At 70.3% G+C, this 112,888-nt stretch carries 109 protein-coding genes and 1 tRNA gene; 46 read left to right on the top strand and 64 right to left on the bottom strand.

From position 1 onward, the window contains the following. Positions 1-13: 13 nt before the first annotated feature. Positions 14-160, top strand: coding sequence for a hypothetical protein (locus ACIBQX_RS46710; protein WP_397016553.1), 147 nt, complete (start codon positions 14-16; stop codon positions 158-160). On the opposite strand, the gene ACIBQX_RS46705 is transcribed toward ACIBQX_RS46710, so the two are convergent. Beyond that, complete coding sequence (locus ACIBQX_RS46705; RefSeq protein WP_397016551.1) at positions 157-624, bottom strand: ribose-5-phosphate isomerase; 468 nt, start codon at positions 622-624, stop codon at positions 157-159. The two genes, ACIBQX_RS46710 and ACIBQX_RS46705, sit on opposite strands and share 4 nt — an antisense overlap. A 106-nt stretch (positions 625-730) precedes the next feature. On the opposite strand from ACIBQX_RS46705, the gene def reads away from it, so the two are divergent. Next, the gene (def, locus tag ACIBQX_RS46700) at positions 731-1,228 is read left to right on the top strand and encodes a peptide deformylase (protein WP_397016549.1); all 498 of its coding nucleotides are present in this window, start codon (positions 731-733) and stop codon (positions 1,226-1,228) included. A gap of 59 nt (positions 1,229-1,287) precedes the next feature. Here def and ACIBQX_RS46695 read toward each other — a convergent pair whose 3' ends face one another. Next, positions 1,288-2,691 (bottom strand): aldehyde dehydrogenase family protein, encoded by a 1,404-nt coding sequence (locus ACIBQX_RS46695; protein WP_397016547.1) that lies wholly within the window; start codon positions 2,689-2,691, stop codon positions 1,288-1,290. A gap of 108 nt (positions 2,692-2,799) precedes the next feature. Then, complete coding sequence (locus ACIBQX_RS46690) at positions 2,800-3,420, bottom strand: disulfide bond formation protein DsbA (RefSeq protein WP_397016545.1); 621 nt, start codon at positions 3,418-3,420, stop codon at positions 2,800-2,802. 90 nt (positions 3,421-3,510) lie between these two features. Here ACIBQX_RS46690 and pepN point away from each other — a divergent pair, with 90 nt between their 5' ends. From pepN to ACIBQX_RS46675, 3 genes are all read left to right on the top strand, one after another. Beyond that, positions 3,511-6,069, top strand: coding sequence for an aminopeptidase N (gene pepN, locus ACIBQX_RS46685; protein ID WP_397016543.1), 2,559 nt, complete (start codon positions 3,511-3,513; stop codon positions 6,067-6,069). A gap of 114 nt (positions 6,070-6,183) precedes the next feature. After that, on the top strand, positions 6,184-7,581 hold the full coding sequence (locus ACIBQX_RS46680; RefSeq protein ID WP_397016541.1) for a serine/threonine-protein kinase: 1,398 nt from the start codon (positions 6,184-6,186) through the stop codon (positions 7,579-7,581). A 72-nt stretch (positions 7,582-7,653) separates the two neighbouring features. After that, a complete protein-coding gene (locus tag ACIBQX_RS46675) occupies positions 7,654-8,517 on the top strand; it encodes a hypothetical protein (protein ID WP_397016539.1) in 864 nt (287 codons plus the stop codon). On the opposite strand, the gene rarD is transcribed toward ACIBQX_RS46675, so the two are convergent. Next, positions 8,411-9,373 (bottom strand): EamA family transporter RarD, encoded by a 963-nt coding sequence (gene rarD, locus ACIBQX_RS46670; RefSeq protein WP_397016537.1) that lies wholly within the window; start codon positions 9,371-9,373, stop codon positions 8,411-8,413. The genes ACIBQX_RS46675 and rarD overlap by 107 nt on opposite strands. 35 nt (positions 9,374-9,408) lie before the next feature. On the opposite strand from rarD, the gene ACIBQX_RS46665 reads away from it, so the two are divergent. Beyond that, entirely contained in the window at positions 9,409-10,356 is a 948-nt protein-coding gene (locus ACIBQX_RS46665; RefSeq protein ID WP_397016535.1) for a hypothetical protein, read from the top strand. Positions 10,357-10,360: 4 nt separating this feature from the next. On the opposite strand, the gene ACIBQX_RS46660 is transcribed toward ACIBQX_RS46665, so the two are convergent. From ACIBQX_RS46660 to ACIBQX_RS46650, 3 genes are all read right to left on the bottom strand, one after another. After that, positions 10,361-10,723, bottom strand: a complete 363-nt coding sequence (locus ACIBQX_RS46660; protein WP_397016533.1) for a DUF5130 family protein — start codon at positions 10,721-10,723, stop codon at positions 10,361-10,363. A 5-nt stretch (positions 10,724-10,728) separates the two neighbouring features. Further along, a complete protein-coding gene (locus tag ACIBQX_RS46655) occupies positions 10,729-11,019 on the bottom strand; it encodes a hypothetical protein (protein ID WP_397016531.1) in 291 nt (96 codons plus the stop codon). Between the two features lie 83 nt (positions 11,020-11,102). Then, complete coding sequence (locus tag ACIBQX_RS46650) at positions 11,103-12,509, bottom strand: amidase (RefSeq protein ID WP_397016529.1); 1,407 nt, start codon at positions 12,507-12,509, stop codon at positions 11,103-11,105. A gap of 140 nt (positions 12,510-12,649) precedes the next feature. On the opposite strand from ACIBQX_RS46650, the gene ACIBQX_RS46645 reads away from it, so the two are divergent. The 4 genes from ACIBQX_RS46645 to ACIBQX_RS46630 all read left to right on the top strand — a co-directional run bounded on the left by ACIBQX_RS46645 (position 12,650) and on the right by ACIBQX_RS46630 (position 17,550). After that, a complete protein-coding gene (locus tag ACIBQX_RS46645; protein WP_397016527.1) occupies positions 12,650-13,489 on the top strand; it encodes a nuclease-related domain-containing protein in 840 nt (279 codons plus the stop codon). A gap of 143 nt (positions 13,490-13,632) precedes the next feature. Further along, the gene (gene ilvD / locus ACIBQX_RS46640) at positions 13,633-15,471 is read left to right on the top strand and encodes a dihydroxy-acid dehydratase (RefSeq protein ID WP_397016525.1); all 1,839 of its coding nucleotides are present in this window, start codon (positions 13,633-13,635) and stop codon (positions 15,469-15,471) included. Positions 15,472-15,563: 92 nt separating this feature from the next. Next, positions 15,564-16,061, top strand: a complete 498-nt coding sequence (locus ACIBQX_RS46635; protein WP_397016523.1) for a helix-turn-helix transcriptional regulator — start codon at positions 15,564-15,566, stop codon at positions 16,059-16,061. Positions 16,062-16,467: 406 nt separating this feature from the next. After that, the gene (locus ACIBQX_RS46630) at positions 16,468-17,550 is read left to right on the top strand and encodes a serine hydrolase (protein ID WP_397016521.1); all 1,083 of its coding nucleotides are present in this window, start codon (positions 16,468-16,470) and stop codon (positions 17,548-17,550) included. Between the two features lie 107 nt (positions 17,551-17,657). On the opposite strand, the gene ACIBQX_RS46625 is transcribed toward ACIBQX_RS46630, so the two are convergent. From ACIBQX_RS46625 to ACIBQX_RS46615, 3 genes are all read right to left on the bottom strand, one after another. Further along, positions 17,658-17,867, bottom strand: coding sequence for a zinc ribbon domain-containing protein (locus tag ACIBQX_RS46625; RefSeq protein WP_397016519.1), 210 nt, complete (start codon positions 17,865-17,867; stop codon positions 17,658-17,660). Positions 17,868-17,885: 18 nt separating this feature from the next. Beyond that, entirely contained in the window at positions 17,886-18,689 is an 804-nt protein-coding gene (locus tag ACIBQX_RS46620) for a GNAT family N-acetyltransferase (RefSeq protein WP_397016517.1), read from the bottom strand. 86 nt (positions 18,690-18,775) lie between these two features. Further along, on the bottom strand, positions 18,776-19,282 hold the full coding sequence (locus ACIBQX_RS46615) for an HNH endonuclease (protein ID WP_189137328.1): 507 nt from the start codon (positions 19,280-19,282) through the stop codon (positions 18,776-18,778). 292 nt (positions 19,283-19,574) lie between these two features. Here ACIBQX_RS46615 and ACIBQX_RS46610 point away from each other — a divergent pair, with 292 nt between their 5' ends. Beyond that, a complete protein-coding gene (locus ACIBQX_RS46610) occupies positions 19,575-21,629 on the top strand; it encodes a prolyl oligopeptidase family protein (protein ID WP_397016515.1) in 2,055 nt (684 codons plus the stop codon). Between the two features lie 448 nt (positions 21,630-22,077). Here ACIBQX_RS46610 and ACIBQX_RS46605 read toward each other — a convergent pair whose 3' ends face one another. The 9 genes from ACIBQX_RS46605 to purU all read right to left on the bottom strand — a co-directional run bounded on the left by ACIBQX_RS46605 (position 22,078) and on the right by purU (position 29,119). Then, positions 22,078-22,938 (bottom strand): polyphosphate polymerase domain-containing protein, encoded by an 861-nt coding sequence (locus ACIBQX_RS46605; protein ID WP_397016513.1) that lies wholly within the window; start codon positions 22,936-22,938, stop codon positions 22,078-22,080. Then, on the bottom strand, positions 22,935-23,480 hold the full coding sequence (locus ACIBQX_RS46600; protein WP_397016636.1) for a DUF4956 domain-containing protein: 546 nt from the start codon (positions 23,478-23,480) through the stop codon (positions 22,935-22,937). The genes ACIBQX_RS46605 and ACIBQX_RS46600 overlap by 4 nt, the downstream gene beginning before the upstream one ends. Before the next feature lie 189 nt (positions 23,481-23,669). After that, a complete protein-coding gene (locus tag ACIBQX_RS46595) occupies positions 23,670-24,233 on the bottom strand; it encodes a class F sortase (RefSeq protein ID WP_397016634.1) in 564 nt (187 codons plus the stop codon). 2 nt (positions 24,234-24,235) lie between these two features. Beyond that, the gene (locus tag ACIBQX_RS46590) at positions 24,236-24,664 is read right to left on the bottom strand and encodes a hypothetical protein (protein WP_397016511.1); all 429 of its coding nucleotides are present in this window, start codon (positions 24,662-24,664) and stop codon (positions 24,236-24,238) included. Positions 24,665-24,759: 95 nt separating this feature from the next. Beyond that, positions 24,760-25,422 carry a response regulator transcription factor gene (locus ACIBQX_RS46585; RefSeq protein WP_397016509.1) on the bottom strand — a complete coding sequence of 221 codons (663 nt, stop codon included), beginning with the start codon at positions 25,420-25,422 and terminating at the stop codon, positions 24,760-24,762. Further along, the gene (locus ACIBQX_RS46580) at positions 25,419-26,819 is read right to left on the bottom strand and encodes an ATP-binding protein (RefSeq protein ID WP_397016507.1); all 1,401 of its coding nucleotides are present in this window, start codon (positions 26,817-26,819) and stop codon (positions 25,419-25,421) included. The genes ACIBQX_RS46585 and ACIBQX_RS46580 overlap by 4 nt, the downstream gene beginning before the upstream one ends. A 96-nt stretch (positions 26,820-26,915) precedes the next feature. After that, the gene (locus ACIBQX_RS46575; RefSeq protein ID WP_397016505.1) at positions 26,916-27,296 is read right to left on the bottom strand and encodes a hypothetical protein; all 381 of its coding nucleotides are present in this window, start codon (positions 27,294-27,296) and stop codon (positions 26,916-26,918) included. 70 nt (positions 27,297-27,366) lie between these two features. After that, positions 27,367-28,230 carry an SDR family oxidoreductase gene (locus ACIBQX_RS46570; RefSeq protein WP_397016503.1) on the bottom strand — a complete coding sequence of 288 codons (864 nt, stop codon included), beginning with the start codon at positions 28,228-28,230 and terminating at the stop codon, positions 27,367-27,369. Between the two features lie 40 nt (positions 28,231-28,270). Next, complete coding sequence (gene purU, locus ACIBQX_RS46565) at positions 28,271-29,119, bottom strand: formyltetrahydrofolate deformylase (RefSeq protein WP_397016501.1); 849 nt, start codon at positions 29,117-29,119, stop codon at positions 28,271-28,273. A gap of 139 nt (positions 29,120-29,258) precedes the next feature. Here purU and ACIBQX_RS46560 point away from each other — a divergent pair, with 139 nt between their 5' ends. Both ACIBQX_RS46560 and ACIBQX_RS46555 read left to right on the top strand, forming a co-directional pair. Beyond that, complete coding sequence (locus ACIBQX_RS46560; RefSeq protein ID WP_397016632.1) at positions 29,259-30,182, top strand: anion permease; 924 nt, start codon at positions 29,259-29,261, stop codon at positions 30,180-30,182. 16 nt (positions 30,183-30,198) lie between these two features. Further along, a complete protein-coding gene (locus ACIBQX_RS46555) occupies positions 30,199-30,858 on the top strand; it encodes a DUF47 domain-containing protein (protein WP_397016499.1) in 660 nt (219 codons plus the stop codon). A gap of 11 nt (positions 30,859-30,869) precedes the next feature. On the opposite strand, the gene ACIBQX_RS46550 is transcribed toward ACIBQX_RS46555, so the two are convergent. Continuing rightward, the gene (locus ACIBQX_RS46550; protein ID WP_397016497.1) at positions 30,870-31,754 is read right to left on the bottom strand and encodes an LLM class F420-dependent oxidoreductase; all 885 of its coding nucleotides are present in this window, start codon (positions 31,752-31,754) and stop codon (positions 30,870-30,872) included. A 33-nt stretch (positions 31,755-31,787) separates the two neighbouring features. Here ACIBQX_RS46550 and ACIBQX_RS46545 point away from each other — a divergent pair, with 33 nt between their 5' ends. Both ACIBQX_RS46545 and ACIBQX_RS46540 read left to right on the top strand, forming a co-directional pair. Then, the gene (locus ACIBQX_RS46545; RefSeq protein WP_397016495.1) at positions 31,788-32,141 is read left to right on the top strand and encodes an ArsR/SmtB family transcription factor; all 354 of its coding nucleotides are present in this window, start codon (positions 31,788-31,790) and stop codon (positions 32,139-32,141) included. Beyond that, positions 32,138-32,575, top strand: coding sequence for an NUDIX hydrolase (locus ACIBQX_RS46540; RefSeq protein WP_397016493.1), 438 nt, complete (start codon positions 32,138-32,140; stop codon positions 32,573-32,575). The genes ACIBQX_RS46545 and ACIBQX_RS46540 overlap by 4 nt, the downstream gene beginning before the upstream one ends. Before the next feature lie 26 nt (positions 32,576-32,601). Here the strand turns inward: ACIBQX_RS46540 and ACIBQX_RS46535 are convergent, their stop codons facing one another. The 7 genes from ACIBQX_RS46535 to ACIBQX_RS46505 all read right to left on the bottom strand — a co-directional run bounded on the left by ACIBQX_RS46535 (position 32,602) and on the right by ACIBQX_RS46505 (position 40,817). Then, the gene (locus ACIBQX_RS46535) at positions 32,602-33,366 is read right to left on the bottom strand and encodes an MBL fold metallo-hydrolase (RefSeq protein WP_397016491.1); all 765 of its coding nucleotides are present in this window, start codon (positions 33,364-33,366) and stop codon (positions 32,602-32,604) included. Then, the gene (locus ACIBQX_RS46530) at positions 33,363-34,145 is read right to left on the bottom strand and encodes a hypothetical protein (protein ID WP_397016489.1); all 783 of its coding nucleotides are present in this window, start codon (positions 34,143-34,145) and stop codon (positions 33,363-33,365) included. Before ACIBQX_RS46530 ends, ACIBQX_RS46535 begins: the two co-directional genes overlap by 4 nt. Positions 34,146-34,193: 48 nt before the next feature. Further along, the gene (locus ACIBQX_RS46525) at positions 34,194-35,345 is read right to left on the bottom strand and encodes a pyridoxal phosphate-dependent aminotransferase (protein WP_397016487.1); all 1,152 of its coding nucleotides are present in this window, start codon (positions 35,343-35,345) and stop codon (positions 34,194-34,196) included. 56 nt (positions 35,346-35,401) lie between these two features. After that, entirely contained in the window at positions 35,402-37,036 is a 1,635-nt protein-coding gene (locus tag ACIBQX_RS46520) for a tetratricopeptide repeat protein (RefSeq protein WP_397016485.1), read from the bottom strand. Between the two features lie 274 nt (positions 37,037-37,310). After that, positions 37,311-38,579: a DMT family transporter gene (locus ACIBQX_RS46515; protein WP_397016483.1), complete on the bottom strand. Its 1,269-nt coding sequence runs from the start codon at positions 38,577-38,579 to the stop codon at positions 37,311-37,313. 193 nt (positions 38,580-38,772) lie between these two features. Continuing rightward, on the bottom strand, positions 38,773-39,252 hold the full coding sequence (locus tag ACIBQX_RS46510) for a GNAT family N-acetyltransferase (RefSeq protein WP_397016481.1): 480 nt from the start codon (positions 39,250-39,252) through the stop codon (positions 38,773-38,775). Then, positions 39,249-40,817, bottom strand: coding sequence for an XRE family transcriptional regulator (locus ACIBQX_RS46505; RefSeq protein WP_397016479.1), 1,569 nt, complete (start codon positions 40,815-40,817; stop codon positions 39,249-39,251). The genes ACIBQX_RS46510 and ACIBQX_RS46505 overlap by 4 nt, the downstream gene beginning before the upstream one ends. A 282-nt stretch (positions 40,818-41,099) precedes the next feature. Here ACIBQX_RS46505 and ACIBQX_RS46500 point away from each other — a divergent pair, with 282 nt between their 5' ends. The 4 genes from ACIBQX_RS46500 (at position 41,100) to ACIBQX_RS46485 (ending at position 44,722) form a co-directional block, all read left to right on the top strand. After that, positions 41,100-41,384: a hypothetical protein gene (locus ACIBQX_RS46500; protein ID WP_397016477.1), complete on the top strand. Its 285-nt coding sequence runs from the start codon at positions 41,100-41,102 to the stop codon at positions 41,382-41,384. A gap of 492 nt (positions 41,385-41,876) precedes the next feature. Continuing rightward, the gene (locus ACIBQX_RS46495) at positions 41,877-42,803 is read left to right on the top strand and encodes a mechanosensitive ion channel family protein (protein ID WP_397016475.1); all 927 of its coding nucleotides are present in this window, start codon (positions 41,877-41,879) and stop codon (positions 42,801-42,803) included. A gap of 9 nt (positions 42,804-42,812) precedes the next feature. Beyond that, positions 42,813-43,193, top strand: coding sequence for a globin (locus ACIBQX_RS46490; RefSeq protein ID WP_397016473.1), 381 nt, complete (start codon positions 42,813-42,815; stop codon positions 43,191-43,193). A gap of 17 nt (positions 43,194-43,210) precedes the next feature. After that, positions 43,211-44,722: a glycoside hydrolase family 13 protein gene (locus tag ACIBQX_RS46485; RefSeq protein WP_397016471.1), complete on the top strand. Its 1,512-nt coding sequence runs from the start codon at positions 43,211-43,213 to the stop codon at positions 44,720-44,722. Here the strand turns inward: ACIBQX_RS46485 and ACIBQX_RS46480 are convergent. The 14 genes from ACIBQX_RS46480 to ACIBQX_RS46415 all read right to left on the bottom strand — a co-directional run bounded on the left by ACIBQX_RS46480 (position 44,715) and on the right by ACIBQX_RS46415 (position 62,286). Then, a complete protein-coding gene (locus ACIBQX_RS46480; RefSeq protein WP_397016469.1) occupies positions 44,715-45,890 on the bottom strand; it encodes an MFS transporter in 1,176 nt (391 codons plus the stop codon). The genes ACIBQX_RS46485 and ACIBQX_RS46480 overlap by 8 nt on opposite strands. A 37-nt stretch (positions 45,891-45,927) precedes the next feature. Further along, complete coding sequence (locus ACIBQX_RS46475) at positions 45,928-46,575, bottom strand: acyl-CoA thioesterase (RefSeq protein ID WP_397016467.1); 648 nt, start codon at positions 46,573-46,575, stop codon at positions 45,928-45,930. 100 nt (positions 46,576-46,675) lie between these two features. After that, a complete protein-coding gene (locus ACIBQX_RS46470; protein WP_397016465.1) occupies positions 46,676-47,185 on the bottom strand; it encodes a VOC family protein in 510 nt (169 codons plus the stop codon). A 141-nt stretch (positions 47,186-47,326) separates the two neighbouring features. Next, positions 47,327-48,991: an energy-dependent translational throttle protein EttA gene (gene ettA, locus ACIBQX_RS46465; RefSeq protein ID WP_397016463.1), complete on the bottom strand. Its 1,665-nt coding sequence runs from the start codon at positions 48,989-48,991 to the stop codon at positions 47,327-47,329. 417 nt (positions 48,992-49,408) lie between these two features. Then, the gene (locus tag ACIBQX_RS46460) at positions 49,409-50,701 is read right to left on the bottom strand and encodes a GGDEF domain-containing protein (RefSeq protein WP_397016461.1); all 1,293 of its coding nucleotides are present in this window, start codon (positions 50,699-50,701) and stop codon (positions 49,409-49,411) included. A gap of 92 nt (positions 50,702-50,793) precedes the next feature. Next, a complete protein-coding gene (locus tag ACIBQX_RS46455; RefSeq protein WP_397016459.1) occupies positions 50,794-51,009 on the bottom strand; it encodes a hypothetical protein in 216 nt (71 codons plus the stop codon). A gap of 581 nt (positions 51,010-51,590) precedes the next feature. Beyond that, positions 51,591-52,220: a single-stranded DNA-binding protein gene (locus ACIBQX_RS46450; protein WP_397016457.1), complete on the bottom strand. Its 630-nt coding sequence runs from the start codon at positions 52,218-52,220 to the stop codon at positions 51,591-51,593. A gap of 147 nt (positions 52,221-52,367) precedes the next feature. Next, entirely contained in the window at positions 52,368-53,990 is a 1,623-nt protein-coding gene (locus tag ACIBQX_RS46445) for an ABC transporter (RefSeq protein ID WP_397016455.1), read from the bottom strand. Beyond that, positions 53,987-56,335: a GTPase gene (locus tag ACIBQX_RS46440; protein WP_397016453.1), complete on the bottom strand. Its 2,349-nt coding sequence runs from the start codon at positions 56,333-56,335 to the stop codon at positions 53,987-53,989. Before ACIBQX_RS46440 ends, ACIBQX_RS46445 begins: the two co-directional genes overlap by 4 nt. A gap of 8 nt (positions 56,336-56,343) precedes the next feature. Next, a complete protein-coding gene (cobA, locus tag ACIBQX_RS46435) occupies positions 56,344-57,576 on the bottom strand; it encodes a uroporphyrinogen-III C-methyltransferase (protein WP_397016451.1) in 1,233 nt (410 codons plus the stop codon). A gap of 185 nt (positions 57,577-57,761) precedes the next feature. Then, a complete protein-coding gene (locus tag ACIBQX_RS46430; RefSeq protein WP_397016449.1) occupies positions 57,762-58,925 on the bottom strand; it encodes a nicotinate-nucleotide--dimethylbenzimidazole phosphoribosyltransferase in 1,164 nt (387 codons plus the stop codon). A gap of 125 nt (positions 58,926-59,050) precedes the next feature. Further along, complete coding sequence (locus ACIBQX_RS46425; RefSeq protein WP_397016447.1) at positions 59,051-59,899, bottom strand: sirohydrochlorin chelatase; 849 nt, start codon at positions 59,897-59,899, stop codon at positions 59,051-59,053. Between the two features lie 67 nt (positions 59,900-59,966). Beyond that, the gene (locus ACIBQX_RS46420; RefSeq protein WP_397016445.1) at positions 59,967-61,154 is read right to left on the bottom strand and encodes a precorrin-6Y C5,15-methyltransferase (decarboxylating) subunit CbiT; all 1,188 of its coding nucleotides are present in this window, start codon (positions 61,152-61,154) and stop codon (positions 59,967-59,969) included. Between the two features lie 55 nt (positions 61,155-61,209). Continuing rightward, complete coding sequence (locus ACIBQX_RS46415; protein ID WP_397016443.1) at positions 61,210-62,286, bottom strand: GNAT family N-acetyltransferase; 1,077 nt, start codon at positions 62,284-62,286, stop codon at positions 61,210-61,212. Between the two features lie 111 nt (positions 62,287-62,397). Between ACIBQX_RS46415 and ACIBQX_RS46410 the strand changes: the two genes are divergently transcribed. Further along, on the top strand, positions 62,398-62,775 hold the full coding sequence (locus ACIBQX_RS46410) for a DUF2795 domain-containing protein (protein WP_397016441.1): 378 nt from the start codon (positions 62,398-62,400) through the stop codon (positions 62,773-62,775). A gap of 3 nt (positions 62,776-62,778) precedes the next feature. Next, positions 62,779-63,789, top strand: coding sequence for a Vms1/Ankzf1 family peptidyl-tRNA hydrolase (locus ACIBQX_RS46405; RefSeq protein ID WP_397016440.1), 1,011 nt, complete (start codon positions 62,779-62,781; stop codon positions 63,787-63,789). On the opposite strand, the gene ACIBQX_RS46400 is transcribed toward ACIBQX_RS46405, so the two are convergent. The 3 genes from ACIBQX_RS46400 to ACIBQX_RS46390 are packed head-to-tail and all read right to left on the bottom strand — an operon-like array spanning position 63,779 to position 66,469. Then, positions 63,779-64,363, bottom strand: coding sequence for a lactate utilization protein C (locus ACIBQX_RS46400; protein WP_397016438.1), 585 nt, complete (start codon positions 64,361-64,363; stop codon positions 63,779-63,781). The genes ACIBQX_RS46405 and ACIBQX_RS46400 overlap by 11 nt on opposite strands. Continuing rightward, on the bottom strand, positions 64,350-65,741 hold the full coding sequence (locus ACIBQX_RS46395; protein WP_397016436.1) for a lactate utilization protein B: 1,392 nt from the start codon (positions 65,739-65,741) through the stop codon (positions 64,350-64,352). The genes ACIBQX_RS46400 and ACIBQX_RS46395 overlap by 14 nt, the downstream gene beginning before the upstream one ends. Then, on the bottom strand, positions 65,738-66,469 hold the full coding sequence (locus tag ACIBQX_RS46390) for a (Fe-S)-binding protein (RefSeq protein WP_397016434.1): 732 nt from the start codon (positions 66,467-66,469) through the stop codon (positions 65,738-65,740). Before ACIBQX_RS46390 ends, ACIBQX_RS46395 begins: the two co-directional genes overlap by 4 nt. An 82-nt stretch (positions 66,470-66,551) precedes the next feature. Between ACIBQX_RS46390 and ACIBQX_RS46385 the strand changes: the two genes are divergently transcribed. Beyond that, on the top strand, positions 66,552-67,241 hold the full coding sequence (locus ACIBQX_RS46385) for a FadR/GntR family transcriptional regulator (RefSeq protein ID WP_397016432.1): 690 nt from the start codon (positions 66,552-66,554) through the stop codon (positions 67,239-67,241). 5 nt (positions 67,242-67,246) lie between these two features. On the opposite strand, the gene ACIBQX_RS46380 is transcribed toward ACIBQX_RS46385, so the two are convergent. After that, positions 67,247-68,629 (bottom strand): sulfatase, encoded by a 1,383-nt coding sequence (locus ACIBQX_RS46380; protein ID WP_397016430.1) that lies wholly within the window; start codon positions 68,627-68,629, stop codon positions 67,247-67,249. Positions 68,630-68,754: 125 nt separating this feature from the next. Between ACIBQX_RS46380 and ACIBQX_RS46375 the strand changes: the two genes are divergently transcribed. Further along, positions 68,755-69,756: an LLM class F420-dependent oxidoreductase gene (locus ACIBQX_RS46375; protein ID WP_397016428.1), complete on the top strand. Its 1,002-nt coding sequence runs from the start codon at positions 68,755-68,757 to the stop codon at positions 69,754-69,756. Here ACIBQX_RS46375 and ACIBQX_RS46370 read toward each other — a convergent pair. Next, positions 69,724-70,581, bottom strand: coding sequence for an MBL fold metallo-hydrolase (locus ACIBQX_RS46370; RefSeq protein ID WP_397016426.1), 858 nt, complete (start codon positions 70,579-70,581; stop codon positions 69,724-69,726). The genes ACIBQX_RS46375 and ACIBQX_RS46370 overlap by 33 nt on opposite strands. 27 nt (positions 70,582-70,608) lie before the next feature. On the opposite strand from ACIBQX_RS46370, the gene ACIBQX_RS46365 reads away from it, so the two are divergent. Next, positions 70,609-71,001, top strand: a complete 393-nt coding sequence (locus ACIBQX_RS46365) for a MerR family transcriptional regulator (protein ID WP_397016424.1) — start codon at positions 70,609-70,611, stop codon at positions 70,999-71,001. Between the two features lie 7 nt (positions 71,002-71,008). Here ACIBQX_RS46365 and ACIBQX_RS46360 read toward each other — a convergent pair whose 3' ends face one another. Next, positions 71,009-72,946, bottom strand: a complete 1,938-nt coding sequence (locus ACIBQX_RS46360) for an FtsX-like permease family protein (RefSeq protein WP_397016422.1) — start codon at positions 72,944-72,946, stop codon at positions 71,009-71,011. Beyond that, positions 72,943-73,620: an ABC transporter ATP-binding protein gene (locus ACIBQX_RS46355; protein WP_397016420.1), complete on the bottom strand. Its 678-nt coding sequence runs from the start codon at positions 73,618-73,620 to the stop codon at positions 72,943-72,945. Before ACIBQX_RS46355 ends, ACIBQX_RS46360 begins: the two co-directional genes overlap by 4 nt. A gap of 91 nt (positions 73,621-73,711) precedes the next feature. On the opposite strand from ACIBQX_RS46355, the gene ACIBQX_RS46350 reads away from it, so the two are divergent. From ACIBQX_RS46350 to ACIBQX_RS46335, 4 genes are all read left to right on the top strand, one after another. After that, a complete protein-coding gene (locus ACIBQX_RS46350) occupies positions 73,712-74,359 on the top strand; it encodes a response regulator (protein WP_397016418.1) in 648 nt (215 codons plus the stop codon). Between the two features lie 67 nt (positions 74,360-74,426). Next, on the top strand, positions 74,427-75,116 hold the full coding sequence (locus ACIBQX_RS46345; RefSeq protein WP_397016416.1) for a DUF4328 domain-containing protein: 690 nt from the start codon (positions 74,427-74,429) through the stop codon (positions 75,114-75,116). A 118-nt stretch (positions 75,117-75,234) separates the two neighbouring features. Further along, the gene (locus tag ACIBQX_RS46340; protein ID WP_397016414.1) at positions 75,235-75,408 is read left to right on the top strand and encodes a hypothetical protein; all 174 of its coding nucleotides are present in this window, start codon (positions 75,235-75,237) and stop codon (positions 75,406-75,408) included. Continuing rightward, a complete protein-coding gene (locus ACIBQX_RS46335; RefSeq protein ID WP_397016412.1) occupies positions 75,405-75,845 on the top strand; it encodes a type II toxin-antitoxin system VapC family toxin in 441 nt (146 codons plus the stop codon). The genes ACIBQX_RS46340 and ACIBQX_RS46335 overlap by 4 nt, the downstream gene beginning before the upstream one ends. Before the next feature lie 6 nt (positions 75,846-75,851). Here ACIBQX_RS46335 and ACIBQX_RS46330 read toward each other — a convergent pair whose 3' ends face one another. From ACIBQX_RS46330 to ACIBQX_RS46320, 3 genes are all read right to left on the bottom strand, one after another. Continuing rightward, a complete protein-coding gene (locus ACIBQX_RS46330) occupies positions 75,852-79,466 on the bottom strand; it encodes a DNA polymerase III subunit alpha (RefSeq protein ID WP_397016630.1) in 3,615 nt (1,204 codons plus the stop codon). Next, positions 79,466-79,732, bottom strand: a complete 267-nt coding sequence (locus tag ACIBQX_RS46325) for a DUF6504 family protein (protein ID WP_397016410.1) — start codon at positions 79,730-79,732, stop codon at positions 79,466-79,468. Before ACIBQX_RS46325 ends, ACIBQX_RS46330 begins: the two co-directional genes overlap by 1 nt. Before the next feature lie 81 nt (positions 79,733-79,813). Next, the gene (locus ACIBQX_RS46320) at positions 79,814-80,560 is read right to left on the bottom strand and encodes a GntR family transcriptional regulator (protein ID WP_397016408.1); all 747 of its coding nucleotides are present in this window, start codon (positions 80,558-80,560) and stop codon (positions 79,814-79,816) included. Positions 80,561-80,669: 109 nt separating this feature from the next. Between ACIBQX_RS46320 and ACIBQX_RS46315 the strand changes: the two genes are divergently transcribed. From ACIBQX_RS46315 to ACIBQX_RS46290, 6 genes are all read left to right on the top strand, one after another. Then, positions 80,670-81,821 (top strand): ABC transporter substrate-binding protein, encoded by a 1,152-nt coding sequence (locus ACIBQX_RS46315; RefSeq protein WP_397016406.1) that lies wholly within the window; start codon positions 80,670-80,672, stop codon positions 81,819-81,821. After that, positions 81,818-82,639, top strand: a complete 822-nt coding sequence (locus ACIBQX_RS46310; RefSeq protein ID WP_397016404.1) for an ABC transporter permease — start codon at positions 81,818-81,820, stop codon at positions 82,637-82,639. The genes ACIBQX_RS46315 and ACIBQX_RS46310 overlap by 4 nt, the downstream gene beginning before the upstream one ends. Continuing rightward, positions 82,627-83,478, top strand: coding sequence for an ABC transporter permease (locus tag ACIBQX_RS46305; protein WP_397016402.1), 852 nt, complete (start codon positions 82,627-82,629; stop codon positions 83,476-83,478). The genes ACIBQX_RS46310 and ACIBQX_RS46305 overlap by 13 nt, the downstream gene beginning before the upstream one ends. Then, positions 83,475-84,554 (top strand): ABC transporter ATP-binding protein, encoded by a 1,080-nt coding sequence (locus ACIBQX_RS46300; protein ID WP_397016400.1) that lies wholly within the window; start codon positions 83,475-83,477, stop codon positions 84,552-84,554. The genes ACIBQX_RS46305 and ACIBQX_RS46300 overlap by 4 nt, the downstream gene beginning before the upstream one ends. Before the next feature lie 37 nt (positions 84,555-84,591). Beyond that, a complete protein-coding gene (locus ACIBQX_RS46295; protein WP_397016398.1) occupies positions 84,592-85,242 on the top strand; it encodes an HAD family hydrolase in 651 nt (216 codons plus the stop codon). Positions 85,243-85,354: 112 nt separating this feature from the next. After that, positions 85,355-86,971: a serine/threonine-protein kinase gene (locus ACIBQX_RS46290; protein ID WP_397016396.1), complete on the top strand. Its 1,617-nt coding sequence runs from the start codon at positions 85,355-85,357 to the stop codon at positions 86,969-86,971. Positions 86,972-87,046: 75 nt separating this feature from the next. Here the strand turns inward: ACIBQX_RS46290 and ACIBQX_RS46285 are convergent, their stop codons facing one another. After that, the gene (locus ACIBQX_RS46285) at positions 87,047-87,253 is read right to left on the bottom strand and encodes a DUF397 domain-containing protein (protein ID WP_397016394.1); all 207 of its coding nucleotides are present in this window, start codon (positions 87,251-87,253) and stop codon (positions 87,047-87,049) included. Continuing rightward, the gene (locus ACIBQX_RS46280; protein WP_397016392.1) at positions 87,244-88,071 is read right to left on the bottom strand and encodes a helix-turn-helix domain-containing protein; all 828 of its coding nucleotides are present in this window, start codon (positions 88,069-88,071) and stop codon (positions 87,244-87,246) included. The genes ACIBQX_RS46285 and ACIBQX_RS46280 overlap by 10 nt, the downstream gene beginning before the upstream one ends. A gap of 276 nt (positions 88,072-88,347) precedes the next feature. On the opposite strand from ACIBQX_RS46280, the gene ACIBQX_RS46275 reads away from it, so the two are divergent. Both ACIBQX_RS46275 and ACIBQX_RS46270 read left to right on the top strand, forming a co-directional pair. Next, positions 88,348-88,635: a hypothetical protein gene (locus ACIBQX_RS46275; protein ID WP_397016390.1), complete on the top strand. Its 288-nt coding sequence runs from the start codon at positions 88,348-88,350 to the stop codon at positions 88,633-88,635. Beyond that, the gene (locus tag ACIBQX_RS46270; RefSeq protein WP_397016388.1) at positions 88,575-89,084 is read left to right on the top strand and encodes an ATP-binding protein; all 510 of its coding nucleotides are present in this window, start codon (positions 88,575-88,577) and stop codon (positions 89,082-89,084) included. The genes ACIBQX_RS46275 and ACIBQX_RS46270 overlap by 61 nt, the downstream gene beginning before the upstream one ends. Before the next feature lie 305 nt (positions 89,085-89,389). On the opposite strand, the gene ACIBQX_RS46265 is transcribed toward ACIBQX_RS46270, so the two are convergent. Further along, positions 89,390-89,590, bottom strand: coding sequence for a hypothetical protein (locus ACIBQX_RS46265; RefSeq protein ID WP_397016386.1), 201 nt, complete (start codon positions 89,588-89,590; stop codon positions 89,390-89,392). Here ACIBQX_RS46265 and ACIBQX_RS46260 point away from each other — a divergent pair. Next, entirely contained in the window at positions 89,589-90,389 is an 801-nt protein-coding gene (locus tag ACIBQX_RS46260) for a transposase (RefSeq protein ID WP_397016384.1), read from the top strand. The two genes, ACIBQX_RS46265 and ACIBQX_RS46260, sit on opposite strands and share 2 nt — an antisense overlap. A gap of 78 nt (positions 90,390-90,467) precedes the next feature. Here the strand turns inward: ACIBQX_RS46260 and ACIBQX_RS46255 are convergent, their stop codons facing one another. From ACIBQX_RS46255 to ACIBQX_RS46240, 4 genes are all read right to left on the bottom strand, one after another. Then, positions 90,468-91,211, bottom strand: a complete 744-nt coding sequence (locus ACIBQX_RS46255) for a barstar family protein (RefSeq protein ID WP_397016382.1) — start codon at positions 91,209-91,211, stop codon at positions 90,468-90,470. 96 nt (positions 91,212-91,307) lie between these two features. Further along, positions 91,308-96,797, bottom strand: coding sequence for a polymorphic toxin-type HINT domain-containing protein (locus tag ACIBQX_RS46250; protein WP_397016380.1), 5,490 nt, complete (start codon positions 96,795-96,797; stop codon positions 91,308-91,310). Beyond that, complete coding sequence (locus ACIBQX_RS46245; RefSeq protein WP_397016378.1) at positions 96,715-99,069, bottom strand: LamG-like jellyroll fold domain-containing protein; 2,355 nt, start codon at positions 99,067-99,069, stop codon at positions 96,715-96,717. Before ACIBQX_RS46245 ends, ACIBQX_RS46250 begins: the two co-directional genes overlap by 83 nt. A 463-nt stretch (positions 99,070-99,532) precedes the next feature. Beyond that, on the bottom strand, positions 99,533-100,120 hold the full coding sequence (locus tag ACIBQX_RS46240; protein WP_397016376.1) for a TetR/AcrR family transcriptional regulator: 588 nt from the start codon (positions 100,118-100,120) through the stop codon (positions 99,533-99,535). 73 nt (positions 100,121-100,193) lie between these two features. On the opposite strand from ACIBQX_RS46240, the gene ACIBQX_RS46235 reads away from it, so the two are divergent. The 5 genes from ACIBQX_RS46235 to ACIBQX_RS46215 all read left to right on the top strand — a co-directional run bounded on the left by ACIBQX_RS46235 (position 100,194) and on the right by ACIBQX_RS46215 (position 104,961). Further along, the gene (locus ACIBQX_RS46235; protein ID WP_397016629.1) at positions 100,194-101,861 is read left to right on the top strand and encodes an ABC-F family ATP-binding cassette domain-containing protein; all 1,668 of its coding nucleotides are present in this window, start codon (positions 100,194-100,196) and stop codon (positions 101,859-101,861) included. Further along, complete coding sequence (locus ACIBQX_RS46230; RefSeq protein WP_397016374.1) at positions 101,855-102,715, top strand: virginiamycin B lyase; 861 nt, start codon at positions 101,855-101,857, stop codon at positions 102,713-102,715. The genes ACIBQX_RS46235 and ACIBQX_RS46230 overlap by 7 nt, the downstream gene beginning before the upstream one ends. Before the next feature lie 122 nt (positions 102,716-102,837). Beyond that, on the top strand, positions 102,838-103,293 hold the full coding sequence (locus ACIBQX_RS46225; protein ID WP_397016372.1) for a pyridoxamine 5'-phosphate oxidase family protein: 456 nt from the start codon (positions 102,838-102,840) through the stop codon (positions 103,291-103,293). Between the two features lie 112 nt (positions 103,294-103,405). Beyond that, complete coding sequence (locus tag ACIBQX_RS46220) at positions 103,406-104,353, top strand: quinone oxidoreductase family protein (RefSeq protein ID WP_397016370.1); 948 nt, start codon at positions 103,406-103,408, stop codon at positions 104,351-104,353. Beyond that, the gene (locus ACIBQX_RS46215) at positions 104,350-104,961 is read left to right on the top strand and encodes a LysE family translocator (protein WP_397016368.1); all 612 of its coding nucleotides are present in this window, start codon (positions 104,350-104,352) and stop codon (positions 104,959-104,961) included. Before ACIBQX_RS46220 ends, ACIBQX_RS46215 begins: the two co-directional genes overlap by 4 nt. A gap of 1 nt (position 104,962) precedes the next feature. Here the strand turns inward: ACIBQX_RS46215 and ACIBQX_RS46210 are convergent, their stop codons facing one another. Genes ACIBQX_RS46210 through ACIBQX_RS46200 form a run of 3 tightly spaced genes read right to left on the bottom strand, consistent with a single transcriptional unit; the run spans position 104,963 to position 107,686 of the window. After that, complete coding sequence (locus ACIBQX_RS46210) at positions 104,963-106,003, bottom strand: PucR family transcriptional regulator (protein WP_397016366.1); 1,041 nt, start codon at positions 106,001-106,003, stop codon at positions 104,963-104,965. A gap of 2 nt (positions 106,004-106,005) precedes the next feature. After that, positions 106,006-106,797 carry an ABC transporter permease subunit gene (locus tag ACIBQX_RS46205; RefSeq protein ID WP_397016364.1) on the bottom strand — a complete coding sequence of 264 codons (792 nt, stop codon included), beginning with the start codon at positions 106,795-106,797 and terminating at the stop codon, positions 106,006-106,008. Further along, positions 106,775-107,686, bottom strand: coding sequence for an ABC transporter ATP-binding protein (locus ACIBQX_RS46200; RefSeq protein WP_397016362.1), 912 nt, complete (start codon positions 107,684-107,686; stop codon positions 106,775-106,777). The genes ACIBQX_RS46205 and ACIBQX_RS46200 overlap by 23 nt, the downstream gene beginning before the upstream one ends. A 111-nt stretch (positions 107,687-107,797) precedes the next feature. Between ACIBQX_RS46200 and ACIBQX_RS46195 the strand changes: the two genes are divergently transcribed. After that, positions 107,798-108,256: an ArsR/SmtB family transcription factor gene (locus ACIBQX_RS46195; RefSeq protein WP_397016360.1), complete on the top strand. Its 459-nt coding sequence runs from the start codon at positions 107,798-107,800 to the stop codon at positions 108,254-108,256. On the opposite strand, the gene ACIBQX_RS46190 is transcribed toward ACIBQX_RS46195, so the two are convergent. Continuing rightward, the gene (locus tag ACIBQX_RS46190) at positions 108,247-109,731 is read right to left on the bottom strand and encodes a cobyric acid synthase (RefSeq protein ID WP_397016358.1); all 1,485 of its coding nucleotides are present in this window, start codon (positions 109,729-109,731) and stop codon (positions 108,247-108,249) included. The genes ACIBQX_RS46195 and ACIBQX_RS46190 overlap by 10 nt on opposite strands. Positions 109,732-109,816: 85 nt before the next feature. Here ACIBQX_RS46190 and ACIBQX_RS46185 point away from each other — a divergent pair, with 85 nt between their 5' ends. Together ACIBQX_RS46185 and ACIBQX_RS46180 are read left to right on the top strand one after the other, a co-directional pair. Further along, positions 109,817-110,395: an ArsR/SmtB family transcription factor gene (locus ACIBQX_RS46185; RefSeq protein WP_397016356.1), complete on the top strand. Its 579-nt coding sequence runs from the start codon at positions 109,817-109,819 to the stop codon at positions 110,393-110,395. Positions 110,396-110,409: 14 nt separating this feature from the next. Beyond that, positions 110,410-110,607 (top strand): hypothetical protein, encoded by a 198-nt coding sequence (locus tag ACIBQX_RS46180; RefSeq protein ID WP_397016354.1) that lies wholly within the window; start codon positions 110,410-110,412, stop codon positions 110,605-110,607. On the opposite strand, the gene ACIBQX_RS46175 is transcribed toward ACIBQX_RS46180, so the two are convergent. Together ACIBQX_RS46175 and ACIBQX_RS46170 are read right to left on the bottom strand one after the other, a co-directional pair. Beyond that, the gene (locus ACIBQX_RS46175) at positions 110,595-111,518 is read right to left on the bottom strand and encodes a cobalamin biosynthesis protein (RefSeq protein WP_397016352.1); all 924 of its coding nucleotides are present in this window, start codon (positions 111,516-111,518) and stop codon (positions 110,595-110,597) included. The two genes, ACIBQX_RS46180 and ACIBQX_RS46175, sit on opposite strands and share 13 nt — an antisense overlap. Further along, positions 111,502-112,284 (bottom strand): phosphotransferase, encoded by a 783-nt coding sequence (locus ACIBQX_RS46170; protein ID WP_397016350.1) that lies wholly within the window; start codon positions 112,282-112,284, stop codon positions 111,502-111,504. The genes ACIBQX_RS46175 and ACIBQX_RS46170 overlap by 17 nt, the downstream gene beginning before the upstream one ends. Positions 112,285-112,478: 194 nt before the next feature. On the opposite strand from ACIBQX_RS46170, the gene ACIBQX_RS46165 reads away from it, so the two are divergent. Continuing rightward, positions 112,479-112,552, top strand: a tRNA-Arg gene (locus tag ACIBQX_RS46165). Positions 112,553-112,888 lie beyond the last annotated feature (336 nt).

Raw genomic sequence — 112,888 nt, 5'->3', positions numbered from 1 at the left:
TAGAGTCCGAGGCATGGCACTGCAGAGCTTGCAGATCACCGCGATCACCGCGATGCGCGCGCGAGACGTCTCGCGGCCGTCGAAGGAGCAGCAGGAGGCCGCCGACAGGCGGCCCCTGCGTGACGAGATGCCCAAACGCGACGTCAAGCGCAAGAGCTAGGGCAGCGAGGGCAGCTGGCCGATGGTCTCGTAGGCCTGCACCTGGGCGATGCGCCGGCTGTGCCGCTCGCTGCCGGAGAACGCGGTGGCGAGGAAGACCTCGACGAAGCCGGTGGCCTCTTCGGTGGTGTGCATGCGTGCGCCGACGGCGACCACGTTGGCGTTGTTGTGCTCGCGCGCGAGCTGGGCCGTCTCCTCGCTCCAGGCGAGGGCGGCGCGGATGCCGCGCACCTTGTTGGCGGAGATCTGCTCACCGTTGCCGGACCCGCCGATGACGACGCCCAGGCTGCCCGGGTCGCTCGCCACGCCCTCGGCGGCGCGCAGGCAGAAGGCGGGATAGTCGTCCTCGGCGTCATAGACGGAGGGACCGCAGTCGGTCACCTCGTGACCGTGCTCCTTCAGCCAGGACACCAGGTGGTTCTTCAGCTCATAGCCGGCATGGTCGGCACCGATGTAGACACGCACCCGCCCAGTCTTCCACAGCCCCGCGCGCCAGGTTCCAGTGCCGCCGGCCCTGGCTAGAGTAAGGGATGCCAACGCCATGCAGCCCTTACGAGAGATGAGAGCGTCCGTGCGTGATTCCAAGCGTGAGATCCGCGTGATCGGCGACCCGGTCCTGCGCACCCCCGCCGAGCCGGTCAAGGACTTCGACCGTGAGCTGCGCCGCCTGATCGACGAGATGTTCGAGGCGATGTACGCGGTGGACGGGGTGGGCCTGGCGGGTCCGCAGATCGGCGTGTCGCGCCGCCTGTTCGTCTACGACATCAGCGGCCGCAAGGGCCATCTGATCAACCCCACGCTGACCGTCGACGACGCCGAGGAGATCGTCGACGAGGAGGGCTGCCTGTCGGTGCCCGAGCGCGCCACGGGCCGGCCGGCCTTCGCCCCGCTGGGGCGCGCGGCGGGCGTGACGGTCGAGGGCTTCGACCGGCTGGAGCGTCCGGTCCGCGTCCAGGCTCGCGGCTCGCTCGCCCGCTGCTTCCAGCACGAGAACGATCATCTCGACGGCAGGCTGTACGTGGACCGCCTGCCGAAGAACCAGGCCAGGAAGATCATCTCGCAGGCGTAGACGGTGCTGCCGGCCAGGGCGCTGGGTGTGCGCGCCCCATCCGGCCTCCTGCGTCCAGGTCAGAGCTGCAGGGCCTTGACCTCCAGGAACTCTTCCAGTCCGTGCTCGCCGAGCTCGCGGCCGATGCCCGACTGCTTGTAGCCGCCGAAGGGGGCCAGCGGGTTGAATCCGCCGCCGTTGATGGCCACCTGACCGGTGCGCAGCCTGCGCGCCAGCGCGACGGCCCGCTCCTCGGTGCCGGCCCAAACCGCGCCCGCCAGACCGTACGGGGTGCCGTTGGCGATCTGTACCGCCTGGTCCTCGGAGGTGTAGGGGATGATCGACAGGACCGGGCCGAAGATCTCCTCCTGCTCGATCGTCATGCCGGACTCGACCCCCGCGAAGACCGTCGGCTCCACGTAGAAGCCGCGCGGCAGCGGCCGGTCGGTGCCGCCGGCCACCAGCCTGGCGCCTTCCTCCTGGCCCCGGTTGATGTAGCGGACGACGCGGTCGCGCTGCGCCGCGGAGACCAGCGGCCCCAGCCTGGTGCCCTCGTCGAACGGGTCGCCCACGGTGTACTTGCGCGCGGCCTCGACGGCCAGGCGGACGGCGTCGTCGTAGTGGTCGCGGTGGACCAGCATGCGGGTCCAGGCGGAGCAGGTCTGGCCGGCGTTGACGAAGCAGTTGGCGACACCCACCTTGACGGCCACGCCGAGGTCGGCGTCGGGCAGGATGATGTTCGCGGACTTGCCGCCGAGCTCCAGGGCGACCCGCTTGACGTCCTCCACGGCCAGCGCGGCGACCCTGCGGCCGGCCCTGATGGAGCCCGTGAAGGAGATCATGTCCACCTCGGGGTGCGCGGCCATGGCCTCGCCGACGACCGGCCCGCGCCCGCTGACCAGGTTGAAGACGCCTGGAGGCAGGCCCACCTCGTGGAAGATCTCGGCCAGCGCGTAGGCGGCCAGCGGCGCCACCTCGCTCGGTTTGAGCACGACCGTGCAGCCGGCGGCCAGCGCCGGGGCGACCTTGGCGATGATCTGGTGCAGCGGGTAGTTCCAGGGCGTGATGGCGGCGACGACGCCGACCGGCTCCTTGACGACGAGCGAGTTGCCGACGCGTGACTCACGCGGGTGGCTCTCGGCGAGCCCGGCGTAGGAGATGAGCACGCGGGCGGGCATCAGCGTCTGCACCTTGAGCGCGAATCCCAGCGGCGAGCCCATGTCGGCGGCGATGATCCTGGCGACCTCGTCGGCACGCCCCATCAGCAGCTCGGCCGCGGCGGCGAGCATCTTGGCGCGTTCCGCGGCAGCGGTGACCGACCAGGTGGCAAAGGCTTTCCTGGCCGCGCTCACCGCCTCCTGGACGTCCACCTGAGTGCCCGCGGGCACCCGGTCGATGATCTCCTCCGTGGCCGGATTGACGACCTCGATCGCCTCTCCCGAGGCTGAGGCGGTCCAGGCACCGCCGATGTAAAGCTGACGCATACCCCTCATCCTGGCGTGCCTGTGGTCACTTCGCGAGGGACTCGCTCTTCACGGGATGAGCGGTGTCCCCCGCGAACACGACTTCTTCTACCGCCACGAGGGAAAAAGTCAGTCGAAACGCGGCGAGCGCGTGCGCGTCCGCTTCAGCTCGAAGAAGTCATCGAACTCGGTGACCAGCAGGACGCCGTCCCACAGCCTGCCCGCGTCCTCGCCCCTGAGGATGGAGGTGATCACGGGCCCGAAGAACGCGTTGTCGCCGACACGGATGACGGGCGTGCCGACCTCCTGGCCGACCAGGGCCATGCCCTCGTCGTGGGAGCGCTTGACGGCCTCGTCGAACGCGTCGGACTCCATCGCGTCCGCCGTCGCCTTGTCCAGGCCGGCGGCCACCAGGGCCTCCTCGACGGTGGCGCGCAGGCTGCCTTCGCGCTTCGTGTGCCCCTGGTTGTGCATGAGGGTGCCGAGCTCGGTGTAGAGCCGCCCGACGGCCTCGTCGCCGTGCTCGGCGGCGACCGCGGCCACCACCCTGCCCGGGCCGACCGCCCTGGCGATGCGCGCGCGGTAGTCGTCCGAGACGTCCTTGTCCTTGTTGAGGACTTCCAGGCTCATGATCCGCCAGGTGATCTCGATGGGCCGGACCTTCTCGACTTCGAGAAGCCATCGTGACGTCACCCAGGCGTACGGGCAGAAAGGATCGAACCAGAGGCTGACAGGAGTCTTCTGCGTCATGTGGGGCCATAACCTTGTGAGGTCCGTCGCCTATTCCTGGCATGGCAGGATACGGACAATCTTCAGCGAAGTGGTGAAAAGGAGCGCAACTTGGCAGGCAACCTGACCCGGGACGAAGCTCGTGAGCGTGCCCGGCTGTTGAAGGTCGAGTCGTACGAGGTGGCACTCGACCTCACGGAGGGCGAGGAGCGCTTCGAGAGCGTGACCACCGTCCGCTTCTCCAGCGCCCAGCCCGGCGCCGCCACCTTCATCGACCTGCACGGCGCCCGTGTGCGCAAGGTCGTGCTCAACGGCCAGGAGCTCGACCCGGCCAGCTACGACGAGGACAAGGGGCGTTTCCCGCTCCCCTCGCTCGCCGGCTCCAACGAGCTGCTCGTCGACGCCGACTGCGCCTACATGCGCTCCGGCGAGGGCCTGCACCGCTTCGTCGACCCGGTGGACCAGAAGGTCTACCTGCACAGCCAGTTCGAGACGGCCGACGCGCACCGCATGTACGCCTGCTTCGACCAGCCCGACCTCAAGGCCACCTTCCAGCTCACCGCGCTCGCGCCGGAGGACTGGGAGGTCATCTCCAACGCCACGGCCGACTCCGTGGTGGAGCTGCCCGAGCAGCCGGGCAAGCACGGCACCGTGCCCGCCGCCAAGCGCTGGACCTTCGCCACCACCCCGATCATGTCCACCTACATCACCGCGCTCGTGGCCGGGCCGTACCACAAGGTGACCGCCGAGCACGACGGCATCCCGCTGGGCATCTACTGCCGCGACTCGCTCGCCGAGCACCTCGACGCCGACAACATCCTCGAGGTCACCCGGCAGGGCTTCGACTTCTTCCACAAGGTCTTCGGCGTCCGCTACCCCTTCGGCAAGTACGACCAGCTCTTCGTGCCGGAGTTCAACGCCGGCGCGATGGAGAACGCGGGCTGCGTGACCTTCCTGGAGGACTACGTCTTCCGCTCCCGCGTCACCGACGCCGTGGTCGAGCGGCGCGCGGAGACGATCCTGCACGAGATGGCGCACATGTGGTTCGGCGACCTCGTCACCATGCGCTGGTGGGACGACCTGTGGCTGAACGAGTCGTTCGCCACCTACATGTCGGTGCTCGCCCAGGCCGAGGCCACCCGCTGGGGCGGGGGCGCCTGGACGACCTTCGCCAACGTGGAGAAGGCCTGGGCCTACCGGCAGGACCAGCTGCCCTCCACCCACCCGATCGCCGCCGACATCCCGGACATGCAGGCGGTCGAGGTCAACTTCGACGGCATCACCTACGCCAAGGGCGCCTCGGTGCTCAAGCAGCTCGTCGCCTACGTCGGGCTGGACAACTTCCTGGCCGGCGTGCGCGACTACTTCAACGAGCACGCGTGGGGCAACACCGAGCTGAAGGACCTGCTGGGCGCGCTGGAGCGCACCTCCGGCCGCGACCTGTCGTCGTGGTCGAAGGAATGGCTGGAGACCTCCTGGGTCAACACGCTGCGCCCGTCGTTCGAGGTGAGCGACGGCAGGTTCACCTCGTTCGAGGTGCTGCAGGAGGCTCCCGCCGACTACCCGACGCTGCGCTCGCACCGCGTCGCGATCGGCCTGTACTCCCTCGCCGACGGCGCGCTGACCAGCACCAGGCGGGTCGAGCTCGACGTGGTGGGCGCCCGCACGGCCGTCGCCGAGCTGATCGGCGAAGAGCAGCCCGACCTGGTGCTGGTCAACGACGACGACCTGACCTACGCCAAGATCCGGCTGGACGAGCGGTCGCTGCGCACGCTGGTCGAGGGCGGCATCGCCGCCTTCACCGAGTCGCTGCCCCGCGCGCTGTGCTGGTCCGCCGCCTGGGACATGACCCGTGACGGCGAGATGTCCACCCGCGACTACATCAAGCTGGTCGTCTCGGGCATCGCCACGGTCAAGGACCTCACCGTCCTGCAGACGGTGCTGCGGCAGGCGCGGCAGGCCGTACAGCAGTACGCCGACCCGGCGTGGCGGGCCGAGGGCATGGCGCTGCTGGGCGGCGAGCTGCGCTCGCTGCTCGCCGCCGCCTCGCCCGGCTCGGACCACCAGCTCGCCTACCTTCAGGCGTTCGCGCCGGTGGCCACCTCCGACGACGACCTGGCGCTGCTGGCGGCGATCCTGGACGGCCGCGAGGTCCCCGCGGGGCTGTCGGTGGACACCGACCTGCGCTGGACGCTGGTGCACGCGCTGGTCGTCGGCGGCAGGCTGGGCCCGGCCGACATCGAGGCCGAGCTGGAGCGCGACCGTACGGCCACCGGCGAGAGGTCCGCGGCGCTGTGCCGGGCCGCGGTCCCGACGGCCGAGGCCAAGGTCGCGGCATGGGAGCGGATCGTGGGCGGCGAGCTCGCCAACCACATCGCCCGCACCACGATCAACGGCTTCCAGGACCCGCACCACCCCGAGCTGCTGGAGCCGTACCGCGCGAAGTACTTCGAGCAGGTGGGGCGGATCTACCAGGAGTGGACGTTCGACCAGGCCTCGACGTTCGCGGTCGGGTGCTTCCCCTCGCTGCTCATCGAGGAGGAGACCGTGCGGGCGGCGCAGGACTACCTGGCGGCCGAGGACCGGCCCCAGGCGCTGCGCCGGCTGATCCTGGAGGGCGCCGACGGCGTCAGCCGGGCCCTGCGCAACCGCGCCAAGGACGCTTCCTGAGCGGGCGGGGCGAGGATCACGGCGATCCTCGCCCCGCCTCCTCCGGAGCCGCCTGGATCACCAGCGGCACGTTCTGACCCCGCCCACACCTGCCACGGTGTTAGCCTCGATGACGTGCTCGAATCCGGGATCACGCTCAACGGCCGCTACCTTCTGACCCGCCGGGTCGGCGGCGGCGGCATGGGCGAGGTCTGGCGGGCCGACGACACCGTCCTCGGCCGCACCGTGGCCGTCAAGGTGCTCCAGCCGGCGCTGTCGGAGGACCCCACCTTCCTGCGGCGCTTCCAGAACGAGGCCAGGGCCATGGCCACGCTCCGCCACCCCGGCGTGGTCGACGTCTACGACTACGGCACCAGCGAGGTCGCCGAGCGCCAGGTGAGCTTCCTGGTGATGGAGTTCGTCGAGGGCGAGTCGCTCGACCGCGTGCTGCGCCGCGGCGCGCTCGGCCCGGCCGACACCATGCGACTGGTCGTCGAGGTGGCCGGCGCGCTCGCCGCCGCCCACGAGCAGGGCATCGTGCACCGCGACGTCAAGCCGGCCAACCTCATGGTGCGGCCCGGCGGCTCGGTGGTCCTCACCGACTTCGGCATCGCGCACTCCGCCTCCGCCGGCCAGCTCACCGCCACCGGGGCGATGCTCTGCTCGGCCGGCTACTGCGCGCCCGAGATGGCCACGGCCAGCGAGGTGACGCCCGCCGTCGACGTCTACGCGCTCGGCGTGGTCGCCTACGAGTGCATGACCGGCCGGCTGCCGTTCGAGGGCGACACCCCCGTCCAGATCATCTTCAAGCACCTGCACGCGCCCGTCCCCGAGCTGCCCGCCGAGGTGCCGGCGGGGCCGCGCCAGGTGGTGGCCCGCGCGATGGAGAAGGCGCCGGAGCGGCGCTGGCCGTCGGCCGCCCTGATGGCGCAGGCGGCCGGTCAGGCCCTGGACTCCCCGGACACCGCCGCCGCTCCCGTTCCGGTGGCCTCCCCGGTCCCCGCCTCCGCCACCGCCTCCGTCACTGCCGGTGCAGGCGCCCACACCGCCCACACCGCCGCCGGCACCACCGTCCCCACCACCGCCCCGCGCCGCCGCGCGCTGTCGGCGATGCTGGCCATGGCCGCCGCCGTCGCAGCCACCGCGGCGGTCGCCGGGATCATCTGGATGCGCCCGGCCGAGACCTCCGACCAGGGCACCGTCGTCCCACCGGTGACGCAGCAGGAGTCGCGCACCGCCACCAGCTCCCCCGTGACCAGCACCGGCGACAGGCCCGCCCCGCCGACGAAGACCACGCCGACCACCCGGCCGAGCACGGGCACCGGCACGCCCACGGTGCCGACGCCCAGCGTGACGGTCACCGTCACCCCGACCGTGACGCCCACCGTCACGCCCACCTCCGAGCCCACGACGGAGCCCGAGCCGGAGCCGTCGGAAGAGCCCAGCACGCCCGAGCCGCCGGAGCCGACCGTGGAGCCCACGGTCGTCGAGCCGCCCGGCGAGATCCAGTGCATTCGGGCGCCTTGTCCCTGACCGGCAGGTAACTCCGGGCAAGATCGACTATTCTTGCGTACCGTCACCCCCCGACTGCGCCTGGGAGTTCGATTGAACAGGCCCGCCAAGAAGCCTTCCATCATCGTCGATCCCGTGCTGATCGTCGGCACCGGCCTGTCGGTCCTGCTGGCAGTGATCTTCTACGTGCGCGAGGACACCGCCCAGGCTCTCGGCACCGTGGCCGGGCTCATCGGCGGCGTCATCACGCTTCAGGTCCAGACCCTGTTGAAGGAGCGCCGCAGGATCGACCACGAGACCCGGGTCGGCCAGATGGTCTCCACCATCGAGAAGATCCCGTGGCTGCCCGACCTGATGGAGCCCATGCTGCGCGCCGCCAAGCACGTGGAGCGCGAGTACGACCGGACTCCGGCCCAGGACGCCTGCCGGCGCGCCTTCGAGGAGTGCCTGCGCACCCTGGCCGATCTCGAACGCGGCCACTTCCGCTCGCCGTACGGCGACAACGAGGTGTTCCTGGGGCTGATCGAGCAGGCCCGGGAGCAGATCTGCGTCACCAGCGTGCCCACCGTCGACCTGACGTGGTGGCGTGAGCCCGTCGGCCGGCAGTACTGGCAGGCCCAGGTGGACGCGCTGGCCCGGGGTGTGGTGATCCGCCGCGTGTTCATCTACCACGAGTGGACCGACGATCTCGACGCGCTGGCCCGCGAGCAGCTGGCGGCGGGCGTACGCGTCCGCCGCGTGCAGGCCGAGCGGCTGCCCGTCGGCATGCGGGTGATCACCGGGCTGTGGGACGGCAGCTGCGGGCACGAACTCAACTACACGGCGGCGGGCGAGGCCGTGCACGACACCTTCACCGTGTCTCCTCCGGATCTCGAACGTCTGATGAGGCAGTTCGAGATGATCGAGCGGAGCGCGGTGGATCTCGACGAGCCGCGCGCCCCCGATCCCGTGCTCTGAGGCCGTCGGCCGTCAGCATCACGAGCGCCACCCACAGCAGTCCGAACGCCAGCCACCGGGTCACCGGCATGGACTCGCGGAAGACGAGCAGGCCGAGAAGGAACTGCACGATCGGCTCGATGTACTGCAGCATGCCGGTCACGCTGAGCGGGATCTTCGTCGCGGCGGCGCTGAACAGCAGCATCGGCACCATCATCACGAAGCCGGAGCCCACGCCGAGCAAGGTGTTGACCGCCGACACGTGCCCGAACGTCGCCTGGCCGCCCGCCTGCAGCACCACGGTGTAGACCAGGGCGAACGGGAACAGCACCGCCGTCTCCACCATCAGCCCCTCGACGGCCCCGACGTCCACCCGCTTCTTGATCAGCCCGTAACCGCCGAACGTGACGGCCAGGGCCAGGGCGATCCACGGCGGCCCGCCGTACGCCACCGTGAGGATGAGCACCGCGACGGAGGCCAGCCCGATCGCGGCCCACTGGGCGCCGCGCAGCCGCTCCCTGAAGATGCCGACGCCGAAGGCGATGCTGACCAGCGGCGTGATGAAGTAGCCGAGCGAGGCGTCGACCACGTGCCCGCTCATCGTCGCCCAGATGAACAGCGCCCAGTTGATCGAGGTCAGCACGCTGGCCAGGGTGAGCAGGGCCAGGTCACGCGGCCGGCGGAGGATCGCGGCCACCTGCCGCCGGCGGCCGAGCGCGAGCACCAGCAGCCCGATCGCCACCGGCGACCAGAGCACGCGCAGGGCCAGGATCTCCACCGGCCCGGTGGGCTCCACCAGCGGCCAGTAGAGGGCGGACAGGCCCCACAGCACGTAGGCCGCCACGCCGAGCAGGACACCACGGCGTGTAACGGACACCCGGCCACCCTATGCGGTCATGAGAGGCTGATCGGGTGGAAACGACCCGAGATCTGTTCGTCGCTCTGGCCCGGCGCTACGCGTTCGCCGATCTCGGTGCGCTGACCCCGAGTCCGCAGATCGCCGAGGCGTGCGAGTTCGGGCAGCGGCTGCTCTCGCTCGACGCCGAGGACTTCGCGGTGGACACCAAGGCGGTGCCCGCCGACCTGAAGCGGCAGGCGCGGGCCTGTCACATGCCGCAGACGCCGCGTGAGCAGCCGCGTGGCGCCCTTGAGTCGCTGCGCCCGGCCTACGAGCTGCTGCTGGAGGTCATCGCGATCCGCTGGCACCGCCGCGAGCTGAGCCCGATGATCGCCGCGGTGCACATCGCCGGCGAGTATCTGCCGCTGCTCGGCTTCGAGCCGCAGCTCGGCCACGCGGGCGACCCCGCGCGCTGGCCGGAGGGGCTGAACGCGCCCGAGAGCCGGTTCGGGGTGATCGGCGACCGCGAGTGCGACCACACCAAGTCGGAGCAGTCGGCGGCCAACAGGACGCTGCGGGTGGCGGGCGAGCCGCCGCAGGGCTGGCGCGCCTACTTCGACCGCCAGCACAGCCAGGTCGCGGGCGCTCTGGCGGTCTGCGTGGCCACCTGCCGCAACCCCTGCACCGCCATGGACTGGATCGAGCCGGGGCCGCGCGCCGACCTTCAGGTGCGCGCCCGCACCGCGCTGGCCTTCGCCGACACCCCGCTGGTACGACTGCGCCACGCGGCTCCTGTCGGCCACGGCTTCGGCGTGCCTTCGCCCGAGGAGGTGCTCGAAGCCTGGGAGCGCAGCAGGACGGCCCTGGACAAGAACCCGGTGGGCGCGGCCGCGACGCGGGACGACGGCTTCCCGCTGCCCGGCCTGCCGTCGCTGTTCGGGGCCGTGGCCGGCGCTCCTCTCGCCCCCTCGACGCTGCTGGAGGGCGTCAGCCGGCACGTCGTGTCGCTGATCGAGCAGTAGGCCGCTAGCGGCGGGCGGTGGCCTGCTCCGCCAGCGCGCCGATGCCGTGCACCAGCCCGCCGGCCAGGTCGCCGACGCTGAAGGAGGTGGCCATCGACATCGCCGTCAGCCCGCACGCGGCGTCAGGCAGCCTGCGCCCGGCGTTCTCGCCCGTGACGATCTCCAGGGCGTGTCCCTTGACGTCCACGAGGAGCACGACGGCGTCGGCGGCCTCGGCCCCGAGCGCGGCGTGCAGCTTCTCCGCGAAGTGCCTCCTGCCGCCGACCGGCTCGCCGAGGAAGAGGCCGAAGCGCAGTCCGCTGCGCCGCTCGGCGCTCATCAGCGCCTGCCTGACGTCGTCGGCCTGTTCGCCGGTGAGCGCGCGCATCCCGCTCACCACCGCGCCGACGCGCCGCCGACCCGCCTGCCGGGCTCGGCCGTCTCCGCGGCGGTCACCCAGTCCACCTGCGGTGAGCCGGCCCAGCGTGGCGGCGGTGCGGTCAGCACCGGGCCGGACGCGCTCGTGCCGTGTTCGCTGCCGGCGGGGCCGCCGAACCACATCGGGCCGGCCGCCGCCCTGCGCGCCGCGCCGCGGCCCGGCAGCATGACCAGCAGGGTGATCAGCACGAACAGTCCCAGCGACACCCCGACGAGAACGACCAGGATCTCCAGCGCGCTGTCCACACCTCGACCGTAATCCCGGCCGATCTGTCCAGCCAGCACCTGCCGGAGATCTTGCCCCAAGATCCCCAAAGCCGAGGTCAAGGTCACCAGACCGACGGCCTGCGCTCTCCCCAGAAACCGCCCCTGGCGGCCTCCACCTGCGCCGACAGCGAGATCAGCGTGCCCTCGCCGCCGATCCGGCCCGCGAGCATGACGCCGATCGGCTGCCCGGCGGGGCTCCAGTGCAGCGGCAGGTTGACCGCGGGCTGACCGGTCACGTTGTAGACGGCCGGAAAGGCGGCGAAGCGCTTCATCCGCTCGAACGTCTCCTCCGGATCGGGCACGTCCTCGAACCAGCCCACCGGGCGCGGCGGCTGCGTCACGGTGGGCGTGAGCACGGCGTCGTAGGCGTCGGTCACCGCCAGGGCCTGCCTGGTGGCCAGCTGGAGCTCCGCCTGGGCCTGGACGAAGTCCGGGGCGGGAGTGGCCAGGCCGCGTTCGCGCAGCCAGGCGGTGATCGGCCGCAGGAGCTCCCGCCGGTCGTCGGCGACGGGATGCACGCACGCCAGGACGTGCCACATGGTGATGAAGTGCGGCACGACATCGGGGCCGAACGGCCGCTCGATCTCGACGACCTCGTGGCCGAGCGCCTCCAGGGTGGCGGCGGCGTCGTCGTAGGCGGCCAGCACCTCGGGGTGGACCTCGGCACCCGGCACCGTGGGGTCGGCGTAACGGGCGACGCGCAGCCGTCCGGGCTCGCGGTGAGCGTGCTGGAGGAACGTGCCGTCGTGTGCCGGCGCCAGGTACAGGTCCCCCGGGCGGTTGTGCGTCATCACGTCGAGCAGCGCCGCCGCGTCCGCCACCGTCCGGGCGATGGGGCCGTTCGTGGACATGCCCATCAGGTCCGGGATGATCGGGGCGAAACTGATGCGCCCTCGGGTGGGCTTGATGCCGTACAGACCGCAGACCGAGGCGGGGATGCGGATGGAGCCCGCGCCGTCGCTGCCCTGCGCGGCGGGCGCGAGGCCGGCGGCGACCGCCGCCGCGGCGCCCCCGCTGGACCCGCCGGCGGACGTGCCGAGATCCCAGGGTGAGCGGGAGGGCGGCGACAGGATGGTCTCGGTGTAGCAGGAGAGCCCGAACTCCGGCGTAGCCGTCTTGCCGTGCATGACGGTGCCGGCCGCGCGCAGCCGCTCGACCACCGTGTCGTCCACCGGCGAGACGAAGCCGCGGTACGTCGCCGACCCGAACATGATCGGCACGTCCCTGACCAGGTTAAGATCCTTGACGGGGATCGGCACTCCGGCGAGCGGTCCGTCCGGCAGCTCGCGCTCCAGACGGCGGGCCTGCCGGAGCGCGCTCTCCGCGGTCACGGTCACGAAGGCGCCCACGTCCGGGTCGATGCGCTCGATCCGGTCGAGATAGTGCTGAGTGAGCTCGACCGGCGAGATCTCCTGGTCGCGGATGGCACGCGCTTGTTCGAGAGCCGAAAGGTCGTGAAGTTCTGGCACGCTTCCGCACCCTAGACATCTCTAGAGAAGATAGTAATAAGTACCCGGAAAACGGGCGTGGAACACAGTGAGCTGGGCCATAAAACTATGGACAAGGCAGCACTAGGAATCGATCGAACCAGCGAGCTACGGTGAGTTGCGTGGACTCCGACCCTCAGCGCGAAGACGGTCACAACACCTCTCCCATCTGGGTGAGCGACCGACCCGAAGGCGAGCAGGCCGCCGCCGCCTCCGCCTCCGCCAAACCATCGGCGCCCACCACGACGTACGCGCCGATCGAGCGCGCGTCCGTGCGTGGCCTGCTGCAACAGCCGCGCTTCCGCCGCCTGCGCAACCGGGCGCTGCTGGCGCTGGCCGTCGGCGTGGTCGTGGGCTTCCTGGTCTCCGACTGGCGTCTGGGCGTGACCGCGGCGATCGTGGCCGCGATCCTGGACACCGTCTACCGTGCCCGCTCCAGCTCCACGGTGCCCGCCTGGCGGCGTGCCTCCGTCGCCGAGCGCCGGACCGAGGCGCAGCTGCGCAGACTGGAGCGCAACGGCTACCGCACGCTGCACGCCAGGGCGATCCCCGGCAGCGAGGCCCAGATCGACCACCTCGTGGTGGGGCCGACGGGCGTCTACGCCGTCGACTCCGAGAAGTGGGACAAGCGGCTGGCGGTCCGGGTGCAGATGGGCAAGAAGCTCTTCCACGGGCCGTTCGACATGAAGCCCCGCATCACCGAGGCCAAGTGGGAGGCCTCCCAGGCCAGCGAGCTGATCACCAAGTCCTTCGGGCGTGAGATCTCGGTCGTGCCCTCGCTGGCCATCTACGGCCCGCCGGTGCCCTGGAAGATCATGACGATCCGCGGTGTGGACGTCTACGAGGGCGCCCGCGCGCGCAGGTGGATCACCAAGCGGGAGCGTGCGCTGACCGACGCCGAGATCGACCGGATCTACGAGATCGCCGCCCAGGTGCTCCCCGCCCGCTACGGCGACGGCTGAGGGACCGGCTGAGGAAGCCGGCGCTCGCGTCGGGTCCGTCCCCTGTGGACGGACCCCGGCCCCGGTGTCCGGGCTGTGGACAAGCGTCTCAGCTACCGGGCGAAGGGTCGTACCATGTGTAGACGCTAGCGATGGGAGAAATCATGCCCGCCCTCAGGTCACGTACGGTCACCCACGGCAGGAATATGGTCGGTGCCCGGGCCCTGCTCCGGGCGACCGGCGTAGCCGGCGGCGACTTCGGCAAGCCCATCATCGCGGTGGCCAACAGCTTCACCCAGTTCGTCCCGGGTCACGTGCATCTGCGCGAGGTGGGCGACGTGGTGGCGGGGGCGATCCGCGAGGCGGGGGCCATCCCCCGGGAGTTCAACACGATCGCCGTCGACGACGGCATCGCGATGGGCCACGGTGGCATGCTCTACTCCCTGCCGTCGCGCGAGCTGATCGCCGACGCGGTCGAGTACATGGTCAATGCCCACTGCGCCGACGCGATGATCTGCGTCTCCAACTGCGACAAGATCACGCCGGGCATGCTGCTGGCCGCCTTCAGGCTCAACATCCCCACGGTCTTCGTCTCCGGCGGCCCCATGGAGGCCGGCAAGACCCCGACCCGCAAGCTCGACCTGGTCGACCCGATGATCGCCGCGGCCGACGAGTCCGTGTCCGACGCCGACCTGCTGGAGATGGAGGAGAACGCCTGCCCCACCTGCGGCTCGTGCTCGGGCATGTTCACCGCCAACTCCATGAACTGCCTGGCCGAGGCCATGGGCCTGGCACTGCCGGGCAACGGCACGATCCTGGCCACGCACAAGTCGCGCAAGAAGCTCTTCGAGGACGCCGGACGTCAGCTCGTGGAGATCACCCGCCGCTATTACGAAGAGGACGACGAGTCGGTGCTGCCGCGCTCGATCGCCACCAGCGAGGCGTTCGAGAACGCCATGACGCTCGACGTGGCGATGGGCGGCTCCACCAACACGATCCTGCACATCCTGGCCGCCGCCCGCGAGGCGGAGGTCGACTTCGGGCTGAAGGAGATCAACGAGATCTCGCTGCGGGTGCCGTGCCTGTGCAAGGTGGCCCCGGCCACCAGCAAGTACCACGTCGAGGACGTCCACCGGGCCGGCGGCATCCCCGCCATCCTGGGCGAGCTCGACCGAGCCGGGCTGCTGCACAGAGACGTGCCGACCGTCAACGGCGGCAGTCTCGGTGACATGATCGCCGCCTGGGACCCGCAGTCGCCCACCGTGACGCCGGAGGCGGTCGAGCTGTGGCACGCGGCGCCGGGCAACGTCCGCACAGTCAAGCCCTACTCCCAGGACAACCGCTGGGACGACCTCGACCTCGACCGGGCCGAGGGATGCGTGCGCGACCTGAAGCACGCCTACACCGCCGACGGCGGCCTTGCCGTCCTCTACGGCAACATCGCGCGCGACGGCGCCGTGGTGAAGACCGCCGGCGTCGACGAGTCGATCTGGAAGTTCACCGGGCCCGCGGTGGTGTTCGAGTCGCAGGAGCAGGCGGTCGAGGGCATCCTCGGCGGCAAGGTCAAGGAGGGCGACGTGGTGGTCATCCGCTACGAAGGCCCCAAGGGCGGCCCAGGCATGCAGGAGATGCTCTACCCGACCTCGTTCCTCAAGGGCCGGGGTCTCGGCAAGGCGTGCGCCCTGGTCACCGACGGCCGCTTCTCGGGCGGCACGTCCGGCCTGTCGATCGGCCACGCCTCTCCCGAGGCCGCCGAGGGCGGGGCCATCGCACTGGTCGAGGACGGCGACCTCATCGAGATCGACATCCCCGGCCGCAAGCTGGAGCTGCGCGTCCCGGAGGCCGAGCTGGCCGCGCGGCGCGAGCGCCTGCTGGCCGACCTGGGCCGCTACCGGCCGCGCGACCGCGACCGGCCGGTGAGCGCCGCGCTGCAGGCCTACGCGGCCATGACGACGTCGGCCTCCACGGGCGCGTCGCGCGACCTGTCGCAGCTGTCTCACTGACCAGCTGTACGACCCTGTCCGGCAGGCGATGACCCTGTCGCCTGCCGTACAGGTATTCGAAAAATGTCGGTGGTCTTACCTATTCTTGGGGTATGGCTACAGTCGTGAAGCCCCAGACCCGCCCGCTGACGACCGCCGAGATCGCCGCCCTCGCCCTGTCCCTCGCACACCTGGGGTCGGGCCCCCAGGCCGTCACCGCAAGGCGCGGCCTGCAGCACGCCTTCGACCATCTGGACCTCGACGACGACGTCATCGCCGCCACGCTGCACACGCTCACCGAGCCGCTGCCGGTCGACGTGGCCTCCCGGGCGCGGCTCATCGCCGACGCCATCACCAGCCGCATGATGATCCGCCTCCACTACCGCGACGCCGCCGGAAACGTCAGCAGCCGCGAGGTGGAGCCGGTCACCTGCCTGGTTCACCGCGAATACTGGTACCTGGTCGGCATGTGCCGGACACGCCGCGCCATCAGGGCCTTCCGGTTCGACCGGATCCTGGCGGTCGAGCCCACCCTGACCCCGTCCCGCCCCCACCTGGCCGACCGCTTCCTGCCCTTCCAACGCCGCAAGCGCACCCGCGCCGTCGCCTGACCTCGCGGCCACCCGTACCCCCTCTTCCCTGCGCGCCACCCGTGCCCCCTCTTCCCTGGGAGGGGTCACGGGGTTCCGGGCCCGCGCGGGGCGGCCCGCGCAGGCTCGGGACAGAACCGGCGGGAGACGCGCGGTGACGTCCCGCCGAGCGGTTTGGTCTCTCGCCCGCGCAGCGATCTTCGCCGAGGCAGGCATCACGCGACGCGATCGCCGATCCACCACTCGGCGGGACACCACCGTTCGGGTTGAGTGGGTGGACTCGCGGGGGCAGGTCGACCCGGGAGTCCAGGTCGACTCGCGGGGCGGGTCGACTCGCGGGGGTGGGGTGTACCGGCGCGAGAAAGTGGCCGGTGCTTGACCATTCGTGCCCCCGGTCTTTGGGATGGGGGCTGCCAGGCTCGCGGGCATGCGTGTTCGGGGGATCTGGCTCATGGGCCTCGTGCTGGTCGCCGCGCCGGGCTGTGTGCCTGTGGCGGGGCCGCCGGACAGGCCGCCGTCCGGGCAAGACCTGGTCGCTCCGGAACTGCCCGGCCCCCGGCCGGTGGCCGCCTCAAGGCCGGAGGAGCGGGTGCCCGGATCCAGCCCCGGGAACCCCGCGTGGTGGGAGAGGCACAAGCTGCCCGGATCTTGGCCAGGCAGCGCCGCCACACGGTGGGAGGAGCAAGGGCTGCCCGGATCTTGGGCAGGGAGCGCCGCACGGTGGGGCGAGCAAGGGCTGCGCGGGCTGGGGGTTACCGCGAGGGCTGAGAGGCGGGGGCTGCCCGTTGCTCGGCGGCGGCTCGATCGGGCGTTGGAGGGCTATCTGGCCACGCGGCCGGGGCGGGTGGCGGTGGCCGTGTACGACAGGACCACCGGCACCGGGTACGCCTTCGGCGACGAGCGGAAACCGTTCATGCTGGCCAGCGTGGCGAAGGTGGACATTCTGCTGGCCCTGCTGCTCCGCACCCAGCAGGAGGGACGCCGCCTGGACCGCTACGAACGCACGCTGGCCGCACGGATGATGCGCTACAGCGACAACGACTGCGCCCACGAGCTCTACCTGACGGTCGGCGGCCGTCGCGGGCTCACCGAGCTGCTGCGGAGGCTGGGCGTGCGGCACACGTGGCCGAGGCCCGGCCTGTACTGGGGGGCGACGCGCAGCCGCCCGTCGGACCAGGTCATGGTGCTGGAGCGGCTCACCGCCCGTGACGGGCCGGTGTCGGCGGCCAACCGCCGCTACGCGCTCGGCCTGATGACCACGGTCGCCCCCTCGCAGGCGTGGGGCGTCGGCGCGGCGGGCGAGCGGGTGGCGGTGAAGAACGGCTGGCTGCCCGCCGAGGAGCACGACGGCCTGTGGACCGTCAACAGCGTGGGACGGCTCACCGCCGACGGGCACGAGCTGCTCATGGCCGTGCTGTCAGAGCGCAGCCCGACCATGAGCACCGGCGTCGCCACGGTCGAGGGCGTCGCCCGGCTGACCGTTCAGGCCTTCGCCCGGCAGGACGCATGACGACGAACGGCGCCCGGGCGGGCTTTGGGCATGCCCCTGACGCGATGGACGCCTCCGTACAGGAAGCCCATGCCGGGCAGCGCGGCCGCCCGGCCGTACGAGGACGGCTAGCCGCAGCAGCCACCGCCGCAGCAGCCGCCACCGCCGCCGGTCGCGCGGGGCGCGGCGGCGGAGCCGGTCATGGAGACGGTGGACAGGAGCTTGACGGTGTCGTCGTGGCCCTCCGGGCAGGGGGCCGGGTCGCTCGACGCCGACATGGGGCGGGACAGCTCGAACGTGGAGCCGCAGGCGCGGCAGCGGTAGTCGTAACGCGGCATACGCCAAGAGTACGGCCGTCAGCGCTGGAAGGTCACCTGGGCGTAGTCGGACACCGGCTCGTAGCCGATCGACCGGTAGATGGCGTTGCTCGTCGGGTTGGCCAGGTCGGTGAAGAGCACGAGGTGGTCGCAGCGCTCGTCGAGCCCCACCTGGCTGGTGTAGGCGGTCACGGCGGCGCCGTAGCCTCTCCTGCGCCGCGCCGGCGGCGTGTAGACCGGGCCGATGCGGCACACCCCGCCGGCCGCGGGCGACAGCGCGGCGAACGACACCGGCTCGCCCTCGGACTCCCAGACGAACAGCTCTCCGTGGGACAGCCGCTGCCCGGTCCGCCCCGGCACGTCCTCGCCCGCGCCCAGCCTGACCTCGTCGTAGAAGGCGTACATCCAGCTGACCAGCAGGGGCAGGTCGCCCTCGGCGGCGGGCCGGCCGCGGCCGGGCACGTCGGGGACGGTCAGCGTGCCGAGGCGGTAGAGGCGCTCGGGCAGCACGTGGCCGGAGCGGCCGAGCGCCCGCGCCACCTCTTCGGTGAGCTCGCGCGGGCCCACGACCTCGGGAATGTCGCCGTGTAACGCCCGAACGAGCTCGGCGGCGGCGCGGACCGGCATGCGGGCGAGCCCTACAGGGCGGGGAGGGGTGCGGAAGGCGGCGCCGCGCACCTGCCCGCCGTCCGTCCACCAGCCGAAGTAGGCGTCCCGGGCGGTCATGCCCGCGCGCAGGCCGGCCAGGACGGTCAGCGGCACCGTGTTGCTCACCGGATCGGTCAGCAGGAAGGGCTCGGCGGCCCTGGCGAACTCCTCGACATCCGTGGTGAAGGTCCACATGCCGCAGATCCTGCCAGGCGGTCACACCCGAGGGAAAGCGAAAAAAGACCCGGCCCCCGTAGCGGGGACCGGGCCTCAGGTCAGGATCAGGCCGCCGGTTCGAGGTAGGGCGCCCATTGCGGGTCACCGACGAGGGACGCGCCGATGAGCCGCCAGTGAGCGCCCCGTGGCACCGCCGGGGCGACGCGGAGCGACCACCCCAGCTCCTCGAGGTATTTGTCGGCCTTGCGGTGGTTGCACGGCGTGCACGAGGCGACGCAGTTCTCCCACGTGTGGGTGCCACCCCTGGAGCGGGGGATGACATGGTCGATGGTCTCGGCCCGCTGGCCGCAGTAGGCGCAGCGGTAGTCGTCGCGCCGCATGAGGGCGGCCCTGGTCAGGGGGATGCGCGAACGGTAGGGGATGCGGACGTATCGGCGGAGCCGGATCACCGACGGGACGTCGAGCGTGCAGGAGGCGGAGCGCAGCACGGCGCCCCGGCCGTCGCGGTGCACGACGTCGGCCTTCTCCCGCAGCACCAGCACGATGGCCCGGTGCAGCGAGAGCGTGGTGAGTGGCTCGTAGGTGGCATTCAGCAGCAGGACTTGGCGCATCATCGGGCCTCTTCCCGCTGCGCGCGTATCAGAGGGGACATGCCGTGGCATGTCCCGGCTATTCGCCCCTCCTGGGGCATCGACGCTTGCGTCACGTGGACCTCCGCCGGACGGCCCAGCGGATGGTCACCACGGCACCGTCCTGTCTGCAAGTCTGGCGTTTACCGCGTGGTCCCCGCCACCCCTTAACCTCCAGCCGGAATGACCAGAGGGACGCACGGTACGTTTTATTCCCGCATCACCAGGCCTTTACGCCATCCGCGCGGCATCGCCCTTGCCGTAGGGTCGAAGCATGACGCGAGAGCCCTACCCTGCCGCACCGCGCGAGGAGACCGTCGACATCCTGCACGGCACGCCCGTTCCCGATCCGTACCGCTGGCTGGAGGATCCGGCCGGCGCGGAGACGGAGAAGTGGCTGCTCGCGCAGGCCGAGTTGTTCAAGCGGGAGAGCGGGCCGCAGCGCTTCAAGTCGCGGATCGCGGAGCTCCTGATGTCGGGCTCGATCGGCACCCCCGCCTGGCGCGGCGGCAGGCACTTCTTCAGCCGGCGCACGCCGGAGCAGGAGCACGCCGTCTTCTACGCGGTCGACGCCGACGGCACCGAGCGGGTGCTGGTCGACCCGATGGCGCTCGACCCCACCGGGCTGACCACGCTCGACGCGGTCCAGCCCGACAAGGAGGGGCGCCTGCTGGCGTACCAGATCTCGGTGGGCGGCGACGAGGAGTCGGTCCTCTACGTCATCGACGTGGCGACGGGCGCCCGTGTGGAGGGCCCGATCGACCGCTGCCGCTACTCCCCCATCGCCTGGCTGCCGGGCGGCGAGGCTTTCTACTATGTGCGCCGGCTGCCGGGCACCGAGGTGCCGGAGAACGAGCGGCAGTTCCACCGCCGCGTCTACCTGCACCGCGTCGGCACCTCCACCGAGGACGACGTGATGATCTTCGGTGACGGCATGAAGATGACCAACTACTACGGCGTCTCGGTCTCGCGTGACGGGCGCTGGCTGCAGATCTCCGCCAGCGAGGGCACCGCCCCGCGTAACGACCTGTGGGTCGCCGACCTGGACGCCTCCCCGCCCGAGCGGCCGGAGCTGAGCGTCGTGCAGGAGGGCGTGGACGCCCAGACCGGCCTGGTGTTCGGCCGCGACGGCAGGCTCTACGTGCACACCGACCGGGACGCGCCGCGCGCCCGGCTCTGCGTCACCGACCCGGCGGAGCCGGGCCACGACTCCTGGCGTGACCTGATCCCGCAGGACGAGGAGGCGGTCCTGTCGGACTTCGCCATCCTCGACGACCTGGAGCGCCCGGTCATGCTGGTGGGCTGGACCCGCCACGCGATCAGCGAGATCACCGTGCACGACCTGGAGACCGGCGAGCGCCTGGGCGAGGTGCCGACGCCCGGCCTGGGCACGATCGGCGGCATCTCCGAGCGGCCCGAGGGCGGCCACGAGGCCTGGTTCGGCTACACCGACAACACCAACCCGCCGTCGATCCAGCGCTACGACGCCAGGACCGGCGAGACCACCCTCTGGGCGGCCTCGCCCGGCGCGGTGGAGGTGCCGCCGGTGCGCACCGAACAGGTCGTCTACCGGTCGAAGGACGGCACCGACGTCCGCATGCTGATCATCTCGCCGGTCGACGGCGAGGGCCCGCGGCCGACCATCCTGTACGGCTACGGCGGCTTCGGCCTGTCCATGACGCCCGGCTACTCCGCGTCGATCCTGGCCTGGGTGGAGGCGGGCGGCGTCTACGCGATCGCCAACCTGCGGGGCGGCGGCGAGGAGGGCGAGGACTGGCATCGCGCCGGCATGCTCGCCAACAAGCAGAACGTCTTCGACGACTTCCACGCCGCCGCGACCCACCTCGTCGAGACGGGGGTGACCACGACCGCGCAGCTCGGGATCTCCGGCGGCTCCAACGGCGGCCTGCTGGTGGGGGCGGCGCTGACCCAGCGCCCGGAGCTCTACTCCGCGGTGGTCTGCTCGGCGCCGCTGCTCGACATGGTGCGTTTCGAGAAGTTCGGGCTCGGCGCCACCTGGAACGTCGAGTACGGCACCGCCGAGGACCCCGAGCAGTTCGGCTGGCTGCACTCCTACTCGCCCTACCACCACGTCAAGGAGTCGGTCAGCTATCCCGCGACGCTGTTCACCGTCTTCGGGTCCGACACGCGGGTGCACCCGCTGCACGCGTGGAAGATGTGCGCGGCGTTGCAGCACGCCTCCACGGGCGACCGGCCGATCCTGCTGCGCAACGAGACCGAGGTCGGCCACGGCGCCCGTTCGATCAGCCGCACGGTCGACCTGTCGGCGGACACGCTGACCTTCCTGGCCAAGCATCTGGGTCTCTAGCCGGGCCCATGGTGGAAGCATGAGTGAGCCGGGGTTCGCCTTCGTCGAGGCGGACCCCGCCCTGCGCTGCGGCCCTACGTGACGTGGCTGATGGCTTACCGCGAGTCACACCGCATCGGTGACCCGCGTGCAGGCGGCGATGCCCGGCGCGGTGCTCATCCTGGGCTTCGGCTCGGCTACGACCAGGCGCACATGAACGAAGGGCGCGATCAAGCACGCCGAGCTGTTCGTCGACGACGACCTGATCATGATCGGGCCCGGCCGCCCCGGCGGGCCCGGCGTCTACATCGCCGTCGACGACGCCGACGCCCACCACGACCGGGCCCGTGCGGCCGGCGCCCAGATCACCATGGCCCTGGTCGACCAGACCAGACCTACGGCTCGTGGGAGGACCCCGAGGGCAACACCTGGTACTTCGGCACCTATCGCCCATGAGCAGCGCGCTCCGTCACCTCGGTGTGCGCGTCGATCTCGTGGGGAAGTAGCTGCGCAGGACCGGATGCCAGCGGTTGGCGGCCACGCCGTGCAGCGTCGCCACCCCGAGGCAGTACTTGCTGACGCTGACGGGCCGCACGCCCATCTCGCGCAGGATCCGGTCCGCCGCCGCCCGCCCGTCGGCGGACTTGGACTCCAGCAGGACGCGGTCGCGGCGGGCCGCCAGCGTGCGCCGCCCGTCGCCGCAGACCAGGCCGGTGTCGCAGGTGAGCCGGGCCGAGCCGGATGTGTCCACCAGGGTGACACGGCTGTAGTCGGTGGACAGCACCGGGCCGAGCGACTGGGGACGGGCCAGCCGCAGGTTGCCCGCCAGGGTGTCGGCGACGTAGTCCAGCGCCTCCCGGGTGAGCGCGTCGGACGGGGACGCGTCGTACGGAATGCGGTGTTTGTCGGTGCAGCCGCCCGCGCCGCTGAGCTTGACCTCCAGCCAGCGGCCGCCGCCGTCCAGGTACGTGCGCGTACGGATCTTGAACCTGCGCCGCCTGTCCTGGCGGTGCTGGCGGAAGGTGAGCAGGTCGGGGGTGTCGAAGTAGGTGGAGGTGTAGCGGAACTGCCGCCGCCCGCCGATCCGCAGCACCGCGAACCTGTCGCCGAGCTCGGCCGCGAGGCCGGCCATCGTGGAGGCGCTCACCAGGTACTTGCGGTCCACGCGGGTCATCAGCCCGGAGGCGGCCGTGACCTCCTCCAGGGTGATCGGCGGCAGCGTCGACGCCACCCCCGCGAGCAGGACCCCGGCGTCGGGCCACTCTGTGCGGCGCGCCGCCGGGCTCTCGTGTCCGCGCGTCGCCGTCGCATCGTGCTCACGGACGGTCATCGCCAGGCCCTCGTGTCCATGTGCTCGGGCAGCTCGAAGCGGACGTCGACCACGGAGATGTCCCTGACGTAGTCGGCCTGGGTGACGGAGCACTGCAGCACCCGGCCGCCCAACCGGCTCTCCAGGTCGGCGCGGAGCAGGGCCTGGTCGGCGTGGACCACGTCGAGGGTCACCACCTGGTGGCGGGTACGGCCGAGCAGGCGGGGATGGTCGGCCGCGTACATCACCGCCAGCAGCACCACGTCGAGGAAGAGCGCGGTCAGCGGCCAGGTGGCCGCGATGGCGTTCACCAGGCCGAGCGCGATCGCGACGAAGTAGTAGGCGATCTCCTCCTGGGTGATCTCGTCGGACCGGAGCCGGATGATCGCCAGCACGCCGAACAGGCCGAACCCGACCGCCAGGTCCACCCGCTGGACGAGGAGCAGGGACACGACCGCGAAGATGCCCACGTTCAGGGCCACGTACGCGAACAACAGGTCCCGGCGGTGATGGCGGCGGAAGTACAGGCCGTAGGCGAGCGTGATGATCGCCGCCAGGTCCATCGCGAACCCGAGAATCGTGGTCGCTCGCAAGGTGCGCCTCCATGGATCGGTGCCGTTGGTGAACAGCCTGCCGACCAGCGGTGAAGCCCTGGTGAGGCGATGATGAGGGCGTTCTCATCCACATCCGACGGGTGCCGGAACGCCTGTGCCGCCGAGGGGGATCCTCGGCGGCACAGGCGTCCTGTGGGGTCAGCCGGCGTAGACGACCACGTTGTCGCGGTAGCTGCGGCGCTTGCGGTCGAAGTCGCCGCCGCAGGTGATCAGGCGGAGCTGCGCGCCCCCGCCGGAGCCGTAGACCTCTCGGTCGGGCACCCGGTTCTTGGGGTAGCGGGCCAGACGCTGGACCGTGAACGTCACCGTGCTGCCGTCAGCCCTGTCGACGTGGACGCGGGCGCCCGGGCGCAGCTGGCGCAGCCGGTAGAACACCGCCGGGCCGGTGGTCGAGTCGACGTGGCCGGCGATGACGGCCACGCCCCTCTCCCCTGGCTCGGGTCCGCCCCGATGCCAGCCGACCTGATCGAACCTCTTGGGCGCGATCAGCCGGCCGCCGGCGTCGAGCCGGAGCCCGGTCACCCTGGTGGAGACGCCGATCGACGGGATGCGTAAGCGGACGGGGTCCGCCACGTCAGCGGACACGGTCGCCGCCATGACCTGTGCACCCTGTTCGCTGACGCCACCGGTCCCGGCCGCCGCCGGAGCGCATGCCGTGACCAGGGCCAGCGCGGTGATGAGAACGGGAGCCGAGGCCGCCATGGTCACCGCCCGCCGAGCTTGCGCGAGACCGCGTAGGCCCCGGCGAGCAGCACGCCGCCGCCGGCCACCGCGAGCGGCACCACCGGAAGAGCGCCCTCGGCGGCCGAGCCGAGCCGCATCCCGGCCCCACCGGCCGCGCCGCCCATCCCGGTGTCGACCCCGCCCCTCGGACGGTCATCGTCGTCGTCCCGGGACGCCCCACCGGCCCCGGTGTCCACCCCGCCCCTCGGACGGTCATCGTCGTCGTCATCGTCCCGGGAGGTCCCACCCGACCCGGTGTCCACACCACCCTTGGGGCGGTCGTCGTCATCGTCGGCGAGGTGGACGAACGCTGCCGCGTACGCGCCCGGGGCCGTGAGGGCCATGGCCGCGATGCAGAGCCCGGACGCGATCGCGATGGCGACCGCCAGCCGCCGTAGTGCCTGGAGCATCCTGTGCCTCCTGAAGTCATCCGCACTCCCTGTGCGGATGACTCCAGGCTCGGGGGACGCCGTTGGGGCACCGTGAGCGCGAGATGAGAGGCCTTTCACCCGGCGCGGAGCCGGTATCCGGTCCCGCGCACCGTCTCGATCCGGTCGGCGCCGATCTTGCGACGCAGGTAGCGCACGTACACGTCCACCACGTTGGAGCCGGGGTCGAAGTCGAACCCCCACACGTGGCTGAGCAGCTGCTCACGGGTGAGCACCTGGTCGGGGTGCCGGCAGAAGACCTCCGCCAGCGCGAACTCGCGGGTGGACAGGTCCACCGACCGCTCCCCCACGTACGCCCGCCGGGTGCGCAGGTCGAGGGCCAGGTCGGAGACCCGCAGGACGGTCACCTCGGGCTGCCGGTCAGCCCGCAGGCGGAGCCGAACCCTCGCCAGGAGCTCCTCGAAGGCGAAGGGCTTGGCGATGTAGTCGTCGGCGCCGCCTTCCAGCCCGGCGACGGTGTCGGTGACGCTGTCGCGGGCGGTCAGGATGATGACGGGGATGCCCACCTTGGCCTCGCGCAGCCGCCGCAGCACGGTGAACCCGTCGCTCAGCGGCAGCCCGATGTCGAGGATGAGCAGGTCGAACGCGCCGCTGGCGGCCACGTCGTAGGCCGCGACGCCGTCTTCGACGACGGCGGTGACGAAGCCGTTGCCGCGCAGTCCCTTCTCCAGGAAGGACGCGATCCTCGCTTCGTCCTCGGCGATCAGAATGCGGTTCACCGTACCTCCCTGAGTGGAACGGTCATGACGAAACAGGCGCCGCCGCCGGGGGCGTCCACGACGGTGACGGTCCCGCCGTGCGCTTCGGCGATGGTCGTGACGATGGCCAGGCCCAGCCCGGCGCCGTCGTGCGCGCCGGTGCGGCCGGCGCCGCGCATGAAGCGCCGGAAGATCCGCTCGCGGTCCGCGGGCGCCACCCCGGGGCCGCTGTCCCGCACCCACAGCTCGACCGACCGATCTCGTACGGCGGAGCCGACGGCGATCAGGCCGCCCTCCTCGGTGTGCCGCACGGCGTTGGCCGCGAGCTGCATCAGCGCCTGGGTGAGCCGCTGCCGGTCGGCGGGCATGCGGGCCTCGGCCACCTCGTCCACCCGCCAGCGCCGCTCGCCGAGCGCTCGTGCCTTGGCCACGACGCTGACGGTGAGGTCGGCCAGCTCGACCTCCTCGATGGCGAGGAAGCCGGGCTGCTCGGCCTTGGCCAGCGTGAGCAGGTCGTCGACCATCCGGTTCATCCGGTCGAGCTCGTCGGTGACCAGGGCGAGGGTCTCGGCGCGGTCGGCGGGGTCGTCGCCCATCAGCTCCAGGTGGCCGCGGATGACGGTGATGGGGGTGCGCAGCTCGTGGCCGGCGTCGTCGACGAAGTGGCGCTGCACCGCGAAGGCCTGCTCCAGCCGGTCGAGCATGTGGTTGAAGGTCGCGGCGAGCGCGGCCACGTCGTCCTCGCCCGGCACGTCGAGCCGGCGGGTGAGGTCGGAGGAGTCGCTGATCTGGGCGGCGGTCTGACGCACCAGCCTGATCGGGGCGAGCACCCGCCCGGCGATGAACCAGCCGGCCCCTCCCGCGAGGGCGAGCGCCGCCAGCGCGGTGAGGCCCACCACCCGGACCGCGTCCACGATGTCGTCCCGGTGCCGGTCGTAGAAGATGGCCACCACGAAGTGGCCGGACCGGGAGTCGCCGGCCACACTGACCGGGACGGCGGTGTACCAGACCGTCCCGGCGGTGCTCTCGTACACGTCCATGCGCGGTCTGGACGCCTTCGCCATGCCGGCGACCAGCGCGTCGTCGGTGTCGAGCCGGGCGGGCGCGGGGACGGCGGTGCGGCGGTCCGCCTTGCCGTCGACGATGCTGAAGAAGGTCTCCCACCGGTCGGGCGGGTTGTAGGCGAGGTAGCCGGTGAGCAGTTCTTCGACGTCGTCGACCCGCCGGCCCGTTGCCGGATCGAACGCGGTCGCGGCGTAGCGGCGCAGTTTCTCCACCTCGTTGACGAACTCGCCGTGCATCCGATCATCGAGCCGGGTGAGCAGGATGGTCCAGGTGGCGAAGACCGAGGCGGCCAGCGCCAGGGCGGCGACCGCGAGCATCCAGCCCACGATCCGGGCACGGGCGGTCACGCGCATCGGCGCGCCGGGTCAGTCACCGGGTCAGTCACCGGGGCAGTCCCAGGGTCGGTCCCCTGGTCGGTCGCCGGGGCAGTCCCGGGGTCGGTCGCCGGGTCAGTCATCGTCGCCGCCGTCGTCATCGTCGTCATCGTCGCCACCCGGCCGCGGCGACGGCGGGCGGACCGGCTCGACCTTGGCCGTGCGCTCGCTCGGCGTGATGGCGGGGCGCTTGGTGGAGGTCGGCTCGGGGGTCGCGCTGGCAGCGGGAGCGGAAGCGGAGGTGGGGATGGATGTGGAGGTGGGGATGGAGGAGGGCGGCTCGCCGGTGGGGGCACGGTCCTGCCGCGTCCGCGTGCTGTCCACCGGTGCCGGCGACACGACGACGGGCTCGCCCAGATCTGGGCCGCTGCCGGCGGCCTGGACGAGCCCGATCGCCAGGAACCCGGCGACGGCCACTCCGGTCAGGAGCGCGGCCAGGGGTGCTCGGCGTCTCATGACGTCGAGCATGACGGTGGTGGAGGAGAAGATGCTGAGGCTCAGATGAGAATGCTCTCATCTGCCGTGCTCAGCCGGGCAGCGTCTCCCCGCCGATCGGGGCCAGCACCTCTCCGGTGTAGTACGACGACAACCGGTCGGCGGCGAAGAAGACGTACGACGGCGCGATCTCGTCGGGGTCGGCGGCCCGCTTCATCGGCACCTGCTTGCCGAACTGCTCGACCTTCTCCGGCGGGAAGGTGGCCGGGATCAGCGGCGTCCAGACCGGGCCGGGCGCGACCGCGTTGATCCGGATGCCCCGCTCGACGAGGTTCTGTGCCATCGAGTAGGTGAAGGCGTTGATCGCCCCCTTGGTCGCGGCGTAGTCGATGAGGGTCTTGTTGCCGCGCAGCCCGTTGATCGACGAGGTGTTGATGATCGCGGCGCCCTCGCGCAGGTGCGGCAGCGCCGCCTTGGTCACCCGGTAGTAGCTGTGGATGTTGACCGCGAACGTGTGCTCCCACTGCTCGTCGGTCAGCTCCTCCAGCGAGTCCACCGGCGCCTGGTAGGCGACGTTGTTGACGACGATCTCCAGGCCGCCGAGCTCGGTCACCGTCCGCTCCACCACCTGCGCGCAGTGGTCGCGGTCGCCCAGGTCGCCGGGGAGCAGCACGCAGCGCCGTCCTTCGGCCTCGACCAGCTTCCTGGTGTGGTTGGCGTCCTCGTGCTCTTCGAGGTACGCGATCGCGACGTCGGCCCCCTCCTTGGCGAAGGCGACCGAGACGGCCCTGCCGATGCCCGAGTCGCCCCCGGTGACGAGCGCGCGCTTGCCGCTCAGCAGCCCTCTGCCTTCGTAGCCGCGCATCTCGTCGCGCGGCTCGGGCGCCATTCGCCCGGTGTCTCCCGGGTACGGCTGGCTCTGCGGTGGTGGTGTGGAGTTCGCGTCTTCTGACATGTCCAGCGCGTGCCCCGGCCGGGGCACGGTTAACGCCTGGTCAGCGGGGGAAGACGACGGTCTTGTGGCCGTCGAGGAGAACGCGCTGCTCAGCATGCCATTTGACCGCCCTGGCCAGGGCCACGCACTCGACGTCGCGGCCGATGGCCACCAGGTCCTCAGGTGAGTGGCTGTGGTTGACGCGGGCCACCTCCTGCTCGATGATCGGGCCCTCGTCCAGGTCGGACGTGACGTAGTGGGCCGTCGCGCCGATCAGCTTGACCCCCCGGTCGTGCGCCTGGTGGTAGGGCCTGGCGCCCTTGAACGACGGCAGGAACGAGTGGTGGATGTTGATCGCCCGGCCCGCCAGCTTCTGGCACAGCTCCTCCGACAGGACCTGCATGTAGCGGGCCAGCACCACCAGGTCCACCTGGTAGTGCTCGACCAGGGCCAGCACCTCGGCCTCCTGCCTGGCCTTGGTGTCGGGCGTGATCGGCAGATGGTGGTAGTCGATGCCGTGGGTCTGGGTCAGCGGGCGCAGGTCCGGATGGTTGGACACGACCGCGACGACCTCGATGTCGAGCGCGCCCGAGCGGACCCGGTAGAGCAGGTCGTTGAGGCAGTGGCCGAACCTGCTGACCATGATCAGCACGCGCGGCCTGCGCGCCACGTCACGGACCTGGAACACCATGCCGAACTCCGGCGCCAGGGCGGCGAAGGCCGCGCGGATCTCGTCCTCCGCCTGCGGCGCGGCGAACTGCACCCGCATGAAGAAGCGCTGCGCCTCCCGGTCGCCGAACTGCTGGCTCTCGGTGATGTTGCAACCACGCTCGGCCAGCAGGCCGGCGACGGCGGCCACCACTCCGGGCCGGTCTGGACAGGACAGGGTGAGGACGTATTCGGTGCTCATTCTTCACTCTCGCGGCGGGGCGCAGGACGGCTGCACCGTCGACAATACCGGGCGCGGACCGCCTCATAGGGCCGGTCTTGGGTATGTACCAGGCATTACGCGACAGCAACCCGGGAAGGAGCGCATGCCCTTGGACGCCGTGCTACTGGTCGGGGTCGCCTGCCTGTTCGCGATCGTGTCCGGGATGAACGACGGAGGGGCGCTCCTCGCGACCGGGCTCAAGCTGCCCACCGTACGCCCGGCGACCGGCATCGCGACCATGGTGGTGTTCGTGGCCCTGGTCCCGCTGGCCACCCACCAGGTCGCGCTCACCTTCGTCACCCGCCTGGCCACCTTCGAAGGCCACGGCGGCAGATCGGCCACCACGATCGCCGTCATCTGCTCGCTGGTCGTGGTCCTGGTGCTCAGCGCGAAGGGCAGGCCGACCAGCCTCACCCTGGCCATCGTCGGCGGCCTCACCGGCGCGGGCCTGGGCTGGGGGCTGCCGGTCTCCGGCCCGTCCGTGGCCCTCGTGCTGGCCTTCGGCATCGCGGCTCCCGTCGTCGGCGCGTTGCTGGCCTGGGTGCTGAGCGGGCTGCTGGTCAAGCTCACCACCACGCACGGGCTGTGGCACTGGCACTGGGCCGGCTTCCTGCTGCAGACCCTCGCCTACGCGGCCAACGACGGGCAGAAGATGCTCGCCGTCTTAATGATCGCGCTGGGCTTCTCGGACGCGCCGCTGCCGTACACGTCGCTGGTGGCCGCGCTGTTCGGGCTCGGCGCTCTGTACGGCCTACCGAAGGCGGGACGTACGCTCAGCCGGGAGATCATCGCCTTCCGGCCCTTGCACGGCGTGGCGGCGGAACTGTCGGCGGGCACCGCCGTGCTCGGCTGTTCGGCGCTGGGCATGCCGGTGAGCATGACCCAGGCCATCGCGGGCGGGCTCATCGGCGCGGGGGTCAACCAGGGCGGCGGCCGGGTCCGCTGGTACGCCGCAGTGAAGATCGTCACTGCCTGGCTGCTGACGCTGCCGGCCAGTCTGCTGCTGGCCGCGGTGGCGGCCTATCTGGTGAAGGGAGCGTGATGGACCGTTTCGACACATGGCCGCCCGCACCGGAGGTGCGCCGGTGAAGCGGCTGCGCCGGATCCGCGACCTGCTCATCGGCCGCATGGACAGCGCGCTGTCGGACGCGCTGCTCGGGCAGCTCTCGGCGACCAAGGAGGGCGCCTGGCTGGCCATGGCGATGATCGGCGGCGAGGTGGGCAGAACGGGCGCGCACGAGCAGATGCGCACCATCGAGCACCTCGGCGACGAGGAGCGCCGCCGCCTGGTCGAGGAGCTCCGCTCCGCCCTGGTCACGCCGATCGACCGGGAGGACCTCTTCAGGCTCTCGCGCTCGATCGACGACGTGCTCGACTCGCTGCGGGACTTCGTCCGCGAGTCGCACCTGTATCAGGTGCCCGACCAGATCCGCTTCACGCCGCTGCTCGACCAGGTGATCGTCGGCATCGACGCGCTGGAGAACGCCGTCCGCGACCTGGTCTCCAGCCCGTCGGCCGTGGTGCACGACGCGCTGGAGGCCAAGAAGACGGGCGGTGCCATCCGCCGGATGTATCAGTACGAGATCTCCCGCATCTTCTCCGGCGAGCTGACCGCCAACGCGATGAAGGAGCGTGAGCTGGTGCGGCGCCTGGAGATCGTGGGCATCGCCATCAGCGAGGCCGCCGACGCCATCGCGGACGGCGCCATGAAGCGCTGAGCCGGAGCGGGCTAGAGCCCCAGGGCGGGAGCGAGGAGGCGGAGCTGGGCCAGGGCGTCGGCCAGCTCCGGCTCGGGCGACAGCGGCTGGATCGCCACGTGGTCGGCCCCCGCGTCGAGGTGGGTGCCGATCCGCTTGGCGACCGTCTCGGCGCTGCCCCAGGCCACGATGGCGTCGGTCAGCCGATCGCTGCCGCCGTCGGCGAAGTCCTCGTCGGAGAAGCCCAGGGTGCGCAGGTTGCCGAGATAGTTGGGCAGCGTCAGATAGGGGGACATGTGGGCGCGGGCGATCTCGCGGGCCCGCGCCGGATCGGTCTCGACGACCACGGCCTGCTCCGGCACGAGCAGCCGGTCGGGGCCCAGGATGTCGCGGGCCAGCAGGGTGTGCTCGGGCGGCACGAAGTAGGTGTGGGCGCCGCCGGCCCGGTCCCTGGACAGCTCCAGCATCCGGGGGCGCAGCGCGGCCAGCAGCCGGGGCGCCTGCGCCTGCGGAGTGGGCAGGATCTTCCTGGCGTCGTCCATGCCGTCGAGGTAGCGGCTCATCGCGGTCAGCGGCTTGGCGTAGTCGTGGCCGCGCATGCTCACCAGCGGGCCGTGGCTCACCCCGATGCCCATCAGGAACCGGCCGGGAAAGGCGTCGCCGAGCGTCACCTCGCCCGCGGCCATGGCCGTCGCGTCGCGCGACCAGATGCTGACGATCCCGGCGCCGATCGCGAGCCTCCGGGTGGCGGCCAGCAGCACCGCCGCGCAGGTGAACGGGTCCTTGCTCCCCCAGCCGTCGTTGACCCAGGCGGAGCCGTAGCCGAGCTCCTCGATCTCCGCCGCCGCCCGGCGGGCCTCGCCGGCCGGCGCCTTGCCGATCATGGGGTGCCACACTCCGACGTGCCCGGCGTCCACGGCCACTCCTTCTGGTTAAACTGTTCGATCGAGATGGAACACTACACCAGAGCCCCGTCGAGCCGATCTCGCTCCCTGGCCCACGCCTCCCCCGTCGAGGTGTCGCTGCAGGCCGCGCTCGACGCGCTGAGCGACCCGATCCGCCGCCGCATCGTCCGCGAGCTGGCCGGGGTCCCCGACTGGACCCGCCCCTGCGGCACCTTCCGTCACCTGCCCGTGGCCAAGTCCACGCTCAGCCACCACTTCGCGGTCCTGCGCGGCGTCGGTCTGCTGGAGCAGCGCGACGAGGGTCCGCGCCGCCTCAACCGGCTGCGCAGGCCCGAGTTCGACGACCGCTTCCCGGGCCTGCTCCCGCTGGTTCTCGCCGAGCCGGAGAGCCTGCCGTGACCACCAGCGACCGGCCCGCCGCGCGGGTGGTCTGCCTCGACCGCGACGGCAGGGTGCTGCTGATGCACTGGCACGACCGGGTCAGCGGCCTGGACGTCTGGGAGCCTCCCGGCGGCGGCCTCGACCCCGGCGAGACGCCCCTGGAGGCGGCCAGACGGGAGCTGACCGAGGAGACCGGCCTGCCGGGCGCCGCCGTCCAGGACCTCGCGGTCGAGGTCGGGCGTGACTTCACCTGGCTCGGCGTCCGCTACGTCAAGACGGAGTCGTTCTTCCTGGCCCGCTTCCCCACCAGCCGCCCCCAGGTCACCCCGGGCGCCCTCACCCAGGAGGAACGAGACGCCTATCTCGGCTGCCGATGGACCCGCCGCCTGCCCGCCGGCGTGGAGCCGCCGACCCTGGCCACGGTCATCCGGCAGCTGACCACCCTCGCCTGACGGCCCCGCTCAGACGGCCGCTTCGCTCACAGGTGCACCGTGTGGCCTGCGGTGGCGACGGCGAGGTGGCCGGTGTAGGACCTGCTGGCCGCGTCGAGCGCGGGCTCGTGCGGGGTGTCCGGCCACAGGTGGGTGAGCAGCAGCCGCGCCGCACCGGCCGAGGACGCCGTACGGCCGGCGTCGGCGGCCGTCGAGAGATGGCGGGCGTCCTCCTCGGGCACCCACTCGGGGTACGTCGCCTCGGCCAGCAGCAGGTCGGCGTCCCTGGCGAGGTCCACCAGCTCGTCGGCCGGCCCGGTGTCCCCGGTGTAGGCGATCACCCGGCCGCCGCCGGTCAGCCGCAGCCCCGCGTTGGGCACGTGGTGCGGCAGCGACCAGGCGTCCAGCCGGAACGGCCCGACCTCGCACGGCCGGCCGGGCGTCAGCTCCAGCAGCTCGACGCCGCCTGCCAGCATGGCCGGCCGATCCAGCGCGAGCACCGCGTCCAGCGCACCCGGCGGCGCGTACACGGGCAGCGCGGGCGGCGGCGCGGCGCCAAGAACGCGGGCGCGGAGCAGCGGGTTGAGGTCGGCGCAGTGATCGGGGTGGCCGTGGCTGACCAGGACCGCGTCCACCTCCTCGGCCGCCGTGGACGCCAGCAGCCTGGGCAGGGTGGCGTAGCCGGGGTCGATCAGCACCCGGAAGCCGTCGTACGCGACCAGATAGCCGCTGCACGCCTGGCCCGCCGCCGGCCACGCCCCGCACCCGCCGAGCACCGTGAGCCGCACGCCCGCGCTTTCCCCGGCTGTCACCGCTCGTCGCCGTGGCCGAGCTCGGACAGGGTCATCGCCATCAGGTCGCGCAGCAGCGGCCCCGACGCCTTCTCGTGCTCGGCCTCGACCGAATGCCCCTGGGCCACCCTCGTGTGGTAGACCTCCCGCTTGCGGGCGTCGGTGTAGGGCTGGGCGGTCAGGGCCACCACGACGGTGGCCCGGGTGCCGGCGTCCGGGAGGACGGCCACGGCGTGGGTGCGCAGGCAGGTCTCGTCCGGCTCGCCGAACCAGCCGCACTTGATCCCCGCCTCGGGCGCGCCGAGGGCCTGGCGTGTGCCGTAGGTCTGGTCGCCCTCCACCCGGCGCATCCACTCCAGGACGCTGCCCGCCACGGGATCGCCGGCGAAGGCCGCCTGGGCGAGCGCCGCATAGGCCGTGGCGACCTCGTCGGCCGCCACCTCGATCGAGCCGAACCGTGAGGGGTCGGCGTTGTGCATCGGCCAGGAGACGCCGGTGCGCTGGTAGATGTCGTCGAGGATGACGAGCGGGCCGACGGCGAGCCAGAGGCTGCGGGTGTCGGAGTTGGACGAGATGACCACCGCGGGCTCGGCGTGGCGCTGCCAGCGCTCGGTGTCGGGGATGCGCGCGGCCGTCACCCACGCGTACAGCGGTTTGAGCAGGGAGGCGCAGCGCATTCTGTGCAGGCCTGAGCGGGCGCTGACCGTGCGCGGCGGCGGCCCGCCGTGACCACGGCTGATGCCGGCGGCCTGGGCGCTCGCCCCCCGCTGGAGATCACGTAGCAGCTCGTTGTACCCCACCGCTCAACCGTAACCGCTGTGCGGAGCGTTTCCAGCGACCGCCGGGATTCAGCCGAGGGCGGCGGTGAAGCGGTCGCGCAGTTCGCTCAGGCGTTCGACGGGCTCGGCGCTGTAGACCAGCCGGACGTAACGGGAGGCCACCGCCTCGCCCCAGGCGGTCATCGGGGTGGCGGCGACGCGTCCCTTGTCCAGGAGGCGGGCGGACAGGTCCTGGGCGGTGTGGCCCAGCCGTTCGGCGTCCACCAGGCAGGACCAGCCGCCGGCCGCGCGGACCACCGGCAGACCGGCCAGCTGCCGGATCACCGTGTCGTGGCGCGCCTGGTACTCGGCCACCGCCTGGTCGACCCCGGCTCCGGAGGGATCCGTCAGGGCGGCGGCGGCGCCGAGCTGGTGGAAGCCGCTGGCCACGGTGGTGTTGTAGATGGCCGCCACCCTGATGCGCGTCATGATGTCCGCCGGTCCCGCGACCCAGCCGATGCGCCAGCCGATCATCCGGTACTCCTTGGACATCGAGCCGATCACGATCGTGCGCTCGGCCAGCCCGTCGACCCGGCAGGGGTTGATGCGGGGGTGCCCGGCGTAGACGATGCGCTCCATGGCGGCGTCGTGGACGAGGTAGGCCCCGGTGCGCTCGCAGGTCGCGGCGACGGCGGCCCAGTCCTGCTCGTCGAAGACCACGCCCGACGGCATGGAGGGGCTCATCAGGAGCAGCGCCGCGGCGGACGTCACCTCGGTCAGGGCCTGCCGGTCCAGCCGCCAGTAGCCGTCGATCACCCGCAGCGGCACCAGGGCCGGCCGGGCGCCCGCGAGGCGCACGCGCTGCAGCAGGCCGGCGTAGGTGGGGTCGGTCAGGACGACGGAGTCGCCGGGCTCGGTCGTGGACAGGAGCACGGGCATGACGGCGGACGTGCCGCCCGAGGTGATGACGATCTGCCGCAGCGGGTCGTAGTGGACTCCGGTGCGGACGCGCAGGTCGGCCGATATCGCCTCACAGAGCTGGGGCAGGCCGGTGAAGGGCAGCCAGCTGTTGCCGGTGCCCTCCGCGAGCGACGCGCGGGTGGCCTGGACTGCGGCGGGCGGGGGCGGCACGTCGGTGTCGAGGTTCTCCATCCGCAGCACGTCGGGGTCAGCGCCGGCCGCGGCGGCGACCTGGTCGATGTCGAACGGCTGCACGTCGGCGAAGCGGGAGTTCGGCCGCATGACGCTTCCCTCCTGTTGTTCCGTAAAGGGAACACTTGCTCAGGGCGGGCCGGGTGTCAACCGGGCTGCTGGGCGGCGCGCGCGTCGTCGGCCTCCGCCTCCGCCGTACGGCCCAGGGCACGCAGGGCCACGGCGCGGTTCACGTACAGGTCGGGCTGGGGATCCAGGCCGATCGCCTGCGTGAGGTCGGCCACCGCGCCCTCCGGGTCGCCCGCCGCGTAGCGGAGCACTCCGCGGTTGCCCCAGGCGGCGGCCAGCCCAGGAGCCCGCTCGACGGCCGAGTCCAGCGCCCGTCTGGCCTCGGCGAGCCGGCCCGCCCCTGTTTCGAGCTGGCCGAGGACCGTCAGCAGGTGGGGGTTGCCGGGGCTGAGCGCGAGGCCCGTCGTGGTGTCGGCCCTGGCCTCCTCGTCGCGTTCGAGGAAGGCGAGCAGGCCGGCCCTGTTGACGTAGGCGTCCACGTAGCCGGGATCCAGGTCGATCACCCGGTCCAGGTCGGCCAGCGCGCCCGGCACGTCCCCCTGGACGATCCGCAGCTCGGCCCGGTTGTAGTGGGCCTCCGGCAGCGGCGGGCCGACCCGTAGCGCGGCCTCGTAGTCGGCCAGCGCCTCATGGTGCCGGCCCAGCTCGAACAGGAGGTTCCCCCGGTCCACGTAGGAGTCGGGGAACATGGGATCGATCGCGATCGCCGCCGCCCAGTCCTCCAGAGCCTCCTTGCTCCGCCCGAGCGCGGCCAGCAGCTGCGCCCGGTTGGCCAGCAGCACCATGCGGTGCAGCGGATGCCGGTCGCCCAGCTCGCGGGCGAGCTCGATGGCCGACTCCACGAGCGCCAGCGCCTGCGGGGCGCGGCCCTGCCGCAGCTCGATCAGCGCCAGCCCGTTGCGGTCGAAGCCCAGCTTGAACGCTCGCTGCAGGGGGTCGGGCAGCAGCGTGGAGATGGCGATGGCCTCGTTGATCCAGCCCCGGGCCCGGCCGAGGTCACGCTGTGCCGGGTCGGGGTGGCGGGCGTCGAGCATGGCCAGCCCGTAGGCGCCGGCGGCGTGCACGGCCGGGTCCTGACTGGACCTGCGCGCCTCCTCCCACAGCTCACGCGCCCCCTCCCGGCGGCCCAGCCCGCCGAGCGCCGTCGCGGCGCGCTGCGCGAAACGCCACCACTGCTCGCCGCCCGGCTCGCTCAGCGCCAGCCCGCGCCCTGCGAGCTCGACCACCGCGTGCAGAAACCCCTCTCGTACGCCGCGGTCCACGATCGCCCAGAGCCCGTCGGCGTCGCGGGTGTCGGGGGGCGGCTCCGGTCCGCCCAGGTAGACGGTGATCTCCAGTACGGACGGCGGGATCCTGCGCATCAGCACGTCGAGCAGCTCGACGTCCGTGGGATCGGCCTGCGCGCCGTTGCAGACGACGAGAGTGCTGCCGGGCGGCACCACGTCGCGGACGAACTCCGCGATCCCGTTGGCCAGCCTGAGCGTGCGGCGGGGTGCGGGCACCAGGATGCGCTCGTCGTCGGTCAGGTCCGCGCCGAGGGTGGCCCGCCTGGCCGGTACGAGGTCACGGAGGCCGGGCGCGACGGCCCGGATCTCGATGTCGTACGCGGCGACCAGGCTCCCGGACCGTTCCAAGGCGGCCGGGACCAGGTGTCCCAGCAGGGCCGCCCCGACCGTGTAGGGACCGCGCGGCCGCCGATGTCCGTCGATCATGGGCATCAGCGACCGCTCGTCCTCGGAGAGCGCGGGCGCAGCGCCCTGTGCCCTGCGGTGAGACCTTCCCTCCCTCACCCCTTGTGAATGACGCTGGAGGTCCCGCTGAGCCTCGCGGTTCCGGGCTTGCGGACGGCGATGCGCTTCATGATGCACCTCTTCATTGGGGGTATTTATCTATTATTCGGACACTTCAAGATTTATCAAGATTGATGTACGAATAAGAGTAGTTTAATGAATAAGAAGCGCTTGATAATTCATGGTGATATATGCCCTATTGGGACCGAAACCAGCATGATCTCGCCCCCGATCTTGTTTTATCGGACTGCCCGATCAGTTCGCACAGACAGCGGCCGAGCACCGTCATCGACTGGCAGCAGCCGGGCGGCGACTGGCTCTGGGACCGCACGATGTGGGTCGCGCGCTCGATCAGCCGCTCCAGGCTGGGCTCCCCGGAGCCCTTGACCGCTCGGGTGCTCCAGGGACAGGCCTCGGTGTGCGAGCAGGCGGGCTTCGCGGCCGGAGTCGGGGCCGCGGGCGGGTCCGCGCCGTCCGGCTTCAGTGGGTCGTCGCGCTTGATCTTCAGCTCGCCGAGCACGCGGGAGGCGCGACGGGTCACGATCAGCAGGTGCCGGCGCTCCGGATCCGGTACGTCCAGCTGCGCCCCGGACGGCACGGCGAGCAGCATCGCCCCCGCCATCAGCCCGCCGCCGACGAGCATGCTCCACCCGATCTGCTCGCCGTACCCGATCACCGCGATCGCGGCCACCCAGAAGGGCTGCGAGGACATCAGCACCGCCGCGGGGACGGCCGGCACGTGCGTCTGGCCGTACGAGCGAGCCAGGAACCCCAGCGCGCACGAGACGACGGACAGGTGCGCGAGTCCCGCCCAGTCCATCACGTCGGCCGGCAGCGTGATCCCGTCACGCACGGCCAGCCCGCCGGTGAGCAGCCCGATGGTGCCGAGCTGCACGACGGTGAGGGCGTAGGCGTTGAAGGTCTCGCCCTTCCTCGACATCCGCGCGAGCAGCAGCGTGTGCCCCGAGTAGAGAGCGGCCGCGGAGAGCGTCGCCCAGAGCGCCGGCAGCGAGAAGGCGTTGCCCTCCACCCCGCGCAGCAGCGTGAACACGGTCATGCCGGCCAGCGCCAGCAGCACCCCGACCCACACCCGTCCGGGCACCCGCACCCTGAACAGGACCAGGGCCATGATGGGCGTGATCACCACGCTGGTCCCGACCGCGAACCCGGAGACCGCGGCGGGCAGGCCGTTCAGCGCGACGGCCTGCGCGCCCTGCCCGACCCCGAACATCACGCCCAGGATGATGCCGTTGACCCACACCGTCCGTGACAGCCCCCGCAGGCAGCCGGGCCGGATGAGAAGCAGCGTCACGGCCGCGATGGTGTAGCGCTCGGCGAGGAGATCGTCCACTGGTAACCGGTGAATGAGATCCTTCATCAGCGGAAAGGCCGACCCCCAGGCCGCGCTGACGAACAACAGGAGCACGACTCCCGTCAGGGGCCGGGGAACGGGCACGACTGCCATGCCGGAAGCATCTCACTACAGTTCGCAGCCGCCACTGGACAGTGAACCGGTGGTGATGTTCCTCTACCACCTGGAGTGAAGAGCCTCACTAGTAGGCCCTGACTTCCATATCCTCACCGCTCGCCAAAGCCGCTATACCCGACATATCTCTTTCAACGCATCAGGTGTACCGGCGCACACGCGGGAGGGGGCCTCAGCGGCTCGCCGGCTCCAGGCGCTTCTCGCCGTAGATGACCGTGAGCCCGCCCACCTGGCGGCGCGAGGTCTCCTGCCAGCCCTGGCGCTGGTACAGCGCCAGGGCCGCGCCCTGGTTGAGGGTGGTGTCGCCGCACAGGCTGTGGAAGCCCAGCTCCACCGCCCGGTCCTCGAGCGCGGCCAGCATGGCGGCGCCGAAGCCGCGCCGCTGGTGGTGCGGGTGCACGCGCAACCGGCACACCTCGGCCGTCCGCCTGTCGACGGGTTTCAGCCCGCCCATGGCGACCACCCGCGAGTTCACCTCGCCGACCAGGAAGTCGCCGCCACAGGCGAGGTAGAGCTCCTGGATGAGCGGGAAGTCGTCGTCGTAGTAGACGCCGTCGCCGGGCACCAGACCCACCTCCGCGAGGCAGATCTGGTGCAGGGCGAGAATGGTGTCGAGGTCAGACCAGCGATAGCGGCGAATCTTCAGCTTCATGCACCGCCGATCCCTTCGCCCAGGAGCGGCTGCGGCGGCCGCAGTTGCTCGCGGTAGACGGCGAGCTTGGGATGGTTGGCGTCCCGCGCCATCACCGCCTGCTCCAGCGCGAGCGCCGGGCGCATGATGAAGTCGGTGCGGTATTCCGGGCCGAGCAGCCGCAGCGCCTCGGTGGCGGTGTCGAGCGCGTCGGCGAGGTCGCCCTCGATCAGGCGGCACTGCGCCCGGTCGAGCCTGATGAGCGTCTGGTCGAGGATGTGGTCCTGGTACTTGTCCAGGGCCTGGTCGAGCACGACCTCGGCCTCCAGGGTCTGGCCCAGCTTGGTGAGCACGTCGCCCTGGTAGAAGTAGAGCTGTTTCTCGGTGTAGCCGAACGCGGCGTCCTCCTGGTCCCCGGCCTTCATGTGGGAGAAGGCGTTACGGGCCCGCGCCAGCGCCCGCTTGGCCTGGTCGACGACCTCCTTCTTGCTGTCGGTGCCGGACAGCATGGCCAGGGCCCTGGCCTCGACGACCGGCGCCATGGCCTGCGCGGCGCACGGCGTCTGGCCGGCCAGGTCACGGCTCTTCTTCGCCAGGTTGAGCGCCTCGCGGGCGTCACCGTAGTACAGGGGGACGAGCGCCTCGCGAGCCGTGACCCAGGCGCGCAGGGCACGGTCGCCGGTCTCGTCGGCGGCGGTGCGCCCGGTGCGGAAGAAGGAGCGGGCGAGCCGGTGGTCACCCAGATTGATCATGATCATGCCGCTGAGCCCGGACAGCTGGGCGGCCATCCGGCACAGGCGCTCCTGGAGGTCGATCGGCTGACGCCGGCACATGGCGGTGCGCACGGAGCTCAGCTCCAGCAGCACGTCGCACAGCAGCCGGAGCGGGGCGGTGGTGGTGTACTGCCGGCCGAAGCTGAGCGTCGCCTCCTCCCACTGGTCGAGCATGGCGGGAGACACGGTGGCCGACACGAGGGTGCGGTCCATCCGCCTCCTGATGCCTTCGCAAGCGCCGAGCACCGGGCCGTCGAGCTTGGCCGCGCTCGGGTTGCTGGACAGAAGCTGTAAAAGGGTGCGCCGGAGGACGTTCTCATCCTCCTCGCCCTCGAAGCTCTGATCCGCGGGAGGCGGCGGTGTCCCGATGTCGGGCGGATCCGCCAGGGCCGCGCCATGCCGCCCCTGCAGGTCGTTGCCGCCGACCACACCCGGCATCCGGTGACCGTGCCCGCAGATGCACGGCCCGTCATAGCCGAGGGAGGCAGGCTCCACGCGGTAGACGGTGCACAGGTAGTGGAGGTATTCGGGGCCCGGCCGTTTGAGCCCACTCTCATAGGCGGACAAAAGGGTCTCGCCAATGCCGGGGGGCGGCTTCTCGTCACGCTCGAACAGGGCTCTGACCTGTTCGATCACGTCGGCGAGCGCGATCCCGTACGAAAGGCGATGCCCCTTGATCTTGGTAGTGCCGAACTGAGGTCCACACACTTCGTGGATCTCCTCGGCGATCTGGGCGGCGGAGCGGCCGGTGGCGAGCCCTTTGGCTCTGATCCGCCGGGCCATCTCCGTTTCCCTGTGCTGTCTGCCGGACATTCCGGCCCCTTCCACAACCTGTGTCCTGACCGGCTTTACACTCTAGTCACTCTGCGTAGCGTCTAGGTTGCAGTCCGCCTTGCCATGACTATGAACCATTCATGGCAGCTTGAAAACGTCCTATTGAAGAGTACGGATAAGGATCGTCCTCCGGCGGACTGTTTCTTACAACCTATGAGTGAGAATGCGACTCCCCGGGGGTTCGGGGGCCTCGTTGCGCGCACCGCTGACATGAGTCATGTTTGGCCCACCAGCATCGATTCTCTGAGGAGGGGACGAAAGGTGGGGGACGACAACTTCGGACATCTGGAGCGCCTGGTGTCGGAGCTCGACGCCCGTGGGTTCATCGCACGAGTGGTCCGGACCCAGAGCGGCCGGCTGTTCGTCCGGGTGATCAACCCGAAGGCGACCAGCCTGTCCGAGAACGTCACCTGTCGGCCGGCCAAGGTCGCCGAGCTCCCGGACTGGTGGTACTGCTGGTCCTGGGGCGAGCGGATGCACACGGTCGAGGACCCGGCTGGTGCGGCGACCAAGGTCGCTCGCGTGCTCGCCGCAGTGGGAGAGTGACGACGCGGTGATCCGGGTGGAGCGCAGCCACCACGGCTCACCGCGACCACCGCGGCTTCACGAGGTCGGCGGGGTGGCCGGTGCGGAGGGTTCCCTGCTCGCAGGGGGCCCTGGCCATCCCGCCGCCTCCGACTTCGTCACCGAGAGTGACCGTATGGAGAGAGACTCGCTCCCGGGTTCGCCCGCGGAGCGCTTCGGGGGCCCCCTCCCGGAAACGGCACGGGACACGCTTCCGGGTGCGTGTCCCCGCCGAGCCGTCCGTCATCGGAGCGTCAGGCTCCGCCCTCCGCGGCCCAGGAGCCTGACGACCCCGTCTTCCCCGGCGTGATGTGACGGCGGCCGGTTCGGTCGGCGGTATCTTTTGGGTGCGGCATACGGCCCCCCATACCGCCGACCGAACCGCTTTCGAGGAGGACCCGTCCAGTGTCACTGCTGGCTACACCGGCACCGTCGCAGACACCACCGGCATCCGAGCTCCCCAGCTTGGACGATTTGAGCGGTGAGATAGCGGACCTCTGCTCGGACGACACAGTTCTCTGCTCCACCCTGGCCGGGTTGTTCAACAACGCCACCTGGGCCCCGCTGGTGGCCAGCCTGATCACCGTCGTGCTGATCCTGGTGCTCGGGTTCCTGATCCGCAACATCGTGCACCGGCTGATCGGCCGGGTCGTCTCCCGCACCGCCGCCAGCGGCCCCCTCTCCGGCCGCTTCCGCAGGGGCGCGCCGACCGAGGGCATCGACGCCCTGCTGCGTGAGCGCCGCAAGCAGCGCGCCGAGACCATGGGGTCGGTGCTCAAGCACGTCGCCACCATCGTCATCATCGGCACGACCCTGCTGACCGTGCTGGACCGCCTGACGATCCCCATCGCGCCCCTGCTCACCAGCGTCGGCATCCTCGGCGTCGCCATCGGCTTCGGCGCGCAGGAGCTGGTCAAGGACTTCATCGCGGGCATGTTCATGCTGCTCGAAGACCAGTACGGCGTGGGCGACGTGATCGACACCGGGACGGCGGTCGGCACCGTCGAGGCGGTCACCCTGCGCGTCACCCGGCTGCGTGACGCCGACGGCCGCGTCTGGTACATCCGCAACGGCACCATCACCCGCGTCGGCAACGAGTCGCAGGGCTGGTCGCGCGCCTACATGGACGTCCCGGTCGCCTACACCAGCGACGTCGCCACCGTGCGGGTGCTGCTGGAGCATGTGGCCGAGGAGATCTGGGCCGACACCGAGTTCCGGGAGGCGATGATCGTGGAGCCGCCGGAGGTCTACGGCGTGGAGCAGTTGTCGGACAGCATGCTGGTCTTCCGGCTGTCGGCCAAGACACTGCCCGCCAAGCAGGCCGAGGTCGCGCGGGAGCTCCGGCTGCGGGTGAAGTCGGCGCTGGACACCGCGGACATCGCCATGGTGCCCACCGCATAGGCTGGGGCCGTGACTGAGACCTCCTTCTACGACGCCGTGGGTGGCGAGGAGACGTTCCGCCGTCTCGTGCACCGTTTCTACGAAGGGGTGGCCGACGACCCGCTGCTGCGTCCTCTCTACCCCGAAGAGGACCTGACGGGGGCCGAGGAGCGGCTGCGCGGATTCCTGATCCAGTACTGGGGCGGGCCCAACACCTACAGTCAGCAGCGCGGGCACCCGAGGCTGCGCATGCGGCACGTGCCGTTCGTCATCGGCCAGGCCGAGCACGACGCCTGGCTCAAGCACATGCGCGACGCCGTCGACACGCTGGAGCTGACCGAGGAGCAGGACAAAAGGCTCTGGGACTATCTGGTCTACGCCGCCCAGAGCCTGGTGAACTCACCGACATAGCGGGCAGAACACGCCACATGGATATCCCCTGGTGGCGTGATGCCGTCGTCTACGAGATCTACGTACGCAGCTTCGCCGACGCCTCGGGAGACGGCGTCGGCGATCTGGCCGGAGCCAGGGAGCGCCTGCCCTACCTCAAGCGACTGGGCGTCGACGCCATCTGGCTGACCCCGTTCTACACCTCCCCCATGGCCGACGGCGGCTACGACGTGGCGGACTACCGCGACGTCGATCCGCTGTTCGGGACGCTGGCCGACTTCGACGCGCTGGTCGCCGACGCGCACGCGCTCGGTTTGAAGGTGCTCGTGGACGTCGTGCCCAACCACAGCTCCAGCGAGCATCCGTGGTTCCAGGCCGCGCTGCGAGGTGAGGGCCGCGATCGTTACATCTTCCGCGACCGGCCGAACAACTGGCAGTCCACCTTCAGCGGCCCGGCGTGGACGAAGCTGCCGGACGGTTCGTGGTATCTGCACCTGTTCGCTCCCAGCCAGCCGGACTTCAACTGGCGCAATCCCGAGGTGCGCGCGGAGTTCCTGGACATCCTGCGGTTCTGGCTGGACAGGGGCGTCGACGGGTTCCGCATCGACGTGGCGATGGGGCTGTTCAAGGCGGAGGGGCTGCCGGACGTCCAGGACCAGTCGTTCAAGGCCGCCTCGCCCGTCTGGGGCCGGCCGGAGGTGCACGGCGTCTACCGCGACTGGCGCAGGCTGCTGGACGGCTACCCGGGTGACCGGATGGCCGTCGGCGAGGTGTGGACCGACAGCCCCGAGGACCTGGCCCGCTACGTACGCCCGGACGAGCTGCACCAGAGCTTCAACTTCGCCTGGCTCCTCGCACCCTGGTCGGCGACCGCGTTCAGGGAGGTCATCGACGACACCCTGGCGACGGTCCCGTTCGCCACCTGGGTGCTGTCCAACCACGATGTCGTACGGCACCGCACGCGTTACGACACCGCCGACCCCGGCACCGGACTTTCACGAGCAAAAGCCGCATTGCTCACAATGCTCGCACTCCCTGGATCGGCATATCTCTACCAGGGGGAGGAACTAGGCCTCCCCCAGGTAGAGAATCTTCCACCGGAAGCACGCCAAGACCCCGTCTACATCCAGTCGAAGGGCGAACTGCCCGGCCGCGACGGCTGCCGGGTGCCGATTCCGTGGTCGTCCAGCGGCGCCTCCCACGGCTTCTCCCCCCAGGGCGTGGCGCCCTGGCTGCCGCAGCCGGACTCCTTCGCGGTGCTCAGCGCGGACCGGCAGGCCGGTGACCCGGACTCGACGCTGGAGTTCTACCGGCGCGCCCTGGCCTGTCGCGACACACTCGTGCGGACCGTCCCGTACGAGCTGGAATGGCTGGACTCCCCCAAGGACGTGCTGGTCTTCGCGCGCGGCTCGCTGGTCTGCGCACTCAACTGCGGCACCGAGCCCGTACGACTTCCGCCGCACGAGCGCGTGCTGCTGGCCAGCGGCCCGCTCGACGGCCGGAGCCTGCCACCCGACCAGGCGGTCTGGCTGCACCGCGACGTCACGTAGGGGCCGCGTTCGACCCGTCGCGCTCGCCGCGGACCGGGATGACGGGCACCGAGATCAGCATGCACACCAGGCCCGCCGCGAACGCCGCCCAGTAGCCCGCTCCGGTGATCAGCAGCCCGGCCAGCGGCGCCACGGCCAGGACCACCGAGTTCTGGACCGTGTTGTGGGTGCCGAGCACCCGGCCCGCCGCGGCCGGGCCGGCGAGCTCGCCCGCCGCGAGGTAGGCCAGGCCGTTGCCCGCCACCGTGATCAGCAAAGCCAGCGCCAGCATCGTGACGCCGAGCCAGGATCGGGTGAAGGAACCCAGCACCAGCAGGGCCAGCACCCCGAGCGCGACCAGGGTGAGCAACCGCAGCGGCGCCATCCGCAGGCCCGTCACGTCGGACCAGCGGCCCACCGCGACCCGGATGACCGCCCCGCCGACGGCCGCGAAGCCGAACAACTGCCCGGCCTCGACGCCGTCCCAGCCGTACACGCCGACCAGGCAGGCCACACCGTACGTGCCGACCACGACCTGCGGCACCACCTGCAGCGCACTGGTGGCGTGCACCCGCCACAGCGCCGGCTGCCGGTAGGGAGAGGCGGCCGGCCCGGCGCCGGCCCGGCCGGCGGCGTGCGGCGGGTCGGCCAGGAAGACGGCGGCCAGCACCGCCGCGAGCAGGCAGGTGCCCGCGCAGACGATCAGCACGCCGGAGATGCCGTGGGCGCGCGCGACCGGCGGCAGGATGAAGGCGGCCGCGGCCATGCCGAGCGTGTAGGAGACCTGGCGCACGCCCATGGCGACCCCGCGCTCCGGCGGCAGGAACCAGCGCAGCACGATCCGGCCGCCGCCGACCAGCGCGGCACAACCCGAGGCGCCGGCCAGGGCGAGCAGCGCGACCACCGCCCAGATCTGCTCGACGAAGGCCACCGCGGCGAACAGCACGGCCGCCAGGCCCACGCCCAGGCCCAGCACCAGGCGCTCGCCGTATCGGTCGGCCAGCGCACCCCAGGCCACCAGGGCGAACAGGATGCCGATGCCGGGGGCGTTGCCGATGATCCCGGCCACCGGCAGGGACACGCCGAAGTGCCGTTGGAGGTCGGGGATGACGAGCGGCAGACCGGACAGCCCGAGGGTGACGCCGACGTGCGCGTTGACCCCGAGGCCGAGCATCACCCAGCGCCTCATGTCACGATTTTTCATGAGCGAGGCAGCTTTTTGGGGATCAGTCGCTGATGAAGCGACGGAGGTACGACCTCTCGTCGGCCGTGAGCCTGCGCGGCGCCTCGCGCTCCACGTCGTAGGCCGCGAGCACCGACCGGGCGGTCACGTACAGCCCCTCGTCGTCGCGGATCTCGTACTCCAGCGTGAACCGCACCGCCCGGAGGTCCGTCACCCACGTCTCCACCCTGACCGGCTCGGCGCGGAAGCCGAGCGGCCGCTTGTAGTCGATCTCGTGCCGGGACACCACCAGGCCCTTGAACGGGGTGTCCCCGGCCTTCTGCCGATCGACGTACAGCATTCCCAGGCGGGCGTCTTCGAGGTAGTCGAGGAAGCGGACGTTGTTCACATGACCCTGTGAGTCGATGTCCGCGAATCTCACCATGCGAGGGAAGACGTGACGCTGTGCGAGGGAGTGTTGAACCACGGGGGCAACCGTACCGGTTCGTCGTGCGCGCCCCTGCTCCGGGCCCTTCAGGGGCCACTCCCGTACGGTGAGCGGGTCGAGGCGGTGGATCAGGGTCATCGCCGCGTCGACGACCTCCCGCGCCTCCGGGGCCTCGACCCCTGACTGCTTGGCCCGCGCCACACTGGTGGCGGACGCCTGCTCGTGGGCGGCCGGCGACGCTCGCCTCGGCGAACCCGTGCTCACCGAAGACCTCCCGCGCCGCCTGCGGCATGCCCTTACGGGTCTGCGCTGTCCGGCTCCATTTCAGGAGGGCTCGCGTGCCATGAGGGACATCGTCATATTCTCAGGGGCTGGACACACCGTTGCCGTTGCGCCCACGCCCTTCGAGCACCTCCTCCAGCGTCGGGCGAGGCTCGTCGCCCCACGGTCCGGGCTGGGCCAGCTGGATCAGCACACCGTGCGCCTCCTTGGGATGCAGGAACACCTCCCGCCAGCGCGGATCGGCCACGTTCAGCCCGTGCAGCCGATATCCCCGCGCCGACATCAGCGCCACGGCCGCGTCGAGGTCGCTCACATGGAAGTTGAGATGGTGAACCCCACCCCGGCCACGGGTCAGCTCGAAGAAGCTGTCGAAGAAGGTGGACCCGGCCAGCGGCTCCATCAGCTCGACCTTGCTCCCGTTGGCGTAGGTGAGTTGCAGGCTCCGGAACCCGCTCGCCCGGTTGTCGCCACCGCCGCCGAGATGCACACCGCCGAGCAGGTCGCGGTAGACGGGCAGCAGATCCCTGATGCGGGGCGCGGCCACGGCCGTGTGATCGAAGGCCACCTCGATGCCGTCCAGTTCCAGATCCACGCGGGCTCCTCCGGGTAGCTGATCCTAGAACTTTAATCTAGCCAGCAACCGTCGGCCCTCAAGGGGGTCGCCCAGAACGCGGAATCCCGCACGGCGAGTTTCTCCGTACGGGATTCGGGTTACGACGTCTCAGGCAGTGGATCAGTCGCGGTGCAGCTTCCGGTACGTCACCCGGTGGGGACGGGCGGCGTCGGCGCCCAGGCGCTCGATCTTGTTCTTCTCGTAGTCCGCGAAGTTGCCCTCGAACCAGAACCAGTTGGAGCCCTCTTCCCACGCCAGGATGTGGGTGGCGATGCGGTCGAGGAACCAGCGGTCGTGGGAGGTGATGACCGCGCAGCCCGGGAATTCGAGCAGCGCGTTCTCCAGGGACGACAGGGTCTCGGTGTCGAGGTCGTTGGTGGGCTCGTCGAGCAGCAGCACGTTGCCGCCCTGCTTGAGGGTGAGCGCCAGGTTGAGCCGGTTGCGCTCGCCGCCCGAGAGGACTCCGGCCTTCTTCTGCTGGTCGGGCCCCTTGAAGCCGAACGCGGCGATGTAGGCGCGGGACGGCATCTCGACGTGGCCGACCTTGATGTAGTCGAGTCCGTCGGAGACGACCTCCCACACGTTCTTGCCCGGGTCGATGCCGCCACGGCTCTGGTCGGCGTAGGAGATCTTGACCGTGTCTCCCACGACGATCGATCCGCTGTCGGGCGTCTCGTTGCCGATGACCATGCGGAACAGCGTGGTCTTGCCGACGCCGTTGGGGCCGATGATGCCGACGATGCCGTTACGCGGCAGGTCGAACGTGAGGCCCTCCATGAGCAGCCGGTCCCCGAAGCCCTTGGTGAGGCCGTCGGCGGTGATCACCGTGGTGCCCAGGCGCGGGCCCGGCGGGATCTGGATCTCTTCGAAGTCCAGCTTGCGGTGCTTGTCGGCTTCGGCCGCCATCTCCTCGTAGCGCTCGAGGCGGGCCTTGCTCTTGGTCTGGCGGGCCTTCGGGTTGGACCGCACCCACTCCAGCTCGTCCTCCAGGCGCTTCTTGCGCTTGATGTCCTTCTGCCCTTCGACCTTGAGCCGCGCGGCCTTGGCCTCCAGGTAGGTGGAGTAGTTGCCTTCGTAGGCATAGGCGCGCCCCCGGTCGAGCTCCAGGATCCAGGTCGCGACGTTGTCGAGGAAGTAGCGGTCGTGGGTGACGGCCAGGACGGTGCCCGCGTACTTCTCCAGGTGCTGCTCCAGCCACTGCACACTCTCGGCGTCAAGGTGGTTGGTGGGCTCGTCCAGCAGCAGCAGGTCGGGGGCCTCCAGCAGCAGCTTGCACAGGGCGACGCGACGGCGCTCACCACCGGACAGCATGGTCACGTCCGCGTCCGGCGGCGGGCAGCGCAGTGCGTCCATCGCCTGCTCGAGCTGGCTGTCGAGGTCCCACGCGTTGCGGTGCTCGAGCTGCTCCTGCAGCTTGCCCATCTCTTCCAGCAGGGCGTCGCTGTAGTCGGTGGCCATCTGCTCGGCGATGTCGTTGTAGCGCTGGAGCATCGCCATCGTCTCGGCGACGCCTTCCTGCACATTGCCGAGGACGTCCTTCTCCTCGTTGAGCGGGGGCTCCTGCTGGAGCATGCCCACGGTGAAGCCCGGCATCAGCTTGGCGTCACCGTTGGACGGGTGCTCCAGGCCGGCCATCATCCGGAGCAGCGTCGACTTTCCGGTGCCGTTCGGCCCGAGGACGCCGATCTTGGCTCCTGGCAGGAACGACAGCGTGACGTCGTCAAGAACGACCTTGTCGCCATGGGCCTTGCGGACGCGCTGCAGCGTGTAGATGTACTCCGGCATGGTATCTAGCTTAGGGGCTCTCGACCCGGGCTTCCGCCGCCCACCTCCCCACCGCGACCCACCCGCCTCACAACCCCTCCGCAAACCCTGCCCAACCTTCCACCGCCCCTCCACCTACCACCGCCCTTCGCGGACACGAACAGCGGGGCGGATCGGAAAGGTCTGCCGGCGGGTCCGGTCATCGACCTCAGGCGGGACCTCCCCGCGGAACCCTGGCAGGGCCCGGTCGAAGGGTCCAGGTGAGACCTTCCGCTGAAAACAGGGAGCCGGTCAGCGGCCTCAGGTGCGTCCTCATCCCCACAGAACCCAGACGGCCGATCAGCAGGCCCAGGTCGAGACCCTCCCCAGAACCCAAGCAAAACCCCCAGCCGCCCAGGGGCAAACCCCCGCAGAACCCAAGAAGAACCGGCAGCGGACTCAGGCGGGGGTTTCTCCTGGCAGGCGGGGTGGGGGTGAGGGGACGGCCGGGATGCAGACGCGGTTTCTGCCGAGTTCCTTGGCCCGGTAGAGGGCCAGGTCGGCCGCTGCCAGGAGCTCGATCAGGTCGTCGCCGTGGACGCTCATCAGAGCGACGCCCGCCGAGACCGTCACCGTGATCATCGCCTCGTCGACGGGGACGGCCATCCGGCCGATGCGGGTGCGCAGCCGCTCGGCCACCCGGCGGGCTTCGGGAAGGTCCGCCCCGGGCAGCAGGACGACGAACTCCTCACCGCCGAAGCGCCCCACCACGTCGTATTCGCGCACCAGGTTGCGGAGCATCCCGGCCACGCCGATGAGAACCTGGTCCCCCGCGAGGTGGCCGTGGGCATCGTTGACCCGCTTGAAGTGGTCGATGTCGATGATCAGGAGGGCGAGGGTCTGGCCGGTGCGTCTGGCCCGGACGATCTCGGTGTCGGCCTCGCGCTGCCAGGCGGCGGCGTTGAGCAGGCCGGTCTTGGCGTCGGTGCGAGCGGCGGCCTGCAGCTGGGCGTGCAGCAGGCTGCGCTGGAGCAGGACGACCGGCGGAAGCGTGAGGAGGAGGAGCATGAGGTTGAGGTGGCAACCGATCGCCACGGTGATGCCGAGGCACAGCTCCACCACGTCCAGCAGGATGTTCTCCCGGTTCCACAGAACCTCTCGCCAGCGGGAGTCGGGATCCGCCATGTGGGCCGCGACGGCGACGAGCGCCGTGTTGATGAGGGCGAAGAGCAGGGCGGCGGCGACCGCGTACAGGATCGGGACGGCGCTGCCGTGGGACAGCACTCCCGGGTCGGGCACCAGCCGGTGGAAGGCCACCGAGGCGGCGCAGCCGGCGAGGCCGATCGCGGCCGCGCTCAGCACCCGCCGGTGCAGGACCGTCGCGCGGACCCGCACCTGCAGCAGCATCTGCAGCACGATCGGCGCGAACAGGGCGTAGACCGGCGGCAGCAGCAGCGCGACCGGCAGCCACCAGGCCGAGAGCAGGTCGCGTGAGACCCCGGCGGGCATGCCGAGTCTTCTGGTGGCCTCGATGCAGACCGCGCCACAGCTCATCAGGGCGACGAAGGTCAGCACGTCCGGCAACCGGACCTCGGTGGCGGATCCGAACAGCACGATCGCCGCGAGGTCGAGCATGACGATGACGCTGATGTAGGCGACGAGCGACCGGCGCTGGCCGAGGAACGGCCAGCGACCGGCCAGTGTTGACACACCGTCGCGGGGTTTCGTCGAGGCGTGACCGGCTGTCACCATCCCGCCTCCCTCCTCACTAACGATGTTCGACTTCTCCCCGCCCGTGAAGGGCGGGGATCTCCCGTCTCGCGGCGGGGTGTTCACTGCTGCTTCTACGCCGCCTGCGCGGTGGAGGTTTCGGGCGGCGCCAGGGTCGGGGTCACCTTGCCTGGTCTTACCTGCCCTGCACAGTCGTTTCGGGTGTCCGCCAGCCCGGCGGCCACGTCCTTCATCCACCTCACGTCGTTCGGGCCGTTGGAGTGGTCGGGGTTGTTCCGGGTCTTCAGGCGGATGCCTTCGGCCAGGATGTTGAGCGCTGCGGCGTTCACCGCACACCACCCCCTACACGACGCGTTCCCCACTAAGGGTAATTCTTTGCGTACGTTTAGTGAACTCGAACATATTAAAGCCCCTCCTGATCACAGCAGGCGAACACCGAAGCGGCATACGTCGACCAACGGCACCGACTCACGCGACCGTCCATGTCCCACGCCACGCACCTCCGGATGGCTCACCTACCGGCGAGCCATCCTCCGACGGGACGGCACCCATCCCCGACCCGAAGTGAGGCCAGAGCATTGTGCGAACCCTCGGTAACACAATAGTTGCGGAGTGTGCGATGTGCGATGGGAACCGATACGTTGGGCGGAGCGACCACATGTGTCATGTGGTCGGTAATAGGACACCGCTCACTCCGCGAGCGGAGCCATTCGGGAAAGGAGCACACATGGTGCGGGGCGTTACCTGGACCTGACAGCTGCCCTGACCGTCTTCACGGGCAACACCATCGGCCGCTTCTCCGGACGCTTCAGCCGCCGCTTCACCGGCCGGTGCCCCCTCCGCCCTTCTCTTCCGACGGCACACCCGCGCCCAGCCGTGATGCGCACCGTCGGCGACTCCCCTCCGGTGACTATGCCGCCGCGCGCTCCTCGGTGGGCCATTCGGCGTCTTCGCCGTCCTTGTCGTCGTCCGCGCCGAGAATGCGGATCGTGGCGCTCTCGGGCGCCGGCCCGTCGGCCGCGGAACGCTCCGGGGTCACCGGGGCGCTCGACACGGGATCCGGCACCGGTTCGAGAGCGCCTCTGCGTCCGCCGGGGCGGGCCGCGCCGAGGGCCCAGTCGCGGGTCTCCTCGTCCAGACGCTCGCGCATCTCCCTGCTCACCGCGGCGGCGGCGCCGCCACGCTCCGGCTTGGCGAAGGTGCCGGTGCCCCAGCGCAGATCGTGGCCCACCGAGCTCGCGTCCACCTCCGGCATGAACCGGCGCTCACCCTCCTGCTCGAACTCGCGGATGCGGAGCTTGCCGGAGACCACGACGGGCTGCCCGACCCGGACCGAGTGCGCGACGTTCTCGGCCAGGGCGCGCCAGCAGCGGACCGCGAAGCAGACCTTCTCCCCGTCGACCCACTGGCCCAGCTTCTTGTCGAAGTAGCGGTGCGAGGTGAGGACCCTGAGCGAGGTCACCTTGACGCCGTCGTCGAAGGTGTGTTGCCGTGGCTCCGCTGCGACGTTGCCGGTGAGCGTGATGTAGATGTCGTTCATCCCGTTGCCTCCCATGCGGCGGGCCGTACGCCCGCGACCTGGACACACGGTGCCCCAGGCGTCCGTCCTCCCGGGCGACCGAACGACACTCTGTGGACAGAGCCCGCCACCGGCGCAGGCCCTGTGGACGACACCGGCCTGGCGGGCTCAGCCCGACAGCCCCCGCATGGCCGAGTAGAACGCGTGGTGACGCGTGAGCTCCGCCTCCACCGGCTCCACCACCATCTTCTCGGCGATCCCGGCGACCCGCCGGCGCATCTCCCGCTCCAGCCGCTCGCGCTCCTTGGACGCGCCGAGCTCCACGAAGTTGCGTGACGCGATGCCTGACAGAGCGCCGAGTCCCAGCACGGAAAGCGTCATCAGCCCCACCCAGGGCAGCGCTCCGGTATCGCCCACCAGCTGCAGCGACGCGGGAAGAGCGCCGGGCAGCAGCAACCCGGCCAGCAGCCAGGCCACCCCGAGGCCGAACGCCGCGACAAGGACGTACTGCCACACCTTGAGCGCCCGCCACCATCCGGGCACCCGGTCGAGCTGCGGAGCCACCTCGGTGAGGTTCGTGGTGAGCGCCTGCGGCAGTTGTGCCAGCTGGGAACGGGCCGCCCGGTGCACCGCGGTGCTCCAGACGGGATGCATCCCGACCGACAGCCCGTCGGCGAGCGCCTGGACCGCGTTGGTGACCTCGGCCGACTGCGCGCTGACCGAGCCGGTGGTGATGCCGCGGATTTCGTCGCCGACGTCCTCCAGGCGCAGGCTCTTGATCGGGTCGGGCCGCAGCTTGTCGGCCCAGCGCGGATACGGCCAGCCGACCCAGCGGTTGGAGCGCTCGGCGTACACGTTCTCCATCGCCTCGCCGACGGCGGGGACGCCGACGGCGTCGCAGAGCGCGTCGGTGAGCCCCATCCTGCGGGCCTCGTCGACGGAGGAGGGCGCGGCCAGCGCCTCGCCGACCGGCATGGACTTGACCAGGCGCTGCTCCAGCCGGTGCAGGTCGGCCTCGAGCTTGTGGATGGCGGCGCGGCGGCGGGAGACGGCGCCCGCGACGACGCTCTTGAGGCTCTCCACGCCCCGGCCGGTGACGGCCGAGGTGGGCACCACGCTGGGGTGTTCGACGCCTTCGCGGCGGAGCAGGTCGTTGAGGTCGATGACCAGCTCGGCGAGCTCCTCGGGAGCGAGCCGGTCGGCCTGGTTGAGTGCGAACACGGTGACCGCGTCGTGCCCGGCCAGCTCGGTGACGTAGCGGCGGTGGGTGGAGGCGTCGGCGTACTTCTGCGGGTCGAGCACCCACACCACCAGGTCGGCCAGGCCGATCAGCCGGTCGGCCTCGGTGTCGGTGAGCGCCCTGATGGAGTCGTGGTCGGGCAGGTCGAGCAGGATGAGCCCGTGCAGCTGGCTCTCGCCCTTGTCGAGGGCGCTGGCCCTGGCGAAGCGGTGACGCCATTGGATCTGCAGCCAGTCGAGCAGCGGCGCCGCGCCTTCGAGGCCCCAGACGCAGGCGTGCGTGCGCGCCGTGGTGGGCCTGCGCACGCCGGTGGGCGAGAGCTCCAGCCCGGAGATGGCGTTGAAGAGCGACGACTTGCCGCTGCCGGTGCCGCCCGCGAGCGCGACCACGGTGTGCTCCGACGACAGCTTGAGCCGGTCGCCGGCGAGCACCAGCAGCCCTTCGGCCTCGGAGAGCAGCTTCTGGTCGAGCCGGCCGGGGCCGAGCTCGACGACCTTGGTGAGCGCGGACAGCCTGGGGGCCAGCCCCGGCTTGGAGGTGGCTACGGTCATCGTGCGACCTCGAGGTTGTACGTCGCCTGGTAGAGGCGGGTCGCGGCGGACTCGTCCGGAATCCCGGCGGAGTCGAGCGCTTGCACGTAACGCATGGATTCCTCGTCGAACAGCATCCCGATCCTCGCCCTCAGATCGCTGAGCGCCTTGGCGCCGATGCCCCGCAGCGACTCGGCGCCGAGCAGCGCCTTGACGAGCCGGTGCGGCACTCCTTCGGCCCTGCCTCCGCTGAACATCGCCACCATGAAGATCAACGACAGTGAATCCGCGTCGAACGACACCAGCTTCGACACCGACCGCTTGGCCACGCCTTCGGTACGCACCAGCTCGGTGACGTGCTCCTGCCAGGCGGCGACGGCCCGGCCGGCGTGCCGGAGCAGGTCGTCGGAGGGCTTGTCCATCCCTTCGCCGATGGTGGCGCCCACTTCGGCGCGGTGCCGCCAGCGGCCGATGACCTCTTCGCTGGCCCGGTTCGCGGCGGCGACGATCACCGACTCCAGACCCGCGCGCAGCGCCGCGCGGAACGCGATGATCCGTTCGGAAGCCTGCTTGCCCACCCTGCCGTTCCTGCGGAGCTGCAAGGAGCGCATCAGGTCGCCGGAGCCGGAAAAGTCCTGCCAGCGGGCCAGCACCTCGCCGTGGATCAGCGTCCCGCTTCTGAACGCCTTGTCGATCTCGGTCAGCGCACTCATGAAGGCCGAGTCGACGTCGCCGCGCAGATCGCCCCGGACGGCGACCTGCGTCTCCAGATGCCGGGCGAGCGCCGGAACGCGGGTGCGGAAGCTGTCGAGCACGCCGTTGAGCGTCTCCTTGACCGCGAGGGTGCGGCGCGCCTCGTCGACGGAGAGCTCGGCGAGCCAGAGCCGGAGGTCGGTCACCTCGCTGTCGGGCAGCTTGCCGTCGGCGACCTTCGACTCACTGATGACGAACCGTTCGATCTCGCCCAGGCCGTATTCGGTGAGCATCCGGACGAAGTGCTTCAGCACCACGTCACGCGCCTTGGGCTGGACCCGCGAGAGCACGATGGCGAGCCTGGCGCCGCGCTCCTTGGCCAGGCGCAGCAGGTTCCAGGCGGGAGCGTCGGCGTAGCGGGCGGCGGTGGTGACGAAGATCCAGAGGTCGGCCGCGTCGAGCATGCGGTGCGCGATCTCGTGGTGCTCCTCGACCACCGAGTCGATGTCAGGGGTATCGAGCAGCGCGACGCCCTGCGGCAGCTTCTCCGTGGCGACCACCATGAGGCTGCGCAGGCCGGCGTCCGCGGTGGGCTTGTCGATCCGGCGCAGCCCGCCGAGCAGCTCTCCCTCGGCGAACCACTTCTCGTCGTCGGGGTGGCAGACGAGCACGGGCACGCCGGTGGTCGGCCGCCGCACGCCGGTGCGGGAGACGTTGCGCTCGGCCAGTGAGTTGACCAGCGTGGACTTGCCCGCGCCGGTCGAGCCGGCGATCACGATGAGCGCCGGCGCGGCCTTCATCCGCACTCTCGGCAGCACGTAGTCCTCAAGCTGGGCCAGCAGGTCGGCACGCTCCTGCTTGGCCTCGTCGGCCCCCGGCAGGTCCAGCCCGAACCGCAGCCCCGCGATACTCTCCCGCAGCGCGCCGATGGCCGACATCAGCGCCTGCGCGGCCTCCGCCGGCAGCTCCTCCTCCTGCTCGGCCGCCGCCCCAGGCCCGTCGGACGTCCCCTCGGCCACACCCTCACGAGGTACGGAGCCCGCCCCGGCTCCCTCAGCCTCGACCTCGCCCCCGGACCCCTCAGCCTCGATCTCGCCCTCGGAGCTCTCCGCCGCGCCCGCGCTCTCGGATTCCGTGGCCGCGCCTTCGCTGTCGGATTCCGCAGCCGTGCCCTCGCTGTCGGACTCCGCGGCCGGAACCTCCTGCTCCGAAGACTCCTCTTCAGCACCTTCGGGCGCGGCGTCATCGGCCTCGGACTTCGCATCCTGCGCCGCGAACGCCCAAGCTCTGACCTCCGCCACAGGCGCGGCGCTCCTGCGCTCGGCCTGAGCCACGAAAGCCGAGAACGCGGCCGCCGCCGCCCCGGACTCCTCGGACGCGGCGTCATCGGCCTCGGACCGCGCGTCATGCGGGGCGAAAGCCCACGGCCTCGCCTCCACCACAGGCGCGGCTTCCTCGGGCTTCCCGGGCTCGGGAATCTCGTCCGCCCCTGTGTCCACCTCTGCGTCCGCGCTTGTGTCCGCCTCTGCGTCCACCTCTGTGTCCGCCTCGGGTTGCGCCTCGGGTTTCGCCTCGGTGGGTGGCTGGGCGGCGTCGTGGTCCGCCGGCTCGTCGGTCAGGGCGCGGAACTGCAGGGTCTGCTCCCCCGGCGCCTCTCCGTGTTCGTCATCCATGGCCGTGTTCACGGCAAGCGCTCCGCTCGAACCATCTCGACCTCCTGGCCGACCTTTACGACATCGCCGACGACGATGATCGCCGGTGGCCGTATCCCAGCCGCGGACACGCGGTCGGCCACGGTGGCAAGCGAGGCGATGACCGCCCGCTGGGTCGGAAGGGTACCGTCCTGCACCACCATTACGGGAGTCTCTGGGGGGCGTCCATCTCGAACGAGGACTTCGGCGACCTTCGCGAGCCGTTCGACGGCCATCATGAGGACCAGGGTGCCATGGGACCGAGCCAGCCCGGGCCAGTCAACGGTGGATTTGGGGTCATCCGGTGCTACATGCACGGATATAACGTGAAAATCCTGGCTGACCCCTCGATGAGTCACCGGAACGCCCGCCGCGGCGGGCACCGCGACCGCGCTGGTGATCCCCGGCACCACCAGCACAGGGATGCCGGCGCGAGCACAGGCGATCATCTCTTCGCCGCCCCGGCCGAAGACGAACGGGTCGCCCCCCTTGAGCCGCACGACGAACTTGCCCTGCCTGGCGCGATCGACCAGCACCTCGTTGATCGCCTCCTGGGAGAGCGACCTGCCGTAGGGCACCTTGGCCGCGTCGATCAGCTCGACGTCGGGCGCCAGCTCGTCGAGCAGCGCCCGGGGGGCGAGCCGGTCGGCCACCACCACGTCGGCCTGCGCGAGCAGCTGCCGGCCACGCACGGTGATCAGCCCGGGATCGCCGGGCCCGCCGCCGACCAGCGCGACACCGACGGGTTTGGTGCGGTTGCGCCGCGCGTCCACGGTGCCGTCGCGCAGCGCGCCGACCACGGCGTCGCGGATGCCGGCAGCCCGGCGCGGATCGCCGCCCGCCGTGATGGCCACGCTGATCTCGTCGACCCGTCCGGAGGCGGGGGTCCAGGCGGCGGAGGCGTCCTTGTCGTCGGCGCGCACGCACCAGATCCGTTTCGCCTCGGCCTCGGCGGCGACGGCGGTGTTGACGGATCTGTCGTCGGTGCACGCCTGCACAAGCCAGGCTCCGTCGCAGTCGCCCACCTCGTAGGGGCGCGCCTGCCAGGTGATCCGGCCGGCGGCTATCAGGTCGTCGAGAGCGGGGGTGACACCCGGCGACACCACGGTCACCGCCGCCCCCGCCTCAAGCAGCGCGGGCACCCGCCGCTGGGCGACACGCCCGCCACCTACGACGAGGACCCGGCGGCCCTGGAGCCGCAGGCCGAGGAGGTAGGGACCCATAGTGGGGGAATCTCCCGTTCGCGAAGGTATGTGTGCTAGGAGGTAAACCTACCGGCTATCACCGCGTCAGTTGCTTCGCACGAGTCAACGGCCGTCGAGCAGAGCCAGACCCGTCCCCGTCCCCGGGCGGCGTCCGGCCGTCGCCCAGAGTGGTTCAAGGATAGTGCTCGCCGGCGTCTCCGTCGTCACACCGGCTTCTCCGTCACGCCCGCCGAGTCGAAGGTCGCCACCTCGTGCATGACCCGCACGGCCGAGCAGATGAGCGGGTGAGCAAGCAGCGCGCCGGTGCCCTCGCCCAGCCGGAGCTCAAGGTCCACCAGGGGGCGCAGGCCGAGGTGGCCGAGGGCCGCCGAGTGGCCGGGCTCGGCCGACCGGTGCCCGGCCACGCAGTGGTCGACGGCGGCCGGGTCGAGGGCGGCCGCGACGAGCGCGGCGGCGCCCGCGATGACGCCGTCCAGGATCACCGGCACCCGCGCCGCGGCCCCGCCCAGGATGAACCCCGCGATCGCCGCGTGCTCGAATCCCCCCACCGCGGCGAGCGCGCGCAACGCCTCGGTCGCCTGGCTCCGAACCCCCACCTGCCCGGCACCCGCCGCAAGCGAGGAGCCTTCGGAAGCCGCCAAGGCCGCGACCGCCGGGGCCGTCAGCCCTCCGGAGCTTCTGTCGGCGAGCAGCTGGTTGACTAGGAGCGCCTCGCGGACCACGTCGATCTTGCGGGCGTGGGTCTCCTCGTCGATGCCGGTGCCCAGGCCGGTCACCTCGGCCGGGTCCCTGCCGGTGAAAACCGAGATGAGGGCCGCGGAGGCGGTGGTGTTGGCGATGCCCATGTCACCGGTGATCAGGCAGCGGGCGCCCGCCGCGACCAGGTCGCGGGCGACGGTCAGGCCCGCTTCGAGAGCCTGTACGGCCTGGTCGACGGTCATCGCGGGCCCCTGGGACAGGTCCGCCGTGCCGTATGCGATCTTCCGCTTGATCAGCCGGGGGTCGTCGGGCAGGTCGGCGGCGACCCCGACGTCCACCACGGTCACCGAGGCGCCGATCTGGGCGGCGAAGGCGTTGGCCACCGCCCCGCCGGCCAGGAAGTTCGCCACCATCTGCACCGTCACCTCCTGCGGCCACGGGCTGACGCCCCGGGCGTGCACGCCGTGGTCGGCGGCGAAGATGGCCAGGGCGGCAGGGGCGGGCATGGGCGGCGGGGTGACGCCCGCGGCGCCCGCGAGCCGTACGGCGACCTCCTCCAGCGCGCCGAGCGAGCCGCGCGGCTTGGTGAGGCGGTCCTGGTAGGCGCGGGCGTCGGCGAGCACGACCGGGTCGGCGGAGTGGATCGCGGCGAGCGTCTCTGCGAGCACGGGAACCTCCGGGGTTACGAGTGACGGACCTGGTGAAGCGCCTTCTCACGAGCGTTTCGTGTAACGGCTCCGAGTGGGAGCCCTTCGTGCGAACTTCCGGCTCCCGCAGGAGCCGGCCCGGTGTCCTACGGGACGAGTTGGAGCACTTCGTCGTAGCGGTCGATGACCACGTCGGCCAGCGTGTCGCAGTCGCCGATCACCTCGGCGCAGCGGATGTCGAGATCGGGGTGCCCGGCGACGTAGGCCAGCGCCTGGGCCCACACGCGCTCCAGCGCGCCACCGGCGAACAGCAGGTAGGGGACGACGATGACGCGCTTGGCGCCGAGGCGGCGGCACCTCTCCAGGCCGCCGGGGACTCCGGGCGGGGTGAGGGAGACGAACGCGGTCTCGACGGTCATGAAGTCGTAGGCGTGGGTCTCCCAGAACAGCCGCGACACCCGGTGGATCTCGGCGTTGGCCGCCGGGTCCATCGAGCCCTCGCCGACCAGGACGACGGCGGTCTCGCCCGGCTCGATGTGCGCGGGGAGGCCCTCGGCGGGCAGCGTGTCGACGGCTCGCAGCCTGGCCCTGGCGCCGACGAGCTCCAGCGGGCGGGGCCGGGGCGGCATCTCGGCTGCGGCGTCGTTGAGCCGCTCGGCCAGCAGGGCGAGCAGGCGCGGGTCGGGTCCGAGCGGCCGGCCGGAGTCGTACATCAGGGTGGGGTGTTTCTTCTGCTCCATCTCCATCGCGGCGGGCAGTTCGTCGCCGACCCGGTTCAGGCTCAGCGGCAACGTGACCAGGCGGTGGTGTCCCCTGGCGACCAGGGAGGCGACGGAGTCGCTCAGCCGGGGGGTGGCGCGCTCGAGGTAGCCGGCGGAGACGTCGGTGGCGCTCTGGTCGAGTCGGCAACGGAGCCGATGGACGAACCTACCGAATTCAGCGGAGTCAGCGTCGTCGTTCGAGCCCTGCCCGATGAGCAGGAGCGGCGGCTTCATGCGAAGGTACTCCGGTGCGTAGAGGAAGACACGCGAGGATAACCGATGGGCGCCGGTGGGCGACAGGTCACGCTGTGTGCGCGGGTGTCGCGTGGACGACGAAAACGGGGTCGGCGGCGGTCAGGCTGTGGGATCCGTCGGGGCCGATGACGAGCTTGGCGGCCAGGATCTGGCTGCCTTCGGCACGATAGCCGTGCTCGCGCAGCCGGTCGAGCACGGCGGACACGCGCTCGACGGTCTTGAGCGCGCACACGAGTGAGCGGGGGCGGCGGGCGGCGCAGGCGACGATCACGTCGGTGCCGCCACCGCCGACGAAGACGGCGTCGGGGTCGGGCAGCGGTTCGAGCGCGGGCGGCGCCTGTCCCCTGGTCAGCGCCACCTTGACGCCGTGTTCGAGCACCCTGGCGCGCAGCCGGGCGCAGGCGTCCTGATCGCGTTCGACGGCCACGACGGCGGCTCCCAGCCTGGCGCATTCGACGCCGATCTCGCCGCTGCCCGCGCCCACGTCCCACACCAGGTCGCCGAGGCGGGGGCCGAGCTTGGCCAGGACGAACGCCCTGACCTCCGGCGGCAGCCGCGACTCCAGCGGCGGCGCCCACTCCAGGGCCCACTCGGGCGGGCCGGGCTGCGCGCCCGCCACCCAGCCCGGCGCCTTGGGCCGGTGCAGCGGATCGACGACGAGCACCACCTCGGGATCCTTCCAGGGCCGCGTGGTGGCCTCGCCCAGCCGGCTGTCGACGACGCGCTGGCCGGGGCCGCCGAGGTCCTCGCAGACGATGAGGGAGCGGGGCGTCGTGGGGGCGAGCTCCCTGGCCAGCTCGCCGGGGCCGACGCCGGGGGTGACGAGCACGGCCACCTTGTGGTGGGCCCGGCAGGCGTTGACCGCGCGGTTGAGCTGGTGCGGGCCCGAGGGGGCGACGACGAGGGCGTCCTCCCAGTTGAGCCCGGCGCAGGCGAAGGCGCGGGTGATCAGTGAGGTGGCCGGGAGCACGTCGGGCTTGAGCCCGTGAGCGCGCAGCGTACGCACCACGCCGAAGAACCCGGGGTCGCCCTCGGCGAGCACGACGGCAGGGCCCTCTCCCTGTTCGAGGTGGTCGTCGAGGGTTTCGAGCAGCCTGTGATCGGCGACGGTGGGCGCGGTCAGCGCCAGCCGGCCGATGACGGCGTCGGGTCCGACGACGAGCCTGGCCTCGTGCAGCCGGTCGATCGCCCTGGCCGACAGTTCCGAACCGTCCCAGCCGACAACCGTGATCATGGGCCTCACCGTCCTCACCTCCAGGGTGACGGCTCTACCGGTGTTTCTCCAATCTTCACAGCAAATCTGATGGGATGAGGCTGAAGACCACGAGATCCTCCCCGGCCAGAGCGTTGCGTTCGACGCCTTCGCGAACGAAGCCGGCTTTCTCCGCCACGCGGTGCGAGGCGGGGTTGGACAGGGTCGCGCGGAGCTTGACCCGCCGGAAGCCCTGCTCGTCGAAGAGCCAGCGGGCGATGGCGGTGACCGCCTCGGCGGTGATGCCGTTGCCGCGGGCCCAGGGCGCGGCCATGTAGCCGACCTCGCAGCTCCTGTTGACCCAGTCGACGTCCCGGAGGTCCACATGGGCCGCGAAGCGCGCGGTCGCCAGCTCCTCCACCGCCCAGGCGATGCCCTGGCCCCTGGTCCGCATCCGCTCGGCCAGGTCGACGAACCGCCTGGCGTCCGCCTCGCTGTAGCCGCGCGGCACCCCGGTCTTGGCCTGGGTGAGCGGGTCGGCGGCGGTGACGGCCAGGTCCGGCACGTCCGAGTCCGCCAGCGGCCGGATCAGCAACCGCGGGGTGCGCAGCTCGGCGCGGGGCAGCGTCTCGGACGGGGTGCGGTCGTCCTCGCGCAGCAGGCCGAAGACGACCAGGTCGTGCGGCCCGTCCTCGTCCAGCACGGCGGCGCGCAGCACGCCTTCCCAGGTGAAGCCGGATTTGTGGGCCACGCGGATGGACGCGAGGTTGTCCAGGTTGGCCGTCAGGTCGATCCTGCGCAGCTCGGTGGTGGCGAACACCCAGTCCGTCAGCGCCCGGACGGCCTCGGTGGCGAAGCCGCGCCCCCGGTAGAGGGGGTGGACGCCGTAGCCGACCTCGGTGGTGCCCGCGCCCCACGAGGTCTTGAACAGGCTGATGGCGCCCACGATGCGATCGTCGTCGTGCATGGCGAGGTGCAGGCCCTGCCCGGAGCGCCGCAACTCGTGCACGCCGTGGGCGAGCCACTGCTTGACGCCCGAGACATGACCGGGCGCCCCTGGCGGCAGGAACCGGACTTTCGATCGCACGATGGTCCTGATCCGGTCCGCGTCCTCAGGGCCGAACGGCCGGAGCACCAGACGTCCAGTGGGGAGGTCGACGTCCTCATCGAACACCCTCGGCAGGCTACACAGTGGCGATGTTTGCCCATGAAGGCGGGGGTAGGTGCGCTTGGAGGGAGAGGTGATTCACCGATGGAACGCGGAAGCTCCAAGCACGGTCCTCGCATGGACGAGCACCAGAAGCAGGAGACCGAGGGCATGGTGCGTGGCGGCGGCGCCACGCACGCCGAGGAGTGGAAGGAACCCGAGCCCACCCCGGCGTCCGGGGAGGACGAGTCCGTACGCACGTACGCGCCCGGCCACGAACCCGGCACACCTGAGGGCATCACTCAGGAAGGAGTCGATGTCCGCAGCGATCTGGCCAAATGGCTCAGCGACGCTGATTTCCCCGCGACCTCGCTGGAACTGCTCCAGCATGCCGAGCGGATGGACGCCCCCGATCACGTGATGGACCTCGTCAGCTCCCTGCCGGAGCGGCGTTACGCCAACATGGCCGAGGTCGGTCAGGCGCTCGGCCTCGGTGTGGAGAAGCGGAGGTGGTGACCTGTGCGGCTCGACTTCATCCGGCCGCTCTACGAGCGCAGTGGACCGTACACGAGCGTGTACGTCGGCGCGCTCACCGAGCGGGACAGGTCGGTGCAGTGGACCAGCCTGCGTGACAAGGCCGAACGGGCCGGCGCGGTGGTGCCGGAGGCCCTGGAGATCGAGGCGCTGCGGCCGGGCCCCGGGCAGGCGCTGTTCGCCACCGCGCACGACGTGGTGCTGGCCGAGAGGCTGGGCGAGCCGCCGCCACCGCTGGTCCACCACTCGCCGCTGCCGCACGTCACGCCCATGCTGATGAAGCGTGGCGAGAACGTCCCGCACCTGCGGGTGGTCGTGGACCACGCGGGGGCGGAGGTGACGGTGTTCGGCGGCGGCTCGCCGCGCAGTGCGACCATCGAGGCCGAGGACTGGCCGCTGCAGAAGACCGCGCAGGGCGGCTGGTCGCAGAAGCGCTATGAGCGAGCCGTTGAGGAGACCTGGGAGAAGAACACGGTGGCCGTCGCGCAGGAGATCGACGAGCAGGTGCGGCGCATCGGCGCGGACCTCGTGCTGGTGGCGGGTGAGGCGCGGTCGCGGTCCATGCTCGGCGACCACCTCGGCACCAAGTCCACCGACCGGATGCTGATGGTGGAGCACGGCCACCGGGGCGATCTCGGCGGGTTCGAGCGTGACGTGGAGGCGGCGCTCGACGACTGGCTCGACCGCAGGCGGGCCGAACTGCTGGATCGGCACCGCGAGCAGGACGGCCCCGTGGGGATCGCGCTGGTCGCCCGCGCCCTGCGCGAGGGCAGGGTGCAGGCACTGCTCCTGCCCGGCGAGCTGGACCGGGAGGTATGGATCGGCGAGGGCGGCACACAGCTGTCCACCGACGAGGGGGAGCTGCGCGACTGGGGCGTCCAGGAACCGGTCACCGAGCGTGCCGACTCGGCCCTGGTCAGGGCGGCGACCATGACGGACGCCGAGCTCTGGTTCACCGGCCAGGTGTCGGACGTCGCGGCCGTGCTCAGGTACTGACGATCACTTCGAGGGTCCTGGGGCCGTGCACGCCCTCGACCCGGTTGAGCTCGATGTCGCTGGTGGCCGACGGGCCGCTGATCCAGGTGAGCGGGCGGGCCGGGTCGAGCCGGGCGACGGCCTCGGGCACACCTCCCACGATCTGCTCGGCCCGCACCACGCACAGGTGGTAGTCGGGCACCAGCGTCTGCGCGCGGCTGCCCTGGCCGGGGCCCGCGTCGAGGACGATCGTGCCGGTCTCGGCAATGGCCACCGCGCAGCCGGTGATGACCCCGTCGGCGGCGTCCAGCTCCGCCAGCGAGCCGCCGGCGGGCTCCGCCTGTCCCGTCCACTGCGGCGGCAGCCCGTCGGGCACCACCATGCGGCGGCCGCGTACCAGCTCAGTGATCTTGTCCGGGACCTCGGCGGCGGGCAGGACGTGCACGATCGCCCGGTAGTCGTCCACCCGCTCGGCGAACAGGCCCACCAGGTCGTCCACCGGAATCCGGGAACGATAGGCGCGGGGGATCTCCACCTCGGGCGCGTCGCGGACGGCCTGCCTGATCCTGCCGAGGATCTCCTCACGGGCGTTCATGACGCTCCCACCAGTCTCTGAAGGATTCTTCCGGGATCTCGGGCAGGTCCCTGGTGTCGGTCCAGGCCGACAGCGGACCCGGCAGCCGCCTGGGGACCAGCTTGCGGAAGCGGGTGGCCAGGCGCTGGGCCTTGCCGAGCCGTACGGAGTCTTCGAGGATCCAGCCCGCGACGCGCATGCCCGCCCGCTCGGCCGGGGCGTGCGGCGCCTTGGCGCGCAGGTGGACGAGCACCTCGGGGATGTCGATCGCCACCGGGCACACGTCGTAGCAGGCGCCGCACAGGCTGGAGGCGTAGGGCAGGGAGGCGTCCAGCTCCGACGACATGCCTCTGAGCTGCGGGGTGAGGATGGCGCCGATCGGGCCCGGATAGACCGAGCCGTACGCGTGGCCGCCCGCGCGCTCGTAGACGGGGCACACGTTCAGGCAGGCCGAGCAGCGGATGCAGCGCAGCGCCTGGCGGCCGACCTCGTCGGCGAGCACGCCGGTGCGGCCGTTGTCGAGCAACACCAGGTGGAAGTCCTGGCCCTCGGTCGCGCCGGTCCACATGCTGGTGTAGGGGTTCATCCGCTCGCCGGTGGAGCTGCGCGGCAGCAGCTGGAGGAAGACCTCCAGGTCGCGCCAGGACGGCACCAGTTTCTCGATGCCCACGACGCTGATCAGGGTCTCGGGCAGCGTCAGGCACATGCGGCCGTTGCCCTCGGACTCCAGCACCACCAGCGTGCCGGTCTCGGCGACCATGAAGTTCGCGCCGGAGATCGCGACCTTGCTCCTGAGGAAGCGTTCGCGCAGGTGGAGCCGGGCAGCCTCGGCGAGCGCGGCGGGCTCGTCGGTGAGGCCGGGCGGGGTCTCGGGCATCTTGTCGAGGAAGATCTCGCGGATCTCGGCCCTGTTGCGGTGGATCGCGGGGACCAGGATGTGACTGGGGAAGTCGTCGCCGAGCTGGACGATCAGCTCCGCCAGGTCGGTCTCGTAGGCGGTGATGCCCTGCTCGGCCAGGGCCTCGTTGAGCTCGATCTCCTGGGTGGCCATCGACTTGACCTTGACCACCTCGGTCTCGCCGGTGGCCTTGACCAGGCCGGCGACGATGCGGTTGGCCTCCGCGGCGTCGCGGGCCCAGTGGACGTGGCCGCCCGCCCGCGTCACGGCCTCCTCCAGCTGGATCAGGTAGCGGTCGAGGTGGCGCAGGGTCTCGTCCTTGATCGCCTTCCCGGCCGCGCGGAGCTCGGTCCAGTCGGGCAGCTCGCTCACGACGTTCGCGCGTTTGCCTCGGATGGTGTGCGTGGCTTTCCGGAGGTTGTACCTGAGCTGCGAGTCTTGTACGGCTTTCGCAGCGTTTTCCGGGAAATTTCCGGGCATGCCGAGGAATGTCCCGCTCATGGGGTCGCCTCCGTGGTCGCGAGGATCTCCGCCAGGTGCATGATCCGCACGCCGGAGCGCTGCCGTTCGAGCGTGCCACCGATGTGCATGAGGCAGGAGTTGTCGGCCGCGCAGAGCACCTCCGCCCCCGTGCCGGTCACGTGGCGCGCCTTGTCGGAGCCCATGGCGGCGGAGACCGCCGGGTTCTTCACCGCGAAGGTGCCGCCGAAGCCGCAGCACTCCTCGGCCCCGGGCAGCGGGACCAACTCCAGGCCGCGTACCTTGCTCAGCAGCCGGGTGGGCCGGTCGCCCAGGCGAAGCCCGCGCAGCGAGTGACACGTCGGGTGATATGTCACCCGGTGCGGGAAATATGCGCCTACGTCGTCGACTTTCAGGACGTCGATCAGGAACTCGGAGAGTTCGTACACCCGGGGCGCGACCTCGGCGATGGCCGCCGCTCCCCTGCTGCCCGGCCGTACCAGCTTGGGATACTGCTCGCGCACCATGGCCGCGCACGACCCGGACGGCGCGACGACCGCGTCGTACCCGGCGAAGACCTCGGTGAAGTGGCGCGCAAGCCGTACGCCCTCTTGGGGATAGCCGGTGTTGACGTGCATCTGCCCGCAGCAGGTCTGCGCGGCCGGAAAGTCGACGTCGCAGCCCAGCCTGCGCAGGAGCGACACGACGGCCTTGCCGGTGCCGGGGAAGAGCGTGTCGTTCACGCACGTGATGAACAGGGCGACTCGCACGCCTCACCTTCCGAGGTATGGTCGGACCACAGTATGGTCAGACCATACCGGATTCGGACCGCATCCGGCCAAGGAGACCCCGTTGACCGTCACCGGCCGCCCGGCCAAGAAGACGCGCACGTTCGAGGACGTGCTCGCCCAGATCGAGCGCCGCATCGTCGAGGACGGCCTCACGGTGGGCGCCCGGCTGCCGGCCGAGCGGCAGCTCGCCGAGCAGCTCGGTGTCGGCCGGTCCTCCGTACGCGAGGCGATGCGCGTGCTGGAGACCCTCGGCGTGGTGTCCTCGCAGGTGGGGCGGGGGCCCGAGGCGGGCGCCATCCTCACCTCCCGGCCGGACAGCGCGCTCACCGACCTGCTCAGGCTGCATCTGGGCATGGCGAGCCTGGAGCTGCGCGAGGTCATCGACACCCGGCTGATGATCGAGCGCTGGGCCGCCGACCGGGCGGCGGCCGCTCGCGCCGACACCTCGGCCCTGGCCGCCGCGCTGGCCTCGATGGGCTCGGCGGGCTCGGCCGAGGAGTTCGTGGAGCACGACACGGCCTTCCACTGCGCCATCGCGGACGCCTCGGGCAACCGGCTGATCGCCGCCATCATGCGCTCGCTGCGGGACTCGATGCGGCGCTACGCGGTGGAGGCGGTGGAGCGGCTCGGTGACACCTCGCTCCTGCAGGCCGACCACGAGCGGATCCTGGCCGCCATCGACGCGGGCGACCCCGGCGCGGCCTCCCGCGCGGTGACCGAGCACCTGGCCCACGCCTACCCGCCTTCCTGAGCACGTCAGCCGGTGGAGTCGGCGGCCCGGCAACTGGCTCCGGAGCAGGTCCGCATGGCCTCCAGGCGGGCCCGCAGGTCGGCCAGCAGCGCCGGGGAGGCGGTCGCCGCCAGGTTGTCGAGCTGGTAGGGATCCGTGAGCAGGTCGTACAACTGCTCCTCGCCCGTCTGATATCTGACATAGGTGTATCTCTGCGTACGCACGGCCCGATAGGGCGGCACCGGCGTCTGGGCGGCCGAGGACCGGTCGGCCGGCCGGGCGAACTCGATCAGGACGTTCTTGCGCCAGTCCGCCGGCCGCTCGCCGCGCAGCACCGGCAGCAGCGACCGCCCCTCCGCGAACGACGGCGGGGTGGCCCCGCCGAGCTCGGCGATCGTGGGCGCGAGGTCCACCGTGGCGCCCATCGGCCCGATCGTGACGTTCTTCGGCACCCCCGGTCCCCGGATGACCATCGGGACCCTGATGGACTCCTCGAACGGCGTGGTCTTGCCCTTCTTGAGGCGGTGGGTGCCCTGGTGGAAGCCGTTGTCGGAGGTGAAGAAGATGTAGGTGTTGTCGAGCTTGCCGGTCTCCTCCAGCGCCTCGACCACGGAGCCGACGAGGTCGTCCACGCCCAGCATGGCCCGCATCCTGTTGCCGTAACGCCGGTCGACGAGCTGGATCTCCCGGTCGGTCAGCGGTGGCCTGGAGCGCAGCCATGCGGGCTCCCGGCTCACGTCCTCCCTGTTGAACGACGGCGTCCTCGGCGCGCGGGCCCCGGGGAACGCGCTGGAGTGCCGTATGGCGGGGTTGGCCGGCAGGTGCGGCGCGACCGGGGAGAGATAGAGGAAGAACGGCGTCCGGCTCCCGGCGATGAAGTCGTGGGCCTTGCCCGCCAGCACGTCCGAGAGGTAGTCCTTCTCCCCCCAGCCGTAGTCGGCCAGCCGCCCGTTCTCGTTGAGCCGGTAGCCGTACTCCCGATAGAGATGCCTGACCGGAACAGCCCATTCGTCCCAGCCCGGCGGCACATAAGTCGCCGGGGCCGCCTTGCCCGGATAGTGGTTGAGATACTTCCCCATCAACGCGGTGCGATATCCGGCGTCCTTCATCCAGCTGCCGATGGTGGAACGTTCCAGACCTTGTTCGTAAAATCTGGCAAAACCGCCTTCTGGCGGGGTGTTCGTCCATACGCCATGGCTGTGCACGTACTGCGAGCGCAGGATCGACGAACGCGACGGACAGCACCAGGAGTTCGTCACGAAGAACCGCTGGAACGAGGTCCCCTCGTCCACCACATGACGCGTGATGTTGGGAAAGTACGGCAACGTACCGTAATCGAGGTCGTCGGCCATGATGAAGACGATGTTCGGCTTGTCCCCCGAGGCCGCCGCGGGCTCGGCCGCCGGCATCAGAAGCAGCAGGACAGAGACGAGACGACACAGACCCTTGAACACAGAGCACACGTCCCCAAAGAATCCGCATTGACACGTGGCCCCACACCAGCCGTAATAGAACTTAATTCGGGAGGTGTCGATTGAAGCTCGGCCTTAACCTCGGCTACTGGCAGCGCAACGCCGACGACGCGACCGACTCGGTGCTCGCCGCCGAACGGCTCGGCTACGACTCGGTGTGGACCGCCGAGGCCTACGGCAGCGACGTCTTCACCCCCCTGGCCTGGTACGGCGCACGCACCTCGCGCATCAAGCTGGGCACGTCGATCGCCCAGATGTCGGCCAGGCCGCCGGTCACCACGGCCATGACCGCGATGACCCTCGACCACCTCACGGGCGGCCGCCTGCTGCTCGGCGTCGGCGCCTCCGGCCCGCAGGTCGTCGAGGGCTGGTACGGCCAGCCGTTCGCCAGGCCGCTGGCCAGGACCCGCGAGTACGTCGAGATCATGCGCAAGGTCTGGCGCCGCGAGGAGCCCGTCACCAACGACGGCCCCCACCACCCGCTGCCCCTGCCCGGCAGCCTCGGCAAGCCGCTCAAGCTCATCACCCACCCGCTGCGCCCCGACATCCCCGTCTACCTGGGCGCCGAGGGCCCCAAGAACGTCGCCCTGGCCGCCGAGCTCGCCCAGGGCTGGCTCCCGCTGTTCGCCTTCCCGTCGAAGATCGAGGAGATGTACGGCGAAGCCCTGGCGCCCAGGAGCCCCGGCTTCGACATCGCCGCCATGGTCATGGTCGTCATCTCCGACGACGTCCGCGCCGCCCTGGACGGCGTCAAGATGATGCTCACCCTCTACATCGGCGGCATGGGCGCCAAGCAGCGCAACTTCCACGCCGACATCATCGGCCGGATGGGCTACGCCGAGGCGGCCGAGCACATCCAGTCGCTCTACCTCGCGGGCCGCAGGGACGAGGCGTTCCGCGCCATCCCCGACGAACTCGCCGACGGCATCTCCCTGGTGGGCCCGCCGGGCCGGATCAAGGAGCGCCTGGAGCTCTGGCACAAGTCCCCGGTCACGTCGCTGCTCGTCATGGGCCCCCGCGACGAGCCCACCCTACGCACCGTCCGCGACCTGGTCCTCGGCTGACAGTGACGCCGGCGATGCCGGCGATGAGCGCTTCCCGGCAGGGCCCGACCCATCGGGCGGCACCAGGTGGGTCCAGCGCTGTCCCGTCGGGAGGTTGACGACCTCGGGCCCGGACGCGACGGCACGCGCCAGGGCCGCCGCGTCCGCGCCGGTGCCGTGGCGGCGGATCACCCGGGCGAGCAGGTCGTCGTCGCCGTGGGCGTCGTGCACCGGCACCAGGACGCGGGCGCCGAGCGCGTTCGTGCCGTCCACCGCCTGCTCGGGGCCCATCACGATCGGCGGGCCGACGACCGCGCGCAGGCCGTTGACGGGCAGCAGCGCCACGTCGACCGGAGGGTGACCGGCGCGATGGCGCCGCAGGAGTTCCGGGTCGCGGACCTCGCCGCCGAAGAAGACGCTGAGCCCGCCGCCGCCGATGACGTAGGCGTTGTGGCGGAACCACAGAGTGCGCCCGGCGGGCGCCGCCTCGATCGACAGACCGGGCGCCGGCTGCCTGAGCTGACCCCACGCCAGGAACTCGGCCTGCTCGAAGCCGATGGCACGGGCCTGCCGAGCCATCCGCGCGCTGCTCACGTACACGGGTGTGGTGGACTTGTGCGGGTAGCGCCGCAGGGCCCGCAGGTCCCAGTGGTTGGGGTAGGAGTGGCTGGCGACGATGGCGGCCAGCGGCGGGAGATCGCCGACGGCCAGGCCGAACGGCTCGCCGGCGTGCAGGTGCCACCGCTCGGTGAAGAACGGGTCGGTGAGGACGGCGTGCCCGCCGATCTCCAGCAGGACGCAGGAGTTGGCCACGCGGGTGACGGCCAGAGGTGATCGGTTGCTCATGCGGTCACGATGAAGGTTAATGTGCACATGAAGTCAAGCGAGATGACCATCGGCGAACTGGCCGGCCGGTTCGGGCTTCCCACGCACGTCCTGCGCCACTGGGAGAGCGTCGGCCTGCTCGCCCCCGCCAGGCAGGACAGCGGCCACCGCCGCTACGGCCAGGCGGAGCTGCGACGGGTGGCGATGATCCACATGGGCAAGGAGGCCGGGCTCGGCCTGCGCGCCCTGCGCCGGCTCCTGTCCACCGACGACCCGATGGACCACGCCGACCTGCTCCGGGGGCACGTCGCCGAGCTGGAACGGCGCATCTCCCAGGCGCAGGCGGCCAAGGACCTCATCGAGCACGCGCTCGCCTGCCCGCTGCCGTTCGACGAGTGCCCCCACGCCCGCGAGCAGATCGACGCCCGCATCCCCTCCTGACCCGGACTCAGTCGGGGCGTGGGGCCGGGTCGGCGGTGACCGAGCGGAGCAGGGGCCTGCTTGCGGCGCCTGCCCCGACCACCCCGGCGAAGCCGATCGCGACGCAGGTCAGCAGCATGATCGACCCGCCGCCGTCCGGGCTGCCGCTCATGAACGGCAGCCCGCAGAACACCCCCACCGCGATCGACCCACCGCCCATCACCGCGAGCGGGATCAGCGTCTCGGTCCTGCGGGCACGGTCGAGCACCGTCAGCGGCGTCCCAGCCAGCCGCAGCAGCCCGTACGTCTGCCGCCGGTCCAGGATCGAGGAGGCCGCGGTGATGCCCGCGCTGGCGATCGCCACCAGGAACGACACCGACAGCACCACCACCGTGCCCGAGCGGATGTCGCCGATGATCTGCACGTTGACGTGCTCAAGGTCGGCTTCGGAAGTGAGGGTGCGCCCGGGGACGAGTCCGGCCAGGGCGGTGCGGACCCGGTCCATGGTCGCCGGGTCGGTGTGGCGGGCCGGGGTCACGGTGACGAGCTTCTCGGCGCGCCGCACGGTGGCGGTGATCCCGGCCTTCGCGAGCCGCTCGCGGGCCTGCTCGGCGACCACCGACGGCCGCCCCTCGGGGACGAGGACGCGCAGCTCGCCTGGTGTCCCGCCGGTGGTGAGCGCGCCCGGGGTGAGCAGGGCGAGGAAGCCCGCGACGAAGCCGGTCATGGCCACGCCGCTCACGGTGCGCCAGGCCGAGCGCGGGTCGTCCACCAGTCTGCGGCCGGCGAGCAGTCCGGCCGGCCTGCGGGCGGTTCCGGCGGTGACGCGGCCGATGATGCCGACCACCCACGGGCCGACCAGGTTGACGCAGAGGAACGCCAGGCCGATCACCACCGCGATGACCGCCACGCCGGTGTCCACGCCCAGCGTGGGGACCACGGCCAGCACCGCGACCAGGGCGAGCACCCTGACCCAGCGCATGGCGGGCGGGGTCTCGCGCTTGGCCACGCCGAGCGGGCTGACGACCACCCGCCTGAGCCCGATCACCGCCGACAGGCCAACCAGCAGGGGCACCGCGACCAGGGTGGCGGCCAGCACCAGCGGGTGCGGCCACAGGTCCGCGGCGAACCAGGGGCCGCCGCTGATCTGGATGCGCGTCAGCAACGGCACGGCCAGCGCGTAGGCGGCGGTCCCGGCCAGCGCGCCGGCGAACGCCACGATCACCGCCTCGGCCACGGTCATGCCGACCACCTGGCCGGGTGTCGCCCCGACCAGGCGTAGCGCTGCCAGCCGCTGGTCCCGCCTGGCCACGGTGAGCCTGGCCGCGGCCCCGCCGAACACCAGCAGCGGCACCACCATGAGCACGCTGGCGATGAGCGCCAGGATCTGGTAGGCGACGGCGTCCTCCGACGGCTTGCCCACCAGGTCGGCCACCGGTGTCGGCGGCCGGCCCGCGGTCCGGGCGGTGCTGCGTGCCGCCGTCATCTCCGGCGCGTCGGGCCGGTGGCCGACGACCGCGACCAGCTCGTCCGGGTGGATCAGCGCCTCCTCGCCGAGCACACCCGTCCGCGCGGGGAAGCGGGCGGCGAGCTGGTCGGCGGGCAGCCGTCCGGCCAGCTCGGCCAGTGCCGGGGAGAGCCATGCCTCGCCCGGCGCGGGGAAGCGGGTCAGCCCTGGCGGCGCGGGCGCCCGGTCCTTCAGCGCGGCCAGATCGACGACCGTGACCTCCTTGCCGCGCACGTGATCGTGGCGCGTCGCCTCGATGGCCACGGCCTGGCCGGTGGCCGCCTGCACCGGGATCCGCCAGGCGCCCTTGTCGGCCCTGGCCTGGAAGGCGAAGTTGGCCGTCACGGCGAACAACAGCAGCATCGTGGACACGGCGACGGCCGCCAGCGTGAGCCAGGTGCCGAGCATGCCTTTGCGGCCGCCGCCCTTGAGCAGCCGCCAGGTCAGGTCGAGGTTCACGCGCGCACCCCGCCCGCCGTCAGCAGGCCGTCGCGGACCTCGACCGTGCGCTCGCACCAGGAGGCCACGTTGGGGTCGTGGGTCACCACGACCAGGCCCGCCCCGTTGCCCCGGGTGGCCTCCACCAGCAGCCGCATCGTCTCGTGGCCGGTCGTCTGGTCGAGCGCGCCCGTCGGCTCGTCGGCGAACACCACCGCCGGTTTGGTCACCAGCGCCCTGGCGATGGCCACCCGCTGCGCCTGCCCACCGGACAGCTCGCCGGGGCGCCGGGTCTCCATGCCGCTCAGGCCGAGGGGTCCGAACCATGCGCGCGCCTGGCGTACGGCCCGGGAACGGGGAACGCCGCCCAGCATCAGCGGGAGCGCGACGTTCTCCTCGGCGAGCAGCTCCGGCAGCAGCTGCCCGAACTGGAAGACGAACCCGAACCGGGTACGGCGCAGCGTGCTGCGCCGGCGCTCGCGCATGTCGTCGATACGCTCGCCGAGCAGGCGGACCTCGCCCCCGTCCGGCTTCATGATCCCCGCCAGGCAGTGCAGCAGCGTGGACTTGCCGGAGCCACTGGGTCCCATGATCGCCACGGCCTCCCCGGCCCGCACCGCGAGGTCCACTCCGCCCAGCGCCACCGTCTGCCCGAACCGTTTGCTCAGGGCCTGTCCAACAAGCACATCGTTCATGCCGCAAAGCCTGGCGGGCGGGCGGGGTGGCGCGGATCGGCTTTGTGACCGGTTCCGCCTCGGCCGAACGGTTGATCCTAGAGTTGGGCCCGTGACTATTCGGGTGCTCATCGCCGACGACCAGCAACTCGTGCGAACCGGCTTTCAGATGATTCTTGATGCCCAACCGGACATGGAGGTCGTGGCGGCCGTCGCCGACGGCGCGGAGGCGGTGTCCGAGGCCCGGCGGCTGCGGCCGGACGTGTGCCTGCTCGACATCAGGATGCCCAGGCTCGACGGGCTGGAGGCGACCCGAGCGCTGGCCGGGCCCGGCGTCGAGGCCCCTATGCGGGTGGTCATCGTCACCACCTTCGACCTGGACGAGTACGTGTACGGCGCGCTGCGGGCAGGCGCGACCGGTTTCCTGCTCAAGGACAGCGGGCCGACACTGCTGGTGGAGGCGGTCAGAGCGGCGGCCGGAGGGGAGTCGCTGGTGTCGCCTTCGGTGACCGTCCGGTTACTTCGGCACCTGGCGCAGCCCAAACGCGGGCCCGCCCCGCTGCCCGAGCCGCTGACGGATCGGGAGCTCGACGTCGTCCGGCTGGTCGCCAAGGGCCGCACCAACCAGGAGGTGGCCGCCGAGCTGTTTGTGTCGCTGTCGACGGTGAAGACGCACCTGGGCAGCGTCTTCACCAAACTGGGCGCCCGCAACCGGGTGGAGATCGCGGCGTGGGCCTGGGAATCGGGCGTCGTCACCTGATTAACAGGGGGACCTGCGGGATACAAGTGAAACAGAACCTCAGCGCATGGCCCGGGGGGAGAACATCGTGCGCTTTGCCCAGGCACCGCCCATCAAAGCCGCCTCTGCCGTCTATGTGACGCTCACCGCCCAGGTCCTCTCCCTCGGTGCCCTCGTGCTCTTCGAGCAGGTGCGCGGAGACCGGCTCGCCACGCAGCTCGCCGAGTTCGGCGGCCGGCCGCACGGCGCCGACGCCGACGCCGTCGTCGGCGCGGTGACCGTCTTCGCCGTGCTGATGATGCTGGCCACGGGCGCCACCGTCGCCGCCGCTGCCGCCTACGTCACCTGGCTGGTGCGCGCCAGGCAGGCCAACGACCCCGAGGCGCCCTCCGCCTCGGTGGCGGGCGCCTGGCTGATCCCCGGCGTCAACCTGGTGGGGCCGGCTCTGCTGGTGCACGAGCTCTGGAAGGGCACCCGCCCGCCGTCCGGCCGGCAAAGCCGCTGGCTCGCCCTGGTGGCGGCATGGTGGCTGAGCTGGCTGGCGACCCTGGCCCTGGCCGTCACCGTGCTCACCCGCGACTCCACCGGCGGCCTCACCGGCGCGGGTCCGGCCGAGCTCGCCTGCGTGACGCTGTCCGCCCTGCTGTGCGCGGCCACCGTACGCGAGATCACCCACCTGCAGCAGCTCGCCAGCACCTCCCCGGGCACCACGGCGGAGCCCCTGAGTCCTCTCCTGACCCCTCTGCCGGACACCGCACCCATCGGCCGCTCAACCTGACCATTTCAGCTTCCCGCAAAGACCTTCTCACTTATTGTCATAGAGCATGAACGAAGAGTCGCGATCCGCGCCCAGCGCGCTCGGGCAGGCCCGAGCCACATCGTCTAGATTGACCCTCATGGACGTGGAGGAGCCCATCGACGTAAAGGCCCTGCAGCGGCGCTTTCCCTGGGTGGGAATTGCGAGCATCGATGAGCCGGACCTTGCCAGTCGCTATCGTGAGATCATGGCGGAGGCTCGGCGGGATCGGATGATCGTTGAGGCCATTGACACCGTCCGGCGAAGTGCATGAGAGCCCTTCTTTGTGACTCGGGGCCGTTGATCGCCACTTTCAACGATCGCGACCGAGAGTTCGCCAGGTGTGCCCGCCTGCTGGCCGAGTGGGACGGGCGCGTGCTCGTACCCGAGCCCGTGCTTGGGGAGGTCTGCAGTTTTCTGCGGAACAACGTTCGCAACGGCCCGACGCTCGAAGTCCAGTTCCTTGAGGCCATGATCACCAAGAGTGGCGACTACGAGATCGTCTCTCCTGTTCAGGAAGATCGCCTTCGAGCCGCTGAGCTGGCCAAGAGGCTTGTGTCCGGTCCTCTGGGTTACGTGGACGGCATCGTCCTGGCAATGGCGGAGCGGCTGAAAATTACCGACATCGCCACCGTCGACTACAAGTTTCTCGGCATGGCGAACCCGGTGAGCCGTCTCCGGCCACTGCGCTGGGTCCTGCAAGAGAGCTGACCTCCCTCAGGCCGCGGTGGGGCCGGAGCTGCCCTGGCTGGCGTGCCAGAGGGCGCGGGGTGGGGTGGTGATGGCCGGGCCGAGGTCGGAGTAGGGCGAGAGCCTGAAGCCGTTGGCGTACTCGATGGCGCGTCCGCCCACGCCGCCGGCGTCGCCGGTGCTCTCGGCGAGCAGGGCGCGGACCGCGTCGGGGCCGCGGGAGCGCCACACCGCGTCGAGGTCCACCAGGTTCCAGCAGTCCAGGGCGCGGATGGAGACCGCCCGGGTGCCGGTGCGCCGGACCACTCCCCTGGCGACCAGGAGCCACGAGCCGAACACCGTCGACGCGCACCGGCCCTGCACCGACTCGAAGAAGGTCAGGTCCACCGGTCCCGTCGAGTCGTCGAGGGTGGCGAAGATGATCCGCTGCCCGGAGCGGATGGCCGGTGTCTGGGTGGCCACCTTGACCCCCGCCACCAGCACTTCGGCGCCGTTGCGCAGGTCGAGGAGGTCCTTGGCGCGGGTCACGCCGAGCGTGTCGAGCAGCTCGTCGTGGAAGCTGATGACGTGGCGGCTGATGTCCATGCCGAGGATCTCCAGCTCGGCCTCGACCATCTCCGTCTCCGTCATCTCGGGCAGCTCACCCGGCGCGATGTGCTCGGCGAATCCCAGCGGCAGCTGCACGGCCGCCAGGCGGCGGTCCTGAACCGGCTTCGGTGTGTAGCGCCTGGAGGTGCGCGGTCCTGACTGGACGCCGCTGGCGGAGGTCCGTTCGAGCACGCCGACCTGGGCGATCAGGTCGCGCCGGGTCAGCTCGCCGGGCCGCCAGCGGTCGCCGCCGCCGGGGCGCAGGTGGTGCAGCGCGTCCAGCCCGCCGACCTGGACGATCCGTTCCAGGGTGGGCCGGGAGGGGCGGGCCCGGTCCCAGAAGTCCGCGAGCGAGGTGTACGGGCGGCCCGCCACCATGCGCTCCACCTCCGCCTCGCTCACCCCCTTGATCGCCGAGAACGGCACGCGCAGCGCGTACCCCTTGCCGATCTCGGAGATCCGGAAGTCCCTGAGCCGCCTGGGCAGGTCGGCCTCGCCCAGCCCGGCGGGGTCGACCCGGACCTGGACGCGCGGGCCGAGCCGCTCCACCCGCCAGTCCTTGGCGGACTTGTTCACGTCCAGCGGGAGGATCTCCACCCCGCACTGCCGGGCCTCGTCGATGATGACGCGCGGCGGGTACATGCCGGGGTCGTGCGTCAGCACCCCGGCGAAGAACGCGGCCGCGTGGTGCCGCTTGAGCCAGGCCGACTGGTAGGTGGGCAGCGCGAACGCCGCCGCGTGCGCCTTGCAGAACCCGAACCCGCCGAACGCGTCGAGCACCTTCCAGGCCCGTTCGACGGCCTCGTCGTCGAACCCGTTCGCCTTGGCCAGCGGCACGAAGTGCTTGCGCACCCGGTCGCGACCCTCCGGGGTGCCGAGGGCGCGCCGCAGCATCTCGGCGAACGACAGGTCCCGGCCCGTCATCACCTCGATGATCCTGAGCACCTGCTCGTGGAAGACCACCACGCCGTGCGTCTCCTTCAGCGCGCCGTGCAGCTTCTCATGCGGATAGTACGGTTTCCGCCAGCCATGCCTGGCCTCCAGGTAGGGGGTGACCATGTCGGAGTTGACCGGCCCCGGCCGGAACAGGGAGATGTCCACGATGAGGTCGTGCATCGTGCGCGGCTCCAGCTTGGCGACCAGCTCCCGCTGGCCGGGCGACTCGATCTGGAAGCAGCCGAGAGTGCGGCCGGAGCAGATCATGTCGTACGTCGCCTGGTCGTCGTGCGGGACGTACTGGACGCCGGGGTCGGCGCCGTTCTGGCCGTCGAGCTTGACCACGACGTCGTCCACCCGCTCGATCTCGGTCAGCGCGTAGGCCAGCGCCGACTGCATCCGCACGCCCAGCACGTCCAGCTTGAGCAGCCCGGACTCCTCCACGTCGTCCTTGTCGAACTGTGACATCGGGAACTCCAGCAGGCTGCGTTCGACGGGGGTGCGGTCGCGCAGCCCGGAGTTGCCGATCAGCACGCCGCACGGGTGCAGCGCGATGTGCCTGGGCAGCCCGTCGAGCTTCTCCGCCAGCCGGAACACCCGGTCGAGCCCGGCCTCGCCGAGCCGGCTCTCGCGCAGCTCTGGCAGGTCGCTCAGCGAGGCGGTGATCTGCTTGGCCCTGATGTGCGGGAACGCCTTGGCGATGGCGTCGATCTCGTGCGGCGGCAGCCCCATGGCCCCGGCCACGTCGCGGATGGCGCTGCGGGCCCGGTAGGTCTCCATCATGGACACGCAGGCGACCCGCGACTCGCCGTACCGGTCGAAGATCGCCTTGTAGCAGTCGAGCCGGCGCGCGGACTCCACGTCCATGTCGATGTCCGGCAGCCCGATGCGTCCTTCGGACAGGAAGCGCTCCATGAGCAGGCCGTGGTCGAGCGGGTTCACCTCGCCGATGCCGATGAGGTAGTTGACCAGGCTGCCCGCTCCCGAGCCGCGGATGGCGCAGCGGATGCCCATCTCGCGGATCATGTCGGTGATGCCGGCCACGGCGATGAAGTATCCGGACAGCCGCTTGCGCTCGATGATGTCCAGCTCGGCGGCGAGGCGCTCCCTGGCGTCGCGGGAGCGCTCCAGGCCGCGCGCGGCCAGCCCGTCCTCGACCCGGTGACGCAGCAGCGGCACCGGGTCGCGGCCGATCTCCGGCAGGTGCAGGTCAGGCGGGTCCTTGCGCAGCGCGAGCAGCTCTCCCGGGTCGAGCGCGCAGGCCTCGGCGAGCTGCCGCGTGGTGTGCAGCAGGCGGCCGATCCGGCCCTCGTCGGAGCCGCAGATCTTGGCGGCCACCTGCCACATCTCCTTGCCGCCCTTGAGGTAGGCGTGCGAGGTGGTGCGCTCCAGGTGGCGCGGGTGCAGCGGGACGAGCTGGCGGGCCGCGTCGAGCACGTCGCCGACCTGGTGGTCGGCCGGGTCCAGGTATCTGACGGCATTGGTGAGCACGGCCGGGACGTCCGCGGACTCGGCCAGGCGGAGCATGCGCAGGGCCGTGGTGGCGTCGTGGAAGCCGTACTGGTCGACCAGCTCCACCACCACGCCGGGCAGCACCGAACGCCACAGGCCGAGCAACATCCTGGCCCGGTCGTCGCGTCTGGCGGCCACCGCGCGCCCCACGTCGGAGCGGGGGCCGAGCAGCACCACCAGCCCGCCGTCGCCGTCGGCGTCCCACTCGCCGATCAGCTCGCGGGTCACCCGCGGCTCACCGCGCTCGCCCGCGTAGTGGGCGGCCGTGACCAAGCGGACCAGCCGCGACCAGCCACGCGACCGCGCCAGCACCGTCACCCGATCCTGAGCCTCAGGCCCCGTCCGCGGCCGCCGCGAACCGGAGCGCGTCCCGGGGCCGGGGTCCGGGGCGGCGAGGGCGAAGTTCACGCCGTACACCGGGGAGATGCCGGCGTCCGCGCACGCCTGCGCGTGCTTGACCGCGCCGTAGAGCCCGTCGCGGTCGGTCAGCGCCAGGATGTCCATCCCGTGCTCGACCGCCCGCGACACCAGCGCGCGCGGGAAGGCGGTGCCGTAGCGCATCGAGTAGGCGGAGCTCACGTTCAGGTGCGGGAACGGCGGCGCCATCAGTCCCACGCCCTCATGAGCAGCCAGCCGCTGCCGGCGGTGTCGAATCTCAGTTCGTACGAGCCGACCTCGCGACCCGGGCTGGCCTCGACCCGCCAGAACCGGCGCTCACCGGGATCGCCCTCGCCGGTCTTCCACCACTCGCGCGCGACCACCCAGTGGTCGAGGACGCGGCGGACGAGATAGAGGCGGTCGCGCCAGACGAACTGGGTCGGCTCCCCGTCCCTGGTCCACACCTCTATCGGATCGCCATAGAGTCTGCTCAAGACGCTTCTCCCCGGGGCTCTGGTCGGATGCTGACCCACCCGGGGGAAGACGGGTGCTTGCTATGTCTCGAACATATGTTCTTACGGACCGAAACGCAAGTCGCCCGCTCGCCGGACGAGAGGGTTGGCGCCCAGCGAGTTGCGGATGCTGAAGGCCACGCTGCCCGCCCGGTAACGGTCGTCGGAGCACTCCACGGGCCGGCCCTCGTAGGTGGTGGTGATCCGGCGCTGGCGCAGCAGGGGGCTGCCGCGCCGCACTCCGAGCAGGCGCGCGTCCTGCGCGCCCGCCGGGACCGCGTCGATGAGGTGCTCGCCGTAGGCGAACACCAGCGCGGCCGACTCGTAGAGCGCCTCGGTGACCGACTCGCAGTCCGGCGGCAGCGCCTCGACCGCGGGGGCGATCCAGCTCGCGTACGCCGTCCGCTCGACCAGCACCGGCTCGCCCTCCAGCGACCGCAGCCGCAGCACGTCGAGCACCTCGTCCGGGCCGAGCCGGGCGGCCTCGGCCGCGTTCGGCGGCCGGCGGTGCTGGCGGATCACCTGACCGTCGAACCGGTAGCCGTTGGCGCGCGCCCACTGGGCGAAGCTGTGCAGCTCGGCGAAGCTCTGGCTGCGCGCGTTGCCGAGGACGATGCGCCTGGCTCCCTGCCGGGATCCCACCAGGCCCTCGGCCACCAGCACGGCGACCGCCTGCCGCACGGTCCCCCTGGCCGCGCCGTGCCGCTCGGCCAGCTCCGCCTCGGACGGAAGCTGCGCGCCGACCGGGTGGACGCCGGTGAGGATCTCGTCGCGCAGCTCATCGGCTATCCGCTCATAGCGCGCCACCATGGTGACCCTCCCAGTTCACGAAAGAGCAATGTATATGCGACTTACTGGGGCTCGCTTGTTTGTACAAGTTCCCTTAAATTCTTCCCACACCCCCGGAGTGGAGGCCTACGTGTTCACACCTCGCGCTCGTGCGGCAGGCGTCATCGCCGCCCTTACCGTAGTCACCGCGGCGTGCGGCGCCGCGCCAGGCACCCAGCAGACGTCGACGGCGGAAGGCGGCGTGAACGCGCGCACCGCCACCTCCGCCGCCGACTTCGGCGGTCTCGACAAGCTCGTCGAGGCGGCCAAGAAGGAGGGCAACCTCCACGTCATCGCGCTCCCGCCCGACTGGGCCAACTACGGCGAGATCATCAAGTCGTTCGAGGCGAAGTACGGCATCAAGATCGAGAGCGAGGACCCCGACGCGGCCAGCGCCGACGAGATCAACGCCGTCAAGACCCGCAAGGGCCAGGACCGCGCCCCCGACGTGCTCGACCTCGGCCAGTCCTTCGCGATCAGCGGTGCCGCCGAGGGCCTGTTCGCGCCGTACAAGGTGCAGACCTTCGACAAGATCCCCGAAGGCCAGAAGGAGCCCACCGGGCTCTGGACCAACGACTACGGCGGCTACATCTCGATCGGCTGCGACGCCAAGAAGATCGCCGCCTGCCCGACGAGCTTCGCCGACCTGCTCAAGCCCGAGTACAAGGGCAAGGTCGCGCTGAACGGCAACCCCACCAAGTCCGGCTCGGCCTTCGCCGGCGTCTACGCCGCCTCGATCGCCAACGGCGGCTCTTTCGACGACATCCAGCCCGGCCTGGACTTCTTCAAGAAGCTGAAGGAGGCGGGCAACTTCAACCCGGTCGAGACCACCCCGGCGACGATCGAGAAGGGCGAGACCCAGATCAGCATCGACTGGGACTACAACAACGCCGCCTACGCCCCCCAGATGGCCGCCAAGGGCCTCGACTGGCAGGTGAACGTGCCCAGCGACGGCAAGTACTTCCAGATGTACGCCCAGGCCATCAACAAGGACGCCCCGCACCCGGCCGCCGCCCGCCTGTGGCAGGAGTACCTCTACAGCCCCGAAGGCCAGAACCTCTACCTGAAGGGCTTCGCCAGGCCGGTCCTGCTGCCCGTGATGGAGGCCGACGGCACCGTGGACAAGGCCGCCGCCGAGGCGCTCCCCAAGGTGGACGGCACGCCGACCTTCCCCACGACCGAGCAGGTCGACGCGGCCAAGGCCAAGCTGGCCGGCGGCTGGGACGCCGCGATCTCCGGATGACCAGGCCCAAGGGGTGGCTCGGCGCGCTGCCCCTGCTCGCTTTCTACGCCGTCGTCTTCGGCCTCCCCCTGGTGGCCCTGCTGGTGGGCGCATTCACCTCGCAGGGCCGGCCGACGCTGGCGAACGTCCGCCAGAGCCTGGAGGGCGGCAACCTCACCTCGATCGCCGGCAGCGTCCAGGTGTCGGCCGTGGTGGCGCTGCTCGGGGCCGTGCTCGGCACGTTCCTCGCCTACGCCGTGGTCACCTCCAGGTTCGCGGCGCTGCGCCACTCGGTGCTGACGGCGTCCGGCGTGCTGGCCAACTTCGGCGGCGTCCCGCTGGCCTTCTTCTGGGTGGCCACGCTGGGCAACTCCGGCGTGGTCAGCGGGCTGCTGGGGCTCCCCACCGGCGCCCTGTACACCTTCTGGGGCCTGGTCGTGGTCTACCTGTACTTCTCGGTCCCGCTGATGGTGCTGGTCATGGCGCCGGCGCTGGACGGGCTGCGGCCGCAGTGGCGGGAGGCGGCGGCCAACAACGGAGCCACCTCCTGGCACTACTGGCGTTACGTCGGTCTGCCCGTGCTGACGCCGGCCCTGCTCGGCGGCGTGGTGCTGCTGTTCGGCGGCGCGTTCGCCGCCTACGCCACGGCGGCGGCCATGGGCGCGGGCACCGTCGTGCCGCTGGTCACGCTCAAGATCGCGAACGCGCTGACCAGCGACGTGCTGATCGGCCAGGAGAACGTCGCGCTCGCGCTCAGCCTCGACATGATCGTGATCGCCGGTCTGGTGATGGCCGTCTACCTGCCGCTGCAGAGGAGGAGCACCCGATGGCTGCGGTGACGGGCCTGGAGCAGCCGCTGGTGACCGCCTCGCCCCGGACCGCCCGGCCGCGCGCCTGGCGGGCCGTGGTCCTGGCGCTGGCCGCGCTCTACTTCCTGGTGCCCCTCGGCGCCTCCCTCTGGTACACCATCTACACCCCCACCACCGGGGTGTCGTTCGAGGCCTATGGCGAGCTGCTCACGGCCGAGGGCTTCGCCTCCAGCCTGGCGCTCTCCCTGGGGCTCGGGCTCGCGACCATCGTGCTGGTCCTGCTGCTGACGCTCCCGGCGATGCTGGCCGTACGGCTCAGCGCGCCGCGGCTGCGGCCGGTGATGGAGGTGCTGTGCACGCTGCCGCTGGTGGTGCCCCCGATCACGTTCGTGGCCGGGCTCGGCACCTCGCTGCGCACCGGGGCCGAGGTGCTTGCGCCGACCCCGTTCTGGGCCACGCTCATCGCGGTCCAGGACCCGGCCTTCCCGATTGTCCTCGTGCTGGCGTACGTCGTGCTGGTGCTGCCGTTCGTCTACCGGTCGCTGGACGCCGGGCTGCGCACCATGGACGTGCGGACGCTCGTGGAGGCGGCCCGCAACCTGGGCGCTTCGTGGCCGTACGTGCTGTTCCGGGTGATCGTGCCCAACCTGCGCTCGGCCCTGGCCAGCGCCTCGTTCCTGACGCTCGCCCTGGTCTTCGGCGAGTTCACCGTGGCCAGGCTGCTCGGCTATCAGCCGTTCGCGGTGTGGATCGTGACGATCTCCGGCTCCAGGGGCCAGGTGTCGGTCGCGGTCTCGATCCTCAGCCTGCTGCTCATCTGGCTGCTGCTGCTCGCGGTCTCCAGCGCCTTCGGTAGGGAGAAGAAATGACGTCCAAGGTGGAGTTCCGCGGCCTGCGGCGGCTCTTCGGCAAGACGGTCGCGCTGGACGGCCTCGACCTGACCATCGAGCCCGGCGAGTTCGTCGCGCTGCTCGGCCCGTCGGGCTGCGGCAAGACGACGGCGCTGCGATGCGTGGCCGGGTTCGAACGGCCCGACTCCGGGGCCGTGCTCGTCGACGGCAAGGACATCACCGACGTCCCCGCCAACAAGCGCGACGCCGGCATGGTCTTCCAGTCCTACTCCCTCTTCCCCAACCTCAACGCCCGCGACAACGTCGCCTTCGGCCTGCGGGTCCGCCGCGTGCCGGTGGCGGTGCGCCGGGCCAAGGCCGACGAGCTGCTGGAGCTGGTCGGCCTGCCCGCGCACGCCGACCGCTTCCCGCACCAGCTCTCCGGCGGCCAGCAGCAGCGCGTCGCGCTGGCCCGCGCGCTCGCCCTGGAGCCGCGCGTGCTGCTGCTGGACGAGCCGCTGTCCGCGCTCGACGCGAAGGTACGGGTCGCGCTGCGGGAGGAGATCCGCCGCCTCCAGCTCGACCTCGGCATCACCACCATCTTCGTCACCCACGACCAGGAGGAGGCCCTGTCGATCGCCGACCGGGTCGCGGTGCTGCGCGACGGGCGGCTGGAGCAGGTCGGGGCGCCCGCCGAGGTGTACGACCGGCCCGCCACGCCGTTCGTGGCCGAGTTCGTCGGCACCATGAACCACCTGGCCGGTCAGGCCGCGCCGGAGGGCACCGTCACGGTGCTCGGCCACACCCTGCCCATCGACGGGCCCTCCCCCGACAGCCCCGAGGTGGACGTCCTCATCCGTCCCGAGGCCGTCCAGGTCACGCCCGCCGAGGACGGCGAGGCCGAGGTGCTGGTCGCGTCGTTCCGCGGCTCGTCCGTCCGGCTGCGGCTGGCCCTGGCGGGCGGCGAGGTCCTCGCCGACGTGCCGGGCCACGAGGCGGTACGGCTCGCGGCCGGCACCCGGGTGGCGGTGCGCCTGGTGGAACGGCCGGTCCTGGTGGCGCCCCGCACCGTCACGGTCACCGCCCCCGTCACCGAACCCGCCGATGCCGTCTGACCTGCCTGCTGGTGGGCCGTCTTGTGGTCTCCAGGCGGTGCTGTTCGACCTGGACGGCACCCTGGTGGACAGCGAGCCGCACTGGTGGCAGGCCACGGTGTCGGTGGCGCGCACGCTCGGCGTCGAACTGGGCCCCGCCGACACACCGCACGTCCTCGGCCGCACGGTCGAGGACACGGCCGCCCACCTCCTGTCCGCCGCTCGGTCCGCCGATCCCGCCCCGCCCCCTCGGCTCCCCGAACGCTCCGCGACCGCCCGGCCCACCGCCGACCTGATCCGCCTCCTCACCGAGTCGTTCGCCCAGCGCGTCGAGCAGGGCGTGGAGCTCATGCCGGGCGCGACGGACCTGCTGCGCGAGCTCGGCGCCGCCCACCTGCCCACCGCCCTGGTCACCGCCTCCCCGCGCAGTATCGTGGACCTGGTGCTGCCGAGGCTCGGGCACCGTTTCGCGCAGGTCGTCGCGGCCGAGGACACCACGCGCGGCAAGCCGTACCCGGACCCTTATCTGGAGGCGGCGCGGCGGCTCGGCGCCGACCCGAGCCACTGCGTGGCCATCGAGGACAGCCCCACAGGCGTCACCGCCGCCACGTCGGCGGGCTGCCGCGTCCTGGTGGTCCACCCCGAGCACGGCCTGCCGACCCTGCGCGACATCCGCGACAGCAAGCCCCGCCCGCCCAAGGACGGCTGACACTATCTTCGTGATCTTCAGCGCCCGGCGAGGGGCGGAATCCGTCAACCAACGCTTGGCTGATTGTGGAGGTCATACGTCAGGCAGGCAGAAATAGGTAAGCTTGCGCGCCGTGAGCGGTGAAACATCCCACATCGGGCGCTACAGGCTGCTGCGAGTGCTGGGCCAGGGTGGGATGGGCACGGTTCATCTCGCCGAGGATTCTTCCGGGCAACAGGTCGCGATCAAGGTGATCAATCCGGAGTTCAGCCAGCATGAGCAGTTTCGCATGCGTTTTCGCAGGGAGGCCGACGCTGCGCGGCGGGTGCGGCGGTTCTGTACGGCCGCGGTGCTGGAGGCCGCGCTCGACGGTGGGCAGCTCTATGTCGTCACGGAGTACGTACCGGGTCCCAATCTTGAGCAGGCCGTACAGCAGTCCGGGCCGTTGCGCGGGTCCAGTCTGGACGCGCTGGCCGTCAGCGTGGCGACGGCGCTCACCGCGATCCACGGCGCCGGGGTGGTGCACCGCGATCTGAAGCCGTCCAACGTGCTGCTCTCGCCTGTCGGGCCGCGGGTGATCGACTTCGGCATCGCGCGGGCGCTCGACACCCTCGGCGGCGTCACCGGCACCGGCGAGCTCATCGGGACGCCTCGGTACATGGCTCCTGAGGTTCTGCGCGGGGAGCCGGTGTCGCCCGCTTGCGACGTGTTCTCGTGGGGGTGTCTGATCGCGTACGCCGCCAGTGGGCGCTCGCCGTTCCCCGGGGAGACGCTGCCGGCGATCGTCTACCAGGTGCTCAACACCGAGCCGAACCTCGACGACGTCGAGCCTGGGCTGCGGGAGCTCGTCATGGCGGCGCTGCACAAGGACCCGGCCACGCGGCCGACCGCGCAGCAGCTGCTCGACCACCTCGTGGGGCGGTCGGCGGCGCCCGAGCAGGCCGCCCAGACGGTGCAGGTGGCCTGGCAGAAGGCGACCACGCCGGTGTTCGAGGCGGCACCGCGCAAGCACCGGGGCAGGCTCTTCGCGGGGATCGCGGTGGCGGCTGCCCTTGTCGTGGCCGTCGCGACGACGGCCTGGGCGATGCTGTCCTCCAGCGGGCCGCCCGACCTCGCTGTCCTCTACCGGGAGGACTTCACCCAGACCACCGGCGGCTGGAACGGCACCTACGACCCGAACGCCTCCACCAGCTACGGCTACCGCACCGACGGCACGTACGGGCTGGATGTGGAGACGGACTACGAGGAGCGCTGGGCGGAGGCCGCCATCCCGTTCCTCGTCGAGAAACCCACCACCACGCCGGAGCCGTCCGCCACGCCTACGCCGATGCTGCCGGAGACGGTGCTCGTGGCGGTCAGTGCTGAGGTGAAGCAGGTTACGGGGTCCGGGGAATACGGGGTTTACTGTCATGCGGCGGATGACAAGAGTTATTACGAGTTCGGGTTGGACACCGGCGGTAATGCTCGGATTCGGCGAATCTATGACGGGGCGGGCGGGACGCTCACCCAGCCGGTGAAGGTTGGGGAGTTGAAGGGGAAAGTGCGGATCGAGGCTGCTTGCGAGCAGACGGGGCCGGCTGTGCGGTTGACCATGTGGGTGAATGGGGAGCGGGTGCAGCAGGCTGATGATCCGAATGGGATCGGGAATGGCGAGGTGGGGTTGTTCGCCCGTACGCCCAAGGACAGTGAGTCGGTTTTGAAGACGACCTGGGATGACTTCGAGTTGCGGGGGAAGCTGGAGCAGCCATAGGTCAGGCTTCGACCCCTATCACGCTCGAAGGGCCGCCATCGCCATCGCTACTCGGCGAGAATAAGGGGGTGAACGTCAGGCTGGCGTGTCGAAGTCGCCGGCCTTGAGGCCGTTGACGAACGCCTTCCACTCAGGGCGAGTGAAGAGAAGTTTGGGACCATCCGGATCCTTGCTGTCGCGGACGGCGACCACCTCGGGAAGGTTCATGGCGACCTCGACACATTGACCGCCGTTGCCGGAAGATCGCGTCGACTTCCGCCATACGGCATCGCTCAGGTCCATGCGGATCTCGCTTTCTCGATCATTTGGAGGGATACGCGCTCAGGATAGGCCCATAGCCGGATGGCCTCATAGCGCTCCCAGATCGAGGTCACAATGTCGGGGTCGGCGGTGATTTGTGCCTGCGCCGGTGCATCCGAGCTGATCACATCGGGCCGCCCATTCGGGAGCTCAGCGATCATGAAGGCACCGGCCAGGCCCGGGAGACACTCTGGGTCAACGACCTGGATGAAGACAGATGGGTGTGCCGCCACCTCCAGCAGGTGGTCAAGTTGTTCACGCATCACCTCTGGTCCGCCGACCCGTCGATGCAGCACACCCTCGTCGAACAGCACAGAGATCAGCGGCGGCTTCTCTCGGTCCAGGATGCGCTGCCGCCGCATCCTGGCCTCGACCCGCTGCTCCGCCTCGTCAGAGGTGACTCGGGGCTCCATGCTGAAGATGTGACGGGCGTACGCCTCTGTCTGCATGAGGCCCGGGATCAGCAGGGGATCCCAAGAGCGTAGGACGAGGAGGGTGGGCTCGATCTCCTCGGCCCAATTGCGGAACCAGATCGGGCTGCCGGGCTGGGCGGTGATCCATTGGTAGATCCGGGCAAAGGAGACGCCTGCCGACGTGCCGAAAAGCATGTCCAGCCGCTCGGCGTCAGACCGCGACGGCGTACGGGTCGCCTTCTCCAATCTGCTCACCTGTGTCTGCGTACATCCGAGCCGGGATGCCACCGCGGCCTGCGACAACTCCGCAGCCTCCCGTAGCCGCCGCAACTCGGCACCAAACCGTACGCGAGGGGACTCCGGGTCGAGAGACGGCACCACGTGCATGACATTTCCCCTCAATTCATATAAAACGGAAACCCTCTCCAGTCGATGACACCATTTAAACCACACCTGACCGACGATTGTCATTATCGATGCTGCCTTGGCCTGGCAACTCGGTCGCCGACTCCCCATCCAAGAGGGCACGCTGAGCTGAGCACAGACGTTTTCGGCAGCAGGCGAAATATCCGGCCCTCACTTCCCATAGCCAGGAGTGAATAAGCGGCGGAATTGTTCCGCGCCTTGGCCGAACTCCTTGGAAAGCACTTGGAAGGCGGAACCATGACGGCGCGCGAACCGTACGAAAGATTCAGCTACCTGACCCGCCTGGGCTGGGACCTGCACGGCCTGGGCATCCACGTCTCGCTCGTCGTTCCCGTGACCGGAGAACCGATCCTGGAGATGCACTCCATGAACGGCACCGCGATCCGGGTCACCGTCATCCGCCGCTACTGCGGTTGGGTGTTCACCTGGCGGCCGTGGTGGGCGCGGCTGTGGCGGCGCGACACATGGGTGCTGGCCGACGCCGCCAATGCCGCCGACATCATCGTGGCCGAGGTGAACGCATGAAAGGGCCGCTCCACCCTTACGACTCACCCCAGCCGGCATTTACGAACACGCCACACGTCACCTGCAGCCGGTCGTTCCCGGCAACACCGATGTCCGTTCCCGAGGCTCGCAACTGGGCCCGCTCCCTACTGTCCTTCGGCGGCCCGTCCCCGATCCTCGACGACACCCTCCTCTTGCTTAGCGAGGTGGTCACCAACGCCATCACCCACTCCGACTCCGGCCAGGTCACCGTCCAGATCATCCGCCTGGGCACGACCGTCCAGGTGGAAGTGACCGACGCCGGTTCCTCCACCACGCCCGCCGTCCGCACCCCAGCCCTTGCCGACGACGGAGGCAGAGGACTGTGGCTGGTGGACACACTCGCCGACGAATGGGGATTTCAGCATGACAACACCGGCGGGCTGGTCTGGTTCCGCATGACCGAGCGCGGTCGACCTCTAGCCGAGTAGTTCCGATGTGGCTCAGGGTCGTAGGCGACCAGGGATCTGGTAACAGGTGCGCCAGCAGCGCGGTTGTGCCAGATCGCGCCGGATCCGCTGGACCCACGAACCCCCGACACCCTCAATGATGCAGCCACCGTGCTGTTCGTACAGTCCCTCCTTGACCGACTCGATCAGCTACCGCACCGTCTTCAGCAGAGATTCTCCCGGTCGTGGGGTGCCGCGGTTGTGGGAGGAAGGGCGCAGCAAGCTGATATCGCGGGCGGTCGGGAATCGATCGAGCTCGGCGGCGATGTAACCCTTGTCAGCCAGGATCAGCAACCCGTACGGGTGGCGAGCAGGTTCGGGTCGTGCTGGCAGATGACCATGAGGACCTGGCGTTCATCGATTCCGCCGGTGGGCATGGGCTGCTTGGGCAGGTGGAGAGCAGGGCCGGGGCGGATGTGCGGAGTTGGCTGGCCGCTGCCGACCCGGTCTGGCGGGTGGGCGGCGATCCGGTATGTGAGCATCGACATGTCCACGGTGTACAAGAGCGCGATCGTCAAGAGCGGGCTGCTGCCGAACGCGGCCCTGGTCACTGACCTGTTCCACGTCTCGCAGCTGGCCAACAAGATGATCGGCGACGTGCGGCGGCGGGTCACCTTCGAACGCTGCGGCCGCTGCGGCCGAGCCGCCGACCTGGAATACCAGATCAAGAGGCTGCTGGTAAGCGGCCAGGAGAGACTCTCCGAACGCGCCCGTAACAAGCTGCTGGTCGCCCTGGCCGACGTGGGCGAGAACGGACGGCAACTCGGCGCCGCCTGGCGGGCCAGGGAGAAGCTGCGGGACCTGACCCGGCGCTCACCGAATCAGCGCGGGCCGGCGCCGAACCGGGCCCAGATAGGCGCGGCGCTGGCGGCGTTCTTCGGCTTCTGTGCCACCGCCGGGGCCTCGGTCCCGGAGATCGTGACCCTGGCCGAGACGATCTCCACCTGGCGGGCGGAGATCTGCCGCGCGGTGGCCACCGGCCACTCCAACGCCCCTGCTGAGGGGGTGAACCGGCTGATCAAACTCGTGTACCGGTTCGGATTCGGGTTCACCAACGTGGCCAACCAGCAACGCCGATCCCGCTACGTGGCCTCCCGCTCTACCCGGCTTGACCGGCTCTCGGCGGGGTCCCGGCCGCAAGACGCCGCCCCCGGTGACGACCCGGCCGCGATACCCACGCCGATCGCCCGCATTCCTCGGCCCTGCCCCGCACAATCCGTCGGCGAACCCGAGGACCCTCGATCACAGAATGTCACCACAGATGAGCCACTCTCGGTAGCCGCATGATCGCGACATCTGCCCAGATGTGGAAAGCCGATAATTCCCGACTTGAACAGTCAAACAAAAACTCTAAAAATTGCAAGATCAACGAGCAACGACTTCTATATCGAACTCACACATAAGAGCCAGAATTGCATCCACAAAGCCATTTCCAAGAGAAGTTCTAGAAAATTGAAAATTACGCCACACTATCTGCGCCGGAGGCGCTTCTTCGAGTCCTGAAGAGATGCATTCCGCAACAGCATCAAGGTTCGACCCAAAATATCCGCCCGGACCGTTCATTGCCTCCCCCAAGGCACAGTAGAAGCCTGGCTTTGTAGCTATTTTCGAGCCATCTAGGTATACAGTCTCACCATACTCGTAGCGAGCAGCGCGACGCAGAGAAGCGAACCAAGAATTTTGAACAACGTGCAGCCAAGTTTCATGGTAACTCAACGGCCATTGAACCCACTCATCCCGCCTTAGGTCGTCTTCCGACGCCCAGCGTTGCCACACTTTCCCAGCTCTAGGATACTCGCATAGAGCACCAAAGTAGAATGAAATGCTTGGCAGATCATCTACAGCAAATTCAACATCGGTCCCTGTGCGCGCGACCCGCCCAACGTAATACTCCCCAATTTTTTCGTGTCGATAGTTCGCGATCTCCAGATATGCATTTTCAACCCTATGCTTCGCCTTATTGACCTGGTGTACTCCTAGGAAAGCGACGTTCATTGACTCGCTTTCTTGTTCAACAAAAAACCCCCGCACATTTTCCGCTGCAACAAGAACGTCCCCAGATTCCTCGTCGACTATTCTATACATCGGAAATTTTGCCCCATAGGCCACGGGGGCATCCTCAATCAAATTAATCTTCCTCCGTTCTAAAATTGGTGCAGCGACGCCGGCGATAGCACTGCACCATTTCAACAAGTCGTACCATTACTACCATCCCGAATCAGGGAAATGTGGCGCACTAAAGCGTTGTATTTTGTTGTAATGAGTCGATGTCCATCCATAAACTTTACTACCATTTGCCAACGTTTTTACCAAAATTCTATCGCTGTCGCCTCTGCCGGGAACGCTATATTCTTTAGCTCCTTTCCACCAAGGGTGTTCATACCCTTTATACGTATCATGTGATCTAATTTTGCCTGCTTTAACGTCATCGTATGCCGAGGCGATACGATTATTCATCCCATTGGGCAGTCGGTCAGATAGACGGCCCTTGGGGCACGCACTGTTGTGAGCCAGGACCGGGCTTGCTCCTGCCAACACATAATACGTATGGAAACGGTCTACCGTCATGTTATGGACCCGTTGGATAGCGGTCCGCTGCTTGACCGCCCCGACCTGGACGTAGGTTCCGGCGGAAGTGCGCAGCCACATGCCCGGCGCAAGGTCTGCTGCGTTGACCCATTGCTTTGATGTTGGCACCCAGAAGGGGTGCTCTGCCGTTGCAGTCAGCGTCGAGCCTCGCTCCCCGCCGACGCTACCGGACATCACCGCTATTTCGATGAGGCTCTTGGTTCCGGTGCTGACTATGAGATGGGTTACCTCTTTGGCAGCTGTTTCGCCGGTGAGCGGATCGGTGGCCAGGATCTTGTCCCCCACCACTATCTCTTCGATGGCTTTGCGACTCCCATCCGCCATCAACACCAACGTGCCGGCTATGAAGCTACTCCGTTTACAAGCCGTAGCTGCTTTTTGTAGTCTCCCAGCAACTTTAGGGAGGCGCTTGGCCAATGCTGTTCCTGCTTTGGCTCCAGGAATGAACCCGACGAGCATAAGCGCACACGAACCGGCCCTGCCTGCCGCGCAGTCCATGACGTCGCCCCAGACGAAATCGGTTACTCCGCCCATCAGCTTCATGAACCAATGATCCGAGGTGCGGGTCGCCTCCCTCCATGCGCTCTTTAGAGCACTCATCTCCTTGGCTGAAAGATTTAAATCATTCTCCAGGGCCCTGCATGCCGATTCACCGTATTTTGACATGTGCAACCCGAAGCAGCTCTTCTGATAGGTATCCATGTCCTTGAAGCGCTTGGCCTCTGCTCGCGCCTTGTCCAAAGCATCACATCGTTTGCGCCCGTTCGCCTTTCTACAAGCCTGGCTGTTTGCCCATCCTGGCTCATCGGGTATCATCCCAGCTCCCGATGGCGGCCCGCTGGTAAGCAATTGCCACAAGGATGCCAGTTCATCAACGCTAAGATCCGAATAGTAGCCAATTCTATACTTTTTGCGAGCCTCCGGGCTTGCGTCGTCGTAGCCTTCCGGTTTATCTGCTCGGTTACCGAGATAGGTATTGCCTGCGACAAAGTTGTCGAAATGCCATTGGGGATTGTCTTCAGCGATTCTGCCGTCGCCGACGTTCGCGTTACCCCAGCTATAAAGGATTTGGTCTTGCGTATAGCAGCTACCGTCATCGAAGCATGTCAATTCGTTACTAGAATTGTTAACCGGGTAGCATCTGCCACCGTCGAAGCACACCTCCTCACCCCAGTGGCCTGTGGGGTCGGTGTGGGTGAGGGGTGAGGCGTTGGCGTAGGTGTAGCGGTTGGCCTGGACCGACGGGTTCGGCGACAGGGTCATGGTGTCGCGGCTGGTGAAGGTGCCGGTGCCGGGCTGGTACCAGCGGGCGTGCATGTTGACCTTGCCGGTGTCCGGGTCGGTGTATTCGCCCTGGTAGCCGAGGTTGGTCTTGGCGCCGGTCTGGTCGGTGATCGCACCGAAGGGGTCGTAGGCGGTGGTGGTGGCCAGGGCGGTGCTGTTGTACGTGGCTACGAGGTCACCGTGCAGGTCGGTCAGGGTAGCGAGGGCGGGGTTGGCGCCTTCCTTCTGACCGAGCAGGGCGCCGAAGGCGTCGCGGCCGTACCGGGCCTGGACGACACCGAGGGTGTCGACGATGGCGGCGAGGTCGTTGCTGAGACCTGAGTACGCGAAGGTCTCCTTGGTAACCCCTCTGATGCGGCTGGCGACACGGTCGAGGGCGTCATAGCTGTAAACGCTCTCGCCGTCGGCGATGAGCCGGTCGAAGGCGTCGAAAGTGAGCTGGGTGGTCGTGCCGTCCTTGGTCTCGCTCGCCATGGTGCCGCGCGCCGTGTAGGTGTAGGTGCTGCCACCGCCGGACATCATCCGGTTGCGCGCGTCGTAGACGTACGTCTTGTCGCCGGCCTTGGTGCGGTTGCCAGCCGCGTCCCACTCATAGGCGGTGGTGGAGCCGCCGGGGGCGGTCCAGGACGTGAGCCGTCCGGCGTGGTCGTAGTCGTAGGTGTTGGTGCCCGCGCCCGCGGTGCCGACGGTGGTCTTGGTGGTGAGGTTGCCGTCCTTGTCCCAGCCGTAGGTGATCTTCGCGAGCTGGCTGCCGCTGCTGGTCCCCCGCCTCAACGTGTGAGTGAGCGGCTGGTCGAGGTCGTCGTAGGTGAAGGACTGGGAGTCGGTCGTGGTGGTGCCCTGGACGGCGGTCAGAGAGGTGAGGTTGCTGGCCCCGTCGTAGCCGTAGGTAAGTTTGCGGCCGGTGACCGGGTCGGTGGCGGTGTCCAGGCGGCTGGCCTTGTCCCAGGTGAAGGTGGCCGTGCCGGCGGCGTAGGTGCGCTGGGTGGGGTTGCCGAGGTCATCATAGGTGTAGGCGGTCTGCTGGGCGGTGCCGCGCAGGATGCTCAACGGAAGACCGCGGTCGTTGTAGTTCACGCTCAGGTCGCCGACGGCCGTCTGGCGACCTGCGAGGTCATAGCCGAACGTCCGCTCCGCACTGGCGGCGTCGCCTCCGCCGCCGCTCTCCTGGGTGAGTCGGCCCAGGTGGTCGAAGGTCCGGTCGATCCGCACGCCGCCCGGCTGCAGGGTGGAGAGCGCGTTGCCCGCTGCGTCGTAGGCCTGGGTCCAGGTACGGTCGGCGGCGTCGGGGTGGGCGGCGGTGACCGGTTCGGTGACCGTTTCCGGCAGGCCGAGGCTGTTGTACGCGGTCCAGGTGGCGTTGCCGCGGCCGTCGGTGAGCCGGGTACGGGCGCCGGTGGCGTCGTAACCGAAGCCGGTGGTGATCGACTCACTGTCCGAGACCGGCTCGATCAGCGAGGTGACCCGGCTGAGCGAGTCGAAGGTCTGCCGGGTGACATGCCCCTCGGGCGAGGTCGCGGATATCAGGTTGCCCGCCAGGTCGTAGGTGGAGCTGCTGCTGCGCAGAACCGTGCCGGAAGCGCTCACGTCCTTGACGCCGATCTGGCGGCCTGCCAGGTCGTACTCCAGTGTGGTGGCGTTGAGGCGCGCATCAGTGGCTGTGACCGGCCTGCCCGCCAGGTCGTACGTCACGGTCGACTTGTTGTTCATCGGGTCGGTCGTTTCGATGACCTGTCCGGCGGCGTTCACCTTGTGCGTCGTCGTCTTGTTGCCCGGTGCGACCGTCGTCAGGAGGTGTCCGACGTCGTTGTAGGTCATGGTGGTGATGGAGGCCGTCGCGGTGGGTTTGCGTTCGATCTCGGTCGCGGTGATCTGCCGGCCGAGGTCGTCGTAGGTGGCCTGGACACGGGCGCCGGTCGGATCGATGCTGGTCAGCTTCTCGCCCGCCAGGGTGTACTCGGTGATCCAGCGGCCGGGAGTCTGCCCGTCCGGTGCCGGGTCGGTCATACGGACCTGACGGCCGAGCTTGTCGTACTCGAACGTGGTCGTGTAGCCGCGGGTGTTGGTGGTCGAGATCAACTGCCCGGCGACATCGTAGGCGTGCTGGGTCGTGGGGGTGATGGCGGTGCCGCCCGGTGGGGTGTAACTGGGGGCGGTCTGCTTGGTCAGCCGTCCGGCCTTGTCGAAGACCGAAGCGACGGTACGCCCCTCGGCGTCGGTTTCGTGGGTTTTGGCGCCGAAGGTGTCGTAGCCGTACCTCGCCGATGGCTGCCCGCTGCTGGTGGCGCCCGCCTTGTCGATCTGGACCTGGGGGCCGGTCGCCTGGACCAGGCGGCCCAGAGGGTCGTAGCGCAAGGTGGAGGTGAAGTCGGCCTGATCAGCACCATCGGCGTTGCCGCGGGGATCGGTGGTGGCGACGACCAGACCGCGCTCATCGTAGGCGGTGGTGGAGACCAGATCCTGCTCGCCGTTCTCGACGGTCTCCTTGGTGGTCCGGTTCTCCTTGTCGTAGGTGAACTGGGTGACCTCGGAGCGCGTACTGCCCTTGCCTGTGCGGGTGGTTTTAAGGATGTTGCCGTTGGCGTCATGGACGTAGGCGGTCTTGCGGTTGAGGTCGCCAGGGTCCAGCACCTGCGAAGTGAGCAGGCCGGCGGCGTCGTAGACGAAATCGGTGGTGATGGTGGTGGTCGCGCTCTGGCTGACGACCACCTTGGTACGGTTGCCGACCGCGTCGTAGGTGTTGTTCTCCAGCACCACGTTCCTGGGGGTGTCGGAGCCGTTCAGGCTGGCGTTCTCGGCCGTCTTCTTGGCGAGCAGGTTGTCGTTGAAGTAGGCGTAGGCGGTCTTGCGGCCCATCACATCGGCCCGCGTGGCCAACCGGCCGCCGGAGTCGTAAGTGAACGCCTCCAGCACCTTGTCCACGGCCGGACTTGGACTGACAGGACTGCCGGTCCACCCCTTCAGGGTCCGTGAGGTGAGCTCGCCGCGCGCGCTGTAGGCGTGCTCCACCACGGCGCCTCGTGGATCGGTGGTGGAGGCCAGTTGTCCGAGGGTGTTCCATACCTGGCGGACCACACCGCCTTCAGGACCGGTAACCGTCTCGACCCGGCCGTGGTCGTCGTAGGTGGTAACGGTCGCGCGTTCGACGTCGCCTCCGGTGAGGTCGGCGACGGTCTCGCTGAGCCGGTTGCCGTCCGGATCGTAGGCGTACGTGACGCGCTTGGTGTGCGTGACGTTGGAGATCTCGTTCTTGACGCCCGGTCCTGTTTGGGTGGTCACCCGGCCCACGGCGTCGTAGGTGAAGGTGCTCCTGAGGCCACCCGGGTGAGCTTGCAGGACCTGGACCCCGGCCGTCACCCGGCCGAGCGGATCGTGCTCCAGTCTGGTGACCAGACCTTCCGGGGCGGTCTGCTCGGCCAGATCGCCGGAGGCGGTGTAGCGGTAGTTCCAGGTGTTGCCACGAGCGTCGGTGGCGGACTTCGTCAGGCCGGCGGGAATGCTGCCGCCGTCGATGGCTGCCTCGGTGCCGTCGGTGTAGCTGATCGTGGTGGAACGGCCGTTGGGGAAGTCCAGGGTGACGGGGCCCGTCTGCTTGATCGGCTCGCCTGATGCGTTGTAGTCGACGGTCGTGGCGTACCTGTTGTCCTCAGCGCTGGAGGAGCGGGCGTCCCGATAGGTGAGCAGTTTGTCGTTGCGCGGGTCGTACTCGTCGTTCTTGTTGAGGTAGTAGGTGGCGTAATCAATGTGGCAAATGCTCGTGGTACGGGCACGTTCTCGCTCTGATCGGGTTGCCGCGCTTGTCATTCCACTGCCGCGAGACATTCCCGTTACGGTCGGTGACCTTGGAGGGGAATCCGCCGGTGTCGTACTCGTACTCCGTCTTGAACGCGTGCTGGTCTTCCTCGTACACCAGTCGGAAGTTGCGTCCCCCGTCATAGCCGTAAGTCACCGTGCCGTTTCGCGGATCGGTCACCTTGACGGTCGCGACCTGGTTGACCCAGTCGGTCACCGATGTGCCGATGTTCCAGGTGCCGCCGTGCCGGTCGGTGTGCGTCTTGAGACGATCGGTCGCCGTGTCGTAGGTGTTCGACGCCCAGACCCGTCCAGACGGGAGCGTGCTGCCCGCCAGCTTGTTCGGCACCTTCGTGCGAGCCGCGTAGTGAGCCTGGACTTCCGCGCTGGTCAGCGGCTTGCCGTACAGGGCGAATTCGTCGATCGATCCCTTGAACGGGAAGGGACCGCGAGTGGTGGGCCCACCAGGAATGTCGGACCACGAACTGGCCCGGTCGCCGCTGCCGATGAAAGCGTTCTCCCGGAACTCCGGATAAAGTTCGCCGTTGACCTCGCCTACCGACTGGCCGTCGAGAAACAGCTCCTGCCGCGTGCCGTCGACGTTGAGGACCGCATGATGCCACTGATCGTCAGTGACCGGCGCCGTGCTGGTGACCGGGGTATACACCCACGACCCGGCACTGTTCCTGATCTCCCCCAACTGGCCGCGCAGACGTCCATCGGTCCCCACATACAGCGCCGGCATCGTCGCCCCGAACCCACCGCTCAACTCGCTGGCGGAGAAGATGATGCCGCTCTGCGCAGTCTTGAACCAGCCTTCGATGGATACCCGATCCCCCAGCCGGCCCAGCGTGAACGGCAGTTGCACGTACGACTTCGTGAAGCCGGCCGCCGTGTCCGTACTGCCCTCCAACGCACCAGGCCGTCCCACGGTGGCATCGGTGTACATGCCCGAAACCCCGCTGGTCTCGTTGGCCGCCGACTCGAACTGCTTGTCGCCCAGACGCCAGTACCCCACAGGCTCGGAGTCCAGCACGATGCTGCGGTATCGGGATCCGTCCGTGTAGGTGTAACCGGTGCAGTTCGGTGCCGCGACCGGCGCGCACACCTGGGTCAGGTTGTCGCCCTCGTAGCCGTAGGTCCAGGTGAGGCTCTGTCCGTCCACCGGGTCGGTGGACACCGTCGCCACTCGGGGACCGGACCAGGTGAAGTGCAGGGAGCGGCCACCGACGGCCGTTGCCTTGGTGAGCTTGCCGTCGCTGCCGTACGTCAGCGTCTGCTCCCGCCCGCGAGCATCGGAAATCTTCGTAAGGCGACCCGAGGCGTTGAAGGAGAAGCTGGTCGACGACTGGTCCATCAACCGCCAGCCGCCACCGTCGACATCCGACAGCACAGCGTGCATCCCGGGTGGCGGCTGATAGCCGCCGTCCCCCTTGCTCGCGAACCTGACCCGACGACCGTCAGGGTAGAAGACCAACAGACCGGTGGGCTCGGCCACGATCTTCATGTCCCACTGGGTCGACCACCCAGCGCCGAAGATCCCATCTGTGCGTGCTTCGAGGCTGTTGTAGGTTCGCGTCACCGCAAGCGGCGGCCCCGCGACGGCTATCTGCGCATCGATGACAGCGGTGGTGTAGTTGCCGGAGATCGGCGCGAACTCTTGACCGCCACTGGCACGCTCGCCCAGGTGCGCCCCCGTCTCCGGCTGAGGTGCGCCCGTGGTGAATGACTGGTTGTCAGTCCGCGCCGACCCGCCACCATCCGGGGCGACAACGCGAGCCCACCACTCGTACTGCTGGCCCCACTTCAACACGCCCGCCGGCACCCGCCAGGTGTCCTCCCCCGCGCGCCTTCCCGACTCCACGCACGCCGGCACCGGAGCAGGATTCCCAGGGTCCGGAAACTCGAACCCACCATCGTCGTCTTCCTCCAGCACCTCACACACGGTGTAGAAGAAGTTGAAATCCGCCGATGACCCGCCGCCCATGCTTATCGTCCGCACGGTCAGCAGCGGCGTGGCCTCCACCAGCGCTCCGTGCTCGGGGTAGAAGTCCATGATGAGGGGAGAGCCCATCGCCGATTGCCGATCGCGCTGCTCCGCGCGCTCGACACCTGCGGGCAGCTTCGACTCTGTGGTCTTCGGTGTGGCGGCTTCGCCTGCCGGTCGCTCCTCCAACCGCAACGCACCACGTACGGGACCGTCCTCAACCTTCGGCGACCCGCTGGACACCTGAGTGACCGATGTGTCCACCAACGCCGGCAATCCAGCGGCCGTCCCGCTCATCTGCTTGGGAACGTCCAAGGGCCCCGTGGCGAGGACCTCTGTGGCTTGTGGGATTCCCTGAGCTTGAACAGGACCTGCAGGAAGGAACAGCAACCCAGGCAGCGAAGCAGCGACCAGCAACGGAATCAGACGCGGCGATCGAGCCCACGACGAGAACCGGCGCATACGCCATCACACTCCGAACCACGAGGACGCCCGCCAAGGCGTTAGCCGTCGCCCTCCGCAGCGGTGGAAGTACCCGTTCTCCGCGCAGCTCGGAGCTGATCATCAAATCTGATGATCAACGTAAGAAATTCCGACCATCCCGACAAGAGGGTCGATCGTCACAAAATGGATAACAGCCCTATCTGGTGCATAACATTCCGTTATCGCCCATGATCACAGCCCTGCCCGCACCAAGCCCAGGGCACCTCCCGTGCCGTGGACGGCGTGACAGCACCCTGTCCACGATCGGCCACCGACCACCCCAAAGCGAAGGCCCTCAGAGGACACCCGCACGGGCGGCAGCCAGAGCGGCATCCGCCGCCCGATCGGCGTCCCGCTCGGTCACCGGCTCGTGCGCGACGAACAGCCGGTAGTAGATCGGCGCCACCGCCACCCTGATCACCTCCCGTACGTCGACCGTGACAGGCAGTTCGCCCCGGTCGACGGCCCGCTGCACCACCTGCGCCGACTGCTCGTGGCGGGCCTCGAAGAAGTCGTGCAGCGCCCGGGCCGCCTCGGGGCTCTGCATGGCCGCCGCCACGAACGCCGACGAGACCGGCCCCAGCTCGGGGTCGTCGAACCCGCCCTGCACCAGCCGCGCCACCCCGCGCAGGTCCTCCTCGATCGTGCCCGTGTCGGGGATCGGCCACGGCTCCTCCTGCGCCATCTCCAGAGCGTCGGCGATCAGCCCTTCGACGCTCCCCCAGCGCCGGTAGACCGTCGTCTTGTGCACGCCCGACCTCTCGGCCACGTTCTCCACGGTCAGCCCGCGCATGCCGTGCTCGGACAACTCGGCCAGCGTGGCCCTTCGTACGGCGTCGCGGACCCGCGCACTGCGTCCACCGGGTCGCTTACTCGTCTCCAAAAACTACTCCAGTTGCATTAAGCCTCAAGTCGTGGCAAGCTAAAGCTACGTCAGTTGCGATTGGAGTTCCACCCTGACCATCCTTCGAAGCGTTACCAAGGCGTACGACCGGCGTCGCGTGCTGGTCGATGTGTCCGTGTCCGTCCGGGAGGGCGAGCGGTTGGGCATCGTGGGCGAGAACGGCTCGGGCAAGTCCACGCTGCTCCGGCTGCTCGCTGGAGACGAGCGACCGGACGAGGGCGAGGTCGTGGTGCCCGCCGACGGCGGCTACCTCGGCCAGACGCTCGACCTGCCGCTCGGGCACACGGTTCAGCAGGTGATCGACGCGGCGTTGGCCGAGTTGCGGGCCATGCAGCGCAGAATGCGCGAGCTGGAGTCGGCGCTCTCCGACGACCGGATGGAGGAGTACGGTGATCTTGTCACGGCCTTCGAGACCCGTGGCGGCTACGAAGCCGACGCCCGGGTCGACAAGTCGCTCCACGGGCTCGGCCTGAGTCATGTCGGGCGCGAGCGGGTGCTGTCCAGCCTGTCGGGCGGGGAGCAGGCCCGGCTCGGTCTGGCCTGCCTGCTGGCCGCCTCGCCGGAGACGCTGCTGCTCGACGAGCCCACCAATCATCTCGACGAGTCCGCGCTGACCTGGTTGGAGGAGCGGCTGCGCGACCACCGGGGCACGGTCGTCGTCGTGTCCCACGACCGGATCTTCCTCGACCGGGTGGCGACCGCCATCCTGGAGGTCGAAGGCGGCACGACCACCCGCTTCGGAGGCGGCTACACCGGCTTCCTCAAGGCGAAGGCGGCCGCGCGAGCCCGGCACGAGCAGGCCTACGCCGCCTGGCGCGCGGAGGTGCGTCAGGTGCGTGAGCACGCCGCCACCACCGCACACCGCGTCGCGGCAGGCCGGGTCATGCGAGACAACAACAAGATGGCCTACGACCGCAACGCCGGCCGGGTGCAGAGCTCGATCGCCAGCCGCGTACGCAACGCCCAGGAGCGCCTGCGCCGCCTGGAGGCGGACCCGGTCCCCGAGCCACCCCGGCCGCTACGCTTCCACGGCACTTTCAACCAAACTGCGGCTGCCACAGACGATCAGGCCCTGGGTTTCGCAGACGACACGAACGACCAAGCCGCAGCATCCCCGCACGACGTGCTCGGCCGGCCCCGAACGCCCACGAACGGCGCCGGTACATCTGCGCAAGCGCCTCCGAACGGCACGCTGGTGGACCTGTGTGACGTGCATGTCGCTGATCGGCTCCATGTCCAGCGGATGACGATCAGGGCCGGCGACCGGCTGCTGGTCCAGGGCGCCAACGGCGCGGGGAAGACCACGCTGCTGAGGGTGATCGCGGAGCAGGCTGGCGGCCGGGTGGGCTACCTGCCGCAGGAGGTCACCTTCGACCCCGCCCTGCACGTGCTGGACGCCTACGACCACGGGCCTCGCCACGAGCGGCGGGCCGCGCTGCTGGCCACCGGCCTGTTCCAGCGGGAGACGCTCGATCTCAAGGTGGGCGCACTCTCCGTGGGACAGCGGCGCAGGCTGGCCCTGGCCGGGCTGCTGGCGGGCGAGCATGAGCTGCTGCTGCTCGACGAGCCGACCAACCATCTGTCGCTGACTCTGGTGGAGGAGCTGGAGCAGGCGCTCGACGCCTTCGGTGGCGCTCTGGTGGTCGTGTCACACGACCGTGCGCTGCGGCGGCGGTTCCGGGGAGCTGAGCTGGAGATTTCGGAGGGACGTATATGTTGACCAAGATATCCGCAGGCGCGCCGTACGGCATCGCGACCGGTCCTGATGGCGCGTTGTGGTTCACGCTGGTGCATCAGGGGTGTGTCGGCCGGTTGGTTCCGGGTGAGGAGCCGGTCGTGCACCAGCTCGACCACCTAGACGGCGGGCCGACGGTGATCACGCCTGGGGCTGACGGTGCGATGTGGTTCACCGAGTTCCAGGGCGGCCGGGTCGGACGGATCACGCCGTCCGGGGAGGTGACCGCGTTCGAGGCGTCCTCACCGTACGGGATCGTGGCCGGTGCCGACGGGGCGATGTGGTTCACCTGCATGCAGACCGACCGGATCGGGCGGATCAAGGACGGGGAGCTCACCGAGTTCGAGGTGCCGGGCGGCATGCCGTCGGGGATCGCCGCCGGGCCCGACGACGCTCTCTGGTTCACGCTCAACCAGGGCGACGCCATCGGGCGGATCACGCTGTCGGGCGAGGTCACGGTTCATCCCCTGCCGACGGCGGGGGCCGCGCCGGTGCACATCACGGCGGGGCCGGATGGGGCGCTCTGGTTCGTCGAGATCGGCGCGGGCCAGGTCGGGCGCATCGACGTAACCGGAAAAATCACCGAATATCCCCTGCCTGACCGCGCCGCCCGGCCCCACGCCATCGTGACCGGGCCGGACGGCGCCCTCTGGTTCACCGAGTGGGCCACCGGTCGGCTCGGCCGCATCACCGTGGACGGCACGATCGAGGAGTACGCCCTGCCCGAGATCTCGGCGCAGGCCGCCGAGCCGCACGGCCTGACGGTCGGACCTGACGGGGCGATCTGGGTGGCCCTGGAGACAGGCGCCCTGGCCAGAATCGAGGTTCCAGGCAGCTGACCCTCGCGCCGCTCAGCCGAAGGACCGTACTACCGAGCCCCAAGCGAACCGCTGGAGGCGCGCCCGGGTCGCTGACCTGTCTGCATATTCCCACTCTCCCTCATCGGTGCGATCATGCGCGTATGACGGCGTGGCACGAGGTCGAACAGGCAGAGCCCGAGTTCGCCCAGCGCGTGCGGGCGTTGTTCGACGCCCACAGACACAAGACGATTGCCACCTTGCGAGCCGACGGATCGCCGCGGATCTCCGGGATCGAGGCGGCCTTCGAGGACGGCGAACTGATCTTTGGCTCGATGCTGAACGCGCGCAAGGGCGCGGATCTACGTCGGGATCCGCGGTTCGCCCTGCACTGCGCTACGGTCGACCCGATCGAGGGCGCCGAGGCGCAGTGGCCGGGCGAGGCGAAGATCTCCGGTCGGGCGATCACTGTCGGACCGATCACCGAGGGATCGGACAGCGACCGCTTCCACGCCGACATCGCCGAGGTCGTGCACACCCACCTCAACGACGAGGCCACGATGCTCGTCGTCGAGTGGTGGACGCCCACGCACGGGCTGCGAAGGGTCGAGCGCGAGTAACCCTCAATCGGGCGCCAGATCCTTGCCCGCCTTGCCGAAAACGTGTCCGGTCGCAGAAATCCACAGAGCCCCCCGGCAAGACGGAAGAACGGGGGCAAGGTTGACTGGAAGCATGCATGCGATCGTGATCGCCGCCCAGGGCGGCCCAGAGGTCCTCGAATACGTGGAGCGCCCGGATCCCACGCCGGCAGCCGGTGAGGTAGTGGTCGACGTCGCCGCCAGCGGCGTCAACTTCATCGACATCTACCACCGCTCCGGCGCCTACCCCCTGCCCCTGCCCACCGTGATCGGCTCCGAGGGCGCGGGCGTGGTGTCCGCCGTCGGGGTCGACACGGCCGGAGTGGCCGTGGGCGACACGGTGGCCTGGGCGAGTGTCCTGGGCAGCTACGCGGACAAGGCCGTCGTGCCGGCCGATCAGGTGGTCCCGGTCCCGGAGGCGGTGCCGACGGACCTGGCCGCCGCCGTGATGCTCCAGGGCATGACCGCCCAGTACCTCACGCACTCCACGCACGAGGTGAAGCCGGGCGAGACGGTGCTGGTCCATGCCGGGGCCGGCGGGATGGGACAGCTGCTCATCCAGATCGCCAAGCTCAGGGGCGCCAAGGTGATCACCACCACGTCCTCCGCGGCGAAGGAGAAGCTGGCCCGCGAAGCCGGCGCCGACGAGGTGCTGCGCTACGACGACTTCGCCGACGCGCTGCGCGGCAAGGTGGACGTCGTCTACGACGGTGTGGGCGCCACCACGTTCGACGGCGGCCTCAAGGTGCTCCGCCGGCGTGGGCTCATGGCTCTGTACGGCGCGGCCAGCGGCCCGGTGCCGCCGGTCGATCCGCAGCGGCTGAACGCGGCCGGTTCCCTCTTCCTCACCAGGCCGAAGCTGGCCGACCACATCGCCGAGCGCGACGAGTTGCTGTGGCGGGCCTCGGACCTGTTCGGCTGGATCGCCTCCGGTGAGCTGAAGGTGAACGTCTACCGGCGCTACCCGCTGGCGCAGGCGGCCCGCGCCCAGGAAGATCTCGCCGCCCGCCGCACCACGGGCAAACTCCTGTTGATCCCATGACCATGGACATCGGGTCGTTCGCTCTCGTGGTGGCGTTGCTGACGGTGACTCCAGGGCTCGACACGGCCCTCATCCTGCGTACGTCACTGCTGGCCGGGAGGCGGCCCGCGTGGGGGGTGGTGCTGGGCATCCAGCTCGGCACGCTCACCTGGGGACTCCTCACGGCCGTGGGGCTGTCCGCGCTGCTGGCGGCCTCGCAGTTCGGCTACGACGTGCTGCGCTGGGCGGGCGCGGCGTATCTGGTGTGGATGGGCCTGCGCATGCTGCTGGCCAGGGGTGACGCACCCGGCGGGGAGGAAGCGCAGCAGGAGGTACGGTTCCGCACCGGGTTCCGGCGCGGGCTGGTGACGAACCTGCTCAATCCCAAGGTCGGCGCGTTCTACGTGGCGATGCTGCCGCAGTTCATTCCCCAGGACGCGCCGCACGCCGTGATGGGCCTGCTGCTGGCGGGCGTGCACGTGGGCGAGGGGCTGCTGTGGAGCGCCGCGCTGATCGGGTTCGCGGCGTTGCTGAGCAGGACGCTGCGCACACCGTTCGTCCGCCGGCTGCTGGACCGGATCACCGGCGTGGTGATCATCGGGTTCGGTGTGCGGCTGGCCGTCGACTGACCTACGGGGGCCAGTCCAGGAGGCGGGCCCCGAGCACGGCGGTTTCGAGGGTGAAGCGCTGGGTGGGCTCGTCCGGGGAGAAGCCCGTCAGGTGGCGGACGCGCTGCAGGCGGTAGGTGACGGCGCGGGTGCTGATGCCGAGCCTGCGGGCGGCAGCGGTCTGGTTGCCCTGGGCGGCGAAGACGGCCTCCAGGGTTTCGAGTAACGGCTCGGGGCCGCCGCGCGCGTCGAGCAGCGGGCTGAGCACGCTGGTCACCAGGTCCTCCATGGCGCTCCTGTCGCGCAGCAGCACGGGGAAGACGAGCAGGTCGGCGGCCTTGACCACGTCGTGCTTGAGGCCGAGCCGGTCGGCCAGCTCAAGGGCGCCGGCGGCCTCCCTGTAGGAGGCGACCACGCCACCGGGTCCACGGTGCGGCCGGCCGACGCCGACCCGCCAGCCTGCCGGGAAGCGGGACCGTACATGGTGGGTGAACTCACCGACGGCGGCGGGGAGCGTGGCGGGGACGACGCAGACGAGCAGTTCGTCGCCATCCGAGGAGCGGACGGCGAGGAGGATGTTGTGGGAGCCGAACCGGGCGATCAGGTCGCGTTCGATCCGGTCGGGGTCGATGTCCTGCAAGCCGCGGGCGACGGCGACCACGTAGGACTCGGCGAGCCGGAGGCCGAAGTGCTCGGCGCGTTCGGCGAGGCGTTCGGCCCTGCCCTGGAGCAGGTCGTCCACGAACTCCCTGCGTTCGACGTCCGCGCCCCGGATCGCGGCGAGCTGGGCCTGGTCGTACCCCTCCATGATGGCGGCGACCGCCTTGCGCAGCGCGGGCAGCACGGCGGGGCCGGCCAGGCCGTCGGCGGCGGCGAGCGCGGCGTCGACGAGGACCCGCAGCGGGAGGCCGAGTTCGGCGGCCCGCGAGCCGGCGGCGCTGTAGGCGTCGAGTTCGGCCCGGCCGGGCAGCAGGCCGGTGGCGGCGGCCTGGCGCAGCGTGTGGAGATGCCCGCCAAGGAGGTCGGCGGGCAGGTCGGCTGGCACCGCCGAGCGGTCGGACACGGTCAGACTCCTACGTCGCGCCTGTCGAAGGCGAGGACCGCGGTGAGGACGAGCACCGCGGTGGCGCCCGCCAGCACAAGGTAGTCCCCGGCCGGAAGTCCCAGGTACAGGGGCCGGCCTTCGGCGTAGTAGTGGAACGGGGAGACCCATTTGAGCCAGGCGATGGCCTCGACGCTCCGGCCGATGGTGACGACGACGTAGCCGAGCAGCGCCCACACGCCGACGACCGCCATGGCGACGGTCCTGCGCCCGGTCGCGGCGCCGACGGCCAGGGTGAGAGTGCCGAAGAAGAGCCCGAGCAGCAGCACTCCGGTGTGGGCGGCCAAGATCCGGTCGAAGGGGACGCCCATGCCGACGGCTTCGGCCATGAACCAGGTGACGACCAGCGTCACGGCCGCCACCGCGAGCAGGCCGAGGGCGAGGGCGGCGAAGCGGTCGAGGACGAGCCGCTTGCGGTCGATGGGCAGGGTGACGATGAGCTCCAGCGTGCCGGCCTCCTCGGGCTGGGCGATCGCCCGGTTGGCGGCGAGCATCGCGCACGCGATGAACAGGAACGGCACGAACAGCTGGTAGACGACCGACTGCAGATAACCGGCGCCGCTGGTGAAGTCCTCCAGCCCGCCCATCAGGTCCCTGATCGCGCCGGGGAACTTGGCCAGCGCCTGCTGACCGTAGATGTCGGGATTCTGCTTGATGTTGCCGTAGATCCCGAGGTAGGCCGCCATGAAGACGCTGAGGCCGATCCCCCACCCGAGGAGGGTCCGCCGATAGTCACGCAGGCTCTTGGCGATCATCGCGTCTCTCCTCGTCGCTGTAGTAGGTGAGGAAGATCTCCTCAAGGTCGGGTTCGGCGCTGACCAGGTGCACCACGGTGTGCCGGGCCGCCGCCTTGATCAGCGCGTCCGGCCTGCCGTCGATGGTGCAGCTCAGGGCGGCGCCCATCACGCGCAGGTCCCGCACGCCGGGCAGGCCGGCGAACTCCTCGGGCGGGACGGGCGCGTCGAAGTGCAGCTCGATGCGGCGTACCGCCTTCTCGCGCAGCGTGGCCACGCTCTCCACCGCGACCAGGCGACCCTCCCGTACGATGCCGACCCGGTCGGAGACGTGCTCCACCTCGGCCAGTACGTGTGAGGACATCAGCACGGTACGGCCGGCGGTGCGCACCTCCCGGACCATGGCCAGGAACTCCTGCTGCACCAGCGGGTCGAGGCCGCCGGTCGGCTCGTCCAGGATGAGCAGCTCCGGCTCGTGCATGAACGCCTGGATCAGCCCGATCTTCTGCTTGTTGCCCTTGGAGAGCTTGCGCATCGGCACCGACAGGTCGGCGTTGAGCCGTTCGGCGAGGGCGTCGATCCGGCTGCGGGGGACGCCGCCGCGCACTCCGCCGAGGAACTCCAGGTAGTCCCTGGCCCGTTCCCTGCCTTCCAGGGCGAGCTCGCCCGGCAGGTAGCCGATCCTGCCGCGCACCGCGGCCTCCCGTGAGCCGCCGCCGAGGACGCGTACATGGCCTCTGGTGGGTCTGATCACGTCGAGCAGGAGGCGGATCGTGGTGGTCTTGCCGGCGCCGTTGGGTCCGAGGTAGCCGAAGATCTCCCCTGGCTGGATCTCCAGGGTGAGATCCTCCAGGCCCCGGCGTCGGCCGTAGTACTTGGTCAGCCCTTCGGCCTGCACCACTGCTGTCATGCCTGGATGATCTCGCCCGGAAGGCGGTGGCGTCACCGGCCGACCCCGGCAGGAACGGCGGCGCTTCCCTGCCGAACTCCGGAATGGCGGGGTTGTCGGTACGGTGCTGGGGTGAGCAGCATCGAGGAGCGCCTGCGGGAGCTCGAAGCCCGGGTCACGGCCCTGGAGGGCGAGCCGTCGCAGCCGGCCACCGGCGACGACACCGGCCGGCTGACCTACGGCGGCGAGGCGAGGCTCGGCGGTCACCAGTGGCGGTGGGAGGTGGCCCGCTCCCCCGGCTGGCTGGTCGAGCAGCCTGCCGCGCCGCTGGCCGGGGTGCTGGCGGCGGCCGGCCATCCGGCCAGGCTGCGCATCCTGCAGCTGCTCGTGTCGGGCCCGCGGCCCATCGCCGACCTGCAGAGCGAGCTCGCCCTGGCCTCACAGGGGCAGCTCTACCACCATCTCAAGACGCTGACCTCGGCCGGGCTGGTGGAGCAGCCCGAGCGGGGCGTCTACCGGGTGCCGGCGCGGGCCGTCTTCCCCGTGCTCGCCCTGACCGCCGCGGCCACGGACGTGGTCCATCAGAGCTGACGCGCACCCGGTGGCAGCGGCGGCACCTTGGGCGGGCCGTACTGAATGAGATCGAGCAGCGCGCCGGTGTCCAGGTGCTGCTCGACGAGGTCGCCGAGGGCGTCGAAGCGCTCCTCGCGCAGCCGGGCGAAGTCGCTGTCAGGGTGCGGCACGAAGTCGCGTCCGGCTTTCCCCGCGACGTCGGCCAGGAAGGCCCGGCGGAAGGCGTCGTTCTCCAGCGCGCCGTGCCAGGTGGTGCCCCAGACGGATCCCACGCGGCACCCGTCCAGGAACGGCTCGCCGCCCTCGACGGTGACCCGGCCGTGGTGGATCTCGTACGCGTGCACCGGGTGTCCGTAGGCGTGGCCGGTGGGCCGGCCGAGGATCTTCTCGGCCGCGAACTCCACCCGGACGGGCAGCAGCCCGAGCCCGTCCACCCGGCCGGCCCCGGACTCCACCTCGTCGACGATCTCGCGGCCGAGCAGCTGGAAGCCGCCGCAGATGCCCAGGATCGGCCCGGTCCGCGACCGTAAGGCCGCTGCCAGGCCGGTGTCGCGCAGCCAGGCCAGGTCGTCCACCGTGGCGCGGGAGCCGGGCAGCACCACGAGGTCGGCGTCGTCCAGCTCGCCCGGGTCCGTCACGAACCGCACCGCCACGCCGGGCTCGGCCGTCAGCGCGTCCAGGTCGGTGAAGTTGGAGATGCGCGGCAGTCGCACCACGGCCACCCGGAGCGTCTGCCTGCCGTACGGCCTGCCGGTGGTGACGGCCCGGCTGTCCAGGGCGAGGGAGTCCTCGACGTCCAGCCAGAGACCGTCCAGCCAGGGCAGGACGCCGTAGACCTGCCGCCCGGTGAGCTTCCTGAGCTGGTCGAGGCCGGGTTCGAGCAGCTCTCTGGCGCCCCGGAACTTGTTCACCACAAAGCCGGACATGAGCGCCTGATCATCGGCGTCCAGCAGCCCGACCGTGCCGTAGAAGGCGGCGAACACCCCGCCCCTGTCGATGTCGCCGACCACGATCACGGGCAGGTTCGCGGCCCTGGCCAGGCCCATGTTGGCGATGTCGCCGGGGCGCAGGTTGATCTCGGCGGGGCTGCCCGCGCCCTCGCAGACGACCACGTCGTAGCGGTCCCTGAGCCGGGCCAGCGCGCCCAGCGCCGTCTCGCGGAGCAGGTCCTTCAGCGCGCCGTACTCCATCGCGTCGACGTCGGCGACCGGCCGGCCCATGAGCACGACCTGGCTGCGGCGGTCACTGCCCGGTTTGAGCAGGATCGGGTTCATGTCGGCGACGGGCTCCAGGCCCGCGGCCTGCGCCTGCATGGCCTGGGCCCGGCCGATCTCGGCGCCGTCCGCGGTGACGTACGAGTTCAGCGACATGTTCTGGGCCTTGAAGGGCGCCACCCGGACGCCCTGCCTGGCCAGCCAACGGCAGATCCCGGCCGTGACCACGCTCTTGCCGGCGTCTGACGTCGTGCCCGCGACCAGCAGTGCCCCCTTCACCCTGCCAACCGTAGTGGACCCGACAACTGCCGCAAGATACGAAAATTTAGTTGCGCAATTATTCTTTCCTATCTACGGTGGAGTCATGGCCACCGATGAGAGCCGGCGCGTCACCGAGCTCGACACGCTCAAGGCGCTGGCGCACCCCCTCAGGCTGAGGCTCTACCGTGCCCTCTACCAGGCGCGGACCGCCACCGCCTCACAGCTCGCCGACCAGGTCGACGAGGCCGTCTCGCTGGTGAGCTACCACCTGCGCAAGCTGGCCGCCCACGGCGTCATCGAGGAGGCCGACCGGCAGAGCGCCGACGGCCGGGAGCGCTGGTGGCAGGTGGCCCTGAGCAGCTTCTCCGTCAGGGACCAGGACTTCCGTGACGCCCCCGAGCGGGCCGCCACCTACTCCGCGTTCACCCGGCTGGCCTTCCGCGAGCACGTCGAGCTCTACGAGCGCTACCTCGACGAACAGTCAGCGTGGGAGCAGGAGTGGCGCAGCGCCGCCGTCAGCTCCCGCTACCTGGCCCGGCTCACCGCGGACGAGCTGCGCCAGGCCGGCGACGAGCTGGGCCAAGTGCTCAAGAAGTGGCAGGAACACGCCGACGCGGCCCCGGACACCGAAGGCCGCGAGAACGTCGTCCTCTCCCTGTACGGCTTCCCGACCCGTCCATGACCTGGAGCCACGACATGCATCCCGACCTCCACCTACGCCTCCACCACATCCGCGCCACCGAGCTCCACGAGCGGGCGGAGCACTGGCAGGCCACCCGCGCGCACCGCCGCTCCCCCTGGTCCGCCGTCAGCCGGCGGCTGGGCTGGAAACTCGTCGAGACCGGCCTCCACCTGGTGCACCGAAGCACCGCCCCCGGCGTTCAGCGGGTCTGACCCCAGGCGGCCAGCACGGCCGCGCCCGCCGCGGCCAGGCTCACCACCCTGGTCAGCCGCGCCGCCCGCCGAATGTCCCGTACCTGCGGCTGCGGCCCGTCGCCCATGGACGGCCGCCGCTCGGTCCTGCCGCCGTAGACGTTCACGCCGCCCAGCGTGACGCCCAGCGCGCCGGCGAACGCCGCCTCGCACCGTCCCGCGTTGGGGCTGGGGTGACGGTGACCGTCCCTTTTCAGTACGGCCAGCGCCCGGCGCGGGTCCGGCCCGGCGAGCACGGTGATCAATCCGGTGAGCCGCGCCGGGACATAGTTGGCCACGTCGTCGAGCCGGGCCGCGGCCCAGCCGAACCTCTCGTAACGCGGCGAACGGTGGCCGACCATGGCGTCCAGCGTGTTGATCGCCCGGTAGGCCAGCAGCCCCGGCACCCCCGCCACCGCCCCCCAGAACAGCGGGGCCACGACGGCGTCGGAGGTGTTCTCCGCCAGCGACTCCACCGTGGCCCTGGCCAGCTCCGGCGCCGCCAACCCGGACGGGTCACGCCCGCACAGGTGGGGCAGCCGTTCCCGAGCCCGCTCCAGGTCCTCGTCCTCCAGCGCGGCGGCCATGTGCTCGCCCTCACGGGCCAGCGTGGTGCCGCCGAGCACGGACCAGGTCGCGGCGGCGGTCAGCGCCGTACGGGCGACCGGATGCCGAACCCGCTCCGCCAGCACCCCGATCCCCGCCGCCGTTCCCACACAGAGCGCCACATACAGCACCCCGTTGCCCCTGGCGTCGCCGTACACCTTTCCCTCGACCCCACCCGCGACACGCCCGAACGCCGCGACCGGATGCCCTTTCCTGGGATCGCCGATGATCGCGTCGAGCGCCACTCCCAGCGCGAGCCCCGCGGCTCGGTCAGACCAGATACGCATGCAGCTCATCTTCGTGGACGTCCAGCCAGGCTCCGGCCCGGCGGATGCGCTCCCCCGCGCCGCTCGCCCACATCCGCCCCCAGCTCCCGCCCGCCGCGGCCCGGGTGCGCATGACCGTGTAGGACCGCTGGAAACGCAGCCTGGCCAGCTCCAGCAGCCGGCGACGATCACGCGGGCGGACCCCGTACGCGTCACAGAACAACCGCAACCGCTCCCCCACGTCGACCCCGCGCACCAGCGGATGGCGATCGACCGGATCGGCGATGGGCGCCCAGTGCCGCAGCGTGGTGACCACATCGAACAGCCGCGTGGTGGGCCGCGCCAGATCAAAATCGATCATCGCGTACGGCCGGTCGTCCCGGAAGACCACGTTCGCCGGGGTCACATCACAATGACCGATGACCTCGGGGGGCGCGTCATCGTTCGACCCGCCCTCCCAGCCGTCATGACCCAGCGGGAACCCCGCCGTCGCATCATGGAACCCGCGCAGTAACCGCGCCACCCCGGCCAGCGCCTCATCGGTGACACTCACCACATCCAGCCCCGTCGCCCCGGGCACGAAGGTCAGCACCTCCCGCCCCAGACCGTCCACCCCGAGCACCCGCGGCGCCCCCTCGAACCCCGCCGCCTCTAGGTGGCGCAGCAGAGCGTGCACGGCAGGCGTCGACTGACCGACCGGCCGGCGCACCGTGTCACCGACACGCACCACCCCGTCCGTCACATCACCGCCCTGCAACGGAATCTCATGCAGGAGGGTCGCGAACATGACATGAGAGATTAGACCTACCGCGACGCTCCCGCCTGGCCTTTTTGCTCACAGATGGGTCGCGATCGCGGCCACAACGGGCCTGGCGACCGGGCGGGTGGCGTGGGGGCGGGAGCGGGTGTGTGGGGGTTGCGGGCTGACACGGGGGAAACCTGTGCATGACAAGTCGCCGGATCATGCACAATAAGTCGGGAGCGCCCTTAGCTCAGCTGGATAGAGCATCGGACTTCTAATCCGACGGTCGCAGGTTCGAATCCTGCAGGGCGCGCTTCTCTGGACCAGCTTGAGAGGGCCTCTGACCTGCGACAATGCGGGTCAGAGGCCCTCTTCGCATGTCCGGCCGTCTACGGCTCTCACTGATCGTTTGCGGGCGTCCACGCCCAATGCTTGCCCACGACCCCATGCACGGTTTCGGCCAGCCAGGGCCATCCTTGAGAATCTCGGCGACGCGTCGCTCGGCCGCCTCTCATGACCGACGATGCCTCCACCTCTCGCCTGGAGTGCATCAGTGAGGCTTTTCCAACCTGATCGCGCAGGTCAGTAAGGACGGTGCCGGGACCGGTGGACATGAGAAGAGGCTCCCGGTAAGACAGCAGTCGACCAA

This window comes from Nonomuraea sp. NPDC049714, assembly GCF_044465295.1.
GTDB lineage: Bacteria > Actinomycetota > Actinomycetes > Streptosporangiales > Streptosporangiaceae > Nonomuraea.
The sequence above is the reverse complement of the archived record's forward strand: the minus strand, read 5'-3'. Positions and strand labels throughout refer to the sequence as shown.

Bases quoted from the DNA above. Each gene is read 5' to 3' on its own strand.
- ACIBQX_RS46275 (WP_397016390.1), top strand. From the start codon at position 88,348: ATGACGGCGCGCGAACCGTACGAAAGATTCAGCTACCTGACCCGCCTG.
- ACIBQX_RS46445 (WP_397016455.1), bottom strand. From the start codon at position 53,990: ATGACCGTAGCCACCTCCAAGCCGGGGCTGGCCCCCAGGCTGTCCGCG.
- ACIBQX_RS46580 (WP_397016507.1), bottom strand. From the start codon at position 26,819: ATGCGCGTGACCGCCCGTGCCCGGATCGTGGGCTGGATGCTCGCGGTC.
- ACIBQX_RS46270 (WP_397016388.1), top strand. From the start codon at position 88,575: ATGGGTGCTGGCCGACGCCGCCAATGCCGCCGACATCATCGTGGCCGA.
- ACIBQX_RS46305 (WP_397016402.1), top strand. From the start codon at position 82,627: ATGGCTGCGGTGACGGGCCTGGAGCAGCCGCTGGTGACCGCCTCGCCC.
- ACIBQX_RS46205 (WP_397016364.1), bottom strand. From the start codon at position 106,797: ATGATCGCCAAGAGCCTGCGTGACTATCGGCGGACCCTCCTCGGGTGG.
- ACIBQX_RS46380 (WP_397016430.1), bottom strand. From the start codon at position 68,629: ATGCCGGCGGCCGAGCCCGCGGCGGCCTCGGGGGACAAGCCGAACATC.
- ACIBQX_RS46620 (WP_397016517.1), bottom strand. From the start codon at position 18,689: ATGTGGACCTTCACCACGGATGTCGAGGAGTTCGCCAGGGCCGCCGAG.
- ACIBQX_RS46185 (WP_397016356.1), top strand. From the start codon at position 109,817: ATGGCCACCGATGAGAGCCGGCGCGTCACCGAGCTCGACACGCTCAAG.
- ACIBQX_RS46285 (WP_397016394.1), bottom strand. From the start codon at position 87,253: ATGGACCTGAGCGATGCCGTATGGCGGAAGTCGACGCGATCTTCCGGC.
- ACIBQX_RS46215 (WP_397016368.1), top strand. From the start codon at position 104,350: ATGACCATGGACATCGGGTCGTTCGCTCTCGTGGTGGCGTTGCTGACG.
- ACIBQX_RS46365 (WP_397016424.1), top strand. From the start codon at position 70,609: ATGAAGTCAAGCGAGATGACCATCGGCGAACTGGCCGGCCGGTTCGGG.
- ACIBQX_RS46175 (WP_397016352.1), bottom strand. From the start codon at position 111,518: ATGCGTATCTGGTCTGACCGAGCCGCGGGGCTCGCGCTGGGAGTGGCG.
- ACIBQX_RS46180 (WP_397016354.1), top strand. From the start codon at position 110,410: ATGCATCCCGACCTCCACCTACGCCTCCACCACATCCGCGCCACCGAG.
- ACIBQX_RS46545 (WP_397016495.1), top strand. From the start codon at position 31,788: ATGGAACACTACACCAGAGCCCCGTCGAGCCGATCTCGCTCCCTGGCC.
- ACIBQX_RS46710 (WP_397016553.1), top strand. From the start codon at position 14: ATGGCACTGCAGAGCTTGCAGATCACCGCGATCACCGCGATGCGCGCG.
- ACIBQX_RS46425 (WP_397016447.1), bottom strand. From the start codon at position 59,899: ATGAAGCCGCCGCTCCTGCTCATCGGGCAGGGCTCGAACGACGACGCT.
- ACIBQX_RS46355 (WP_397016420.1), bottom strand. From the start codon at position 73,620: ATGAACGATGTGCTTGTTGGACAGGCCCTGAGCAAACGGTTCGGGCAG.
- ACIBQX_RS46260 (WP_397016384.1), top strand. From the start codon at position 89,589: ATGTCCACGGTGTACAAGAGCGCGATCGTCAAGAGCGGGCTGCTGCCG.
- ACIBQX_RS46220 (WP_397016370.1), top strand. From the start codon at position 103,406: ATGCATGCGATCGTGATCGCCGCCCAGGGCGGCCCAGAGGTCCTCGAA.
- ACIBQX_RS46320 (WP_397016408.1), bottom strand. From the start codon at position 80,560: ATGGTGGCGCGCTATGAGCGGATAGCCGATGAGCTGCGCGACGAGATC.
- ACIBQX_RS46410 (WP_397016441.1), top strand. From the start codon at position 62,398: ATGGACGAGCACCAGAAGCAGGAGACCGAGGGCATGGTGCGTGGCGGC.
- ACIBQX_RS46575 (WP_397016505.1), bottom strand. From the start codon at position 27,296: ATGAGACGCCGAGCACCCCTGGCCGCGCTCCTGACCGGAGTGGCCGTC.
- ACIBQX_RS46515 (WP_397016483.1), bottom strand. From the start codon at position 38,579: ATGGCAGTCGTGCCCGTTCCCCGGCCCCTGACGGGAGTCGTGCTCCTG.
- ACIBQX_RS46400 (WP_397016438.1), bottom strand. From the start codon at position 64,363: ATGAACGCCCGTGAGGAGATCCTCGGCAGGATCAGGCAGGCCGTCCGC.
- ACIBQX_RS46460 (WP_397016461.1), bottom strand. From the start codon at position 50,701: ATGGTGACAGCCGGTCACGCCTCGACGAAACCCCGCGACGGTGTGTCA.
- ACIBQX_RS46225 (WP_397016372.1), top strand. From the start codon at position 102,838: ATGACGGCGTGGCACGAGGTCGAACAGGCAGAGCCCGAGTTCGCCCAG.
- ACIBQX_RS46525 (WP_397016487.1), bottom strand. From the start codon at position 35,345: ATGCGGCCGAACTCCCGCTTCGCCGACGTGCAGCCGTTCGACATCGAC.
- ACIBQX_RS46510 (WP_397016481.1), bottom strand. From the start codon at position 39,252: ATGAAGCTGAAGATTCGCCGCTATCGCTGGTCTGACCTCGACACCATT.
- ACIBQX_RS46485 (WP_397016471.1), top strand. From the start codon at position 43,211: ATGGATATCCCCTGGTGGCGTGATGCCGTCGTCTACGAGATCTACGTA.
- ACIBQX_RS46555 (WP_397016499.1), top strand. From the start codon at position 30,199: ATGGCCGCCCGCACCGGAGGTGCGCCGGTGAAGCGGCTGCGCCGGATC.
- ACIBQX_RS46695 (WP_397016547.1), bottom strand. From the start codon at position 2,691: ATGCGTCAGCTTTACATCGGCGGTGCCTGGACCGCCTCAGCCTCGGGA.
- ACIBQX_RS46610 (WP_397016515.1), top strand. From the start codon at position 19,575: ATGACGCGAGAGCCCTACCCTGCCGCACCGCGCGAGGAGACCGTCGAC.
- ACIBQX_RS46370 (WP_397016426.1), bottom strand. From the start codon at position 70,581: ATGAGCAACCGATCACCTCTGGCCGTCACCCGCGTGGCCAACTCCTGC.
- ACIBQX_RS46615 (WP_189137328.1), bottom strand. From the start codon at position 19,282: ATGCGCCAAGTCCTGCTGCTGAATGCCACCTACGAGCCACTCACCACG.
- ACIBQX_RS46635 (WP_397016523.1), top strand. From the start codon at position 15,564: ATGGCTACAGTCGTGAAGCCCCAGACCCGCCCGCTGACGACCGCCGAG.
- ACIBQX_RS46310 (WP_397016404.1), top strand. From the start codon at position 81,818: ATGACCAGGCCCAAGGGGTGGCTCGGCGCGCTGCCCCTGCTCGCTTTC.
- ACIBQX_RS46625 (WP_397016519.1), bottom strand. From the start codon at position 17,867: ATGCCGCGTTACGACTACCGCTGCCGCGCCTGCGGCTCCACGTTCGAG.
- ACIBQX_RS46230 (WP_397016374.1), top strand. From the start codon at position 101,855: ATGTTGACCAAGATATCCGCAGGCGCGCCGTACGGCATCGCGACCGGT.
- ACIBQX_RS46170 (WP_397016350.1), bottom strand. From the start codon at position 112,284: ATGTTCGCGACCCTCCTGCATGAGATTCCGTTGCAGGGCGGTGATGTG.
- ilvD (WP_397016525.1), top strand. From the start codon at position 13,633: ATGCCCGCCCTCAGGTCACGTACGGTCACCCACGGCAGGAATATGGTC.
- ACIBQX_RS46605 (WP_397016513.1), bottom strand. From the start codon at position 22,938: ATGACCGTCCGTGAGCACGATGCGACGGCGACGCGCGGACACGAGAGC.
- ACIBQX_RS46505 (WP_397016479.1), bottom strand. From the start codon at position 40,817: ATGTCCGGCAGACAGCACAGGGAAACGGAGATGGCCCGGCGGATCAGA.
- ACIBQX_RS46450 (WP_397016457.1), bottom strand. From the start codon at position 52,220: ATGAACGACATCTACATCACGCTCACCGGCAACGTCGCAGCGGAGCCA.
- ACIBQX_RS46200 (WP_397016362.1), bottom strand. From the start codon at position 107,686: ATGACAGCAGTGGTGCAGGCCGAAGGGCTGACCAAGTACTACGGCCGA.
- ACIBQX_RS46690 (WP_397016545.1), bottom strand. From the start codon at position 3,420: ATGACGCAGAAGACTCCTGTCAGCCTCTGGTTCGATCCTTTCTGCCCG.
- ACIBQX_RS46660 (WP_397016533.1), bottom strand. From the start codon at position 10,723: ATGCGCGCGCTCACCGGCGAACAGGCCGACGACGTCAGGCAGGCGCTG.
- ACIBQX_RS46570 (WP_397016503.1), bottom strand. From the start codon at position 28,230: ATGTCAGAAGACGCGAACTCCACACCACCACCGCAGAGCCAGCCGTAC.
- purU (WP_397016501.1), bottom strand. From the start codon at position 29,119: ATGAGCACCGAATACGTCCTCACCCTGTCCTGTCCAGACCGGCCCGGA.
- ACIBQX_RS46340 (WP_397016414.1), top strand. From the start codon at position 75,235: ATGGACGTGGAGGAGCCCATCGACGTAAAGGCCCTGCAGCGGCGCTTT.
- ACIBQX_RS46590 (WP_397016511.1), bottom strand. From the start codon at position 24,664: ATGCTCCAGGCACTACGGCGGCTGGCGGTCGCCATCGCGATCGCGTCC.
- ACIBQX_RS46395 (WP_397016436.1), bottom strand. From the start codon at position 65,741: ATGAGCGGGACATTCCTCGGCATGCCCGGAAATTTCCCGGAAAACGCT.
- ACIBQX_RS46440 (WP_397016453.1), bottom strand. From the start codon at position 56,335: ATGGATGACGAACACGGAGAGGCGCCGGGGGAGCAGACCCTGCAGTTC.
- ACIBQX_RS46280 (WP_397016392.1), bottom strand. From the start codon at position 88,071: ATGCACGTGGTGCCGTCTCTCGACCCGGAGTCCCCTCGCGTACGGTTT.
- ACIBQX_RS46600 (WP_397016636.1), bottom strand. From the start codon at position 23,480: ATGGACCTGGCGGCGATCATCACGCTCGCCTACGGCCTGTACTTCCGC.
- ACIBQX_RS46520 (WP_397016485.1), bottom strand. From the start codon at position 37,036: ATGATCGACGGACATCGGCGGCCGCGCGGTCCCTACACGGTCGGGGCG.
- ACIBQX_RS46330 (WP_397016630.1), bottom strand. From the start codon at position 79,466: ATGGCGCCGCCGTTCCCGCACCTGAACGTGAGCTCCGCCTACTCGATG.
- ACIBQX_RS46595 (WP_397016634.1), bottom strand. From the start codon at position 24,233: ATGGCGGCCTCGGCTCCCGTTCTCATCACCGCGCTGGCCCTGGTCACG.
- ACIBQX_RS46265 (WP_397016386.1), bottom strand. From the start codon at position 89,590: ATGTCGATGCTCACATACCGGATCGCCGCCCACCCGCCAGACCGGGTC.
- ACIBQX_RS46300 (WP_397016400.1), top strand. From the start codon at position 83,475: ATGACGTCCAAGGTGGAGTTCCGCGGCCTGCGGCGGCTCTTCGGCAAG.
- ACIBQX_RS46630 (WP_397016521.1), top strand. From the start codon at position 16,468: ATGCGTGTTCGGGGGATCTGGCTCATGGGCCTCGTGCTGGTCGCCGCG.
- cobA (WP_397016451.1), bottom strand. From the start codon at position 57,576: ATGGGTCCCTACCTCCTCGGCCTGCGGCTCCAGGGCCGCCGGGTCCTC.
- ettA (WP_397016463.1), bottom strand. From the start codon at position 48,991: ATGCCGGAGTACATCTACACGCTGCAGCGCGTCCGCAAGGCCCATGGC.
- ACIBQX_RS46250 (WP_397016380.1), bottom strand. From the start codon at position 96,797: ATGTCTCGCGGCAGTGGAATGACAAGCGCGGCAACCCGATCAGAGCGA.
- ACIBQX_RS46335 (WP_397016412.1), top strand. From the start codon at position 75,405: ATGAGAGCCCTTCTTTGTGACTCGGGGCCGTTGATCGCCACTTTCAAC.
- ACIBQX_RS46480 (WP_397016469.1), bottom strand. From the start codon at position 45,890: ATGAGGCGCTGGGTGATGCTCGGCCTCGGGGTCAACGCGCACGTCGGC.
- ACIBQX_RS46420 (WP_397016445.1), bottom strand. From the start codon at position 61,154: ATGATCACGGTTGTCGGCTGGGACGGTTCGGAACTGTCGGCCAGGGCG.